At 53.9% G+C, this 114,648-nt stretch carries 109 protein-coding genes, 7 tRNA genes, 2 other RNA genes and 1 pseudogene (2 of these 119 cut by a window edge); 45 read left to right on the forward strand and 74 right to left on the reverse strand.

Annotated elements, in window-relative coordinates:
• The 7 genes from nuoG to lrhA all read right to left on the reverse strand — a co-directional run.
• Positions 1-264: the 5' end (the start) of an NADH-quinone oxidoreductase subunit NuoG gene (gene nuoG, locus WH298_RS03160; RefSeq protein ID WP_180822206.1), read on the reverse strand. It extends 2,460 nt beyond the left edge of the window; 264 of the gene's 2,724 nt are visible here — the first part of the coding sequence; it begins with the start codon at positions 262-264; the stop codon falls past the left edge of the window.
• Positions 265-367: 103 nt separating this feature from the next.
• Positions 368-1,708 (reverse strand): NADH-quinone oxidoreductase subunit NuoF, encoded by a 1,341-nt coding sequence (nuoF, locus tag WH298_RS03165; protein WP_176519213.1) that lies wholly within the window; start codon positions 1,706-1,708, stop codon positions 368-370.
• Positions 1,709-1,710: 2 nt separating this feature from the next.
• Positions 1,711-2,226 carry an NADH-quinone oxidoreductase subunit NuoE gene (nuoE, locus tag WH298_RS03170; RefSeq protein ID WP_007889323.1) on the reverse strand — a complete coding sequence of 172 codons (516 nt, stop codon included), beginning with the start codon at positions 2,224-2,226 and terminating at the stop codon, positions 1,711-1,713.
• A 2-nt stretch (positions 2,227-2,228) separates the two neighbouring features.
• Complete coding sequence (gene nuoC, locus WH298_RS03175) at positions 2,229-4,028, reverse strand: NADH-quinone oxidoreductase subunit C/D (RefSeq protein ID WP_007889320.1); 1,800 nt, start codon at positions 4,026-4,028, stop codon at positions 2,229-2,231.
• 116 nt (positions 4,029-4,144) lie between these two features.
• Complete coding sequence (locus WH298_RS03180; RefSeq protein WP_007889318.1) at positions 4,145-4,825, reverse strand: NuoB/complex I 20 kDa subunit family protein; 681 nt, start codon at positions 4,823-4,825, stop codon at positions 4,145-4,147.
• Positions 4,826-4,840: 15 nt separating this feature from the next.
• The gene (locus WH298_RS03185) at positions 4,841-5,284 is read right to left on the reverse strand and encodes an NADH-quinone oxidoreductase subunit A (protein ID WP_007889316.1); all 444 of its coding nucleotides are present in this window, start codon (positions 5,282-5,284) and stop codon (positions 4,841-4,843) included.
• 660 nt (positions 5,285-5,944) lie between these two features.
• Positions 5,945-6,868: a transcriptional regulator LrhA gene (gene lrhA / locus WH298_RS03190; RefSeq protein ID WP_007889314.1), complete on the reverse strand. Its 924-nt coding sequence runs from the start codon at positions 6,866-6,868 to the stop codon at positions 5,945-5,947.
• A 970-nt stretch (positions 6,869-7,838) separates the two neighbouring features.
• Between lrhA and WH298_RS03195 the strand changes: the two genes are divergently transcribed.
• Positions 7,839-9,056: a pyridoxal phosphate-dependent aminotransferase gene (locus WH298_RS03195; protein ID WP_036620879.1), complete on the forward strand. Its 1,218-nt coding sequence runs from the start codon at positions 7,839-7,841 to the stop codon at positions 9,054-9,056.
• 130 nt (positions 9,057-9,186) lie between these two features.
• A complete protein-coding gene (gene yfbR, locus WH298_RS03200; RefSeq protein ID WP_007889310.1) occupies positions 9,187-9,786 on the forward strand; it encodes a 5'-deoxynucleotidase in 600 nt (199 codons plus the stop codon).
• A 26-nt stretch (positions 9,787-9,812) separates the two neighbouring features.
• Here yfbR and WH298_RS03205 read toward each other — a convergent pair whose 3' ends face one another.
• The 3 genes from WH298_RS03205 to yfbV form a co-directional block, all read right to left on the reverse strand.
• Positions 9,813-10,472: a sugar phosphatase gene (locus tag WH298_RS03205; protein ID WP_180822207.1), complete on the reverse strand. Its 660-nt coding sequence runs from the start codon at positions 10,470-10,472 to the stop codon at positions 9,813-9,815.
• 14 nt (positions 10,473-10,486) lie between these two features.
• Positions 10,487-10,981 (reverse strand): YfbU family protein, encoded by a 495-nt coding sequence (locus WH298_RS03210; RefSeq protein ID WP_180822208.1) that lies wholly within the window; start codon positions 10,979-10,981, stop codon positions 10,487-10,489.
• A gap of 151 nt (positions 10,982-11,132) precedes the next feature.
• Positions 11,133-11,585, reverse strand: a complete 453-nt coding sequence (yfbV, locus tag WH298_RS03215; RefSeq protein WP_007889303.1) for a terminus macrodomain insulation protein YfbV — start codon at positions 11,583-11,585, stop codon at positions 11,133-11,135.
• Between the two features lie 338 nt (positions 11,586-11,923).
• Between yfbV and ackA the strand changes: the two genes are divergently transcribed.
• Both ackA and pta read left to right on the forward strand, forming a co-directional pair.
• On the forward strand, positions 11,924-13,126 hold the full coding sequence (gene ackA, locus WH298_RS03220; protein WP_180822209.1) for an acetate kinase: 1,203 nt from the start codon (positions 11,924-11,926) through the stop codon (positions 13,124-13,126).
• Positions 13,127-13,199: 73 nt separating this feature from the next.
• Positions 13,200-15,344 (forward strand): phosphate acetyltransferase, encoded by a 2,145-nt coding sequence (gene pta / locus WH298_RS03225; RefSeq protein WP_007889297.1) that lies wholly within the window; start codon positions 13,200-13,202, stop codon positions 15,342-15,344.
• Positions 15,345-15,409: 65 nt separating this feature from the next.
• Here pta and yfcD read toward each other — a convergent pair whose 3' ends face one another.
• Positions 15,410-15,955 carry an NUDIX hydrolase YfcD gene (yfcD, locus tag WH298_RS03230; protein WP_007889295.1) on the reverse strand — a complete coding sequence of 182 codons (546 nt, stop codon included), beginning with the start codon at positions 15,953-15,955 and terminating at the stop codon, positions 15,410-15,412.
• A 111-nt stretch (positions 15,956-16,066) separates the two neighbouring features.
• The gene (gene yfcF, locus WH298_RS03235; protein ID WP_049852892.1) at positions 16,067-16,708 is read right to left on the reverse strand and encodes a glutathione transferase; all 642 of its coding nucleotides are present in this window, start codon (positions 16,706-16,708) and stop codon (positions 16,067-16,069) included.
• Between the two features lie 204 nt (positions 16,709-16,912).
• Here yfcF and WH298_RS03240 point away from each other — a divergent pair, with 204 nt between their 5' ends.
• Positions 16,913-17,809 (forward strand): TIGR01777 family oxidoreductase, encoded by an 897-nt coding sequence (locus WH298_RS03240; protein ID WP_049852893.1) that lies wholly within the window; start codon positions 16,913-16,915, stop codon positions 17,807-17,809.
• A gap of 34 nt (positions 17,810-17,843) precedes the next feature.
• Here the strand turns inward: WH298_RS03240 and WH298_RS03245 are convergent, their stop codons facing one another.
• From WH298_RS03245 to dalD, 3 genes are read right to left on the reverse strand one after another with little or no spacing between them, the layout of a single operon-like run.
• On the reverse strand, positions 17,844-19,124 hold the full coding sequence (locus WH298_RS03245) for an MFS transporter (RefSeq protein ID WP_049852894.1): 1,281 nt from the start codon (positions 19,122-19,124) through the stop codon (positions 17,844-17,846).
• Between the two features lie 22 nt (positions 19,125-19,146).
• Positions 19,147-20,616, reverse strand: a complete 1,470-nt coding sequence (gene xylB, locus WH298_RS03250) for a xylulokinase (RefSeq protein ID WP_180822210.1) — start codon at positions 20,614-20,616, stop codon at positions 19,147-19,149.
• Between the two features lie 10 nt (positions 20,617-20,626).
• Positions 20,627-22,021 (reverse strand): D-arabinitol 4-dehydrogenase, encoded by a 1,395-nt coding sequence (dalD, locus tag WH298_RS03255; RefSeq protein ID WP_180822211.1) that lies wholly within the window; start codon positions 22,019-22,021, stop codon positions 20,627-20,629.
• A 195-nt stretch (positions 22,022-22,216) separates the two neighbouring features.
• On the opposite strand from dalD, the gene WH298_RS03260 reads away from it, so the two are divergent.
• Entirely contained in the window at positions 22,217-23,164 is a 948-nt protein-coding gene (locus tag WH298_RS03260; RefSeq protein WP_180822212.1) for a sugar-binding transcriptional regulator, read from the forward strand.
• A 166-nt stretch (positions 23,165-23,330) separates the two neighbouring features.
• On the opposite strand, the gene hisP is transcribed toward WH298_RS03260, so the two are convergent.
• From hisP to WH298_RS03335, 15 genes are all read right to left on the reverse strand, one after another.
• On the reverse strand, positions 23,331-24,104 hold the full coding sequence (hisP, locus tag WH298_RS03265) for a histidine ABC transporter ATP-binding protein HisP (protein WP_180822213.1): 774 nt from the start codon (positions 24,102-24,104) through the stop codon (positions 23,331-23,333).
• Positions 24,105-24,112: 8 nt separating this feature from the next.
• Entirely contained in the window at positions 24,113-24,829 is a 717-nt protein-coding gene (locus tag WH298_RS03270; protein ID WP_049852898.1) for an ABC transporter permease, read from the reverse strand.
• Positions 24,826-25,512, reverse strand: coding sequence for a histidine ABC transporter permease HisQ (locus tag WH298_RS03275; protein WP_007889283.1), 687 nt, complete (start codon positions 25,510-25,512; stop codon positions 24,826-24,828). The genes WH298_RS03270 and WH298_RS03275 overlap by 4 nt, the downstream gene beginning before the upstream one ends.
• 193 nt (positions 25,513-25,705) lie before the next feature.
• On the reverse strand, positions 25,706-26,488 hold the full coding sequence (gene argT / locus WH298_RS03280; RefSeq protein WP_007889282.1) for a lysine/arginine/ornithine ABC transporter substrate-binding protein ArgT: 783 nt from the start codon (positions 26,486-26,488) through the stop codon (positions 25,706-25,708).
• A 278-nt stretch (positions 26,489-26,766) separates the two neighbouring features.
• Positions 26,767-27,336 carry a UbiX family flavin prenyltransferase gene (locus WH298_RS03285; protein WP_007889281.1) on the reverse strand — a complete coding sequence of 190 codons (570 nt, stop codon included), beginning with the start codon at positions 27,334-27,336 and terminating at the stop codon, positions 26,767-26,769.
• 117 nt (positions 27,337-27,453) lie between these two features.
• Complete coding sequence (gene purF, locus WH298_RS03290) at positions 27,454-28,971, reverse strand: amidophosphoribosyltransferase (protein WP_007889277.1); 1,518 nt, start codon at positions 28,969-28,971, stop codon at positions 27,454-27,456.
• A gap of 36 nt (positions 28,972-29,007) precedes the next feature.
• Entirely contained in the window at positions 29,008-29,493 is a 486-nt protein-coding gene (gene cvpA, locus WH298_RS03295; protein WP_007889274.1) for a colicin V production protein, read from the reverse strand.
• A 250-nt stretch (positions 29,494-29,743) separates the two neighbouring features.
• Positions 29,744-30,493, reverse strand: a complete 750-nt coding sequence (gene dedD, locus WH298_RS03300; RefSeq protein ID WP_007889272.1) for a cell division protein DedD — start codon at positions 30,491-30,493, stop codon at positions 29,744-29,746.
• On the reverse strand, positions 30,483-31,748 hold the full coding sequence (folC, locus tag WH298_RS03305; protein WP_180822214.1) for a bifunctional tetrahydrofolate synthase/dihydrofolate synthase: 1,266 nt from the start codon (positions 31,746-31,748) through the stop codon (positions 30,483-30,485). The genes dedD and folC overlap by 11 nt, the downstream gene beginning before the upstream one ends.
• A 190-nt stretch (positions 31,749-31,938) precedes the next feature.
• Positions 31,939-32,847 (reverse strand): acetyl-CoA carboxylase, carboxyltransferase subunit beta, encoded by a 909-nt coding sequence (gene accD / locus WH298_RS03310; protein WP_007889268.1) that lies wholly within the window; start codon positions 32,845-32,847, stop codon positions 31,939-31,941.
• A gap of 132 nt (positions 32,848-32,979) precedes the next feature.
• Positions 32,980-33,633, reverse strand: coding sequence for a DedA family protein (locus tag WH298_RS03315; RefSeq protein WP_007889266.1), 654 nt, complete (start codon positions 33,631-33,633; stop codon positions 32,980-32,982).
• Positions 33,634-33,792: 159 nt separating this feature from the next.
• Positions 33,793-34,599, reverse strand: coding sequence for a tRNA pseudouridine(38-40) synthase TruA (gene truA / locus WH298_RS03320; RefSeq protein ID WP_180822215.1), 807 nt, complete (start codon positions 34,597-34,599; stop codon positions 33,793-33,795).
• Positions 34,599-35,609: an aspartate-semialdehyde dehydrogenase gene (locus WH298_RS03325; RefSeq protein WP_007889262.1), complete on the reverse strand. Its 1,011-nt coding sequence runs from the start codon at positions 35,607-35,609 to the stop codon at positions 34,599-34,601. The genes truA and WH298_RS03325 overlap by 1 nt, the downstream gene beginning before the upstream one ends.
• 102 nt (positions 35,610-35,711) lie before the next feature.
• Positions 35,712-36,836, reverse strand: a complete 1,125-nt coding sequence (pdxB, locus tag WH298_RS03330) for a 4-phosphoerythronate dehydrogenase PdxB (RefSeq protein WP_180822216.1) — start codon at positions 36,834-36,836, stop codon at positions 35,712-35,714.
• 57 nt (positions 36,837-36,893) lie between these two features.
• Positions 36,894-37,673, reverse strand: a complete 780-nt coding sequence (locus WH298_RS03335) for an AraC family transcriptional regulator (RefSeq protein ID WP_007889259.1) — start codon at positions 37,671-37,673, stop codon at positions 36,894-36,896.
• Positions 37,674-37,767: 94 nt separating this feature from the next.
• Between WH298_RS03335 and WH298_RS03340 the strand changes: the two genes are divergently transcribed.
• Both WH298_RS03340 and flk read left to right on the forward strand, forming a co-directional pair.
• Positions 37,768-38,673: a DMT family transporter gene (locus WH298_RS03340; protein WP_180822217.1), complete on the forward strand. Its 906-nt coding sequence runs from the start codon at positions 37,768-37,770 to the stop codon at positions 38,671-38,673.
• Positions 38,674-38,785: 112 nt separating this feature from the next.
• Complete coding sequence (flk, locus tag WH298_RS03345) at positions 38,786-39,817, forward strand: flagella biosynthesis regulator Flk (protein ID WP_180822218.1); 1,032 nt, start codon at positions 38,786-38,788, stop codon at positions 39,815-39,817.
• Here flk and WH298_RS03350 read toward each other — a convergent pair.
• Positions 39,814-40,257, reverse strand: a complete 444-nt coding sequence (locus tag WH298_RS03350; RefSeq protein WP_007889239.1) for a rhodanese-like domain-containing protein — start codon at positions 40,255-40,257, stop codon at positions 39,814-39,816. The two genes, flk and WH298_RS03350, sit on opposite strands and share 4 nt — an antisense overlap.
• A gap of 86 nt (positions 40,258-40,343) precedes the next feature.
• Here WH298_RS03350 and pdxR point away from each other — a divergent pair, with 86 nt between their 5' ends.
• Entirely contained in the window at positions 40,344-41,780 is a 1,437-nt protein-coding gene (gene pdxR / locus WH298_RS03355; protein ID WP_180822219.1) for a MocR-like pyridoxine biosynthesis transcription factor PdxR, read from the forward strand.
• Here pdxR and WH298_RS03360 read toward each other — a convergent pair.
• Together WH298_RS03360 and fabB are read right to left on the reverse strand one after the other, a co-directional pair.
• Positions 41,743-42,924: an MFS transporter gene (locus WH298_RS03360; RefSeq protein WP_007889236.1), complete on the reverse strand. Its 1,182-nt coding sequence runs from the start codon at positions 42,922-42,924 to the stop codon at positions 41,743-41,745. The two genes, pdxR and WH298_RS03360, sit on opposite strands and share 38 nt — an antisense overlap.
• A gap of 310 nt (positions 42,925-43,234) precedes the next feature.
• A complete protein-coding gene (gene fabB, locus WH298_RS03365) occupies positions 43,235-44,449 on the reverse strand; it encodes a beta-ketoacyl-ACP synthase I (protein WP_049852910.1) in 1,215 nt (404 codons plus the stop codon).
• Between the two features lie 155 nt (positions 44,450-44,604).
• Here fabB and mnmC point away from each other — a divergent pair, with 155 nt between their 5' ends.
• Positions 44,605-46,617 (forward strand): bifunctional tRNA (5-methylaminomethyl-2-thiouridine)(34)-methyltransferase MnmC2/FAD-dependent 5-carboxymethylaminomethyl-2-thiouridine(34) oxidoreductase MnmC1, encoded by a 2,013-nt coding sequence (mnmC, locus tag WH298_RS03370; protein WP_180822220.1) that lies wholly within the window; start codon positions 44,605-44,607, stop codon positions 46,615-46,617.
• Positions 46,618-46,646: 29 nt separating this feature from the next.
• Here the strand turns inward: mnmC and WH298_RS03375 are convergent, their stop codons facing one another.
• The 6 genes from WH298_RS03375 to prmB all read right to left on the reverse strand — a co-directional run bounded on the left by WH298_RS03375 (position 46,647) and on the right by prmB (position 51,274).
• Entirely contained in the window at positions 46,647-46,928 is a 282-nt protein-coding gene (locus tag WH298_RS03375; protein WP_007889229.1) for a YfcL family protein, read from the reverse strand.
• 30 nt (positions 46,929-46,958) lie between these two features.
• Positions 46,959-47,504 (reverse strand): elongation factor P hydroxylase, encoded by a 546-nt coding sequence (locus WH298_RS03380; RefSeq protein ID WP_180822221.1) that lies wholly within the window; start codon positions 47,502-47,504, stop codon positions 46,959-46,961.
• 66 nt (positions 47,505-47,570) lie between these two features.
• Positions 47,571-48,368 (reverse strand): sulfite exporter TauE/SafE family protein, encoded by a 798-nt coding sequence (locus WH298_RS03385; RefSeq protein WP_180822222.1) that lies wholly within the window; start codon positions 48,366-48,368, stop codon positions 47,571-47,573.
• An 8-nt stretch (positions 48,369-48,376) separates the two neighbouring features.
• Positions 48,377-49,201 carry a penicillin-insensitive murein endopeptidase gene (mepA, locus tag WH298_RS03390; protein WP_180823682.1) on the reverse strand — a complete coding sequence of 275 codons (825 nt, stop codon included), beginning with the start codon at positions 49,199-49,201 and terminating at the stop codon, positions 48,377-48,379.
• A gap of 8 nt (positions 49,202-49,209) precedes the next feature.
• Positions 49,210-50,295 (reverse strand): chorismate synthase, encoded by a 1,086-nt coding sequence (aroC, locus tag WH298_RS03395; RefSeq protein ID WP_007889217.1) that lies wholly within the window; start codon positions 50,293-50,295, stop codon positions 49,210-49,212.
• Between the two features lie 46 nt (positions 50,296-50,341).
• The gene (gene prmB, locus WH298_RS03400) at positions 50,342-51,274 is read right to left on the reverse strand and encodes a 50S ribosomal protein L3 N(5)-glutamine methyltransferase (RefSeq protein WP_049852913.1); all 933 of its coding nucleotides are present in this window, start codon (positions 51,272-51,274) and stop codon (positions 50,342-50,344) included.
• Between the two features lie 159 nt (positions 51,275-51,433).
• Here prmB and smrB point away from each other — a divergent pair, with 159 nt between their 5' ends.
• Positions 51,434-51,982 (forward strand): endonuclease SmrB, encoded by a 549-nt coding sequence (gene smrB, locus WH298_RS03405; RefSeq protein ID WP_036620857.1) that lies wholly within the window; start codon positions 51,434-51,436, stop codon positions 51,980-51,982.
• Between the two features lie 48 nt (positions 51,983-52,030).
• Here the strand turns inward: smrB and sixA are convergent, their stop codons facing one another.
• The 4 genes from sixA to WH298_RS03425 all read right to left on the reverse strand — a co-directional run bounded on the left by sixA (position 52,031) and on the right by WH298_RS03425 (position 56,612).
• On the reverse strand, positions 52,031-52,513 hold the full coding sequence (gene sixA / locus WH298_RS03410; RefSeq protein WP_036620918.1) for a phosphohistidine phosphatase SixA: 483 nt from the start codon (positions 52,511-52,513) through the stop codon (positions 52,031-52,033).
• Between the two features lie 195 nt (positions 52,514-52,708).
• Positions 52,709-54,838, reverse strand: a complete 2,130-nt coding sequence (fadJ, locus tag WH298_RS03415; RefSeq protein ID WP_180822223.1) for a fatty acid oxidation complex subunit alpha FadJ — start codon at positions 54,836-54,838, stop codon at positions 52,709-52,711.
• Positions 54,838-56,148 carry an acetyl-CoA C-acyltransferase FadI gene (gene fadI / locus WH298_RS03420; protein WP_180822224.1) on the reverse strand — a complete coding sequence of 437 codons (1,311 nt, stop codon included), beginning with the start codon at positions 56,146-56,148 and terminating at the stop codon, positions 54,838-54,840. The genes fadJ and fadI overlap by 1 nt, the downstream gene beginning before the upstream one ends.
• Before the next feature lie 167 nt (positions 56,149-56,315).
• Positions 56,316-56,612, reverse strand: coding sequence for a YfcZ/YiiS family protein (locus WH298_RS03425; protein WP_180822225.1), 297 nt, complete (start codon positions 56,610-56,612; stop codon positions 56,316-56,318).
• A gap of 359 nt (positions 56,613-56,971) precedes the next feature.
• Between WH298_RS03425 and fadL the strand changes: the two genes are divergently transcribed.
• Complete coding sequence (fadL, locus tag WH298_RS03430; RefSeq protein WP_007889200.1) at positions 56,972-58,255, forward strand: long-chain fatty acid transporter FadL; 1,284 nt, start codon at positions 56,972-56,974, stop codon at positions 58,253-58,255.
• Between the two features lie 61 nt (positions 58,256-58,316).
• On the opposite strand, the gene mlaA is transcribed toward fadL, so the two are convergent.
• Genes mlaA through ccmA form a run of 10 tightly spaced genes read right to left on the reverse strand, consistent with a single transcriptional unit; the run spans position 58,317 to position 66,076 of the window.
• Positions 58,317-59,084, reverse strand: a complete 768-nt coding sequence (gene mlaA, locus WH298_RS03435) for a phospholipid-binding lipoprotein MlaA (protein ID WP_007889197.1) — start codon at positions 59,082-59,084, stop codon at positions 58,317-58,319.
• A 35-nt stretch (positions 59,085-59,119) separates the two neighbouring features.
• Positions 59,120-60,331, reverse strand: a complete 1,212-nt coding sequence (ccmI, locus tag WH298_RS03440; RefSeq protein ID WP_180822226.1) for a c-type cytochrome biogenesis protein CcmI — start codon at positions 60,329-60,331, stop codon at positions 59,120-59,122.
• Positions 60,331-60,786 (reverse strand): cytochrome c-type biogenesis protein CcmH, encoded by a 456-nt coding sequence (locus WH298_RS03445; protein WP_180822227.1) that lies wholly within the window; start codon positions 60,784-60,786, stop codon positions 60,331-60,333. Before WH298_RS03445 ends, ccmI begins: the two co-directional genes overlap by 1 nt.
• The gene (locus WH298_RS03450; protein WP_180822228.1) at positions 60,783-61,340 is read right to left on the reverse strand and encodes a DsbE family thiol:disulfide interchange protein; all 558 of its coding nucleotides are present in this window, start codon (positions 61,338-61,340) and stop codon (positions 60,783-60,785) included. Before WH298_RS03450 ends, WH298_RS03445 begins: the two co-directional genes overlap by 4 nt.
• The gene (locus WH298_RS03455; protein WP_007889193.1) at positions 61,337-63,295 is read right to left on the reverse strand and encodes a heme lyase CcmF/NrfE family subunit; all 1,959 of its coding nucleotides are present in this window, start codon (positions 63,293-63,295) and stop codon (positions 61,337-61,339) included. Before WH298_RS03455 ends, WH298_RS03450 begins: the two co-directional genes overlap by 4 nt.
• The gene (gene ccmE / locus WH298_RS03460; RefSeq protein ID WP_007889192.1) at positions 63,292-63,777 is read right to left on the reverse strand and encodes a cytochrome c maturation protein CcmE; all 486 of its coding nucleotides are present in this window, start codon (positions 63,775-63,777) and stop codon (positions 63,292-63,294) included. Before ccmE ends, WH298_RS03455 begins: the two co-directional genes overlap by 4 nt.
• Positions 63,774-64,007 carry a heme exporter protein CcmD gene (ccmD, locus tag WH298_RS03465; protein WP_007889184.1) on the reverse strand — a complete coding sequence of 78 codons (234 nt, stop codon included), beginning with the start codon at positions 64,005-64,007 and terminating at the stop codon, positions 63,774-63,776. The genes ccmE and ccmD overlap by 4 nt, the downstream gene beginning before the upstream one ends.
• Complete coding sequence (locus WH298_RS03470) at positions 64,004-64,744, reverse strand: heme ABC transporter permease (protein ID WP_007889180.1); 741 nt, start codon at positions 64,742-64,744, stop codon at positions 64,004-64,006. The genes ccmD and WH298_RS03470 overlap by 4 nt, the downstream gene beginning before the upstream one ends.
• 58 nt (positions 64,745-64,802) lie before the next feature.
• Positions 64,803-65,462: a heme exporter protein CcmB gene (ccmB, locus tag WH298_RS03475; protein WP_007889178.1), complete on the reverse strand. Its 660-nt coding sequence runs from the start codon at positions 65,460-65,462 to the stop codon at positions 64,803-64,805.
• Entirely contained in the window at positions 65,462-66,076 is a 615-nt protein-coding gene (gene ccmA, locus WH298_RS03480) for a cytochrome c biogenesis heme-transporting ATPase CcmA (protein ID WP_180822229.1), read from the reverse strand. Before ccmA ends, ccmB begins: the two co-directional genes overlap by 1 nt.
• 243 nt (positions 66,077-66,319) lie before the next feature.
• Here ccmA and WH298_RS03485 point away from each other — a divergent pair, with 243 nt between their 5' ends.
• From WH298_RS03485 to WH298_RS03495, 4 genes and pseudogenes are all read left to right on the forward strand, one after another.
• Positions 66,320-67,234, forward strand: coding sequence for a formate/nitrite transporter family protein (locus tag WH298_RS03485; protein WP_007889169.1), 915 nt, complete (start codon positions 66,320-66,322; stop codon positions 67,232-67,234).
• An 87-nt stretch (positions 67,235-67,321) separates the two neighbouring features.
• A tRNA-Arg gene (locus WH298_RS03490) sits at positions 67,322-67,396 on the forward strand.
• Positions 67,397-67,500: 104 nt separating this feature from the next.
• Positions 67,501-67,809, forward strand: a complete 309-nt coding sequence (locus tag WH298_RS23690; protein ID WP_422616020.1) for an Arm DNA-binding domain-containing protein — start codon at positions 67,501-67,503, stop codon at positions 67,807-67,809.
• A pseudogene (locus WH298_RS03495) lies at positions 67,790-68,688 on the forward strand (tyrosine-type recombinase/integrase); the annotation flags it as partial. The gene WH298_RS23690 and the pseudogene WH298_RS03495, both read left to right, overlap by 20 nt.
• Here WH298_RS03495 and WH298_RS03500 read toward each other — a convergent pair.
• Positions 68,679-68,861 carry a hypothetical protein gene (locus tag WH298_RS03500; RefSeq protein ID WP_238344492.1) on the reverse strand — a complete coding sequence of 61 codons (183 nt, stop codon included), beginning with the start codon at positions 68,859-68,861 and terminating at the stop codon, positions 68,679-68,681. The pseudogene WH298_RS03495 and the gene WH298_RS03500 overlap by 10 nt on opposite strands.
• 1,057 nt (positions 68,862-69,918) lie before the next feature.
• Positions 69,919-70,959, reverse strand: coding sequence for an acyltransferase family protein (locus WH298_RS03510; protein ID WP_238344409.1), 1,041 nt, complete (start codon positions 70,957-70,959; stop codon positions 69,919-69,921).
• A gap of 771 nt (positions 70,960-71,730) precedes the next feature.
• On the opposite strand from WH298_RS03510, the gene WH298_RS03515 reads away from it, so the two are divergent.
• Entirely contained in the window at positions 71,731-73,158 is a 1,428-nt protein-coding gene (locus tag WH298_RS03515) for an MBOAT family O-acyltransferase (RefSeq protein ID WP_180822231.1), read from the forward strand.
• 8 nt (positions 73,159-73,166) lie between these two features.
• Positions 73,167-74,192 (forward strand): hypothetical protein, encoded by a 1,026-nt coding sequence (locus WH298_RS03520; RefSeq protein WP_180822232.1) that lies wholly within the window; start codon positions 73,167-73,169, stop codon positions 74,190-74,192.
• 204 nt (positions 74,193-74,396) lie between these two features.
• Here WH298_RS03520 and WH298_RS03525 read toward each other — a convergent pair whose 3' ends face one another.
• A complete protein-coding gene (locus WH298_RS03525) occupies positions 74,397-74,648 on the reverse strand; it encodes a hypothetical protein (protein ID WP_007889162.1) in 252 nt (83 codons plus the stop codon).
• A gap of 183 nt (positions 74,649-74,831) precedes the next feature.
• Positions 74,832-75,704 (reverse strand): helix-turn-helix domain-containing protein, encoded by an 873-nt coding sequence (locus WH298_RS03530; RefSeq protein WP_180823683.1) that lies wholly within the window; start codon positions 75,702-75,704, stop codon positions 74,832-74,834.
• 180 nt (positions 75,705-75,884) lie between these two features.
• Here WH298_RS03530 and WH298_RS03535 point away from each other — a divergent pair, with 180 nt between their 5' ends.
• On the forward strand, positions 75,885-76,784 hold the full coding sequence (locus tag WH298_RS03535) for a DMT family transporter (RefSeq protein WP_180822233.1): 900 nt from the start codon (positions 75,885-75,887) through the stop codon (positions 76,782-76,784).
• A 39-nt stretch (positions 76,785-76,823) separates the two neighbouring features.
• On the opposite strand, the gene WH298_RS03540 is transcribed toward WH298_RS03535, so the two are convergent.
• Entirely contained in the window at positions 76,824-77,063 is a 240-nt protein-coding gene (locus tag WH298_RS03540; protein ID WP_007889156.1) for a hypothetical protein, read from the reverse strand.
• 270 nt (positions 77,064-77,333) lie between these two features.
• Between WH298_RS03540 and WH298_RS03545 the strand changes: the two genes are divergently transcribed.
• Entirely contained in the window at positions 77,334-78,551 is a 1,218-nt protein-coding gene (locus WH298_RS03545; RefSeq protein WP_049852923.1) for an L-lactate MFS transporter, read from the forward strand.
• A 510-nt stretch (positions 78,552-79,061) separates the two neighbouring features.
• Here the strand turns inward: WH298_RS03545 and WH298_RS03550 are convergent.
• From WH298_RS03550 to WH298_RS03565, 4 genes are all read right to left on the reverse strand, one after another.
• Positions 79,062-79,343 (reverse strand): membrane lipoprotein lipid attachment site-containing protein, encoded by a 282-nt coding sequence (locus tag WH298_RS03550; protein ID WP_049852924.1) that lies wholly within the window; start codon positions 79,341-79,343, stop codon positions 79,062-79,064.
• A gap of 250 nt (positions 79,344-79,593) precedes the next feature.
• On the reverse strand, positions 79,594-80,397 hold the full coding sequence (locus WH298_RS03555) for a hypothetical protein (RefSeq protein WP_180822234.1): 804 nt from the start codon (positions 80,395-80,397) through the stop codon (positions 79,594-79,596).
• A 9-nt stretch (positions 80,398-80,406) separates the two neighbouring features.
• The gene (locus WH298_RS03560) at positions 80,407-80,859 is read right to left on the reverse strand and encodes a universal stress protein (protein ID WP_007889137.1); all 453 of its coding nucleotides are present in this window, start codon (positions 80,857-80,859) and stop codon (positions 80,407-80,409) included.
• 6 nt (positions 80,860-80,865) lie between these two features.
• Positions 80,866-81,651, reverse strand: coding sequence for an IclR family transcriptional regulator (locus WH298_RS03565; RefSeq protein ID WP_007889135.1), 786 nt, complete (start codon positions 81,649-81,651; stop codon positions 80,866-80,868).
• Positions 81,652-81,801: 150 nt separating this feature from the next.
• Here WH298_RS03565 and WH298_RS03570 point away from each other — a divergent pair, with 150 nt between their 5' ends.
• The 3 genes from WH298_RS03570 (at position 81,802) to ypdK (ending at position 84,711) form a co-directional block, all read left to right on the forward strand.
• Positions 81,802-83,403 (forward strand): MFS transporter, encoded by a 1,602-nt coding sequence (locus tag WH298_RS03570; RefSeq protein WP_180822235.1) that lies wholly within the window; start codon positions 81,802-81,804, stop codon positions 83,401-83,403.
• 5 nt (positions 83,404-83,408) lie between these two features.
• Positions 83,409-84,437 (forward strand): HlyD family secretion protein, encoded by a 1,029-nt coding sequence (locus tag WH298_RS03575; RefSeq protein ID WP_007889131.1) that lies wholly within the window; start codon positions 83,409-83,411, stop codon positions 84,435-84,437.
• Positions 84,438-84,639: 202 nt separating this feature from the next.
• Positions 84,640-84,711 carry a membrane protein YpdK gene (ypdK, locus tag WH298_RS03580; protein ID WP_099686956.1) on the forward strand — a complete coding sequence of 24 codons (72 nt, stop codon included), beginning with the start codon at positions 84,640-84,642 and terminating at the stop codon, positions 84,709-84,711.
• A 41-nt stretch (positions 84,712-84,752) separates the two neighbouring features.
• Here ypdK and alaC read toward each other — a convergent pair whose 3' ends face one another.
• Together alaC and WH298_RS03590 are read right to left on the reverse strand one after the other, a co-directional pair.
• Positions 84,753-85,988: an alanine transaminase gene (alaC, locus tag WH298_RS03585; protein WP_180822236.1), complete on the reverse strand. Its 1,236-nt coding sequence runs from the start codon at positions 85,986-85,988 to the stop codon at positions 84,753-84,755.
• Between the two features lie 119 nt (positions 85,989-86,107).
• Positions 86,108-86,632, reverse strand: coding sequence for a GNAT family N-acetyltransferase (locus tag WH298_RS03590; protein WP_180822237.1), 525 nt, complete (start codon positions 86,630-86,632; stop codon positions 86,108-86,110).
• 263 nt (positions 86,633-86,895) lie between these two features.
• On the opposite strand from WH298_RS03590, the gene WH298_RS03595 reads away from it, so the two are divergent.
• Together WH298_RS03595 and WH298_RS03600 are read left to right on the forward strand one after the other, a co-directional pair.
• Entirely contained in the window at positions 86,896-88,587 is a 1,692-nt protein-coding gene (locus WH298_RS03595) for a sensor histidine kinase (RefSeq protein ID WP_036620850.1), read from the forward strand.
• Complete coding sequence (locus WH298_RS03600; protein ID WP_007889122.1) at positions 88,584-89,309, forward strand: LytR/AlgR family response regulator transcription factor; 726 nt, start codon at positions 88,584-88,586, stop codon at positions 89,307-89,309. The genes WH298_RS03595 and WH298_RS03600 overlap by 4 nt, the downstream gene beginning before the upstream one ends.
• 32 nt (positions 89,310-89,341) lie before the next feature.
• Here the strand turns inward: WH298_RS03600 and glk are convergent, their stop codons facing one another.
• Together glk and WH298_RS03610 are read right to left on the reverse strand one after the other, a co-directional pair.
• Positions 89,342-90,307, reverse strand: coding sequence for a glucokinase (glk, locus tag WH298_RS03605; protein ID WP_180822238.1), 966 nt, complete (start codon positions 90,305-90,307; stop codon positions 89,342-89,344).
• Positions 90,308-90,467: 160 nt separating this feature from the next.
• On the reverse strand, positions 90,468-92,120 hold the full coding sequence (locus WH298_RS03610) for an alpha-keto acid decarboxylase family protein (protein WP_180822239.1): 1,653 nt from the start codon (positions 92,118-92,120) through the stop codon (positions 90,468-90,470).
• A 213-nt stretch (positions 92,121-92,333) separates the two neighbouring features.
• On the opposite strand from WH298_RS03610, the gene mgrA reads away from it, so the two are divergent.
• Together mgrA and WH298_RS03620 are read left to right on the forward strand one after the other, a co-directional pair.
• Positions 92,334-93,323, forward strand: coding sequence for an L-glyceraldehyde 3-phosphate reductase (gene mgrA, locus WH298_RS03615; RefSeq protein ID WP_180822240.1), 990 nt, complete (start codon positions 92,334-92,336; stop codon positions 93,321-93,323).
• 159 nt (positions 93,324-93,482) lie between these two features.
• The gene (locus WH298_RS03620) at positions 93,483-93,839 is read left to right on the forward strand and encodes a DUF2502 domain-containing protein (protein ID WP_007889111.1); all 357 of its coding nucleotides are present in this window, start codon (positions 93,483-93,485) and stop codon (positions 93,837-93,839) included.
• Positions 93,840-93,884: 45 nt separating this feature from the next.
• On the opposite strand, the gene WH298_RS03625 is transcribed toward WH298_RS03620, so the two are convergent.
• Positions 93,885-95,126 carry an Nramp family divalent metal transporter gene (locus tag WH298_RS03625; protein ID WP_180822241.1) on the reverse strand — a complete coding sequence of 414 codons (1,242 nt, stop codon included), beginning with the start codon at positions 95,124-95,126 and terminating at the stop codon, positions 93,885-93,887.
• Positions 95,127-95,494: 368 nt separating this feature from the next.
• On the opposite strand from WH298_RS03625, the gene WH298_RS03630 reads away from it, so the two are divergent.
• From WH298_RS03630 to WH298_RS03645, 4 genes are all read left to right on the forward strand, one after another.
• A complete protein-coding gene (locus tag WH298_RS03630) occupies positions 95,495-96,685 on the forward strand; it encodes a NupC/NupG family nucleoside CNT transporter (protein ID WP_007889107.1) in 1,191 nt (396 codons plus the stop codon).
• A gap of 192 nt (positions 96,686-96,877) precedes the next feature.
• Positions 96,878-97,966, forward strand: coding sequence for an LLM class flavin-dependent oxidoreductase (locus tag WH298_RS03635; protein WP_180822242.1), 1,089 nt, complete (start codon positions 96,878-96,880; stop codon positions 97,964-97,966).
• Between the two features lie 5 nt (positions 97,967-97,971).
• The gene (locus WH298_RS03640; RefSeq protein ID WP_180822243.1) at positions 97,972-98,562 is read left to right on the forward strand and encodes a cysteine dioxygenase family protein; all 591 of its coding nucleotides are present in this window, start codon (positions 97,972-97,974) and stop codon (positions 98,560-98,562) included.
• Positions 98,555-100,171, forward strand: coding sequence for a rhodanese homology domain-containing protein (locus tag WH298_RS03645; protein WP_180822244.1), 1,617 nt, complete (start codon positions 98,555-98,557; stop codon positions 100,169-100,171). The genes WH298_RS03640 and WH298_RS03645 overlap by 8 nt, the downstream gene beginning before the upstream one ends.
• 140 nt (positions 100,172-100,311) lie before the next feature.
• Here WH298_RS03645 and WH298_RS03650 read toward each other — a convergent pair.
• A tRNA-Ala gene (locus tag WH298_RS03650) sits at positions 100,312-100,387 on the reverse strand.
• Between the two features lie 42 nt (positions 100,388-100,429).
• Positions 100,430-100,505: transfer RNA gene (locus WH298_RS03655), tRNA-Ala, on the reverse strand.
• A 363-nt stretch (positions 100,506-100,868) separates the two neighbouring features.
• On the opposite strand from WH298_RS03655, the gene WH298_RS03660 reads away from it, so the two are divergent.
• Entirely contained in the window at positions 100,869-101,657 is a 789-nt protein-coding gene (locus WH298_RS03660) for a formate/nitrite transporter family protein (RefSeq protein ID WP_007889100.1), read from the forward strand.
• A gap of 111 nt (positions 101,658-101,768) precedes the next feature.
• Positions 101,769-102,122, forward strand: coding sequence for a YfeC-like transcriptional regulator (locus WH298_RS03665; RefSeq protein WP_008102134.1), 354 nt, complete (start codon positions 101,769-101,771; stop codon positions 102,120-102,122).
• 48 nt (positions 102,123-102,170) lie between these two features.
• Here the strand turns inward: WH298_RS03665 and gltX are convergent, their stop codons facing one another.
• Positions 102,171-103,592: a glutamate--tRNA ligase gene (gene gltX / locus WH298_RS03670; protein WP_180822245.1), complete on the reverse strand. Its 1,422-nt coding sequence runs from the start codon at positions 103,590-103,592 to the stop codon at positions 102,171-102,173.
• A gap of 273 nt (positions 103,593-103,865) precedes the next feature.
• Here gltX and WH298_RS03675 point away from each other — a divergent pair.
• The 7 genes from WH298_RS03675 (at position 103,866) to WH298_RS03705 (ending at position 105,130) form a co-directional block, all read left to right on the forward strand.
• A tRNA-Val gene (locus WH298_RS03675) sits at positions 103,866-103,941 on the forward strand.
• Between the two features lie 52 nt (positions 103,942-103,993).
• Positions 103,994-104,069 (forward strand) — tRNA-Val (locus tag WH298_RS03680).
• Positions 104,070-104,109: 40 nt separating this feature from the next.
• Positions 104,110-104,185, forward strand: a tRNA-Val gene (locus WH298_RS03685).
• A gap of 4 nt (positions 104,186-104,189) precedes the next feature.
• Positions 104,190-104,265 (forward strand) — tRNA-Lys (locus WH298_RS03690).
• 43 nt (positions 104,266-104,308) lie between these two features.
• Positions 104,309-104,445, forward strand: a non-coding RNA gene (locus WH298_RS03695) — RtT sRNA.
• Positions 104,446-104,488: 43 nt separating this feature from the next.
• Positions 104,489-104,625, forward strand: a non-coding RNA gene (locus WH298_RS03700) — RtT sRNA.
• Positions 104,626-104,797: 172 nt separating this feature from the next.
• Entirely contained in the window at positions 104,798-105,130 is a 333-nt protein-coding gene (locus WH298_RS03705; RefSeq protein ID WP_180822246.1) for a FlxA-like family protein, read from the forward strand.
• Here the strand turns inward: WH298_RS03705 and WH298_RS03710 are convergent.
• Positions 105,127-106,047, reverse strand: a complete 921-nt coding sequence (locus WH298_RS03710) for a LysR family transcriptional regulator (RefSeq protein ID WP_180822247.1) — start codon at positions 106,045-106,047, stop codon at positions 105,127-105,129. The two genes, WH298_RS03705 and WH298_RS03710, sit on opposite strands and share 4 nt — an antisense overlap.
• A 102-nt stretch (positions 106,048-106,149) precedes the next feature.
• On the opposite strand from WH298_RS03710, the gene WH298_RS03715 reads away from it, so the two are divergent.
• Positions 106,150-107,154, forward strand: coding sequence for a bile acid:sodium symporter family protein (locus WH298_RS03715; protein WP_180822248.1), 1,005 nt, complete (start codon positions 106,150-106,152; stop codon positions 107,152-107,154).
• A 31-nt stretch (positions 107,155-107,185) separates the two neighbouring features.
• Here the strand turns inward: WH298_RS03715 and WH298_RS03720 are convergent, their stop codons facing one another.
• The 3 genes from WH298_RS03720 to zipA all read right to left on the reverse strand — a co-directional run bounded on the left by WH298_RS03720 (position 107,186) and on the right by zipA (position 110,473).
• Positions 107,186-107,404, reverse strand: coding sequence for a putative quorum-sensing-regulated virulence factor (locus tag WH298_RS03720; RefSeq protein ID WP_180822249.1), 219 nt, complete (start codon positions 107,402-107,404; stop codon positions 107,186-107,188).
• A 1-nt stretch (position 107,405) separates the two neighbouring features.
• Entirely contained in the window at positions 107,406-109,424 is a 2,019-nt protein-coding gene (ligA, locus tag WH298_RS03725; protein WP_180822250.1) for an NAD-dependent DNA ligase LigA, read from the reverse strand.
• A gap of 68 nt (positions 109,425-109,492) precedes the next feature.
• The gene (zipA, locus tag WH298_RS03730; RefSeq protein WP_180822251.1) at positions 109,493-110,473 is read right to left on the reverse strand and encodes a cell division protein ZipA; all 981 of its coding nucleotides are present in this window, start codon (positions 110,471-110,473) and stop codon (positions 109,493-109,495) included.
• 217 nt (positions 110,474-110,690) lie between these two features.
• On the opposite strand from zipA, the gene cysZ reads away from it, so the two are divergent.
• The 4 genes from cysZ to ptsI all read left to right on the forward strand — a co-directional run.
• Positions 110,691-111,449 (forward strand): sulfate transporter CysZ, encoded by a 759-nt coding sequence (gene cysZ / locus WH298_RS03735; RefSeq protein ID WP_180822252.1) that lies wholly within the window; start codon positions 110,691-110,693, stop codon positions 111,447-111,449.
• A gap of 140 nt (positions 111,450-111,589) precedes the next feature.
• Positions 111,590-112,561, forward strand: a complete 972-nt coding sequence (cysK, locus tag WH298_RS03740; RefSeq protein WP_007889072.1) for a cysteine synthase A — start codon at positions 111,590-111,592, stop codon at positions 112,559-112,561.
• A gap of 388 nt (positions 112,562-112,949) precedes the next feature.
• Positions 112,950-113,207: a phosphocarrier protein Hpr gene (ptsH, locus tag WH298_RS03745; RefSeq protein ID WP_007889063.1), complete on the forward strand. Its 258-nt coding sequence runs from the start codon at positions 112,950-112,952 to the stop codon at positions 113,205-113,207.
• Positions 113,208-113,364: 157 nt separating this feature from the next.
• Positions 113,365-114,648: the 5' portion of a phosphoenolpyruvate-protein phosphotransferase PtsI gene (gene ptsI, locus WH298_RS03750; RefSeq protein WP_007889058.1), read on the forward strand. It continues 444 nt past the right edge of the window; only the first 1,284 of its 1,728 coding nucleotides appear in the window; it begins with the start codon at positions 113,365-113,367; its stop codon lies beyond the right edge, outside the window.

Here is a 114,648-nt window from a genome sequence, read left to right on the forward strand (position 1 = left end):
ACGAAACTCTTTCGCTTCGCCATCGTCGATGGAAATAAAGGTGCCGTCTGACGCTGGCGTCATGCAGGACATGACGAGGCGACCGCGGGTATCTTCGGCATTCTGGAATTGCTTCACCGCGCACTGGCGGCAGGCCCCTACGCTTCCCAGCGCCGGATGCCAGCAAAAATAAGGAATATCAAGGCCCAGAGAAAGACATGCCTGTAGCAGGTTGTCCGCTCCGTTCACATCATATTCTTTACCGTCTACATGGATTGTAGCCATAGTGAACATGCTTCCGTAAGGCTCGCCCTAAGACGAGCGTTAAACATCTAATTCTTTCCTCACGCTATTACGGCGCGAGGCGAGTTCCGTGTACGGCGGCCGATTACCAGCGCGCTTTCAGCAGGTTCGGCTGAATACCACCGATGGCTCGGGTATTACCAAACACCTGCGGCGCAATGCCGGCTTCAAACTCTTCACGGAAATATTTAATCGCGCTCTGCAATGGCTCGACGGCACCCGGTGCGTGGGCACAGAAGGTTTTACCTGGGCCGAGCTGGCGGCAGAGTTGCTGCAGGGTTTCGATATCACCCGGCTGACCTTTCTTCTGCTCCAGCGCACGCAGGATCTTCACGCTCCACGGCAATCCGTCACGGCACGGCGTACACCAGCCGCAAGATTCACGCGCAAAGAACTCTTCCAGATTACGTACCAGCGAAACCATATTGATTTCGTGATCGACCGCCATCGCCAGCGCGGTACCTAAACGGCTGCCGGCTTTACCAATGCTGGCAAATTCCATTGGCAGATCGAGGTGCTGATCGGTAAGGAAGTCGGTTCCTGCGCCGCCGGGCTGCCAGGCTTTGAATTTCAAGCCATCGCGCATGCCGCCTGCGTAATCTTCCAGGATTTCACGTGCGGTAGTACCGAACGGCAGCTCCCAGACGCCGGGATTTTTCACGCGGCCTGAGAAGCCCATCATCTTGGTGCCGGTATCTTCACTGGTAGAGATGTTTTTGTACCAATCGACGCCGTTAAGGAAGATGGCCGGCACGTTCGACAACGTTTCCACGTTGTTGACGCAGGTCGGCTTGCCCCATACGCCAGCACTTGCCGGGAACGGTGGTTTAGAGCGCGGATTGGCGCGGCGACCTTCCAGCGAGTTGATCAGCGCCGTCTCTTCACCACAGATATAACGTCCTGCGCCGGTGTGAACGATCAGCTCGAAATCAAAACCGGTGCCGAGAATATTTTTACCGAGATAGCCCGCTTCGGTGGCTTCAGCAATCGCGCGACGCAGATTGACTGCCGCTTCGATATATTCACCGCGTAAGAAGATGTAGCCACGATAGGCTTTCAGCGCGAACGCGCTGATCAACATGCCTTCCACCAATTGGTGCGGCAGTTGCTCCATCAGCAAGCGGTCTTTATAGGTTCCCGGCTCCATTTCATCGGCGTTACACAGCAGGTAACGGATGTTCATGGATTCGTCTTTCGGCATCAGGCTCCACTTCAGGCCGGTATTAAAGCCGGCGCCACCGCGGCCTTTCAGGCCAGAGTCTTTTACCGCCGCGACAATTTCGTCCTGGCTGAAATCTTTCAGCGCTTTTTCAGCACCGACGTAACCGTTTTTACTGCGGTATTCATCAATCCAAATTGGCTGCTTGTCGTCACGCAGACGCCAGGTCAGAGGATGTGTTTCGGCAGTACGAATGATCTGTTTAATGGTCATTGATACTGCTCCAGCAAGTTGGCGATGCCTTCAGGCGTCAGATGAACATGCGTATCTTCGTCCACCATCATGGTTGGCCCTTTATCGCAATTACCGAGGCAGCAGGTAGGCAAGAGCGTAAAGCGACCATCCGCCGTGGTTTGACCAGGCTTAATATTCAGCTTCTGCTCAAGTGCGTCCTGAATGCCCTGATAACCGGTGATATGGCACACTACGCTGTCGCAGTAGCGAATCACGTGACGGCCAACCGGCGTGCGGTAGATCTGGCTATAGAAAGTGGCAACACCTTCCACATCACTGGCGGGAATTCCGAGTACTTCTGCGATAGCGTTAATCGCGCCATCCGGCACCCAACCGCGCTGTTTCTGCACGATCTTCAACGCTTCAATCGAAGCCGCACGCGCATCTTCGTAATGGTGTTTTTCGTGCTCGATAGCGTGGTGCTCGGCCTCACTCAGCACGAAGACCTCAGTCGGGTCGATGGTGTGAATAGCAATCTTTTGATCGTGCATAATTAGCGGTCCACGTCTGACATAACAAAATCGATACTACCGAGGTAAACGATCAAGTCGGATACCAGGCTGCCGCGGATCACCGATGGGATCTGCTGCAGGTGCGGGAAGCTCGGCGTACGCACGCGGGTGCGATAGCTCATGGTGCTACCATCGCTGGTCAGGTAGTAACTGTTGATCCCTTTGGTCGCCTCAATCATCTGGAAGGATTCGTTGGCCGGCATCACCGGGCCCCACGAAACCTGCAGGAAGTGGGTGATCAGGGTTTCAATGTGCTGCAGCGTGCGCTCTTTCGGTGGCGGTGTGGTCAGCGGATGATCCGCTTTGAACGGGCCTTCAGGCATGTTGTTCAGGCACTGCTCCAGGATACGCAGTGACTGCCACATCTCTTCCATTTTCAGCTGAACGCGGGTGTACGCATCACTGATGCCTGCGCCAACGGGAATTTCGAAATCGAAGTTTTCGTAGCCTGAATACGGACGCCATTTACGCACGTCAAAATCCAAACCGGTAGCGCGCAGACCGGCACCGGTGGTGCCCCATGCCAGCGCTTCATCCATGTTGTACGCCGCAACGCCCTGCGAACGGCCCATCAACACGGTATTGCGCAGCGCAGCTTTGTCGTACTCTTTCAGACGTTTCGGCATCCAGTCGAGGAAGTCGCGCAACAGGCGCTCCCAGCCTTTCGGCAGATCATGCGCGACGCCGCCAATACGGAACCACGCTGGGTGCATACGGAAACCGGTGATCGCTTCAACCACGTCATAGATTTTCTGACGATCGGTGAAGGCGAAGAACACTGGCGTCATGGCGCCGACGTCCTGAATAAAGGTGGAGATATAGAGCAGATGGCTGTTGATGCGGAACAGCTCGGACAGCATCACGCGAATCACATTGACGCGATCCGGTACGGTGATGCCCGCCAGTTTTTCTACTGCCAGCACATACGGCATTTCGTTGACACAGCCGCCGAGATACTCGATACGGTCGGTGTACGGAATGTAGCTGTGCCAGGATTGGCGCTCGCCCATTTTTTCAGCGCCACGATGGTGGTAGCCAACATCGGGAACGCAATCGACAATCTCTTCACCATCGAGTTGCAGAATGATGCGGAAGGCACCGTGCGCAGACGGGTGGTTTGGGCCGAGGTTGAGGAACATGAAGTCCTCGTTGGTGGTGCTACGCTTCATGCCCCAATCTTCAGGCTTGAAGGTCAGCGCCTCCATCTCCAGATCTTCTTTCTGTTTGGTCAGTTCGAAGGGATCGAACTCGGTGGCACGCGCCGGATAATCTTTACGCAGCGGATGGCCTTCCCAGGTCTGCGGCATCATGATGCGCGTCAGGTGCGGGTGACCATTGAAGGTAATACCGAACATCTCCCATGTTTCGCGCTCATACCAGTTGGCGTTGGCGAAAATTTTGGTGATGGTTGGCACATTCAGATCGTTTTCAGACAGCGCCACCTTGAGCATGATGTCGCGGTTGCGTTCAATCGACAGCAGGTGATAGAAAACGGAAAAATCCGCGGCGGGCAATCCGGCGCGGTTAGTGCGTAAACGTTCATCAAAACCATGTAAGTCATAGAGCATGACATACGGCTTTGGCAGCTTGCGCAGGAATTCAACGATTTCCAATAGCTGTTCACGCTTCACCCAAACTACCGGAATGCCGGTGCGGGTGGCCTGAACGGTAAAGGCATCCGGCCCAAAACGGTTACGCAGCTCGCCGACCACTGGATCATCCAGATGATCGCGGGTTTGCCATGAAGGCTGTGCGAGATCTTGCGTGGTTAAATCAGTCATACGTTACTCACCATTCCGGCCTGTAATCAGGCGCTCAAAAGAAGGCGTCAGGATGGCGGCGCACATTAAATTGTGATGTTCTGCTGCGGCCGTGGCTCCATCCGTGAACGGGAAGCTTAAACTTCGTCTGGCGTTCTCAGGTTGGTGACGGCAATACGCTCACCACGTTTCCTTTCACGCTCTGGCTGCATATTGGCGCGGTAAACACCTTGATCGCCAACCACCCACGACAGTGGACGACGCTCTTTACCAATCGACTCACGCAGCAGCAGCAGCGCTTGCATATACGCTTCAGGACGCGGTGGGCAGCCTGGGATATACACATCCACCGGCAGGAATTTATCTACGCCCTGCACTACCGAGTAGATGTCGTACATACCACCGGAGTTAGCGCACGCGCCCATGGAGATCACCCATTTCGGCTCCAGCATTTGGTCATACAAACGCTGAATAACCGGCGCCATTTTGGTAAATGGCGTTCCGGCAATCACCATGAAGTCAGCCTGACGTGGTGAGGCGCGCATAACTTCCGCACCAAAACGTGCCACATCATGCACCGCAGTGAATGACGTGGTCATCTCCACGTAGCAGCAGGAGAGACCGAAGTTATATGGCCACAGAGAGTTTTTACGTCCCCAGTTCACCATGTCATGCAGAGCGTGTTCGAGCTTGCCCATATAGACGCTGCGGTGAACGTGCTGCTCCAGCGGATCGGTAACAATTTCCTGTTTCTGCAGAGGATAACGATCGTTATCGCCGCCCCCGTTCGGGTCTACGCGTGTCAGCGTGTAGTCCATCTTATTGCCTCGCTTTTACTGCTTATGAGGGTTGGTGTGGCTGTGACTGACCGGGACAGATTTGACTACTACGCGACGACGCGCAGGAGCCCAATCCAGCGCACCGATGCGCACCAGATAAACCAGGCCTGCCAAGAGCACCAAAATGAAAATTGCGGCTTCGACAAAGCCGACCCAACCGCTTTCGCGAATAGAAGTCGACCATGCGTATAAATAGAGGGCTTCGACGTCGAAGATGACGAAGAACATCGCAACCAAATAGAATTTTGCAGAGAGGCGAATATGAGTGTCACCGACCGACTCAATACCCGATTCGAACGGGGTGTCTTTGTGTCGCGCACGCGCACGTCCACCCAACAACCATCCACCGGTCAACATGAAGGCACACAGGCCAAATGCGATAACGATAAAAACAATAAATGCCCAGTGATGAGCGATCACTTCTGTAGTTGTCGACATACTCTTTGCTTACTCATCAAAAGTGGTGATGGCATCCTGCACTGTTGCAGCAAACACACCACATCGATTCAAGGGAAGGATAAAAAACCTTATAAAGTTTGCTGTCATTAGCAATAAAGCAGCAATTTTATAGGGGTTTTTACTCCTTTCTATAACCTTTTGTCAACTTTGACAAAAGTATCCAAACATTATTTTACAGCTGCAGCATATTATTAACATTCACCTCTGCGATCGCCAGCTAAATCGCTTCAGTTTGTGAGGTTAATTTTAGTGTAGCGGGTATTCACATGCATGGATCGTGCATTTAACAATCATATTTTGACAGGTCTTGTCGAAGATTCCCCCCCCTTATCAGGGGTATTTTTTTGATCCAAAGCACATAAATGGGTTTTATGATGCAAAAAACAGCGTTACAGACGGGCAAATGCCCTGGGAAAGAGGGCACGAATTGATAAAATCATTCCATCCTGAAGAAGAATGGAACGCATTCCATATTTTAAGATGATGGGGAAATCTTCGGCAGGATAATTGGTCAAAAAAGGTCAACAAACGGGCATAAAAAAAGCCTTAGCGGGTAATTAATTCGCTAAGGCTCATTTATCTAAGTTTTAACAATTAACCGGTATTCCATTTAGGAGGAATTATCAGTTACTGCAGTACTTACTCTTCATCATCCAACAACAATGTACCGTCTGGATTAGCACTCAAATTGTACGGATCGTTGGTGGACTGCATGGCATTGAAAATAGCCAGCGCCAGTTCGTTATCGCTGTCTGGATTACGGCACAGCAAATACTGGGTATCCGGCAGCACTGGCAAACCTTCCGCCGCTCCCATCACTCGCAGCTCTGGGCTCATCATTTCAACTGGACGCGCTGTCACACCCAAACCGGCCTTAACAGCTGCACGTACCGCAGCTAACGTAGACGCGACATAAGAGATGCGCCACGGAATTCCAGCTTCGTTGAGGTGATCAATCGCCATATCGCGATAAGGGCTTGGCTCATCCAACAGAACCAAAGGAATGGCTTCACCGCGCTGGAAGATATAATCCGCCGCGCAGTACCACAACGTGGGTGAAGTTCGCAGTACCTGATGGGTAAAATTGCCTGGGCTGGACGTGGTCACAACCAGATCAACTTCACCTTGATTGAGCATTTCCATCATGAACGGGTTGCGTTTGACACGAACATCAATGGCCAGCTTCGGATAAACCGACGTTACGCGATTAAGCAGGAACGGCAGAATGGTATCTGAGGTATCATCTGAAGCGCCAATGGTAAGAACGCCCTGGATGTTGCTGTACATTAAAGAGGTGCAAGCTTCGTCGTTAAAACGAAGGATTTTCCTGGCGTAACCCAGCAGTTGAATGCCATGCTCCGTCAGCAATTTATTACGTCCATGTCTGGCAAACAGCTCTTTACCTACCAATTGTTCCAGACGTTGCATCTGCTGGCTCACTGCTGACTGCGTTCTGCATACCGCGGCAGCGGCCGCTGCAAAAGTATTCAGATCGGCAACGGCAACAAATGTACGCAGCAGATCGAGGTCGAGATTCAGTATCGGACGATTTGCATTAGTCATGTTTTTTTCTTCACTTATAAGATTTTTTAAAACTACTACCCTGGTGTATTACCCGACTTATCAAAGAGATAAGAGGCAATGGTGCTTAATGACAGCCCTGTGTTGAGGCTGCCACGAAAAAATTTTGTTATGCGGATGCCGACGATCGCACCACTCTGAGATCAGAGCAGCGTCGTCATTATAGACAGCAGAACTTCTGGGCCGGAAACGTATGTCGTACAGGTGCTGGAAGCTGCGTAGTTGTCTATGTATCCCGCGTAAAGTCCTTGCGGGTCAAAAAGAAATAACATCATGTTAAGCAGATGCGAAGCGATAAAGTGCATCAAATAATAAATTATACTTAATCATTTTTACGCTATAAATGGAAATGTTTTTGTTCAAAACATTGCAATTTTTGACCAAAAGCCTTTTCGCACACATCCTGCCATAACGCTGCTCTTATTTTAAGCCCCCCAGGTTCTGAATCTTAAACACTTGCGTTAAAGTTACAGCACAAATGCTATTTTACCCGTGTTTTACACCACATTTGTCTCATTGCTGGAGCTTAATCCTATCCCTGAAAACTGAATGAGAATGAACTGCATTTTGTAACACCAGTTAGAGCTTAACCATTAACCGACGTTTTTTCGCCATCTAACAAGAATCACTTAACTATTTCATTAGGTCGCTAATGTTTTTATAAGCCAATTGTGACTGAAAAATTTCTGAATAGTCCGCCATGCTGATGGAAGAAGGCATTTACACGTCTGCCATAGCTAAGCAGTGTTTAATCTTACCAATTACTGCATCCCTGAATTAATGAACCAGATTAATAGAATTCCAATGACTTTTACGCCATGCGGCGCGGGAAAAAATGGCAAATGCGCCAAAACCAAGCGCTGCCCTTCTTTTGTTAAGGTGAGAAGAGTAAATTGGGCAAGTTTGATTTTTGGTGGCAGGTTAAAGGACTCTGCCCTTAAAGGCGGTAATGATGAATTTTCAAATTGATAAATCCGGCAAGCTGGAAAATGTCTGTTATGACATCCGTGGTCCGGTACTGAAAGAGGCTAAACGTCTCGAAGAAGAAGGCAACAAAGTTCTCAAACTGAACATCGGTAACCCCGCCCCGTTTGGTTTTGAAGCGCCTGATGAAATTTTGGTGGATGTCATTCGTAATCTGCCGAGCTCGCAAGGTTACTGCGACTCAAAAGGTCTGTATTCGGCGCGTAAAGCGATCATGCAGCACTATCAGGCGCGCGATATGCGCGACGTTACTGTCGAAGACATTTATATCGGTAACGGTGTATCGGAACTGATTGTGCAAGCCATGCAGGCATTGCTTAACAGTGGCGACGAAATGTTAGTGCCCGCACCCGACTATCCGCTTTGGACGGCTGCAGTTTCGCTGTCGAGCGGTAAAGCGGTGCATTACCTGTGTGATGAATCGGCTGGCTGGTTCCCAGACCTGGATGATATTCGCAGCAAGATTACGCCGCGCACGCGTGGCATTGTCATCATCAACCCCAATAATCCGACCGGCGCGGTTTATAGCAAAGAGCTATTGCTGGAGGTTGTTGAGATTGCACGCCAGCACAACCTGATTATTTTCGCCGACGAAATCTACGACAAAATTTTGTACGACGAAGCTCAACATCATTCGATTGCAGCACTGGCGCCAGACCTGCTGACCGTAACGTTTAACGGCTTGTCCAAAACCTATCGCGTGGCGGGTTTCCGTCAAGGCTGGATGGTATTGAATGGGCCGAAGAAACATGCCAAGGGTTATATTGAAGGGCTGGAAATGCTGGCCTCGATGCGTCTGTGTGCCAACGTTCCGGCACAGCACGCAATTCAAACGGCGCTCGGCGGCTATCAGAGCATCAGCGAATTCATCGCCCCAGGCGGTCGTTTGTATGAACAGCGTCAGCGTGCGTGGGAGTTAATCAACGATATTCCAGGCGTCAGCTGCGTTAAACCGCAGGGAGCGCTGTACATGTTCCCGCGTATTGATGCCAAGAAATTCAACATCTTCGACGATCAAAAGATGGTACTGGATTTCCTGTTGCAAGAGAAAGTGCTGCTGGTTCAGGGTACCGCTTTCAACTGGCCGTGGCCGGATCACGTGCGCATTGTTACGCTGCCGCGCGTGGACGATCTGGAAATGGCCGTAAGTAAGTTTGGTCGCTTCCTGCAAGGGTATCGCCAGTAATCGGTGACACGTGTGTATCCGTGGATATTCAAGTCACCCTCATGGGGACTTGAATTATTTAGGGTATAGTGATCGTATTTCGGGGAGAGCGTTCGCTTCGCTCTCCCCGCCATGCGAACAGGAACCGCCCATGACTCGTAGCCATTTTTTTGCCCATCTCTCTCGCCTCAAACTGATCAATCGCTGGCCGCTGATGCGCAATGTGCGCACCGAAAACGTCTCCGAACATAGCTTGCAGGTGGCGATGGTCGCTCATGCACTCGCCATCATTAAAAACAAAAAGTTTAACGGCAACCTTAATGCTGAGCGTATCGCGATGCTGGCGCTGTATCATGATGCCAGCGAGGTGCTTACCGGTGATTTACCTACGCCAGTGAAGTATTACAACGCGCAGATCGCGCACGAATACAAAAAAATTGAGAAGATCGCCCAGCAGAAGCTAATAGATATGTTGCCAGCTGAACTACAGGACGCCTATCGCCCGTTGATCGATGAACACTTGCATACTGAAAGTGAGCAATCGGTGGTGAAGCAAGCGGATGCACTTTGCGCCTACGTAAAATGTCTGGAAGAGTTGTCGGCGGGCAATAACGAGTTTCTGCTGGCGAAAGCGCGTCTGGAAAAAACGCTCTCACAGCGTCGCTCGCCGGAGATGGACTATTTCGTTGAGGTGTTTATCCCCAGCTTTAGCCTGTCATTGGATGAGATTTCGCAAGATACCCCATTATAAAAAACGGGCCGTTCAGGCCCGTTTCATTATGCATTAACTGAGAGCGTAAACTCGCCGCTACTCTCTTTCGTCACCTTTACAGGTTCCAGCGTCGTAACGCGAAACGCCACGTCGTTGAGACGCGGCGAATCTGCTGGTGCATTCACAGCAACGACCGCGCTGCCCGCCTCTAAACCTGAAATGATGCCCGCTGGCGCATCCTCAACTACAACGCAGTGTGTCGCCGAAAGCCCTAAACGTTCCGCGCCCAGCAAATAAGGCTCTGGATTCGGCTTGCCATGCTTAATATTCTCAGCGGTGATAAAGACTTCTGGCATCGGTAGATTTGCCGCTTTATGGCGCGCGTGCGCGACCGGAATCGAACCGGACGTCACAATTGCCCAGGGAATCTGTAACTCGTTCAGCGTATCGAGTAACGCTAACGCACCCGGAATGGCTTTCACCCCTTGCGTATCCTCAGCCTCTAAGCGTTCAAGCCAGAGGAACTCCGCCTGGATTGCCTCTTCCGATTGTCCCGCCATGAAATGGCGCAGCGAATTGATAGCAGGCTTTCCATGTATGTAGCTCAGGACCTCATCCGCCGATAGGCCGTGGCGCTCGCCCCACAGTGACCATGCGCGAATCACTGCAGGCAGTGAATCCACCAGCGTGCCGTCTAAATCAAACAGAAAACCCCTGTACTTCACACATCGCTCCTTATTCAGGCATTGATAATCTGCGCGATCTCATTCGCGCTGAGATGATACTGACGTGGACAAGTTTGCCACACCGTTAGCATACGTTGGTATTTTTCCCACATCGGTGTTTGCGCATTGAAACCGTGCGTGCCGGAATCAAAGTGGGTGTAGCGTCCCTCAACATTCACCATAAATCGTACATAACCGAGGTAACGCGCTTCCGTGGCGGCATCAAATCCAAGAAACGCCAGGCGACGCTCGTCAATAGAATTGCCATCTTTCAGGTTCGACCAGGAAACATGCAGCGCATGGTGCATTTCCATAATATCGATGAGCTGGCGACAAGTGGCTTCCGTTAACTCGCCGAACTCCTTGTCCAGTTCGCGTAACTGCAGGCCGTAGCCGCGCTCAATAATGGTTTGATAGCGGCGATAGCGCTCGGCGTTATCGGGCTCGAGCATTGCCATCATTTTATATTGGTTGGAAAGGATGAGTCGTTGCGCGTGGGTCATTTCCATAGTTTGCTCCCGGGCCGGCAAGGCCGCTTAAGATTTAAACAATTAAGAAATGATTACACAAGGAGAGTGATGCGTGTGTGTCCGCATCACTTTTCTTTGATTTGAACCGGGATTTGGCTCAAATTCTCTGCCCGGTAAAAGCGTCAGCAGATCAAAGATCGTCGAGGAAAGTGCGATCAAGCTGTTTAAAAGCGCGCTTTAATACGTCAGCGAGCGATTGGTAAGTCGGCTTACCGTCCACAGGCGCAATCGCCTGACCCGCTTCTTCCAGCTTAGTGCGCACCTCATGAAACCACTGCAGCAGGGTTGGCGGCAAAGGCGTCACAGAGCGTTTACCCAACCACCACAAACCTTGCATCGGCAGGCTACAGGCAAAAAGCGCCGTTGCAATCGCTGGGCCGAGCTGTCCACCAAGGGCGATTTGCCACGTCAGCGTGAAAATTGCCAGCGGCGGCATAAAACGGATAGCAAAGCGGGTGGTATTAACAACACGATTCTCGGGAAACACCGGCGCCAGGCGTTTATCGGCAGGCCAGGTCTTCATGTATCGCTGTCCGCGCTGGAACAAGCTGAACCAGCCGGGATTGTCTGTCTCATTCGCCATGATAGACCTCAACAAAATCTGCAATATTTAAAATAAACCGATAACTACACAACTTTACGTGACATCCTTCAAAAGTTTTTGTCTTTGTGGGTGACAGTGAGTATTCTGACGCCGTTTAAGCAACATTACCGGAAGCTTTAGCTCAATAAAAGAGCGGCCAGAGCCATGTTTCACTAAACGCCTATCAAAAATAAGCGTAAAATCACCAAAATTTTTTGCATGTCACTCAATTTTTGACTAGCACATGATGTTTATCATTAACCTACCAGCTTTCATGGGCTACGCTGTTAGTCTGATTGCGTTATTTTTAGCCACTATTTAACAAAATAGGTACTTCCATGTCGACGAAGTTAGTACTGGTTCTAAACTGCGGCAGCTCCTCTCTTAAGTTTGCCATCCTCAACCCAGCCACTGGCGACGAATATTTGTCGGGTCTGGCTGAATGTTTCCATTTACCTGAAGCGCGTATCAAATGGAAGCTGGAAGGCAGCAAACAAGAAGCCCCATTGGGTGCAGGCGCTGCTCATAGCGAAGCGCTCAACTTCATCGTTAAATCTATTCTGGCACAAAAACCAGAGCTTTCGGCACAAATCGCTGCAATCGGCCACCGTATTGTTCATGGCGGCGAGCAGCTGACGAAATCTGTCATTATCGACGAGTCTGTCATTCAGGGCATCAAAGATGCGTCTTCATTTGCACCGCTGCACAATCCCGCGCATCTGATCGGTATTGATGAAGCGCTGAAAAACTTCCCGCATCTTTCCGATAAAAATGTGGCGGTTTTTGACACGGCATTCCATCAGACAATGCCGGAAGAGTCCTATCTCTATGCTCTGCCCTACAAGTTGTACAAAGAGCACGGCGTTCGCCGCTACGGCGCACACGGCACCAGCCACTACTATGTGACGCAGGAAGCCGCAAAAATGCTGAACAAGCCGGTGAGTGAATTGAATATCATCACTTGCCATCTTGGCAACGGCGGTTCAGTTTCCGCAATCCGCAACGGCCAGTGTGTTGACACCTCAATGGGTTTGACCCCGCTGGAAGGTTTAGTGATGGGTACCCGTAGCGGTGATATCGATCCTGCCATCATCTTCTTCCTGCATGATGCACTGGGCATGAGCGTTGATGCCATTAACAAACTACTGACCAAAGAGTCTGGCCTGTTAGGTTTGACCGAAGTCACCAGCGACTGCCGCTATGTTGAAGATAACTACGCGACCAAAGAGGATGCCAAACGTGCGATGGATGTATTCTGTCATCGTCTGGCGAAGTACATCGGCAGCTACACTGCGCTGATGGAAGGTCGTCTGGATGCGGTGATCTTCACCGGTGGCATCGGTGAGAATGCAGCAATGGTACGTGAACTGGCGCTGCAGAAACTGGGCCTGCTCGGCTTCGAGGTCGATCACGAGCGCAACCTGGCAGCCCGCTTCGGTAAATCTGGCTTCATCAATAAAGAAGGCACTCGCCCAGCCGTGGTGATCCCAACCAACGAAGAGTTGGTGATTGCTCAAGATGCCGCGCGTCTCACCGCATAAAAACACTTCTCTCCGTCAGCTTAGGCTGACGGAGTTGTTTTAGACAGTCTGCAACACCTGAGAGGTTTCTATCGTGTCACGTACAATCATGCTCATTCCTACCGGCACCAGCGTCGGCCTGACCAGCGTCAGCCTCGGCGTGATCCGTGCTATGGAGCGCAAAGGCGTGCGCCTGAGCGTATTCAAGCCCATTGCCCAGCCACGTGCGGGCGGCGATGCGCCAGATCAGACCACCAGCATTATCCGTAAAAGCTCCGCGATTCCTGCTGCTGAACCGCTGCAGATGTCACGCGTTGAGTCGCTGCTGGGTTCTAACCAGCAAGACGTGCTGATGGAAGAGATCATTGCCAACTACCACGCGAACGCCAAAGATGCCGAAGTCGTGCTGGTTGAAGGTCTGGTCCCCACGCGTAAACATCAGTTCGCCTCGGCGCTGAACTATGAAATCGCCAAAACCCTGAACGCAGAAATCGTCTTCGTGATGGCGTTGGGTAACGATTCGCCGGCCCAGCTGAAAGAGCGTATCGAACTGACGCAAAGCAGCTTCGGCGGCAGCAAAAACAAAAACATCACTGGCGTTATCATCAACAAACTGAATGCGCCAGTGGATGAACAAGGCCGCACGCGCCCGGATCTGTCAGAGATTTTTGATGACTCTTCCAAAGCGAGCATCGCCAACATCGATCCTAAGCAGCTGTTTGCCAACAGCCCGCTGCCGGTGCTGGGCTGTGTGCCGTGGAGCTTTGATCTGATCGCTACCCGCGCCATCGACATGTGCCGTCATCTGAATGCCGATATCATTAACGAAGGTGAAATCCAGACGCGTCGTGTTAAATCAGTGACCTTCTGCGCGCGCAGTATTCCGCACATGCTGGAGCACTTCCGTCCAGGCTCACTGCTGGTCACTTCTGCCGATCGTCCTGATGTGCTGGTGGCTGCATGTTTGGCCGCGATGAACGGCGTGGAAATCGGTGCGGTGTTGCTGACCGGCGGTTATCAGATTGAAGCGCCGATCGCGCGCCTGTGCGAGCGTGCGTTCCAGACTGGCCTGCCGGTATTTATGGTGAAAACCAATACCTGGCAAACCTCACTCAGCCTGCAGAGCTTCAACCTGGAAGTTCCTACTGATGATATTCAGCGTATTGAGAAAGTGCAGGAATACGTAGCCAGCTTCATCAATGCCGATTGGGTTGAATCGCTGACCGCCACCTCTGAGCGCAGTCGTCGTCTGTCACCGCCGGCATTCCGTTATCAGCTTACCGAATTGGCGCGTAAAGCCGGCAAACGCATCGTACTGCCAGAAGGCGACGAGCCGCGCACGGTTAAAGCGGCGGCAATTTGTGCCGAACGCGGCATCGCTACCTGCGTGTTGCTGGGTAATCCGGAAGAGATTCAGCGCGTTGCTGCCGCTCAGGGTGTTGAACTGGGCAAAGGCATCGTCATCGTCGATCCAGAAGTGGTACGCGAAAACTATGTGCCGCGTTTGGTTGAGCTGCGTAAGAGCAAAGGCATGACCGAAGTGGTGGCGCAAGAGCAGCTGGAAGACAACGTGGTGCTGGGCACCATGATGCTGGAGAGTGGCGAAGTTGATGGCCTGGTATCAGGTGCGGTTCATACCACCGCGAACACCATTCGCCCACCGCTGCAGCTGATCAAGACCGCGCCAAACAGCTCGCTGGTCTCTTCCGTGTTCTTCATGCTGCTGCCGGAACAGGTTCTGGTGTATGGCGACTGCGCCATCAACCCGGATCCGAACCCAGAACAGCTGGCGGAAATCGCCATTCAGTCTGCCGATTCAGCCAAAGCTTTCGGTATCGATCCACGCGTTGCGATGATCTCTTACTCCACCGGTAACTCCGGTGCCGGTAGCGACGTAGAGAAAGTACGTGAAGCAACGCGCATCGCGCAGGAAAAACGCCCGGATCTGGTGATTGATGGTCCGCTGCAGTATGACGCCGCGATTATGGAAGATGTTGCCAAATCCAAAGCGCCAAACTCAGCGGTTGCTGGTCGCGCTACGGTGTTCATCTTCCCGGATCTGAACACCGGTAATACCACTTACAAAGCGGTACAGCGTTCTGCCGACCTGATCTCAATCGGACCGATGCTGCAAGGCATGCGTAAGCCGGTAAACGATTTGTCGCGTGGCGCACTGGTGGATGACATCGTCTATACCATCGCACTGACGGCGATTCAGTCACAGCAAGCCGAAGGCTAATCGCTTTCCTGCTCGCTTAAAAAGCAAAAAGGCGCCCGATGGGCGCCTTTTTTATCGCAGCGTAATTATGCTTCACTGCTCTGCTTGCGGCGTGCGGCATCACTGTTGCGGCTCAGCCACAGTGACAGTGCTTTCAGCGAATCATCAGTGAACTCATCACAGCGCGCGGTGATCTCTTCCGGCGTCATCCAGAAAATCTCATCCACTTCTTCCTCTTGCATCGCAAACGGACCATGCGAGACGCAGCTAAACAGCCCGCCCCACACGCGACAATGCTGATCTTCGAAGTAAAATTGTCCGTGCTCAGCAAACGGAACGGCCGCGATACCTAATTCCTCTTCCGCTTCACGACGAGCAGATTCCAGCAGGTCTTCACCGCTCTGCACCACGCCGCCGGCGGTGGCATCAAGCATACCCGGCATAAAGTCTTTAATTTCAGTACGACGCTGCACCAGAATTTTGCCCATGCCATCATGCACCACGATATAGGTGGCGCGATGACGTAGACACTGCGCACGCATCTGCGCACGGCTGGCCTGCGCAATGACTTCGTTCTCTTCGTTAACGATATCAACCCACTCGATACCATCACCTGCCGTTTGATCCACCATCCATAACCCTTTTCTGTTTTCGGCGTGCCCAGCACGCGCCTGATTGCCACGCTTTATTAGAATCTGCGGTAAGGTAATGCGTTCTTTTCGCCATCGCAAGGCGCATCGTGCTTAGCGTGTTTTACCGGATTCAGCCAACCACAACTGTACCGAAGCACGCTGCCACTGGAACTCGGCATAGTGCTGCAACTTCACTGGCAGCGCGTCACCGTGCAGCGCCAGACGATTAATCATCACCGCTAAATCAGTATCCGCAATCGACCATTCACCAAACAGGTTTTGCTGTCCCTCCGGCAGCAGACGCTGCACCGCAGCAATCAGTTTATTTGCGGCCTGCTCACCCGCAGGCGTGAGCGGTGCAAAGCGCTCACCGGCAAACAGCACTTCGGTGGGACGTTCCGATCGCAGCGGCATCAGATCGCTGCGCAGCCACGCCTGCACTTCACGTGCATGCGCCCGTTTTTCGCGGTCGCGTGGATAGAGTCGCTCGAACTCTGGCGCTGGAAAACGCTCCTCCAGATACTCAGCAATCGCTGAAGACTCCGTCAGAACCACCTCATCGATTTGCAACGTGGGTACGCGGCAGGTAAGAGAGAGTGCACGATAATCATCATCCCACTGCGCGTTCTGTGATAAATCGACGCGCTTGAGGGTAAAGGGAATCCCCTTCTCGGTTAGCGCAACATAAACCGACATGGCGTAAGGGCTGAAAAAGGAAGAATCGGACCACAAGGTAATGGTTGGATAATTCATTGGCTGCCTCAGGAAAGCGTCAGGTGTGCATCATGTTTACCGATTTTTATTTGTTAAGGCAATGGTGCGCTGGTCGGATGTTTAGGTGCTAAGGCCAGCGCTGACTACGCCTTTTTATTCATAAGCGTAAGCCCAGTCACGCCGCACGGGTGCTTCTCTTCTATGCTGAATCTGAGCAGAGAAAAAATTACAAGGAGGCTCAACATGCATTTACTTATCACCGGCGGCACCGGCCTGATTGGCCGTCATCTGATCCCGCGCTTATTGCAGCTCGGGCATCAGGTCAGCGTTGTCACCCGCGATGTCGCCGCCGCGCGAGAGAAACTCAATCCCAACGTGGCGCTGTGGTCCGGCATTAATCAGCAATCCGATTTAAACGGCATTGATGGCGTGATCAATCTGGCAGGCGAACCGATAGCGGATAAACGCTGGACCGAGCAACAGAAACAGCGGCTTTGCGAAAGTCGCTGGCAGATTACCGAACAGCTGGTCTCGCTGATCCACGCCAGCAGCCATCCTCCCCAATTTTTGATCTCTGGCTCGGCCACCGGCTTTTATGGCGATACCGGCGATCTGGTATTGACCGAAGACGATCCGGGCCACGATGAATTTACCCATGCGCTGTGCGCACGCTGGGAGCAACTGGCGTTAACCGCGCAAAGTGACCGCACCCGCGTCTGTTTGCTGCGTACCGGCGTGGTGCTGGCAAAAGAAGGCGGCGCCCTGGCGAAGATGAAGCTGCCGTTCAAACTGGGTGTGGGCGGTCCGATTGGCAGCGGCAAACAGTATTTACCGTGGATTCATATCGACGATCTGGTGAACGCGCTGTTGTGGCTGATCGATCACCCGGAACTGCGCGGGCCTTTCAACATGGTTGCACCTTATGCGGTGCGTAATGAGCAGTTCGCCGCCACGCTGGGGCATGTGATGCATCGTCCGGCCTTTATGCGCACGCCGGCCAGCGCCATCAAGCTGATGATGGGGGAATCGGCGGTGCTGGTGCTGGGCGGGCAACATGTTTTGCCAAAGCGGCTGGAAGAGTCGGGATTTGGTTTCCGCTGGTACGATTTAGAGCAAGCGCTGCAGGATGTCGCCGGTTAAATAATCAGGGCGGCACGTCGGCCGCCCTGAGGTATTAACTGCGCTGTTGCGCGACGCGAGATTTCAACGCCACAGGTTCACGCGTATGACCCGGCTGCGGTACGCGAATGATAAAGGTCAGCACGCCGGCAAACACATACAATCCGGTATACGCCCACACCACGCCCACGATGTCGAAGAACGGTAGCATCACCGAAGCAATCGCGGGTGCCACGAAGTTACTCAATCCCGCCGACAGGTTGTAAATCGATACGGCAGCCCCTTTGTGATGCGGCTCCAGCGTCGGGAACACGGCCGTCATTGGCACAAAGGCCGCGACAAAAATCCCCAACATCACCGCCGGAATCAGCGCCACCCAAAAGTTATGCCCGGCATACACTGGCAGGTAATAGAATGCCAGGCTGGAAATTGCCATGCCGACACAGCCAAACCAGCGCACCTGACGAATCCATCCCAGTTTCTCGCCGGTGATGCCCCAGAAGATGTTAGTAAAGATGGTGACAAAGAAGAAAACCGCCCAGATCTGCAGCCATTCGGAAATGGTAAAGCCAAGGCGATCAACGAACAGCAGCGGCATGATAATGGCGAAGCCAAACAGCGACAGCGTGTTAATGATGCGAATCAGACAGGCATAAAACACGTGCTGATTGGTGAACAGAATGGTGACGGCCCGCGACATTTCGGTCATTTTGTCGCGCATCGGCAGATTGACGCGCGAACGGTCAACCGGCACGTGGCGCAAGCTAAAGTAAGCCAGCACACCGCCACACGCCACCCATACGATCGCCAGCCACAGCGTACCGGTTTCGCCCAGCATGGGAATGGTGAGGCTCGGTAAATAGCTGCCAACCACACCAATACCAACCGAGTACATCGCCCAGAACCAACCGGTCGCGGCCGCCAGTTTTTCCCGCGGCAGCACCTGCACCAGCATCATCATGAACGAATAGATGAATAACGGATACGCCAGGCCGCGAATGCCATAGAACAGCACCATCAGCGGATAGTTACGCATCCCCAGACCAAGCGACATAAACAGCGTGTGCATCACGATCCACAATACGAAGCCAATCATCATGGCGCGCTGCGGGGTAATCAGCTCCGCCACCACGCCCGAGGCCCACGCAGCCAGCGCAGCGGCAAGTCCATAGAAGGTAAACACCACCGCCGACTGCGCAGGGGTGAAGCCCATATCGGTGATATGACGCGATAAAAACGCCATCTCAAAGCCGTCACCTGCCATAAAAATGGCGATGGCGAGGAAGCCCCAGAACATCTTTTTCGGTAAGCCAAACCAGTATTCATTCGATTGCATCTCATTCATCCTCTGTCTGGAGTTAGGCAGTCAACAGCGCCCGCGCCTGCTGTTGCTGTTCGTAGAGTGTGCGGAACAGATGCAATCGCTGGTGCAGCACCTCGCCGCGCCCGGCATCCGGCTGATAGCGCGCCTGCACCGGCGGCTTAAGACAGACATCGCGCTCGGCACCACCATCGGCCAACCACGCCAGACGTGCGGCGCCCAATGCGCCGGAGGCGCTGGCGGGATGCGTGACGATGGGCAGTTGCAGCACATCCGCAATCAGCTGGGCCCACAGCGTGCTGCGTGCCCCGCCGCCGGTCAGGCTGCATTGACGAATCAGCTGCTGCGCATCACCCAGCACCGCCAATCCATCGGCCAGACCAAAAGCCACGCCTTCAATCACCGCGTAACCCAGCAGCGCACGCGGCGTTTCATGGCGCAGATTGAAGAAGGAGCCGCAGGCATCAGGATCGTTGTGCGGCGTGCGTTCGCCAGAAAGATAGGGCAGGAACAGCGGCGCATGACGCCGTTGTTCCTCGCTGAGCGGTGCCATCTCGTCCATCAGCTGGCTTTCCGTGACCGACAACAGATTGCATAGCCAGCGCAGACAGCTGGCGGCGCTGAGCATTACGCTCATCTGGTGCCAGCGCCCAGGCAAGGCGTGGCAAAAGGCATGCACGCCAGATTGTGGATCGGCCAGCAGGCGATCGTTAACCACGAAAATCACGCCGGAAGTACCCAGAGAGATAAAGGCATCTCCCGGATTGACCGCGCCGACTCCCACCGCCGATGCCGCGTTATCGCCGCCGCCGCCCGCCACGCTAACCGAGGCCGATATGCCCCACTGGCTTGCCAGTTCGGCTTTCAGCGTGGCGCTAACTGCACTGCCTTCCACCAGTTCGGGCATGTGGGTGCGCGTCAATCCGCTAATGGCTAACAGTTCGTCGGACCAGTCGCGTTTGGCGACATCAAGCCACAGCGTACCCGCCGCGTCCGAAGGTTCGCTGACAAAGCGTCCGGTCAAACGCCAGCGCAGATAATCTTTTGGCAGCAGCACCTTATTGATGCGCTGAAAAATCTCCGGCTCATGTTCCGCTACCCAACGCAGCTTTGGTGCGGTAAAGCCCGGCATGATCATGTTGCCGCTCAGCTGCATCATTTCCGGATGTTGCGCGCTGAGTGCTGCACATTGCGCTGCGCTGCGCGTGTCATTCCACAGGATGCAAGGACGCAACACCTCGCCCTGGTTATCCAGCAGCACCGCGCCGTGCATTTGCCCCGACAAGCCAATAGCACGAATCTCGCTCCACGCTGCTGCGGCCTGTTGGCGCAATCCGGCCAACACTTCACCGCAGGCCTGCCACCAGCGTTCAGGATCCTGCTCGGCCCAGTGGGCATGCGGACGCTGCACGCTAAGCGCGGCGTGATGAGTCGCGACGATGTCGCCCTGCGCATTGATGAGCAGCGCTTTGAGTTCAGAAGTACCAATATCGATTCCGAGATACATGACGCGCTCCTTACCCTTCAGCCAGCGCAGGTTGCGGCTGTTTCAGCCAATTCTGCAGGTCAGCAACGGTGCGGGTCACCAGCGCATGGAACGCTTTGTCCTGCGCCAGTTCGCCAAACAACGCGCTGTCGCTGAGGAATGCAGTAAGGGCATCGGACCGGCTAAACTGCTGACGCAGCACATCGGCCTGCAGCACGCCATCCTGATAGGTGTAAGGCAAATCATCATCAGCCCAACGTTGCAGGAACAGGAAGAACAGCGCAGGCAGCACGGCGGTGGCAGCCGGTTCAGCGCCGCGCTGATAGCATTCGCGCAGCGTTGGCGTCACCATGCCAGGAATTTTCGACAGACCATCGGCGCCAACGCGCTGATTAGTGTCTTTGATGTAGGGATTACTGAAGCGCGCCAGAACCACATCGCGATAATCCGCCAAATTCAACGGGCTCGGCGACAGCGAAGGCATGACGTCCTGCGTCACATAGTCATACGCCAATTGATAAATCGCCGGCTGACGCGTGCTGTCGTCAATGTAATTGAGGCCAATCAGCGTGCCTGCCCAGGCAATTGCGGCATGCGTAGCGTTGAGGATGCGGATTTTTGCCTCTTCCCACGGCAATACTGACTCAACCAGCTCAACGCCCACCTTTTCCAGCGGCGGACGACCGGCAATGAAATCATCCTCAATCACCCACTGAATAAAGGATTCGGCCATTACCGCCGCGCCATCGTCTTTGCCGGTGGCAGCTTTTACCCGCTCAGCCACATCTGGCGTCGGGCGTGGCGTGATGCGATCGACCATTGTGTTGGGTGACGTCGTGCTGGTGCGCACCCAATCTGCCAGTGCCCGATCGCCCTGCGCTGCGAGAAACGCGAGGAAGCCGTGGCGGAAACGTTCGCCGTTATGGCGCAGGTTATCGCAGTTGAGCAGCGTGACGGGCGCGCCGCCCTTTGCCAGTCGCTGGGAGAGAATGCGCGCCAGAGCGCCATAAATGGTGCGGATATCGCCTTTCACATCGGCCTGCACATCCGCCTGTTCAAGATCAAGTTCATGTTCCGGCGTCAAATAGTAACCGGCTTCGGTGACGGTGAAGCTGATTACGCGGGTTTCTGTTTTAGCACCCTGCTCTACTAACGCGCTGATGTCGCTGTCCCAAGGCAGAATTTTGCGCAGTGAAGTGATGGTTTCATAGGCGCGTTCGCCTTCAGGGGTAACGGTTTCCAGTACGTACTCGCCACTCTGCGCGGCGAGTTGCTGTAGCAGCGGCGCAGCGTCGCTGCGGATATTACCGAGTGCAATGCCCCAGCACTCATCGCCCTGCTGGCGTAATTTATGCAGATACCACGCCTGATGTGCACGGTGAAATGAACCTGCGCCAATGTGCATCCACACTGAATTATTTGTCATAGCCACCTCAAAATAAACATTTGCCACGATTAAGGGCATTTGCCCGATGCCGTGTAGCATAGTGTGTGCGGTAAGCCAGGTTCTGCGAACTGAATCACAATTAATACTTTTGCTCTTTTTTAGGGCTTTTGCTCAGTTAACACTTAGTGGCCTTCTCGCGTTAACATGGCGCACCGGTTTTGACGGAACAGCGCGATGAGCAGAGAAGAGAAAAAACAAGAACTGGCAGCACGTGCGGCCTGGATGTATTACGTCGCTGGGGTGACACAGCAGGAGATTGCGCGTGCGTTGGGATTGTCGCGTCAGGTGGCGCAACGTCTGGTGTCCAACGCACGGGAAATGGGCATGGTGAGCGTGAAGATTGAGCATCCCGTCACCCATTGCTTGCAACTGGCGCGCGAAGTGCAGGAGAGGTTTGCTCTGCAGCTGTGCCGTGTCGTGCCTTCAGCCAACCTTGATGATGAGGCCATCCAACAGATGTTGGCCGTGGAAGGCGCAGCGGTGATGGCGCAATACATTAGCGAAGAGCAACCGCAGGTATTTGGCATCGGTTCAGGCAAGACATTGCGTTCAATGATCGATGCGCTTCCCTGGGTTGAACGACCACAGCATCAGTGCGTTTCGATGATTGGCGCGATTGCGCGAGACGATTCAGGTACGCGTTATGACGTGCCGCTGAAGATGGCGGAGAAGATGCAGGGTAAGTATTTTTTCATCCCTGCACCGCTGTATGCCGATACCCCCGAAGACAAGGCGATGTGGATTCAGCATCAGGTCTATCAACGCGTCACGTTACGCGCGTTGCAGGCAGATGTGGCCTTCGTCGGCATTGGCGAAGTACAGCCAGGTTGCCCGCTACATGCCGAAGGCTTTATTACCGATGCGCAAGTGGCTGCACTCAACGCACGCGGCGTGGTTGGCGAAATGCTCGGGCACTTTTTCAATCAGCAAGGCGAACGCGTGTTGGGTGAAACCGATGAGCTGCTCACCAGCGTCTTGCTGGAAAGCCAGACGCAGCGCCAGATTATCGGCTTTGCCGGCAGTGAACGTAAGTATCCAGCGATTCGCGCCGCGCTGCAGGGCGGCTGGGTGTCAGGTTTGGTGACCGATGAGGATACGGCGCTGAGATTGTTGCGGGATTAGAACGTGCTGGCTGTCCCCCATCCCGGCCTTCCCCCGCTAGCGGGGGAAGGAGACGCTGCCACATGCAGCATCAGTACGCACATATTGCAGCATCTTCCTTTTCCATTTATGGGGGAGGACCGAGGTGGGGGGCAGCGAGCACAGACCAGCCAGCCCTATTCCAAAACTACTTTAACGATCCCTTCAAAAACTGCTGCAGGCGCGGGCTTTTCGGGTTACCGAACAGCTCATCCGGCGTGCCCTGCTCTTCGATTTTGCCCTGATGCAGGAAGATCACATGATTAGAGACGTGACGAGCAAACTCCATCTCGTGCGTCACCACCACCATGGTTTTCCCCTCTTCGGCCAGCTTCTGCATAATGCGCAGCACTTCACCGACTAACTCTGGATCGAGCGCCGAGGTCGGTTCGTCAAACAGCAACACTTCAGGCTCCATCGCCAGAGCACGCGCAATCGACACGCGCTGCTGCTGACCGCCAGAGAGATGCACCGGATATTTGGCGCGCGCACGCGCATCAATACCAACCTTATCCAGATACTTAATCGCCCGTTCGCGCGCTTCGGTCTTGCTGAGCCCCAGCACCTGAATCGGCGCTTCGGTGACGTTATCCAGCACCGTCATGTGGCTCCACAGGTTGAAGTGCTGAAACACCATCGTCAGACGGGTACGCAGCATACGCAGCTGCTCTTTGTTCGCAACTTTGAGCTGACCATCGGTGTCGCGCACCAGGTTGATCTGCTGATTGTTAACGGTAATGGTGCCTTCGCTCGGTTTCTCGAGGAAGTTAATGCAGCGTAAAAAGGTACTTTTCCCGGAACCGGACGAGCCAATAATGCTGATCACATCGCCGGCGTTGGCCTGCAGTGATACGCCTTTTAGAACTTCATGCTCACCGTAACGTTTGTGCAGTTCGGTAACGCTTAATTTATTGTCAGCCATAGTGATACTCAGTGCGATGAAGAAGGTTTTACGTGTGCCAGGAAGCGTTGTTCGGCTTTGCGGAACAAGCTAATCAACCCGTAAGAGATTATCAGATACAGCACCGCTGCAATGCCAAACGCGGTAAACGGCTGATAGGTGGCCGAGTTGATATCGCGCGCAATTTTTAACAGATCCGGCACCGTGGCAGTGAACGCCAGCGCAGTGGAGTGCAGCATCAGGATCACTTCATTGCTGTACGCCGGCAGCGCCGTGCGCAGTGCCGAAGGCAGAATGATGCAGCGATAGAGTTTAAACGGCGAGAAGCCATAGGCGCGTGCCGCTTCAATTTCACCGTGCGGCACCGAACGAATCGCGCCAGCAAAGATTTCGGTGGTATAAGCGCAGGTATTGAGCGTAAACGCCAGCAGCGTACAGTTCAGTCCGCTGCGGAAGAAGGCATTCAGCAACTCAGTGCCTTTCACCACTTCCAGCGTGTACATGCCGGAGTAGAACACCAGCAGCTGCACATACAGCGGCGTGCCGCGAAACACGTAAGTGAATAGCCACACTGGTGTGGAGATAAAGCGATTGGAGGAGACGCGCGCAATCGCCAGCAACACCGCCAAAGAACCGCCGATCACCACTGAAAGGATCAACAACCACAAGGTAATCGCGATACCGGTAAAACGATAACCATCGGTCCAGAGCAGCTGTTTCCAATACTCCTGAATAATCTCAATCATAGCTCTGCCCTTTTCACACCCACCGTGTAGCGACGTTCAAGCCACCACAGCACGCCGTTCGACAGCGTGGTAAATACCAGATAAATCACGCCCGCCACAATGGCGAAGTAGAACGGCTGCCAGGTACTTTTACCTGCCAGCTGCGTGGCTTTCACCACATCTTCCAGCCCCAGCAGCGACACCAGCGCAGTCGCTTTCAGAATGACCTGCCAGTTGTTGCCGATGCCCGGCAGTGCAAAGCGCATCATCGCCGGGAATAGAATACGCCGGAAGGTCTGAGAGCCAGTAAAACCGAAGGCGGTTGCCGCTTCGATCTGTCCTCGAGGCACGGCGAGAAAGGCACCACGGAAGGTTTCGGTAAAGTAGGCGCCGTAGATAAAGCCAAGCGTAATGATACCGGCGACCATCGGGTCGATATCAAACTGGGCCAGTCCCAGCGCATCGGTGAGGGTATTCAGGGCGATCTGCAGACCGTAGAAGATCAGCAGCATCAATACTAAGTCGGGAACACCACGAATTAAGGTGGTGTAGCCTTCGAACAGCATCGCCAGCGGGCGATTGCGGGAGAGTTTGGCGCCCGCGCCAACCAGGCCGAGCACCACCGCCAGCAGCACCGAGCTGAGTGCCAGCTCCAGCGTCACAAGGGTGCCCTTGAGGATTACTTCGGAATAGCCATACAACATGAGTTCAATCCTGTCGTGAGGGTAAATTACAAACGCTGCCCAACTGACGGACAGTCCTAACCAGGAAATTTGAATCGCAGGATGGATGGCGGCAAGCGTATGAAGCCGGGCAGTTTACATAAGTAAGCGCCCGGAGTGAATACTTATGACCAACCTTGCTGCAACTCAAAGAACAGGGTCAGGAACAGAATTGTTAGTCGCCGTACACGTTAAAGTCGAAATACTTTTTCGCAATCTTGTCGTAAGTACCGTCTTTACGCATTTCGCCAAAGGCTTTATCGATCGCTGCCTTCAGATCCGCGTCATCTTTACGCAAGCCCATACCGGTACCGACGCCAAAGATTTTATCGTCTTTAACCGCTGGACCAGCAAATGCATATTTTGCGCCGACCGGCTGCTTGAGGAAGCCTTCGCTCGCTTGAACTTCATCCTGAAACGCGGCATCGATACGACCCGCATTCAGGTCCTGATATACCAGGTCCTGGTTAGCGTATGGCGTAACGGTGACGCCTTTCGGCTGCCAGTACTCTTTTGCATAAGTTTCCTGGGTGGTGCCCTGCAACAGACCGATGTTTTTGCCTTTCAGTGATTCAATGGTTGGCTGCAGCGTTGAGCCTTTCGGCGCCACTAAGCGAGCATTTGCCGCGTACAGTTTTTCAGAGAAGTTGATCTCTTCCTGACGCTTCTCGGTAATAGAGAGAGAAGAGATGATGGCGTCAATTTTCTTCGCCTTCAGCGAAGGAATCAGCGCATCGAAATCACTTTCTACATAAGTACATTTTGTCTTGATACGCTTACAAATTTCGTTGGCCAGATCGATATCAAAGCCAACCAGCTGGCCCTGCGCGTTCTTGGATTCGAATGGCGGATAAGTCGGGTCAGTTCCGATACGCAGCGACTGCGGCACAGCGGCGAAGACACTCGCGCTACTTGCCATTGCCAGCATCAGAGAAAGAGCCAAAACTCGCTTTTTCATAGGTAACCCTCAAGTGAAGTGCTTATTGTTATGTAGTGCGTGATGTGTTGGTTTGCGCAGTAAGATGTGCACGTTTCATGCCAGTTATGCGAATCGGCTAAACGCTGCACAGGCGCACTAAATACCGCGCCGATAAGCGGCGCAAGCACTTAGTTTGTGAGGGAAATATAACAGCGGTGTGAGGAAGAAAAAGCGACATTGTTAACTTTTGGTGCACAAGATGCACGAACAGTGATCGCGCCCCCGAATTTGCACACAGTCAGTGCATCACTGCACCATTATGCGCCGCTCCAGCGAGTGAAAAGATCTTCCGGCAGTTCGATATCAAACTGATCGAGTACGCGATTGACGGTTTGATCGACCAAATCGCCAATTGATTGGGGACGGTGATAAAACGCCGGTACCGGCGGCATAATTAGCGCACCGAGTTCAGCTGCCGTGGTCATCATGCGCAGATGCCCCAGATGCAGCGGCGTTTCGCGCACGCACAGCACCAGCTTACGCTGCTCTTTCAGCACCACATCCGCGGCGCGCGTCAGCAGGCTATCGCTGTAGCTATGCACAATACCGGAGAGCGTTTTCATCGAGCACGGTGCAATCGCCATGCCGAGGGTTTTGTAGGAGCCGGAGGAGATGCTGGCGGCAATATCGCGCACGTCGTGCACCACATCGGCCATCGCTTGCACCTCACGCAGGCTGAAATCGGTTTCCAGCGCCAAGGTTTGGCGTGCGGCGGGACTGATCACCAAATGGGTTTCCACTTCCGTCAGCGGTTGCAGTACCTGCAACATCCGCACGCCGTAAATTGCGCCGCTGGCGCCGGAAATGCCAATGATCAGTCGTTTCATAATTTAGCCTTGCTGGTTCAGATTGCGGCAATGATAGCGGCTCGCTGAACAAAAATACAAAAACAAACAGGGCGGGATTGCGCCCGCCCTGCTTTTCATTCTGCCACAACGGTGAGCTTAGCCTTCGTTGTGCAGTTCCAGACCTTCAACTTCTGTCTGACGTGCAATGGCTTTAGAGTCGTCATTACGCAGCGACTGCAGATACTCAAGGTACTGCTGGTCGACATCCTTGGTGACGTAAATGCCGTTGAATACCGAGCACTCGAACTGCGCGATATCCGGATTCTCTTCACGCACCGCTTCGATCAGATCGTTCAGGTCCTGGAAAATCAACGCATCGGCTTTAATCAGCTGACGAATCTCTTCCACTTCACGACCGTGCGCGATCAGCTCAGTAGCGCTAGGCATATCAATGCCGTACACGTTCGGGAAACGAATTTCCGGCGCTGCAGAAGCCAGGTAAACCCGCTTCGCACCCGCTTCACGCGCCATCTCGATAATTTGCTCCGAAGTGGTGCCACGGACGATGGAGTCATCCACCAACAGCACGTTTTTATCGCGGAACTCGGCACGGTTGGCATTCAGCTTGCGGCGAACCGCGCTGCGACGCAGCTGCTGGCCCGGCATGATAAAGGTGCGGCCAACATAGCGGTTTTTCACGAATCCCTGACGATAAGGTTTATCGAGGATGCGGGCGATTTCCAGCGCGATATCGGTTGAGGTTTCCGGAATCGGAATCACCACGTCGATATCCAGATCTTCCCACTCGCGGGCAATTTTATCACCCAGCTTGGTGCCCATACGCACACGGGCGCTGTACACCGAGATTTTGTCGAGGAATGAGTCCGGACGCGCAAAATAGACGTACTCGAACAGGCAAGGATTGGTTTTCGGGTTTTCCGCACACTGACGGGTAGAGAGTTGGCCCTGCTCGGTGATGTATACCGCTTCGCCCGGCGCTACGTCACGAATGAACTCGAAGCCCAGCGTGTCGAGCGCAACGCTTTCAGACGCAACCATGTATTCCGTGCGGCCGTCGGCAATGACGCGTTTGCCCAGCACCAGCGGACGAATACCGTTGGGATCGCGGAAAGCGACCATACCGTGGCCGATAATCATAGAAACGACCGCGTAAGCGCCGCGCACCTGCTGATGCACCGCCGCCACCGCAGCAAAAATGTTGTCAGCTTCCAGCGGATAGTGCTGAAAACGGTCCAGCTCCTGCGCAAAAATGTTCAGCAGGATTTCGGAATCAGAGGTGGTATTAACGTGACGGCGGCCCGTTTCGAACAGCTGTTTACGCAGTTCGTGCGCGTTGGTCAGGTTACCGTTATGCGCCAGGGTGATGCCATAAGGGGAGTTCACGTAGAAAGGTTGCGCTTCAGAGGCGCTGGAGCTGCCTGCCGTTGGGTAGCGCACATGACCAATCCCGATGTTGCCCTGTAAACGCTGCATGTGACGCGCTTCGAACACATCGCTTACCAGACCGTTGGCTTTACGCAAACGGAAGCAGTTAATAGCATCGATGGTACAAATGCCGGCGGCATCCTGCCCGCGGTGCTGAAGCACCGTTAACGCGTCATAGATTGACTGGTTTACTGGCATAAAACCGGTGATACCAACAATACCGCACATATTGTCATTTCCTCATTAGCCGCACTCCCGATGGTGTCACCGGGGTAAAAAACTCGACGTGCTTTTCAGGTAATCGAAAAACCACCTGATGATGTAACTGAACTCGGGAATAAGTTGCGACTGTTGCCAGTCGGGGCTTTTGGAAAAGCCGGTGAATGTATCGAGGAAGAACAGCATAGCAGACACGATCAGTACGCCACGCAACGCCCCAAAACAGACCCCCAACACCCTGTCGGTTCCTGACAAGCCGGTTTTTTCAACCAGCGAGCCGATCACATAGTTCACGATGGCACCCACAATCAGAGTGGCAACAAATAACACCGCGATGGCGATGCCGTTGCGAACCAGTTCGTCGTCAAAACCTGTAAACCAGACTGCAAGGTAGGCGTAATAATGACTGGCGACAAAAAACGCACATCCCCAGGTAACGAGAGATAAGGCTTCCCGGACAAACCCACGAATCAGGCTGACCAGAGCCGAAAAACCAACTACCGCAATAATGACGTAATCAATCCAGATCATGAACTCTTCCAGCCCAGTGCTATTGCACCCCTGCATCCAGTTCGGGGCGCATTCTAACAGAAAAAGAAAACGTTTGCGTAGGGTTTTCCGGTTCTGTTTCCGTAAAAAGGGCGATGAAAAAAACTTTCCTCGCCCTGTGTATTACCAGCGATTTAATCCACTGATATTCAATGATTTTATGGCCGCGCTTCGCTACAAAAGTTTTATAAAGCCGCGCCTTTTTCTGCCATCGGCGCGGCTTATCAACGCTTTATCGCGCGCTATACGGTTTCACCACACCACCGAGGCCGGAGATGCTTTGCAGCTCACTCAATGAACCTTGTAGCTTGGCCTTATTCGCATCCGGACCGACATAAATGCGAGTGATTTGCCCCTGCACCGGCGTTGACGGCACGGTAAAGGCGCGATAGCCCGAGAGACGCAGTTGCGCGACAATTTCACTCACTTTCGCCGCGTTCTTCAGGGCACCGAGCTGTACCACAAACGCCTGACCGGCTGGCGCTGCGGGCTCACTTTGCTTCGGTGTTTCTACCGGTTTTGGCTGCTCAACCGGCTTCGGCTGTTCGACTGGCTTCGGCTTCGGCTGTTCCACCGGTTTCGGCTTCGGCTGTTCCACCGGTTTCGGTTTCGGCTGCTCAACCGGTTTTGGCTTCGGCTGTTCCACCGGTTTCGGCTGCACCTGTTGATGCACCGGCGGCGGCGTGACGACGCTGGGCTCGCTGTTCTGCGTCGGCTGTGCGCTCCCGTTGGTGGCGGTTTTACCGCTCTCCGGGTTCTGCGCCGCGCCAGCCCCTTCCGGTGGCTGCGAAGGCAGCGGTTGCGTCACCGGCGGCACCATTTCGCTATCCTGCTGATCGTCCGGTTTTGGCACCAGCGGGATGGCGGCGAACTCCTCTTTATAATGCTTTTTCTGGCCGTCCAGCAGGCCCGGCAAAACGATGACGCCAATCGCCACCAGAATAACCGTGCCGACTAAGCGATTTTGAAACTTACTTGCCACTGCCGTTCTCCGCTGCCATCGATTCCATAACCTGCGCTACGGTGTGGAAAGAACCACACACCAGAATCACATCTTCGGGACGCGCCTGCTGACGCGCTGCCTGCCACGCCGCCTCAACGTTGCGGTAAGCAATGCCGCTTTCCAGATGAGCCAACAGTTCGTCGGCCGAGGCACCTCGCGGCCCTTCGAGCGGCGCGCAGTACCAGCAATCCACCTGAGGTGCCAACGCGGCCAGCGTACCGGCAATATCCTTATCATGCAGCATGCCTACCACCGCATGCACCTGACCACTTAACGGCTCAGCGGCCAGACGTGAAGCCAGATAATAAGCAGCATGAGGATTGTGTGCCACATCCAGAATCACGCGCGGCGCTTCGCTCACCGTTTGGAAACGCCCTGGCAGAATCGCCAGCGGCAGATGCTGACGGATAATCGCTTCGCTGACCTTCAAGCCCGATGCACGTAACGCGACAAGTGCGGTTGCGGCATTGGGCAGAGGTACCTGCGGTAACGGTAAATCGCGCAGTTCACCCTTTGCATCCTGCAACATCCAGCTATTGCCGGTTTGCTGCCACTGCCAGTCGAGATTGCGCTGCAGCAGCAATGCGCCCTTCTCGGCCGCGACATCCGCAATAGTGCCCGGCATATCACCTTCACCGACTATCGCCGGTTTGCCTGCACGGAACACGCCGGCTTTTTCACGACCGATGCTTTCGCGATCCGAACCCAGCCAATCGGTGTGATCCAGCGCGATGCTGGTGATCACCGAAACATCGGCATCGACAATGTTGGTGGCATCAAGACGTCCGCCAAGGCCAACTTCGAGAATCACCACATCGAGATTCGCCGCGCGGAACAGATTGAAAGCCGACAACGTGCCGAACTCAAAATAAGTGAGAGAAATGTCACCGCGCCCGGCTTCAATCGCGGCAAAACTGGCGCTGTGCTGCGCTTCATCCAGTTCTGCGCCCTGCACACGTACGCGTTCGGTGTAACGCACCAGATGCGGCGAGCTGTAGACGCCCACGCGATAACCGGCAGCGATTAGCAGCGTTTCCAGGGTGCGACAGGTGGTGCCTTTGCCGTTAGTACCGGCAACGGTGAAGACAAACGGAGCAGGTTTGAGCAGGTCGAGGCGTTCAGCAACGCGTTGAATACGATCCAGACCGAGTTCAATGGCCTGCGAGTGCAGATGCTCAAGATAATGAAGCCACGTGGCCAAAGGCGACGTGGCTTGAGGAAGAGAATTATCCATGTGTCCCGTTCTTAATTAATACACATCATCCTTCAAGCTGCAGCGGCGTTGGCTGCGTTCATCCACCCCGGTCACTTACTGATGTAAGCTCCCGGGGATGTATTCACTTGCCGCCTTGCTGCAGCTCGAATGATTTCGTGTAGACGGTGCATTGGAGGAAAGAAACATCGCTGCACCTTTCCGCTGCCTGTCAGGCTTCGTTGCTCTCCGGCTCAGCCACATCAGGCTGATTACCATCCTGCAGCGGCGCTGGCAGGTTCATCATTTTCGCCAGCAGACTTGCCAGCTTAAAGCGCATTTCCGGACGACGGATGATCATGTCGATCGCGCCTTTCTCAATCAGGAACTCACTGCGCTGGAAGCCCGGCGGCAGCTTTTCGCGCACGGTCTGCTCGATAACGCGTGGACCGGCAAAGCCAATCAGCGCTTTCGGTTCCGCCACGTTGAGATCGCCTAGCATCGCGAAGCTGGCAGAAACGCCGCCCATCGTTGGGTCGGTCAGCACGGAGATGTACGGCAAGCCGCGCTCCTGCATTTTCGCCAGTGCAGCACTGGTTTTCGCCATCTGCATCAGCGACTGCAGTGCTTCCTGCATACGTGCACCGCCTGACGCGGAGAAGCAGATCAGTGGGCAGTTGTCTTCCAACGCCTGCTCAACGCCACGCACAAAGCGCGCACCCACTACGGAACCCATTGAGCCGCCCATAAAGGAGAACTCAAACGCGACCGCGACAATCGGCATACCGTGCAGCGTGCCTTTCATCGCCACCAGCGCATCTTTCTCGCCAGTGTCTTTTTGCGCGGCAACCAAACGGTCTTTGTACTTCTTGGAATCGCGGAACTTCAGCAGATCCTTCGGTTCCAGCTCGCTACCCAGCTCAACCAGCGAACCTTCATCCAGCATGCTATGCAGACGCTCACGGGCGTGCATGCGCATGTGATGGTCGCACTTCGGGCAGACCTCGAGGTTACGCTCCAGCTCGGCGCGGTACAGCACCTGCCCACAGCTATCGCACTTGGTCCACACCCCTTCCGGGATGCTGGCTTTGCGCGTTGGCGTGGCAGTGCTTTTATTCAGTATGCGTTCAATCCAGCTCATTGATGACCTTTCTATTTAATGCTGACCTGGTCCAGTCTTCTCATTGCTGCTGAAATCACCTTCAGCAGGCCGTAAATGTCGCTCATTAAACCACAACCCGTTCACGCTGTGGATAAAAATCTGGTAACGAGCTTACTGTGACTTCTGCTGGCGGCGATGACGCCACACTTCAATTACGCCTGGCAGTATTGAAACCACGATGATGCCGACAATCAGTAGCTTCAGGTTCTCCTGCACAATCGGCAAGTCGCCAAACAGGTAACCGGCGTAAGAGAAGAGCAGTACCCACAGCAGTGCACCCGTTACGTTATAGAGCGCGAAGTGGCGATAAGACATGTGTCCCATCCCCGCCACAAAGGGGGCAAAGGTTCGCACGATTGGTACAAAGCGCGCAAGTATAATGGTTTTGCCGCCGTGGCGATCGTAGAACGCATGGGTTTTATCGAGGTAGCTGCGACGGAAAATTTTCGAGTTCGGGTTACTGAACAGCTTCTCACCAAACAGACGCCCAATAGTGTAGTTCACCGCATCACCGAGGATGGCGGCGATCACCAGCAGCGTTACCATCAGATGCACGTTGAGATCGTTACCCGGCAAGGCCGCCAATGCACCTGCCACGAATAGCAGCGAATCGCCGGGCAGGAATGGCGTGACCACCAAACCGGTTTCACAGAACAGAATCAGGAACAGAATGGCGTAAATCCACACGCCGTACTGCGCCACCAGCTCGGCCAAATGCACATCAATATGCAGAATAAAATCGACCAAAAAGTGGATAAACTCCATATAACGACAACTCCCCGATACCCGTCATACTTTAAGCCGCAGCTTCGTTAGCTGCGGGCGCTCACCTCAATCACTTACTGGAGTAAGCGCCCGAGGATTCACCCACTTGCCGCCTTGCTGCCGCTCGAATTATTTAGGGTATACATCCTAGATTAATGGTTAATCCGCGAGGAACAACGGTCCCAACGCAGGCTGAGGTAATGCAAAGTGGGATGGATAATCCACCGCCACCAGATAAAGTCCCTCGGCTTTGGCCGTCGCCGCCGCCAGCTTACGATCTTTGGCTGCCAGCAAGGTCGCCATCCACTCTTCCGGCTGATTGCCCGTGCCGATTTCCATCAGGCTGCCCACAATATTGCGTACCATATGGTGCACAAACGCATTGGCTTTGATGTCGACCACCACGTACGGTCCATGACGCGAAACGTTGAGATGCATCACGTTGCGCCACGGGGTGCGTGACTGGCACTGCACCGCACGGAACGAGGTGAAATCGTTCTCACCAATCAGCGCCTGGCCAGCGCGCTGCATCTTCTCCACATCCAGCGGGTGGTAATAATGGGTGATGCCATTACCTAAAATCGCCGGACGCAGCCGATGGTTATAAATCACGTAGCGATAGCGACGCGCGGTAGCGCTAAAGCGCGCATGGAAATCGTCCGGCACCGCTTTCACCCAACGTACCGCGATGTCATCGGGCAGATTGGCGTTAACACCGAGCGTCCAGGCTGCATCAGCGCGCGGCGAGGTGGTTTCGAAATGCACCACCTGCCCGGTACCGTGCACACCCGCATCGGTGCGGCCGGCGCAGAACACCACTACCGGATGATCCGCCACCTTCGACAGCGCCTTTTCAAGCTTTTCCTGCACGCTGCGCACTTCATTTTGTCGCTGCCAGCCGTAGTAACGGCTGCCATCGTACTCAATACCCAACGCCAGCTTAAGCGTCTTACCTTCAGGCAACATTAATAGAAATACTCCTGCACCAGCTTCTCGGCCGTTTTCACCGCCATCAGTGCGCCGCCAAAGCGGATGTTGTCTGCTACAGACCAGAACTGCAGCAGCTCCGGAATGCCGTAATCATTGCGTACGCAGCCAATGCTCAGCACGTCGCTGCCAGATGCATCGCCCACTTGCGTTGGATAATCGCTCTCTTCACTCAGGTTGATATCACCAGAGCGGCCGAGTTCATCGCGCGCTTCTTCTGCCGACAGCGGACGCAGATTCTCCACATGCACAATCTGCGCATTGCCGTAGAACACAGGTGCCTGCACGCTGCTGACCGCAATCGGCAAACCTTCGTCCTGCAGCACCTTACGCACCTGCTCAACCACGCGACGCTCACTCTCCACGCTGCCGTTGTTGTCAGCCAGCAGCGGCAGAATGTTGAACGCCAGTTGGCGACCAAAATAGTGCTGCTCGGCAGGCACGCCGTTCAGCAAGCGCGCACTTTCACCGGCCAGACCATCAACCGCCGCTTTACCGTGGCTGGAAGCGGCAATCAGGTTGGTCACCTGCAAACGGCTCAGACCAGCCAGATCCACCAGCGGTTTAATGGAGCACAGCAGCTGGCTCACCAGGCTGTCGGCCACGGTAATGATGTTACGGTTGCGATAATCCGCCAGCACCTGTGGGTTCACATCTGGCACCACCAGCGGCACATCCGGTTCAAGCGCAAACAGATCGCTGCTATCAATCACCAGACAACCCTGGCTCGCTGCTTCTTCGGCATAGCGAGCCGAAGCTTCACGTCCGGCGGTGAAAAACGCCAGCTGCACCTGCGTCCAGTCAAACTCGGCCGCATCCTGCACCAGCACGGTACGCCCCTCAAAACGTTTGTTCTCACCGGCACCGTTTTCACTCGCCAGTAAATACAACTCACCAACCGGGAACTGGCGTTCCGCCAGCAGTTCCAGTACAGCGTTCCCTACTGCGCCTGTTGCGCCCAGTAGCGCGATATTCCAGCCGTCAGACATGTTGGTTTACTCCAGACAATGACACAAAAACAGAAGGCGATGAAAACATCGCCCGAGATTTAGGAATTATCCCCCGCATTTTTGCAGGTGATTGAAATATCTTTACAAACTGGCGCGAAAGCCCAGTTGATTGAGCATCGCCGCCGTTTCGGCATCATCGCAATTCACCTGCAGCGATGACCACTCGCGACGCTCTTCATACTGCTTGCGCAGGCGATCAAACTCGCCCGGCTTTGCTGCCACTTTGCGCAGTGGCGCATCGTCGCGGCGCACATCATACACCAGATGCACTAAGCGTTTTAGCGTTGGCTGATCGAGCTTACCGCGCAGGGTAATCGCGCCAAATTCGGGCGCAGGCAGCAGACTCTCAAGTGCAACTTGCTGCGGCTGACCGATAAAGTCGCACCAGGCTTCAAACACCTGCGTGGTACCGCGCGCTTTACCTTCCAGCGTGTAACCGGCGATATGTGCAGTGGCGATATCGACTTTATCCAGCAGGTCGAGCGACAAGTCCGGCTCCGGCTCCCACACATCCAGCACCACGCTAAGATCGTGACGCATCTTCAGCACTTCAAGCAGCGCGGCGTTGTCTACCACCGGACCGCGACAGGCGTTGATTAAAATAGTGTTGGGTTTAAGCGCCATCAGCAGTGCCGCATCGGCCAGATGCCAGCTCTTATACGGGCCATCTTTAAACAGTGGCGTGTGGAAGGTCAGGATATCGGCCTGCGCCACCAGCTCATCGAGAGAATGGAAGGTTTCCTCATCGCCGCGATCGGCGCGCGGAGGATCGCATAGCAAGGTTTTCACACCCCACGCCGCAAGACGCTTTTGCAGACGACCACCCACATTACCCACGCCAACAATACCCACCGTGCGATCGCGCAGTTCAAAGCCATCGCGCTCCGCCAGCAGCAGCAGCGAGGAGAAAACATATTCCACCACTGCAATGGCGTTACAACCTGGCGCAGCAGAGAAGGTGATACCTGCCGCCGCCAGCGACGCCTCATCAATATGATCGGTTCCCGCGGTCGCGGTGCCGACAAACTTCACCGGCGTGCCAGCCAGCAGCGCCGCGTTCACTTTGGTAACCGAACGGACCATCAATCCGCTGGCATCCTGCAGCTCCGCTTCCGGCAACGGACGTCCCGGCACCGCTAACACATCGCCGGTGCGGCTGAACAGTTCACGGGCATAAGGCATATTTTCATCGACGAGAATTTTCACTGCGGCGGTCCAGTCTGGTTGAAATCAACGGGGCATATTTTGGCATAAAGCCGGGGATTAACCTAACCGACTGCGATAGCGATCGGGCGTGGTTCCGGCCTGCTGCTGGAACATCACAATCAGCGCCGAAGCCGAGCTGTAACCCAGCTCATGGGCGATGCCCTGCACGCTGCAGCCCTGCTCAAGCAGCGCAATCGCGCGCAGAAAGCGTAAACGCTGCCGCCACTCGCTGAACGACATATTCAGCTGCTGCTGACAGCGTCGCGCTAGCGTACGCTCGGTGGTAAACACGCGCTTCGCCCATTGTGCCAGCGTGGTGTTATCGCCGGGATGGGCTTCCAGCGCCCGTAAAATTGGCGCAAGAAATTTGTCATCCGTCATCGGTAAATAGCTGTTATGCACCGGCGCCTGCCGCAGGCGATCAATCAACACCTCGCACAAACGCCAGTCGGCCTGCGTTTGCGGCTGCGCCAATTCACGATGGGCAAAATCATTCATGATGGCGTGCGCGATGGCATCGACATGCAACAAGCAGGCTTTTTCCGGCAGGCCTGCGCAGAGATCGGCGGCAAGATTGAAGGTGCGAAAACGCGCATCGTTGTGGTTATAGCTGCTGTGGCGATGACCGGCCGGGATCCAGATCGGGATATCTGCGGGCGTCAGCAGACGCTCTCCCTCCACTTCCATCTCCAGCACATGGCTAGTGACGAAAATTACCTGCCCCCAATCGTGCGCGTGGGCCAGGTATTCGGTCTTCGCGTTGACTTCGTCGTAACGCATAAAGTAGCGCAGTAAAGGCGCATCAATCGGCGGCTGGTATTCAACTTGAAGATTCATTCTGTCCGGTCACTAACGAATATTGTCCGATTTTAACTATCTACTTTAAACCGGTCAAACGTAAACTATTCGCGATTATTTGAGGAGCTGTATCATGAATTTACTGTTTCCGCTGATCGCGGTGCTGATCTGGTCGATCAACACTATCGTCAGCAAACTCTCGGCAGGAAGTATTGATCCTGCGGCGATCTCCTTCTATCGCTGGTTATTGGCGCTGGTGGTGCTGGCACCGTTTTGCCTGCCGGGCGTATGGCGCCATCGTCAGACAATTAAAGCCAACGGCTGGCGCTTGCTGATCCTCGGGCTGCTCGGCATGGTGCTGTATCAAAGTCTCGCCTATTACGCGGCGCACAGTGTTTCGGCGGTGATGATGGGAATTCTCGGCGCGACCATTCCGCTGTTGACCATTCTGCTTAGCCTGGTGGTGCTGCGCCTCGCGCCAACCCGCGGTATTTTGATTGGCGGCCTGCTGTCGTTCGCCGGTTTAGTGTGGCTGGTGAGCGAAGGCAATCCGGCGCAGCTGCTCAATCAGCGTCTCGGCAATGGCGAACTGATGATGCTGGCGGCATCAACCTCCTACGCCTTGTACGGCGTGCTGACCAAGCGCTGGGCCATTCCGCTGCCGACCTGGCAAAGCCTGTACGTGCAGATTTTCTTCGGCGTGCTGCTGCTGCTGCCCGGTTTCCTGCGCGCGCCGGACGTGACGCTTAATATGCATAATGTGCCGCTGGTGCTGTATGCCGGACTGTTTGCGTCGATTATTGCGCCGTTCCTGTGGATTCTGGGCGTGCAACGTCTGGGTGCCAGCACCACCAGCATTTTTATGAATTTCGTTCCGGCGTTTACGGCGATTATTGCGGTGATGTTCCTGCATGAGCAACTGCATGCCTATCACTGGATTGGTGGTGGCATGACGTTAGTGGGCGTAATTCTGGCGCAACGTCTGAAAACCCCGTTACGCAAGCCGCGCAACGCCACCCTTCCCGACCCCGCCGCCTGATTTTATTATCCGGAAAGGCCGCAGCCCCCGTGGATTTCCTGGGGGCTTTTGCTATCATGTGGCCTCTTTTTTCCGGCGCACCCGGATCTGACCCGTTTTCAAGGATTCCGCCATGCAACCTCTCAGCGGTCCCGGTGTGCCCGCGGGCGATCGTTCCCCTTTATCTCAAGCAACTGGCCCGACACGTCCGGGTGGTCCAGCCGGTGAACAGCCCTTGTCTCCTGCCCAGCGCACCACGCTGGAGCGCCTGATTGTGCGCATCATGTCGCTGAGCACGCTTAAAGCGCCAGAGTTGTGGGCCGGTGTCCGCCACGAAGTCGGCGTAAAGAGTGAAGCCGAGCTGCAATCACGCCACTTCCCGGCGGCGGAACAGCATCTCAATGGTCGCTTAACCCAGGTGCAAAATAGCCTCGCCACGCGCCAGTTATTGCAGCAGCTGCTGGAAAAACTGCCGCAGGGCAACAATCGCCAGGCGGTAAGCGACTTTATTCGTCAGCAGTTTAACCAAACGGTATTGAGTGCGCTGTCGCAGGATCAGCTGCGTCAGGTGCTGACCATGCTGCAAAATGGCCAGATGGCGATTCCGCAGCCGCAGCAGACGCGCATTTCTGACCGCAGCCTGCTTCCGGCAGAGCAGCAATCGCTGAATCAGCAGGTGACGCGCCTTGCGGCTACCACCGGCGAATCGCCGGTGAAGCTGCTGGCCGATACGCTGAAGCTGGTGAATCTGAAAAGTGGCGATCCAATCCCTTCACGCCACTTCCCGCTGCTCACTCAGTATTTACAGGTACGTCAAACGCTGGCGCAGCATAGCGCGCCGACCTTGCAGATGCTGGAAACCTCATTGAAGCAGCCGCTCACCCATGATGAACAGCGACTGCTGGAGGATTACAGCCAGCAGCGTTTCCAGGCGCTGCCGAATACCGTGTTAACGCCGGCGCAGACGCAGGATTTGCTGAATCTGCTGTTTAGCCGCCGCGCTGAAAAACTGCATGAACAGCCGCTGGCGGATAATGAAATTCGCCCGCAGCCCATTTGGTCGCCGTTTATTCAGATGCTGCCGCAGCCGCTGGCTCAGCGCCCCGCCCTCACGTTGATTGTTGCGATTTTCGTGTTCATCTTCCTGTTGTGGCTGTTTATCTAGCAGCCGCAGTTGGCAGCGGGCGTGGCGTGCGGCCATTCGCCCGCTGCCGCACCCCACGCCAGCGGATGACCATCGCGCTTCCAGAAATCCAGCCCACCAATTAACTCTTTTACCTGAAAACCCAGCGAAGCCAGCTTGAGTGCGGCTTTGGTTGAGCCGTTACAGCCGATGCCGTCGCAATAGGTGACATACACTTTGCTGCGATCGAGATGCGCCGTGGATTGCGCATTCATAGTGCGATGCGGAAACGATATCGCGCCACAAAGGTGTCCCGCCTGATAAACCTCGCTGGAGCGCGCGTCGATCACCACAATCGCTGTGATACCCTGCGCCAGATCTTCCGCCAAATCCCACGCATCGGTGTAGTACGCCAGTTTATGTTGCAAATAGGCCACGCTTTCATTCGCGCTGGCTGGAGCAACGTTCAATACCGCTGACATCGCATTCTCCTGTTGTGATTTTCCCTCAGTTTACGGCAAAGTGGTCTGCATCCTGATACCACTTTTAGCGATGCGATAAGACCGCGATGAACACGTCATTTTTGGCCCTGTTTAGCCATCAGCCACAAGGTGGTTTACGTCAGCGCTTGTGCAATACCTTGCGCCAGGCGATTGCCAGCGGACATCTGCGACACGCGCAGAGACTGCCTTCCAGCCGCCAGCTGGCCCAAGATTTATCGCTGTCGCGCGTGACGGTGGAAGCCGCTTACGCGCAGCTGGAAAGCGAAGGCTATCTGCAGCGCCACGGCGGGCGCGGCACGTTTGTCTCCATTAAGATGGTGCCGCCCGCAGTGAAAGCACCTATCGACCGCTCACCGCACTTTTCCCAGCGCGGCCAGCAGGTGCTGGCAACCGGTGGCTGTCAGGATCCGCCCTTTCCACATGCGTTTGCCGCGGGTTCGCCAGAGTTACGCGCCTTCCCGCACGCGCAGTGGCGTCGCATCAGCAATCAGGTGCAGCGTTCGCTGGGCAGCAAAGTGATGGGCTACGGCGATCCGCTCGGGCTGCCATCGCTGCGGCGGGCGGTGGCCGACTATCTGGCACTTTCACGCGGCGTACGCTGCTCGGCAGAACAGGTGATGATGCTCACCAGTTCACAGCAGGCGCTGCAGTTACTGGCGCTGATGTTCCTCGATGCAGGCGATGAAGTGTGGCTGGAGGAGCCGGGTTATCCCGGCGCACGCAACGCGTTTCTCGCCGCCGGGGCGAACTGTCGCGCTATGCCGCTGGATGCAGAAGGTGCCGTTCCCCTCAACGGCAGCGCGAAGTTGGTGTATCTGACGCCCGCGCACCACTATCCAACCGGCACGCCAATGAGCCTGGCGCGCCGGTTACAGTGGCTGGCGTGGGCGCAGCAGCATGATAGCTGGTTGATTGAGGATGATTACGACAGCGAATTTCACTATGAGGATCGCCCAGCCCCGGCGTTGCAAGGATTAGAAGCGGATGGTCGGGTGATTTGCCTCGGCACCTTTTCCAAAACGCTGTTCCCCTCGCTGCGGCTGGCATGGATGGTCGTGCCACCGCAGTTGGTTGAGGCGCTGGGCCGCGCGCGCAGCGTGATGGATGGCCACAGCGCACTGCTGCCACAGGCGATCACCGCAGAGTTTCTGCAACAAGGCCATTTTGCCAGCCATCTGCGCCTGATGCGTCAGCTGTATCGCAGTCGACGAGACTGCTTGCTCGAACAAATCGAAACGCGTCTGCAACCCTGGCTACAACCACTACCGGCGGCGGGAGGCTTACAGTTGACGGTGCAGCTAATCCAGGGTGATGAAGCGCACTTAACCGCACGGGCTAAAGAGACGGGATTGTTGCTGCCGCGCCTGTCACCGCTTTATGCCAATGATGCAAGGCAATCAGGTTGGTTGCTGGGGTTTGCGGCGCTGACGCCCGGAGAAATTGTCAGCGCCTGCGATAAATTGGTTACGCTGTTGTCGCTCCACGCGCAAACGTCCAGGTAACCAAAATTCCCAGCGCGGCGCAGCAGGCACCGGCAACATACACCGAACCGTAACCCAGCGCCGTCGCCAGTAAACCGGTTAAGGGGCCGCTGGCACCGTAAGCGATATCCTGAAAAGCGGAGAAGCCACCGAGCGCGGTGCCACGAATCTGCGGCGATACGCGCTTAATCACTTCGACGCCCAGCGCGGGGAAGATCAGCGAGCAACCGCAGCCGGTCAATGCCGCGCCAATCAGCGCCATCCAGCCGGAACTAGCAAACGCCAGCAGCAGTAAGCCGGCAGTTTCTACCAGCAATGACACCATCGCCACTTTTACGCCACCGTGCCGATCCGGCAAGCCGCCAAAGAACACGCGCACCAATACAAATGCGCAGCCAAAGGCGGTGAGTGCGAAACCGGCATTGCCCCAGTTTTCCGCCGCAAAATAGAGTGAAGTGAAAGTACCGATGACGGCAAAACCAGTGCCCTGCAGCGCCAGCGCCAGTCCCGGCTGGAAGATGGTTTTTACCACGCTGAACAGCGAGGGCCGCTCGCCGCCAACAACCGGCACCTTGCGAATCCAGCAATTGATCGCCAGTGACAACAATGGCAACAGCAGCGCAACCGCGCCGAGTGCGGCAAAACCGCCATGCTGATTAATCAGCAAGCCCAGCGGAGCGCCAGCCGCCAGCGATCCGTAAATCGCCATGCCGTTCCACGACATCACCAGGCCAGAGCGTTTACTGCCCACCAGCCCCATCCCCCAGGTGAGGTTTCCGGTCAGCAGTAAGCTTTCACCAAATCCCAACATCAGGCGCCCCAGCGCCAGCAAACCAAATTTCGCCCAGGGTGAAACCGGCAACAGCGCGGCAGCCAGATAAGCCACGCCCACCAATGCAATGGCAATCATGCCGTGCTGCGTAGTCAGCTTCGCGCCGTGTTGATCGGCACGACGGCCGGCAAAGCTACGCGTCAACAGCGTGGCAAAGAACTGAATACCCACCGCTACGCCGACCATCAGATTGCTCATGCCGAGTTCCTGATGGACATACAGCGGGATCACCGGCAGCGCCAGGCCGGCGGTCAGATAAGTCAGAAACACCGCAAAGGAGGTGCAGGCTAAGGGCAAAACGGATTGCGCCTGCGCGTCAGCAGTCGTGGTCATGATCGGTCGAACTCCTTGTAATAACCAGACTCACGCTTGCTGCCATAACAGAAACGGGATATTTGGTTCACATTTAGCAGGAAGTGATAATTTTGTTTCGGATGGAAAGAGAGTGTAGGCAAGCAGGAGGTGAGTTGTCAAAAACAACAAGGGCCGGATTAGCCGGCCCTTAGGTATATTCTGGAAGATAACCCTAAATAATTCGAGTTGTGGGAAGGCGGCAAGTATGTAAATCCCCAGGAGCTTACTGAAGTAAGTGACTGGGGTGAGCATAAGCAGCCAACGCACCCACGGCTCGAAGTATGATGGGTTATAGTTTGCGCATAGTCAGCGTGGCGTTGGTGCCGCCAAAGCCGAAGCTGTTCGACATCACGGTAGTCAACGCTTTTTCGGTCGGCTTGGTCACAATGTTCAGACCTTTACCGGCTTCATCCAGCTCTTCAATGTTAATGCTTGGCGCGATAAAACCGTGCTCCAGCATCAGCAAGGTGTAGATCGCTTCCTGCACGCCCGCCGCACCCAGAGAGTGACCGGTCATGGCTTTGGTGGCAGAGATGGACGGTGAGTTGTCGCCGAACACTTCGCGAATTGCACCCAGCTCTTTCACATCACCCACTGGCGTTGAGGTGCCGTGCGTGTTGAGGTAATCAATTGGGGTATCCAGGCCTTGCATTGCCATTTTCATGCAGCGCACGGCGCCTTCGCCTGAAGGAGCAACCATATCTGCGCCATCTGAAGTGGCGCCGTAGCCCACGATTTCAGCGTAGATGTGTGCACCACGTGCCAGAGCGTGTTCCAACTCTTCCACTACCACCATACCGCCGCCGCCTGCGATGACGAAACCGTCGCGGTTGGCATCGTAAGTGCGTGACGCTTTTTCAGGTGATTCGTTGTATTTGGTCGACAGCGCGCCCATCGCATCGAACTCACAAGCCATTTCCCAGCTCAGCTCTTCGCCGCCGCCAGCAAATACGATGTCCTGTTTGCCCAGCTGAATCTGCTCAACGGCGTTACCGATGCAGTGTGCAGAAGTCGCACAAGCTGAACTGATTGAGTAGTTAACGCCGTGGATTTTAAACGGGGTTGCCAGGCAAGCCGAAACGCCTGAACCCATCGCTTTGGTTACCACATAAGGACCCACCGCTTTCAGGCCGCGTGGGCTACGCATCGCGTCCGCACCAAACACCTGATAACGCGGAGAACCGCCGCCAGAGCCGGCAATCAGGCCAACGCGTGGATTTTGCTGATACTGTTCGTCAGTCAGGCCAGAATCTTTGATAGCTTCAGCCATAGACAGGTAAGCGTAGATCGAAGCATCACTCATAAAACGCACGATTTTGCGATCGATGAGCCCGTTGGTATCCAGTTTGACGTTGCCCCATACGTGGCTGCGCATACCGGCATCTCTCATCTCTTCAGAGAAAGTAATACCCGAACGGCCTTCACGCAGAGAAGCCAGCACTTCTTGCTGGTTATTACCAATGCTGGAAACAATACCCAGGCCAGTAATCACTGCACGTTTCATTCAATAGTCCTCGTTCCACTCTTTTGGATTGACGTGCACTCTAGCGTACAGTTGTAAGCCGAACAAGTCCGATCAGCCATTTCATTTTGTAAATTTGCGTCATGTGACGTCTGTCGCTAAACTCGCGCCACTGCCTGAAATATGAGCCTTTCCCCGTGAAAATAACCCCGGTTGAACATGCCCAAATAAACTGGAATGAACAGGGTACACCTGTGTCTCGAGTGTTTGGTGACGTCTATTTCTCCAATGATAATGGACTGGAGGAAACGCGCTATGTGTTCCTCGATGGCAACCAGATTCCGCAACGTTTTACCGATCATGCGCGCGATTTATTTATTGTTGCCGAGAGCGGTTTTGGGACTGGTCTGAACTTTCTCACCCTGTGGCAAGCCTTCGATCGCTTCCGCGCCGCGCATCCTAATGCCCCGCTAAAGCGCCTGCACTTTATCAGCTGTGAAAAATTCCCACTGACGCACGCGGATTTGATCGCCGCCCACGCGCATTGGCCAGAGCTGCAGCAGTGGGCCGCACAGCTGCAACAGCAGTGGCCACAGGCGTTACCGGGCTGTCAGCGCCTGCTGTTTAACGGCGGCGAAGTGACGCTTGATGTCTGGTTTGGTGATATTAACGCGCTAATTCACACCTTTGATGACAGTCTGAATCGTCAGGTGGATGCCTGGTTCCTTGATGGCTTCGCACCGGCGAAAAATCCAGAGATGTGGACGCCCGAGCTGTTCGCCGCGATGGCACGCCTGGCGCGTCCGGGCGGCACGCTGGCAACCTTTACCGCGTCTGGCTTTGTACGCCGCGGCTTGCAGGACGCGGGTTTCAGCATGCAGAAACGCAAAGGATTCGGCCACAAGCGTGAAATGCTAATCGGCTCACTGCAGCACGGGGTTGCATTGCCCCACAGCCAGCCGTGGTACGCGCGACAGCAAGCAGCCAGCCAGGATGTGGCGTTGATTGGCGGCGGCGTCGCCAGCGCGGTGCTGGCATTGGCGTTGCTGCGTCGTGGCTGGCGCGTCACCTTATATTGCGCTGATGATGCGCCAGCATTGGGCGCATCCGGCAATCGTCAGGGCGCACTCTATCCGCTGCTGAATCAGCACGATCCGGCGCTGGCCACCTTTTTCCCGGCCGCCTTTGGCTTCGCCCGTCGTCTTTACGATCGCCTGCCGGTGATGTTTGAACATGACTGGAGCGGCGTGCTGCAGCTCGGCTGGGATGCAAAAAGCGCCGAGAAAATCGCGCAGATGCTCAGTATGGATCTGCCGCACGAAATCGCCTGCGGCGTTAATAAAGAAGAAGCGGAGCAGCTGGCGGGCGTCGAACTCGGTTTCGGCGGCATTTTCTATCCGCAAGGTGGCTGGCTTTCACCTTCGCAGCTGACCAGCAATCTGCTGGAACATGCGCAATCGCTGGGGTTACGCCTTCACTGGCAGCATCGTCTTACTCAGTTAACACCTGATGGAGAGCGCTGGACGTTGCACTTTAGCCAGCAGCCGCCGGTGCAGCATCAGCAGGTGGTGCTGGCGAATGGACATGCGCTGCTAGAGATTGAGCAGAGTAAAGCGCTGCCGGTCTATGCTGTCGCGGGTCAGGTGAGTCACGTACCCACGAATCCGTCGCTCGGCGAACTGCGCACCGTGCTGTGTTATGACGGCTATCTCACGCCGGTCAGCCCCACTTTCGCTACCCATTGCATGGGTGCCAGCTATCACCGTGGCGATACCGCGACTGATTTTCGCGCCGACGACCAGCAAGAAAATCGTCAGCGGCTAATCAACTGCCTACCAGAAAGCGCATGGCCACAGCAGGTAGATATCAGTGACAATCAGGCGCGCTGCGGCGTGCGTTGCGCCACGCGCGATCATCTGCCGATGAGCGGCAGCGCGCCGGATTACGACGCCACTTTGGCGCAGTATGCGGATCTTCCGAAGCAGCGAGCGCACGGTGCAACCGTGGCCGAGGCGCCAGTGCATGCAGGGTTATTTGTGCTGGGGGCGTTGGGATCGCGCGGCTTGTGCAGCGCACCTTTAGCAGCCGAAGTGCTGGCGGCACAGATGAGCGGTGAACCGCAGCCGCTGGATGCAGCGACGCTGGCGGCCATGCATCCAAATCGCTACTGGGTACGTAAACTGCTGAAGGGCAAAAAGGCGGGTCGATAATCTGCGGGGCGAGCGATCGCCCCGAGAGGTTAAGCGCTCTGGCGCGCCTGCAGGAACAGATTGTCCCACATGCCAGTGACTAAGGCCTGATCGCGTGGCGACAACTCACCAGCAGCAATGGCTTTTTGCAGGCTGTTGGTGACGTGAGTTTGCAGCGCTTCCGGCGTGTGTTCGCCACTCAGCTCAATCTCCGCCACTGCCAGGGTCAGATGACCACGCAGATAGCCGCCAGCAAACAGCTCATCATCGCTGGCGTGATCGACCATGTCATCAATCAGGGCCAGAATGCGGGTCTCAAATTCTACGATCATCTCTTCCTCTCTTCTTATATCCTTCGCGGATTATAGATCTTCCGGCCAAGGGAATTGTGCCGCCGTCAGTGCTGGCGTGCCGTAATACTGGATTAACGCCTCGATAAAACGTGCCGGTCGCGGCGGAATGCCCTGCTCCAGATAAGTCATCACCTGTGCATGAACCTTGCGCTGAAACGCTATGCGATCTGGCTCACAATCGCCTTCGAGATTGTCACAACTTACATTGAAGGGAAAGCCCGCCGCAACGCAGAACAACCACTCCAGCGCCTGCGGTTTAACTTCCACCGCTTCAAACTGGCTCTGCGTTTGCGCATCGCGGCCGTCCGGGCAGTACCAATAGCCAAAATCCACCAGTTTGCGGCGTGCTTCACCGGCAATGCACCAGTGGGAAATTTCGTGCAGCCCGCTGGCATAGTAGCCGTGCGCGAATACCACGCAATTCCACGGTGAGGTTTCATCCGCTGGAAGATAAATAGGTTCGTCGTCGCCTTTAATTAGACGGGTCTGAAAATCGTCAACAAAGCAGCCATCAAAGATGGCAATCAGCTGATCGTAATGGTGTGTTGTACTCATAATTTTTAATCTTTAAAAAAAACGGCGCCATTGTCGCATTGGCAGCCGGTCTTGACGAGTATTGGATTACAGCGTTGCTAGCCAGGCCATCACTTCGCTGCCGTGGCTATCCCACAATAATTTGGCGCTCATCACCGCAGAAACCGTCACCACCATCGGGCGGATCAGCTTCTGGCCGCGGCTCAGCACCAGCCTGGCGCCGAGGCGCGCGCCGATAAAGGCCCCAAGCAGCATAATCGCGCCGGTGCCCCACACTACTTTTCCGCCGAACATAAAGAACAGCAAACTGCCAAAATTCGAAGTGAAATTTAGGATTTTGGCGTGGGCGGTGGCTTTCGCCAGATTAAAGCCGCACAGCGTGACGAAGGCCAGCGCGTAAAAGGAACCTGCGCCTGGACCAAAGAATCCGTCGTAGAAACCGACGCAGCCGCCGCCGACCAGCGCATAGGGCAAACCGTGCAGGCGACGTTCGCGATCCGCTTCTCCCAAACGTGGCATCAGCAGGAACCACAAACCAATGCAGATCAGCAGCAGCGGCAAGATTTGGCGCAGCACATCCGCTTGCAAATGCTGAATCAGAACGGTGCCGCCGACGGCGCCGAGAAAGGTCATGGCGATATTCAGCCACTGCTCATTCAGCTTCACCGCACCGCGACGGATGAAATAGAGGCTGGCGGAGAAGGATCCGCCGACCGATTGCAGCTTATTGGTGGCTAGCGCCTGCGCGGGAGAAAGCCCGGCTGCCAGCAACGACGGCACGGTGAGCAAACCACCGCCACCGGCGATGGAGTCGATAAATGCCGCCAGCATCGCCACAAAAAACAGCACGCCGATGACCAGCGGGCTGACAACAAACCAATCCATTGAAGTACCTACAAAAGATGCTTATCAAGAAGAGCCTGACATGACGGCGGCAATGGCGGCGGCGTCTTTTTCACCGGCGGCGTGCTGCCGGGCTTTTTCGGCAGGAACCAGCTATCCAGCTCGGCACCACAGCCATCGCCTGGCGGCTGTGCGGCTTGATCCTCGCACTCCAGACTGCCGGCCGGACAGCGCAGACGCACGTGCATATGCGCGCGATGGGCAAACCACGGACGCACTTTATTTAACCACGCGCGATCGCTACCCGCATCGGCACACAGCTGCCGTTTAATCGCCGGGTTGACGAAGATACGCGTGACTTCCTCATCTTTCGCCGCCAGTTTAATCAGGCTATCAATTTGGGGTTGCCAGTGACGCGCAATGACCTGCTTATCATCCGCAGAGACCAGATCGAGCGGCTGCGGCTTCAGCAATTGCTGCGCCGTCCAGCGGGTTTTCGGTAGCTGCAGCCAGATATCAACGTCGAGACCGGTTTGATGGCTGGCATGGCCGCTGCTGAAACGTCCACCTGCTGCCATACCCATATCACCAATCAGCACTTGTCCCAGCTGCAGCTGATGAACCTGGGTACTGAGGCGCTGGATAAAGGCGATGAGATCGGGATGACCGAAATAGCGGCGCTGATCCTGGCGCATCACCTGATAATTTGCTGAGTTAAGCGGCAGCTGTTGCGCACCCACAATACAGCCGTTGGCAAAACCGCCAATCGACTGGGGAGTGCCGGCAATCGGCTGATGGATTTGCTGCCACGGCGTCGCGGCAACGGCGGCCGCACTGCACAACAGCGCGGCACAGGTGATGAGCAGACGACGCATCATCGGGCTTACCAGCGCGGAACGCTGCTGTTGACGTCACCGTTTTGCGCGCGCTGGCGCAGCAGGTGATCCATCAACACGATCGCCATCATCGCTTCGGCAATCGGTACCGCACGGATGCCGACGCAAGGATCGTGACGACCTTTAGTGATCATCTCCACTTCTTCGCCGTCACGTGTGATGGTGTTGCCTGGCACGGTAATGCTCGACGTTGGCTTCATCGCCAGATTGGCACTGATGGTTTGGCCGCTGCTGATGCCGCCTAAAATGCCGCCCGCGTGGTTGCTCTGGAAACCGTTCGCACGAATTTCATCGCGATGCTGGCTGCCACGCTGGTTGATCACCGCGAAACCGTCGCCGATCTCCACGCCTTTCACCGCGTTGATGCTCATCAGCGCATGCGCCAGATCCGCATCCAGACGATCAAACACCGGCTCGCCTAAGCCCGGCGGCACGTTTTCGGCCAGCACGGTGACTTTGGCGCCAATGGAATCGCCCTCTTTTTTCAGGCCGCGCATCAGTTCATCCAGCGCCTCCAGCTTGGACGCATCCGGGCAGAAGAACGGGTTCTCTTCCACGATGCTCCAGTCTTTCAACTCGCAGGCCACGTCGCCAATCTGTGCCAGATAGCCGCGCACCACAATACCGTGCTTCATCTGCAGATACTTCTTGGCAATTGCACCTGCCGCTACGCGCATCGCGGTTTCACGTGCGGAAGAGCGTCCGCCGCCGCGATAGTCGCGCAGGCCATATTTCTGCTCGTAGGTGTAATCGGCATGACCCGGACGGAACAGATCTTTGATGGTGCCGTAATCCTGCGAACGCTGATCGGTGTTTTCAATCAGCAGGCCGATCGAGGTGCCGGTGGTGACGCCCTCAAACACGCCGGACAAAATTTTCACCTGATCCGGCTCGCGGCGCTGGGTGGTGTAGCGCGAGGTGCCAGGACGACGGCGATCGAGATCGTGCTGAATATCGGCTTCGGTGAGCGGAATGCCGGGTGGCACGCCATCAACGATGCAGCCCAGCGCAATACCATGCGACTCGCCAAAAGTGGTTACGCGAAAAACTTGTCCGATGCTGTTTCCGGCCATGCTGGTTCCTTGTTGCGATGTTGCGGGCGAGCACTCGCCCGCGTATTTAGTCTTTAAAGAATGAGAAGTGATGCTGTGCTGCGACAATTTGCTCACGCGTCAGCATAAACACGCCGTCACCGCCGTTATCGAACTCCAGCCAGGTAAACGGCACATCTGGATATTGATCGATCATGTGCACCATGCTGTTGCCGACTTCGCAAATCAGCACGCCCTGCTCGGTGAGGTATTCTGGCGCACAGGCCAGAATACGACGCACCAGTTTCAGGCCGTCGCTACCCGCAGCCAGGCCAAGCTCCGGCTCGTGGCGGTATTCGTTCGGCAGATCGTCCATATCTTCCGCATCCACGTAAGGTGGATTGGTGACGATCAGATCGTATTTTACCGGCGGCAAGTTGCGGAACAGATCGGCACGAATCGGCGTGACGTGGTTCAGCAAGCCATGCTCTTCAATGTTCTGCTCGGCGACGGCCAGCGCATCGGTGGAGATATCCACTGCATCCACTTCCGCTTCCGGGAAAGCATAAGCACAGGCAATGGCGATGCAGCCGCTGCCGGTACACATATCAAGGATGTGATTAGGCGAATCACTGATCAAACCGGCAAAACGGTTCTCAATCAGCTCACCAATCGGTGAACGCGGCACTAATACGCGCTCATCAACGTAAAATTCGTGGCCACAGAACCAGGCTTTATTGGTGAGATAAGCCACCGGAATGCGCTCGTTAACGCGGCGAATTACGCGCTCGACAATGCGATGCCGCTCGCTAGCGGTCAGGCGCGCGTTGCGCATATCTTCTGGAATATCCAGCGGCAGCCACAGCGTCGGCAGAACCAGTTGGACTGCTTCGTCCCAGGGATTATCCGTGCCGTGACCGTACCAAATGCCAGCCGCCGAAAAACGGCTGACAGCCCAGCGCAGCATGTCCTGAATGGTGTGCAGTTCATTCACTGCCTCATCGACGAATATCTTGTCCACGTAGCCCTCCGCAGGCCATAAAATCAATCGGCCGATAGTGTGCCACGAAGCCGGGCAGAATTCAGCGCGGCGAGGTGAAAAAGCTGACATTTGTTAACGCTAACGGTTAAGGTATGCCACCGGCTGTTAACCAGCCTTTTCTGAACCCATAACCGAGCCATGAGTAAGAAAACGCCGCTAAGCCAGGACGACCAGGAGATGTTCCGCCAGTTGATGAGTGGAACCCGCAAATTGAAACAGGACACTATCGTACATAAACCGGTGGTGAAAACGCGCGAACGGCCGTTGAAACGTCTGATTTCAGAACAAGCAGATAATAGCCATTACTTCTCTGACGAGTTTCAGCCGCTGTTATCCAGCGAAGGACCGGTGCGTTATGTGCGTGCTGACGTCAGCCATTACGAGCAGAAGAAATTGCGTCGCGGCGATTACACGCCGGAAATTTTTCTCGATTTACATGGCTTAACGCAAATGCAGGCTAAACAGGAACTCGGCGCGTTGATCGCCGCCTGTCGCCGTGAGCATCTGTTCTGCGCCAGCGTGATGACCGGGCACGGCAAACACATTCTCAAGCAGCAAACGCCGCTATGGCTGGCGCAGCATCCGCACGTGATGGCATTTCATCAGGCACCGAAAATGTTCGGCGGCGACGCGGCGCTGCTGGTGCTGATAGAAGTGGAAGAGTGGCAACCGCCAGAACTGCCGTAAAGGCTGCGGTATATCAGGATAGGGCCGCATTTGCGGCCCACAGAGAGATTAAATTGCTTTAGCCAATTTTGACGGGCTGACCTGCCACTCCAGCTTACCTTCGCAGGCATCTGCATCAAAGTTTACGCAGGCTATCGCTGAGGTGGCGAACATTGGCGGCGCTTCCTGCGGGCAAAGTTCAGACACCAGATAACCCACCAGCGGCAGATGCGAAATCACCAATGCTGACTTAACGCCTTTCTGCGCCAGCGCCTGCAGATAACAGGCCACCATGCCTGGATCGCCACCCGGCGTCAGTTCCGGTAACACATCCTGCCCTTCCGGCAACTTCAGCGTTTCACGTACCGTTGCGAGCGTTTGCTCGGCACGCAAATAGGGACTGACTAAAACCCGATCGATTTCTGGCGTTTTGCCGTTGAGCCAGCTCGCCATTTGACGCGATTCGTCACAGCCACAGAGGGTGAGAGGACGAACTGAATCACTCGCTGCTTCCAGAGCTGCGTCGCCATGACGCATGATAAAAACTTGCATAAAGCACCGCTGTTGTTTGTCGATATCGCCCGGTACCACAGCACCAGACGCTTCATTCTGCGAATGAACGGTGTGTTTTACCCCAATGGCTTCAGTATAGTCAACCGGTTGTTTATTAAATAAGCATATCTCAGAATGGTGCCGCACAAGCCGCTGCGCGTCCACCATACTAACCCGCTGAATCTGTGCGCCTATTCATGATTGTGCAGAAGTGTAAAAATTCGTTTGTTCTTCTGACAATGCAATCAGCGCCTCACAAGGCGTAAAACGTTCGCCGTATTGCTGCATTAATGACCTTAATGCTTTAACGATATCGCCAACTCCGCGCTGATCCATATAGCGGAACGGCCCACCGAGAAATGGCGGGAAACCGATGCCAAACACGGCAGCGATATCCCCGTCACGCGCGTTGCGGATCACCGCTTCATCCAGGCAACGTGCCGCCTCATTTAGCAGCATCATGACGCAGCGTTCGGCAATTTGTGTTTCGCTCTGCCTCGCCTGCGGCTTGGTGTTCAACAAGCTGTAGATGGACGCATCCGCTTTGCGTTTACCCGGCCAGCGCGAGCGTTGATAGAGATAGAAACCTTTGTGGTTTTTGCGCCCTTTCCTGCCGTCAGCGAGAATCGCGTTCGCAGCGGCGGGTGCGCTAAAACGTGCGCCATAAGCCTGCTCGAGAATCGGGCTGATTTTACTGCCGACATCAATTCCCACTTCATCCAGCAGCTGCAGCGGCCCGACCGGGAAACCGAATTTGACCAGCGCACGGTCGATATGCTCGATCGGCTCACCTTCCTGCAAACAGTGCAGTGCTTCATTTATATACGGCGTAAGGATGCGGTTGACGTAAAAGCCAGGACGATCGGCTACAACCACCGCAGTTTTTCCCTGCTGCCGTGCCAGCTGCACCGTATTCGCCAGCGTTTGTGCCGAGGTGTTGGCATGCGGAATCACCTCAACCAGCGGCATTTTGTCTACCGGACTAAAGTAATGCAGGCCGATAACATTTTCGGGACGCTGCGCATTGGCAGCGATATCGCCAATCGGTAATGACGAGGTGTTGGAGGCAAAAATCGTATGCGGCTGGCAATGACTTTCAATTTCGCTAACCATCTGCTGCTTAAGCGCTAAATCCTCAAACACCGCTTCAATCACCAAATCGCGCTGACTAAAACCCTGGTAATCAATACCGCCGCTAATGCGCGCCATGTGCTGCTGACGTTCGGCTGCTTTCAGCTGGCGCCGTTTCACCTTTTTACTCAGCAGATCCCAGCTGTACTCAAGAGCATGATTCACGCCGCTGAGATTGATGTCTTTAATGCGCACCGGTAACCCGGCTTTCAACGCCGTAACGCTGGCAATGCCGCCGCCCATCAACCCGCCGCCCAGTACGCCAATCTGTTTTAGCGTTTGCGGTTCGACACTCGCCATCGCCTCTTTCTTTAAAGCGGTTGAGGCGAAAAACAGGCTGCGCAGCGCCGCCGATTCAGGTGTCATCGCCAACTGGCCAAAGGCGCGTGCTTCTGCTTCATGCCCGGCGGCGCTGCCCTGCTCCAGACCGATGCGCACCACCTGCAGAATGCGCTCGGCTGCCGGATAGTTACCCTGGGTTTTGCTGTGGGTTTGACGCTGGGCTAGGGAAAACAGCACCTGACGCGCAATCGGTCCCTGCAGCAGGCGATCACGGCGCGATAGCTCCCGGCGTGCGCCTTTTCCTTTATGTACGCGTGCAATCGCTGTATCCAGCAGAATCGATTGCGGCACCGCATCGTCAACAATGCCGAGCTTGAGTGCCTGTTTAGCCCGCAACTGTTTGCCCGTAAGGATTAACGGCAGCGCCTGCTGCACGCCAATCAGCCGTGGCAAACGCTGCGTGCCGCCGGAACCTGGCAGTAAACCGAGCTGTACTTCCGGCAAACCGAGACGCGTTTTGTCATCCAGTGAACAGATGCGCGCATCGCAGGCTAACGCCAGTTCCAGGCCGCCGCCAAGGCAGGCACCGTGAATCGCCGCCACCACCGGAAACGGCAACGCGGCAATCATCGCCATCACATCCTGGCCCTGCCTCGCCAGCGCTTCGGCTTCTTCCGCCGTTTTGCAGCTGGCAATCATGCTGATATCCGCACCGGCAACAAAGTTATCGCGCTTGCCGGAGATCAACACCAATCCCGCCAAATCCTTATGGCTGCGTGCTTCATCCAGCACCGCTTTAATCTGTGGCACAAACTCGGCCTTCAGCGTGTTCATCTTCTCGCCCGGCACATCGATGGTAATCACACCGACGTGGTCAAGACGCATCTGTAAATGAAAAGCAGATTCACTCATTATTCAGCCTCCAGAACCATTGCCGAGCCTAAGCCCCCCGCCGCACAGGCGGTGACTAACCCTAAACCACCGCCGCGCCGCTGCAGTTCATGCAGCGTTTGTGTGATCATGCGCGCGCCGGTCGCGGCAAAGGGATGGCCATAAGCAATTGATCCGCCGAGCACATTAAAACGCTCTTCATTCACTTCGCCTAACGCATGGGAGCGATTCAACACCTCGCGCGCAAAACGTTCATCGCGGAACATCTTCAGGTTCGCCAGCGTCTGCGCAGCAAAGGCTTCGTGCATATCAATCAGCGTCAGATCATTTAGCGTGATACCGGCACGATCCAGCGCCAGCGGTGAGGCATACGCCGGACCAAGCAGCATATCCTGCCAGACATCAATGGCGGTGAAAGCGTAGCTGCGCAGATAGCCCAGCGGTTTGATGCCAAGCTCGCGCGCTCGGCCTTCACGCATCAGAATCACCGCCGCCGCGCCATCGGTCAGCGGCGTGCTGTTAGCAGCCGTAACCGACCCGTGGCGACGATCAAACGCCGGGCGTAGTTTGGCGTAATCTGCAGCGCTAGCGTTGAAACGAATATTGTTGTCCTGCTCGATAGGGGCTTTCCACGGTGGCACAAAAGCGGGCATCACCTCCTGCGCCAGCACACCGGATTGCCAGGCGCGCGCCGCATGCTGGTGCGAACGCAGCGCTAACGCGTCCTGCTGTTGGCGCGTGATGCCGTGGCTTTTCGCCATCTGCTCGGCGGTATCGCCCATACGCAGCCCGGTGGAGTACTCCGCCACCGCCGGTGGCACCGGCAACAAATCGCGCGGACGTAAACGACGAAGAATACTGAGTTTCTGGCTAAAGCTGCGCGCTTTATTAAGATCGACCAGGGCACGCGCCAGAGTTTTGCTGACGCCAATCGGTAACACTGAAGAAGAGTCCGCGCCACCGGCAATCGCGGCATCAATGGTGCCTGCCATCAGGCTCTCCGCCACGTTTGCCACCGCCTGGAAGCTGGTGGCGCAGGCACGACTGACGCTATAAGCATCGGTGTGTACGCTTAATCCGCTGCTCAGGACAATTTCACGCGCGATATTAGGCGCTTCCGGCATCTGCACCACCTGGCCAAACACCAATTGATCGATCACCTCCACCGGCAATTCACTGCGCGCCATCAGTTCACTCACCACCATGCGCCCTAACTCAAGCGCGGGAATACCGTGAAAATCTGTCGCCTGGCGGACAAAAGGCGTGCGCAATCCATGGGTTATGGCGATACGTTCACCCTGACGCGTCAGCAGCGGCTGCGCTTTGCTCATTGCAATCACCTGTAATTTTCGACCAAGGCATCATTGCCAAACAGGTCTGACCTGATCATCAGTGTTAACCAGGTGTTGCTAAGTAGCCAATAACCAGAGGAAAAAAGTGCGAGGGAATACACGAAAAAGAGTTAACGCTGCCGAACGGGGTTCCGGCAGCGGTGGAATTAGCGTAAGCCGAGCTGGAAAATCAGGGTTTCGGCCTGGCAGGCAAAGGTGAAGTCGATGGTCAGGCGCACCGCGTCGCCCTCTTCAGCAAATTCAGCGTGAATGTCACAGGGATCGGATTCTACCTGACGCGCGCGTTCAGTCAGGTACGCGAGCATCGCATCCGCCGCATGGCGATCGGCAAATACGCCAGACCAGCTTGCGGTGCAATCGGTGTTATCCATCACGGTACCGACATCTACGCAGCAGCAGGCGGCCGTTTCATTCGCACTACATTTATTAATGGCATCAGTCATGGTTCTCTCCTGACGATAAATTCAACACAATCGGATCATTTTCTGTCGCAAAGTGTACGCCTGCTGCGTTTTCACATCCACGATCACGCCGCTAAGTGACGAATATCACACTAAAAATTGATCCATAACAAAATTGAAAGCTATGTTGAAGGCGAACCGCTAAGATTTTGTTAAGCAGATCTGATTTTATCGATCAAATTAGAAATATCTAAAAAACATTATTGCAACAAATACACAGGTCAGACCTATACTCGTCGCACTGGTCTGATATGTGGTTTTGCCATCAGTCCCTACAATTCGCCGCTCTTTGTTACGCGACGTAACAACGTTAAATAATAAATCTAGATGAGGTTGTGGTCATGAACCATAAAAACCTGTTTGCAAAGTCAGCTGTGGCAGCTGCAGTAACGCTCGTCTGTTCCCATGTTTACGCCGCAGGCTTTCAGCTTAATGAATTTTCAGCAATTGGTTTAGGTCGTGCTTATTCGGGTGAAGGTGCGATGGGTGATACCGCCGCCTCTGCCAGCCGTAACCCGGCAACCATGGCATTAATGGATCGCCCCTCTTTTTCCATCGGCGCGGTTTATATTGATCCCGAAGTAGACATCACCGGTCAGAGCCCATCTGGTCGCAGCCTTGATTCAAAAAATATTGCCCCAAACCAGTGGATTCCCAATATCCACTATGTTCAGCCAATTAACGATCAGTGGTGGATTGGCGCTTCGGCCACTTCCAATTATGGTCTGGCAACCGAATTTAATGATGGCTATACCGCGGGCGGTTACGGCGGTAAAACCGACCTGATGACCGGCAATTTTAATATCAGCACCGCTTATCGACTGAATGAACACTTCAGCTTCGGTATTGGATTTGATGCGGTGTATGCAAAAGCCAAAATTGAGCGTTATGCCGGTGAATCAGGTGCCGCGCTGGGCATTCCCGCCAATACCCAAATTGCCCATTTAAAGGGTGATGAATGGGGCTACGGCTGGAATGCCGGCATTCTGTATGAAGTGGATAAAGACAACCGCTTCGGCTTTACCTATCGCTCAGAAGTTAAAATCGACTTTGATGGTGATTACAAAAGCAGCCTGCCAACCTACGTAAACTCTCTGCCGCAGGCGCAGCTGCTCGGCCTGCCTTACGGCACTGGCGGCTCAACCATCCCAGGCTCTCTGACGCTGAATCTGCCAGAGATGTGGGAAGTCTCCGGCTACCACAAAGTCGCACCGCAGTGGGCGGTTCACTACAGCCTGGCGTACACCAGCTGGAGCCAATTCCAGGAGCTGAAAGCCACCGGCAGCAACGGTCAGACGTTGTTCTATAAAGATGAAGGGTTCCACGATGCCTATCGTATCGCATTGGGTACCTCTTACTTCTATGACGACAACTGGACCTTCCGTACCGGTATCGCCTTCGATGACAGCCCGGTTCCTGCCGATAAGCGTTCCATCTCCATCCCGGATCAGGATCGTCTATGGCTGAGCGCCGGTGCATCTTACGCATTTAATGAAGATGCCTCGGTAGACGTGGGTGTTTCTTACATGCACGGACAGAAAGTTACCGTCAAAGAGGGCCCCTATACCTTTAACTCTGAAGGTAAGGCATGGCTCTACGGCGCGAACTTTAACTACAAGTTCTGATGTCTAAATAGATATGAAAAAAACGGCGACTATCATGTCGCCGTTTTTTATTAAGAATCGATTATTGAGAATCGATGTCCTTAAGATCATCCTGAATCGCGCTGGCGTTCGGATTATCTTCCGGCTTCAGCTTACCGCCGTTGGCGATAAAGTCATGCCGCTGGAAGTAGGCATTACGAATAAAGGCGTAAGGATCTTGTTGCTGGCGCAGGATGGCATCGGAATCCAACAATTGCGCGCGCGTTTCAATACCTTCCAGCGTCCATTTACCCACCGAAATCGGCCAGCTCAGCCAGCTCAGCACCGGATAGAGCGTATCGACGAAGTCACCACCATCTTCACGAATGGTAAAACTGCCGTACGCAGGTAATTCAACATACGGGCCGTAACCCACGCCATAACGACCGAGCGTGCTACCAAAGCGGTGTGGCACTTCACGTGCCAGTTCCGGATTGGCTTTACCTGCCACGTCAATGAAGCCACCCAGCCCTAAAACAGTGTTAAGGAAGAAGCGGGTGAAGTGGATGCCCGCCTGGCGCGGTTCCCCAACCAAAATGGCGTTGACCATGCTGGCAGGTTCTTCCAGGTTACCGAGCACATTGCTCAGGCCGCTACGTGCCGGTACCGGCACATAATCACGCCAGGCGACCGCCACCGGGCGCAGCACATACGGATCCAGCACGTTGTAGTTGAAGTTAAACATCGTGCGGTTGAAGCCTTCCAACGGATCGCTGCGCTGAGCAGGCTCCGTATTGTCGGCCGGTTTAGAACTGGCGCAACCTACCAACAATAAACTGGCCAACGCCAAACCGGTCAGGCGGTTATTCATTCTTCTCTCCCTGTGCGGATCAGTAAGGTATCGCTTCAGGGCTGCTGTTGATTAATTTCCACAGCCAATTGCTGATGACCATCCCAGGGTGTGACCGCGCTTAAACCAAACCAGTCGCCAGACTGGGGATTGGCACTGCCGTCGCGCGAAATGCGCACCCTGACCTGCACCTGATGCTGCGCCGAAAGCAGGCGATCGGGCATCATGGCATTGCTGTCATCTAGCGTAAGCGATAACGGGAAGTGGCTCAGCGGTAAACGCTTCACAGCCACAGGCACCGGTGAAACACCGTCAGACACAGAAATATACATCACTCCGCCTTGCGGTAACATTTTTTCTGCCTGCGGCGTCAAACTCACCGTCAATGCCAGCTGGCTATTTTGCTGCCCCGCATCGGTTTTCGCTTGTTCAATGCTGCGTTCGATCATGGTGATGCGTCGATCGCCCGGCGGTAACAGTTTCAACATCACCTGCCAGGCGCCAATCGCTTCATTGTACTGCTGCTGCTCAAAGGCGTTAAATGCCAGCAGACTCAACGTGCGCACATCGCTGTGATCGCGTTTCAGCAGCTCTTTAAGCATCACGTTGGCCTGGCGGTTGTCCTGCGGATCGCTGGAGCGCGTCAGCACTTCGGCGTAATCCTGCTGCAACTCCAGATTGTCTGGCGCCAGCTGGAGCGCGTGTTCAAAAGCCTGGCTGGCATCGGTAGCATTATTCAGCACCATGCCAAGACGACCGAGCATCGCCCAGTCATTGAGATTATTTGCGTCGTTCTGCAGCGAGTTGCGCAGCCCGAGCTGCAAGCGCGCCAGCTCTTCCATGGTTAACGGCTGGGCTTTAGGATCCATGACGCGCGCCCGCAAGGCAGGATACTCCTGCTGTACGCTGACAAATGCCGTCTGCTGCGTTAAGCCACCAGTTTTCAAATACATCCCCACCGACACCACCAACAGCACGATGACGCCCGGCAGCAATACCCAGCGGCTGCTGCGATGAATAGTGGCAGCATCCTGCTGAGGAACGTCGGTTAACAGCGTTTGTTGCAGTTCACGCACCATTTCCGGGCGCTCAGCCACCACGCCCTCTTCTTCATCATGCTCCAGCTCGCGCAGACGCTGTTGATAGAAATCGGTATTGAGGCGATCGCGATCGCCGGTTACGGCTTCGCGCTGACGCCAGCCTGCACGCAGAAACAGCGCGATGGCCGCCAGCAGCAAAATAATCAGGGTAATCCAGAATCCAGTCATTACGGCTTCCCGTCACGCTTGAGTAACGCCGCAAGGCGCTGTTGTTCATTGTCGTCTAATTCGTTCCGCGCTTTGCCGCGCCGATTGCGCAGGATAATAATCACCGCGCCCAGTACCACGAACAGCGCCGGACCAACCCACAAAATCAACGTGGACGGTGTGACCGGCGGCTCATAGGTGACGAAGTTGCCGTAACGCGCCACCATGTAGTCGATGATCTGCTGACGGTTTTCGCCCTGCTTCATCAATTCGTAGACTTTGAGACGCATATCTGCGGCGATCATGGCATTGGAGTCGGCAATGCTGTTGTTCTGGCATTTCGGACAACGTAAGGATGCGGTGAGCTCGCGGTATTGCTCTTCCTGCTGTACCGAATCGAACTGATAGGTATCAATCGCTGCCCACAGGCTGGTACTGAGCAGAATGCCCGCCAATAAAAGAAGCAGTCGTTTCACGCACCCGCCTCCTTGTTGTATTTGTCCCACAGCGGTTTCACTTCTTCCAGCCAGACGCGATCGTTCATGTCGCCGGCGTGGCGATAGCGGATAATGCCTTTGCCATCGATGAGGAAGGTTTCCGGCGCACCGTAAACCCCAAGATCCAAGCCCAACATGCCGTTGCCATCATACAGGCTGAGCGCGTAAGGATTGCCCAGCGTGTTTAGCCAGGTCACCGCTTTGCTGCGGTCGTCCTTGTAGTTCAGCCCCACCACGCGAATGCCTTTTTCCGCCAGCGTATTGAGGTATTGATGCTCCGCGCGGCAGGTGGGACACCACGTCGCCCAGACATTCAGCAGAATCGGTTTGCCGTCATTCAGCACCTGTTGATCGTAGATTTTGCCCGGTTGATCGAGCGCTTCAAGTTTAAACACCGGCACAGGTTTGCCGATCAGCGCTGATTCGAGACGCGTTGGATCATCGCCATTAGCATTGCGCGACAGCTGCCACAGCAGCGCCGTCGCCAGCAGCAGAAACAGAACTAACGGGATAAACAGGATTTTTTTATTCATGCCAGCTCCTCGCGTTGCGCTTTTTTACGCGAGCGATAGCGCGGATCGAACAAACAGAATAAGCCGCCGACCGCCATAAACACCCCGCCGTACCAGATCCAGCGCACAAAAGGTTTGTAGTAAATGCGTACTGCCCACGAGCCGTCATCCAGCTCTTCTCCGAGTGCCGCATAAAGATCGCGCGTGAAACCTCCGCTGATCGCCGCTTCGGTCATCATGGTACGCGCGGCTGCATAGAAGCGTTTCTCCGCCTGCATCACCGCTTCCGGCTTGCCGTTGCGCGTCACTTCAATAATCGCCTCACCGCCGCTGTAGTTCGGGCCCTGCAGGTTACGAACGCCATGGAAAATGAAGTGATAACTGTGAATATCGACGCTATCACCGGCCTTCATGCGTACATCACGCTCAACACTGTATTGGGTGCTAAACGCGATACCCACCACCGTCACCGCCACGCCAAGATGGCCCAGCACCATGCCCCAATGGCTGCGCGTCAGATGGCGCAGGCCTTTGAAGAAGGAGTGACGATGGGTGGCGCGCTCGTGCAGCTCCATCAATGTCAGCATGATCACCCAGATAGACATCAGCAGCCCGATCACCGTCATTGCTTCGATACGATCCTGCAGCAGCCACGGCAGCGCGATCGAAAGAATCAGCGTGACCAACAAGCCAACGCCAAGGCGTTTCCACAATTTTTGCGGCTGATCGCGACGCCAACGCACCAGCGGACCAATGCCGAGCATCAGGGCAAACGGCGCCATCAGCCAGGTGAACATGGTATTAAAGAACGGCTCGCCCACCGAGATACTGCCCAGACCGAGCTGCTTGTGCACCAGCGGTAACAGCGTACCCAGCAACACCACCAGCATCGCCGCAATCAGCAGCACGTTGTTGCCCAGCAGGAAGGATTCGCGTGACCAGATTTCACTCTGCACGCGGCTGCGCACCTGACCACCTTTCAACGCGTACAGCAGCAGCGAACTGCCAATCACGATCACCAGGAACGCGAGAATAAACATGCCGCGCGCCGGGTCGGACGCGAACGAGTGCACCGAAACCAGCACGCCAGAACGCACGAGGAAAGTGCCGAGCAGACTTAACGAGAACGCGGTAATCGCCAGCAGCACCGTCCACGACTTAAAGCTGCCGCGTTTTTCCGTCACCGCCAGCGAGTGCATCAGCGCCGTGCCGGCCAGCCACGGCATAAAGGAGGCGTTTTCGACCGGATCCCAGAACCACCAGCCGCCCCAGCCGAGTTCGTAATAGGCCCATGCGGAACCGAGCACGATGCCAATGGTCAGAAACACCCATGCAGCGGTGGTCCACGGACGTGACCAGCGCGCCCATGCGGTATCCAGTCGACCAGCCATCAGAGAAGCGATAGCAAAAGCGAACGCCACCGAGAAGCCAACGTATCCCATATACAGCAGCGGTGGATGGAAGATCAGCCCGATATCCTGCAACATCGGGTTGAGATCGCGCCCATCAATCGGGAAGTTTGGCAAAGTACGGGTAAACGGATTCGAGGTGAGGATGATAAACAGCAGGAAACCGAGGTTAATCATGCCCATCACCGCCAGCACGCGTGCCAGCGCATCCTGCGGCATACCGCGACTGAAAATCGCCACCGCCAGCGTCCAGGTACTTAGCAGCAGCACCCACAGCAGCAGTGAACCTTCGTGCGCGCCCCAGGTTGCAGCGATGCGATAGTAAACCGGCAACAAGGTGTTGGAGTTGGTGGCGACATAGCCGACGGTGAAATCATTTACGATAAAAGCGTGAACCAGTACCAGGAAGGCGGCAGCGACGCAGGCGAACATGCCCCACGTCAGCGGACGCGCCATCGCCATCAATCGCGCATCCTGACGCGCAGCGCCCCACAGCGGATAAACACTCAGCAGTAGCGCCAGCCCTAGCGCCAGGCACAGCAAGAAGCTGCCAATTTCCGGCATCATGATTGCGCTCCCGCCTGCTGATAGGCTGCTGCTGGTCCGGTGTGATTCTTCTTCATCGCGTCTTCAATTTCCGGCGGCGTGTATTTCTCATCGTGCTTGGCCAGCACCTCTTTGGCGTTCACCTGGTTGCCCTCTGCCAGCACACCTTGCGCGACGACGCCCTGCCCTTCACGGAACAGATCCGGCAGGATGCCTTCGTAACTGACGCTGACCACGCCATTGGCATCATACAGTTTGAAAGAGACCGCCAGCGTGTTGGGATCGCGCTTGACGCTGCCCGGCATCACCATGCCACCGATGCGCAGACGCTGGCCCGGCTCAGGCTTCTGATGATCTTCGCCCTTGCCGTAAAGAATTTCACTCGGGGTATAAAACAGGTCGATGTTGGAACGCAGCGCATACATGACCAGCGATGTCGCCAGGCCAAGGCCAATCAACACCGCTAGCGCGACATACAGGCGGTTACGACGACGGATATTCACACGGATTCTCCCGCTGCTTCACTGGCAGCTTTTTTCGATTTCGCCGCGCGAATGCGGCGCTCCCTGGCCTGGCGCTGGCGAATATCGGCCAGCAGTCGGCGACGGAACAGCACGGTGTGCAGTACCAGACCGCATAAAGGAATCAAGGTGAGGATGACGGCGAGCCAGACGTAAAAGGCATAGCCGCCCATGGCAAAGAAATCACTCCATGATGCGAAAGCTGGTGTCATGACTGGCGTCCTCCCTGTGCGACGTCAATCGCCCACGGACGATGGCGCTCGGTAAACAGAATCAGGTTACGCAGGCGCATCAAGGTGAGCGCGCCGAACACCAGCAAATAGCCGAGAATCGACCAGCGCAGCGGGGTGCGCATGCTTGGGTCAATCGCCTGCTGCAGAATGCCCGAAGAGCCCTGATGCAAGGTGTTCCACCACTGCACCGAAAAGTGAATGATTGGCAGATTAACCACGCCAACCAGGATCAAGATCCCCGCAGCACGACCGGCAGTGCGACGATCTTCAAACGAGTGGTAGAGCGCGATGACGCCCATATACAGGAACAGCAGCACCAGCTCCGATGTCAGACGCGCATCCCAGATCCACCAGGTGCCCCACATCGGTTTACCCCAGGCGGAACCCGTGACGAGCGCGATAAAGGTAAACACGGCACCGATGGGCGCCATGGCCGCCGACACCAGATCGGCCATCTTCATCTGCCACACCAGGCCGATAAACGCGGCGATTGCCATCGACGCATAGACGCCCATCGACCACATCGCCGCGGGCACGTGAATGTACATAATTCGGAAGCTGTTGCCTTGCTGATAATCCGCTGGCGCAAAGCCGAAGCCCCACACCCAACCGAGCAGCAGCGAAGCAACGCCCAGCACCGCGAACCAGGGAATCAAGCGCCCGCATAGCTGGTAAAGCCGTTCAGGCTTTGCCCACTGATGTAACCATTTCCACATTTTTGCATCGCTCACAATAAACAGAATTCAGGTTTCGGCCGCTCTGGGGCGACACGAATTAATGCAGACTAATACGCAAGGCCGCCGCCGTCGCAAAGGGCGCTAGCGTGGCGCTTAGCGCCAGCATCGCGCCCAGAATCGCCAGATAACCACCAATCGGCAATCCCATGCCGGCGGCATCAATCGCAGCGCTGGCAAAAATTAAAACCGGTATCGATAAGGGCAACACCAGCAAACTGAGTAGTACACCGCCGCGGCGCAGCCCAACGGTCAATCCGGTGCCGATTGCACCAAGGAAACTCAGCGTTGGCGTACCGAGTAATAGCGTCAGCGCCATGGCGCGCCAGCCGGCAAAATCGAGCGACAGCAGTAATGCAGCCAGCGGTGATAATAAAATCAACGGCAGACCGGTAATCAGCCAGTGAGCAATCACTTTGCCCAGCACGGTGACCGGTAGCGGCGTCGGCAACAGAAGTAGTTGCTCAAGCGAACCATCAAGAAAATCATCACGAAACAGCCGTTCCAGCGCCAGCAAGGAGGCCAATAGCGCGGCAACCCACGCGATGCCCGGCGCGATGCGCGCCAGCTGTTGCGGTTCCGGCCCGATACCTAACGGAAACAGTGTGATAACAATCAGGAAAAACCACAGCGGATTGATCACTTCTGCGCCACTGCGAAAAGCGATTTTTAATTCACGCTGAATAACCCGGCCAAGCATCAAGCCCACTCCGCAGTAAGTCGAATTTTACGCACCCGAGCGTGGCTTGCGGGCAGATCCTGATGCGTAGTCAGAATCACCGCCCCACCGTTATCGGCATGTGCGGCGAATCGCGCCATTAATTTTTCTACGCCGCCTTTATCAATGGCGGTCAACGGCTCGTCGAGGATCCACACAGACACCGGGCTGAGCCACAGTCGCGCCAGTGCCACGCGCCGCTGCTGTCCGGCGGAAAGTTGCGCCACCGGCACCTCTTCAAAACCCAGTAAATCCACCTGCTCAAGGGCGTCAAAAATCGCGTTTTCATCGCTGCCACCATGCCAGAAGCGCAGATTCTCAAGCGGAGAGAGTACCGATTTCACCCCCGGGTGATGACCGAGATAGAGCAGATTTTGTTGCCATCTTTCACGCTGTTGCCGAATTGGCCGTGCCTGCCACAAAACTTCGCCCTCTTCTGCGCGGCTTAATCCGGCCAGCAGACGCAGTAACGAGGTTTTTCCAGCCCCGTTCGGCCCTTCGATTTGCACAATGTCACCCGGTTGCACACGGAAGCTCAATCCATGAAAAAGCGTTCGCTCATCACGAACACATGAAAGATTAATGACTTCGAGCATAGAAGGGAGAATCACAGCAATGAATGAGGCGGCGATAATACCACATTGAATCTGTGGGCCGAAGTCTGTGAGCTGGCTCCCACTTACCCCAAATGGGGTATTCGTGCGCATCAGATCAATAAATCGCTCAAAAAACCACCTTCGTTAAAACTTCGTTACTCTTAATTTGAATCTTCGTAACAAATCGCCCTTGATAAAACCGGCTACGCTTATTACGCATTGGCATTATCACCAGGGGAAAACATGAAACATTCACCATCGATTTCAAACAGTGACAACGATGTAGAGAGCGACGAAAAAGATCAGGGCAAGGAGATTGAAGTCGATGAAGATGCCCTGCCCTCGCAGGCGGCGGCGATTCATGAGGAGATTCGCCACGACGGTGAAAAGGAGTTAGAGCGCGATGGCATGGCGCTGCTTTGGTCTGCGGTGGCGGCGGGACTATCGATGAGCGCCTCGCTGATGGCGAAAGGCATTTTTCAGGTCCATTTAAAAGGCGTGCCCGGCGCGTTTTTATTGGAGAACCTGGGTTATACCTTTGGTTTTGTCATTGTGATTATGGCGCGCCAGCAGCTGTTTACCGAGAATACCGTCACCGCCGTTTTGCCGGTGATGCACAAACCTACTGGTAGCAATTTTGCACTGCTGTTGCGTTTATGGTGTGTGGTGCTGCTCGGCAATCTGATTGGTACTGCGCTCGGCGCATTGGCCTTCAATCATATGCCGATATTTGACGATGCTACCCGTCAGGCTTTTACCGCTATCAGCGAAAAAGTGATGGTTAATCCACCGAGCGAAATGTTTGCTAATGCAGTGATCTCCGGCTGGATTATCGCCACGATGGTGTGGATGTTCCCGTATGCCGGCGCGGCGAAAATTGTGGTGATCGTGATGATGACCTGGCTGGTGGCGTTAGGCGATTTGGCGCATATCGTGGTGGGTTCAGTGGAAGTGCTGTATCTGGTGTTTGCAGGAACGCTGCCGTGGTATGAATTCTTCTGGCCATTTGCCCTGCCAACGCTGCTCGGCAATATCACCGGCGGTACGCTGATTTTTGCGCTGATCAGCCATGCACAGATTCGTAATGACATGAGTGAAGCGGCGAAAGCCAAAGCACGAGCGGAGCAGAAGCGTAAAGAGAAGCAAAAACAGGCGTGAGTTTGGTCTTAAATTGCTGATAGATTAAGCAAACAAGCTCGGCATAGTTAAAATCAGGCGCGCGGTGCGCTATACTGCGCGCCCGGCGTCTCCTTAGTTAAATGGATATAACGAGCCCCTCCTAAGGGCTAGTTGCAGGTTCGATTCCTGCAGGGGACACCATATAGCAGTTCGCAACCATCCTTCTACTTTCGTAAAAACCCCATCGCGCCAAGCGAACACCCAAACAACCGTTCGCCATAGTTCGTTGAAAGCCAGATGATAGCTTGGGTAAATTCTGGATAAATCAATTTTACCACCCGGATTTTACTCGATGCTCACCAAAGCAGATATATGCTGCAAAACCCAAAGAGAAGCCTTACAGGCTTGCAGACGGAAATGGACTCTTCCTCTGTGTGCCAGCTTCTGGAAAGGAGGTCTGGCAGGTACGCTACCAGTTCAACGGGAAAGAGAAAGTACACACCATCGGCCAATATCCGGATATTGGCCCAGCTGATGCCAGAAGCATGGCGTTTGAACTGAAGCGCGACTTAGCACTTGGTTCTCAATCCGTCCGTGAAGAAAAAGCAGAATGAAAAGGAGCCTGATTCGTTAGGTTCGATTTTCGAGGAATGGTATAAGCACAAGAAGCAGGTTTGGTCTGAGAGGTACGCCAGTGAGCTCAGGCGCATATTTGATGATGACATCCTTCCTTATATCGGCAAGATGCAGATGGATGACATTGAGCCGATGGCTCTGCTGAAGGTGTTGCGGAGGTTCGAGGATCGGGGTGCGATGGAGCGAGCCAATAAAGCACGGCGCCGGTGCGGTGAAGTTTTCCGTTACGCAGTCGTGACTGGCCGGTGCAAATATAATCCGGCGCCTGACCTGGCTGATGCGATGAAAGGCTATCGCAAACAGAACTACCCATTCCTGCCGGCCGACCAGATACCAGCGTTTAACGCTGCTCTCGCCACCTACTCCGGCAGCGTTATTTCCCGTGTTGCTACCCAAATTCTTCAGTACACCGCCCTACGCACTAAAGAGATGCGTAGCATGCAATGGACAGACGTCGATTTTGAGAACGACCTGATTACGATCGCCGCAGATGTGATGAAGAACCGCAAGGCACACGTGGTTCCGATGTCGCGTCAGGTTAAGGCGCTGCTTAAATTCCTGCAGCCAATCACATCTAATTCTGCTTTCGTATTTCCGGGTCGCAATGACAAAGGAAAATCAATCAGCGACGCCGCCGTTCTACTGGTTATTCGCAGGTTGGCTATGAAGGCCTTGCAAGCGGGCATGGATTCCGCCACCAGTTCAGCACCATCCTGAACGAGCATGGATGGCCGCATGATGCGATAAAACGACAGTTGGCTCACGTCGATCGCAACAATATCCGCGGCATCTATAACCACGCACAGTACCTGGAAAGATGCAGGAAGATGATGCAATGGTGGGCGGATTATCTGGAAGGAAATGGGGCGATTGTCGGCCTCTCATCCTCATGCATGGTCGAGATTTCATGCGTCACCACTCCCACCACTGCAATATCTTTCAGCAGGTCATCCATCAGGAACACGGCATCTTCGGTAATGATGCGACGTGGCTGAATCATGATCATCGTCCACTCATACATTCCCGACATGTCTAATTGAACACCTGAAATGTGCGCTCATCGCCATCTGTAGTCGAAATATCGCGGAATCTCGTGGTGTGTGTCTCGATCCAGCTATTGGCTGCGCGAAGCGTGTAATGCCAGTTAAGACGCTCAAGTTCGCTCACAAAGTCCAGCGTGCTGATGATGAAGCGCCCTAATGCATCTCGCTTCATAGCCTACTTAAATGCCATCATGATTTCGTAGTCGCGGGGCATGGTCATCTCCCTCCCTGATAGATACTGTATATAAAGACAGCAATATCGATCGATGGAATGGATCAAGGCGGGACGGGAGAGTTTTTTGTAAAGCGATTGGTGGATAACGAATTTTATTTTTCTGACTGCTAGTTTTTTGACAACACGGAAAGGATATCTACGTTTAGATAGCAACGCTTGGTTGCCATTACAGGGGATGTAATTGTATGAAAAGAGTTTTTGGTGGGATGCTTATCGTCGTCAGCCTCTTGACGTTATCAGGATGCCATCACTCAGAGCGACCGATTGGACCGGACGGGCGCCCTAATGTGCAAACCGATCAGCCCATACCGGGCGGTCCAATGAGCAAAGGTCCGGTTGGGCAACCACAGGCATAATTAAATTACAGCAGGCGCTAATCAGTGCTTGCTGACCCCAAAGAGATACATCGCAAGCTCTGGCACACAACTCTTATCTGTATCTTCAAACATGCCCGCAAGGTGTTCGACCAGTGTATCATTGGTAATTGGAATTCCCTTTTCCAGCATGAAAATTACCGCCTGGCCAATTACGGTACGGGCTACATCAATGGCAAGGTCACAAACTTTAATGTCCGTGCATCCTCCTTTTAAGGAGGTTTACCGTACGCCTGCTCTGGAGTAATGGGATAAGAAACGGCTCAAATAGTCTAACCTCAGATTTACATCCGCAGCCTGCATGAAGATGGACGCGGTTCTAAGCTGCCCCGTCGCCGGGACTTTTTTCTTAATGTCAGGGCGATTGATTATGGACGCAATATGTTTGTAAGGGTCAAAAAGTATTACGTACTCTACATATGGCTTAATCCACAGCTACGCGCTTGAACTATTTATCTTTTCATTGGCATCCGCCGCTAACTTAGCCCGCCGACTGAGTGAGAATGAATTATATATTTTCACGATTGTGAAATAAGAGATTGCCATCAGAATTGCAGTGTAAAGAACTGCTTGAAGTGGATCCTTAATTTGTATTTTAATTCCAAAAGCAAGAAGAATCGTAGGCACCATAACCTTCAATATTTGTTCTGTCCCGCATAATACCAGGCTGTTTCTACCTAGGCACCTGAGCGCATCAATATTCAAAATACATGACAATGCTATACTAGGAATAAATAAAGCGCATGTGATAATGAAAAGCAACGCTGATTTGATCTGATAACTGCTTATCCAGTTAATCAATGTATAAGCACCGTACTGATAACTATAATAAAACAAAGCCAGTGAAAAAATAACAATAGAGCATATAAGTTTCTTGTTGTATGATTCTATCGAAATCCAATCTTTAATTATTGAACTTGAAAGCGCCGCCCCAAAAGAATAAAATGAAAGATAATAAAGAGCGCTATCAACATTAAATATTACTGACGGCATTGATGCCCCCCAGTAAGGCTTTAGTTGGTAGAGCACAAAAGAAACAAAAAACACAACCCATTTTGATTTAAAGACATACTGCAATGCGGAATGGTAAATAATCACTACAAACAAACATGGCAAAAACCATAGTGATGTTATCGGCACTTGATTTCTTATGCCATAAAATGCATTAATTATCATATCAATTATAACTGAAGTTGACAGGGTTGATTTTACTGCATACACAGTGATTCCAATAGCAGAGAAAACTATGTATGGAATAATTATTCTCTTAAAGCTCGTTTTAGCAACCCCTAAAAAGTCATTTACCGAAACACACTTTTTAAATAACAAGCCAGATATAAAAAAAAAGAGCGGCACATGAAAGGTGAAAACAAATGGATAGATCTTTCCTGCTGCTGCTCCAAGATGACCAATGTAGATGTAAAAAATTCCTAGAAATTTAAGGTTGTCTAACCAGTGCACCCTTTCCTTGACCATTACATTTTCTCTATTGTGCAGTTTGTAATGATTTTTACACTTTCCTTACGAAATATCAATTTTGTCTCGGGTGTTTTTGGGTGGCTGCGCTTTATGGTCTGCGCTTAGCAATTACAGATAATACACCAGTTCCTGTAGAGCCAGCCACTGGAGTAACCCTTATTGTGTAGCTTGTCGGCGATTTTACTCTAACGACAGGAATGCATAACGGAGCTTCTGTTGATGCCGTATCCACCTCAATGGCAACATCATAGTTTACGTCTTCAAAGCCACCATCCGGCCAGTTCAATATATCCATTGCGGCCGATCCGAGCGTAAAGGATTGGTCATATACTGCCCGCTTCCAGTCGATATCAATGTCGGTCGATGGGATCGATCAAGTCGATTGATGGTGGTTTTCGGGAAGGGATTGATGAGGAAATGAATTTTTGTTTATGGTTGCGCTGTTCTGGATGAGGGATTTTGACTACTCTCAGGCTCACAATATTTTTTGCTTCTTAGGAGAATATGGACGTTTCACCAAGGTTTGTGATTGCCTTAAACATCGTCGCTGTCATTACGCTTATCATTGGCCTTTCGAAACACCTCAGCTGGCTATGACTAGACATGCACTTTGTAAAACATTCCCCTGCATAGGGGCTATTTTATAAGTTTAATTACTGTATAAAGTTCATGTTAGTGACATAATCTCACATCTTTCTCGCCAAAACCTTGTTAACCATTAGTTTGGGATTTAAGATTGCTCTCATAAGAAATTACACGGCTTAACAAATGCTTTTCAATTCACTGGCTTTTATCTTGCTGTTCCTGCCACTAACCACCTTCGCCTACAATTTAATCAGGCGCTGCAATGTCAAAGTTGGCAAGATTTTCATGATCCTTGTTTCGGCTTACTTTTACGTCTACATCACATATGGTGGCGCACCTGTTTTGGCTGCATCATGCTTAGTCAGTTACTTGGCTTACCATTTTATTATGAAGTCATCTCATCGCAAGTTGGCGATGATTATTGGCGTCTCATCCAACGTGATTTTTCTGTGCTCGCTGAAGTATAACCATTTCATACCTGATGGTGCATTTTACGCGACTGACTGGCTTCGTGCTTATGGGATGCCTCTTGCCATAAGCTTTTTCACTTTTCAGCAAATATCATTTTTGGTTGATGCTTATAAGGGGAAAATTGTCCAAGTCAGTATTTTGGATTACCTGTATTACATACTTTTCTTCCCGAAGATGATCGCAGGCCCTATAACCCGCTGGCAGGCATTAATGCCTCAAACTAATTCACGTGAGTTAGTTAAGTCATCAATGGTGCTCGTCGCCATGGCGGTGATTTCAATTGGATTATTCAAAAAGGTTGTTTTGTCCGGATTGTTTTCCCGTTACGCAGATGTTGGATATGCAAATACTGCAACGCTAAATTTTTCCGAAGCATGGATTACAAGCTTTTCATATACCGCCCAAATATATTTCGATTTCTCCGGATACTCGGATATAGCTATAGGTGCAGCACTATTGCTGGGAATTCGTTTGCCAGACAACTTTAACTCACCCTATAAAGCGGTAAACATTCGAGACTTCTGGAATCGTTGGCACATTTCGCTTTCTACATGGTTGCGTGATTACGTTTATATACCGCTAGGCGGAAGTAGAAAAGGACTACCACGCACACTGTTAAACTTGCTGGTCACATTCCTGATAAGCGGGGCTTGGCATGGAAGTGCACTGAATTTCATTATTTGGGGTGCGCTTCATGGTATTGCCACAGCCGTAAATGTCCTTTGGGAGAAGGCTGGGATGCGTATGCCAGCTCTGGCCGGGTGGTTAGTAACGACCCTGTTTATTAATTTTTCATGGATTCCTTTCCGCGCAGATAGCGTGCAGTCTGCTTACGATATATTTAGTGCGATGTTATTACCAACAAATGTTGCTCTATCAGGCTGGCATGAGGTAGTTAATCTTGAAACATGGGCTGCATTCAAATCGGTATTTTCCCCAGAAGTTATCAATGCGCATGCTGCAATTTATATAGCCATTGTTCTTCTTTTTGTTTTCACCGTAAAAAACACAAGTGAAATTATTAATGGAAGCCACATTGGAATAATTAGGGTTTCGCTGTCATCCTTGGCGATGGCCGCCTCAGTAATATTTATGTTTGGCGGAGCTAGTGCCGCACAATTTATTTACTCATCGTTTTGAGAATTTAAATGAAAAATAAATGGATGTTTTTAATCTACTTTGTGGTATTTTTATCTACCATGGCAGGTTATTATAAATTGTATTCATTCCAGATTGGCAGATCGGTTAAAGCTGAGTGGTGGCTTGTTGATGTGCAACACAAGAAAGAGTCTCTGGCAAAAAATGTCGGAGAGAACAGAATCATAATTGCTTCCGGGTCGAATGGCTTATTTGGAATAAATAGCAAATTGATGTCTGAGCTAACTGCAAGACCTGTTGTAAATATGGCTATGCACGGCTCTCTTGATATTTCCTATTACCGAAAACTGCTTGACAGGACTGTCAGAAAGGGAGATATAGTTATCATGCCGTTAGAATACGGCTTCTATTTCAGGAAGGATATGTATTCAGACTGGTTCGTTAACAACATGCTTGCATGGGGTAGTGACTATATTGATTCTTTAAGCATGTACGGAAAAGCGGTGTTAGTGACGTACACTACGTTCGAGAGAGTAATGGAAGGCGCATTATCTACCACAAAGAGATTAACGACCCCTGTCATCTATATTGACGCCTATAAAGGCAATCCGAACGGCAGGAATTACGGGTATCGCTATACATCACTGAATTCAACCGGTGATATGAACATCGATCCTAAAGGCATGGGTTTTGTTGAAAACACCATGAATCATAAGGGTTATTACTCTGAATCACTCAGCTATGGGAAGAAGGATTTGGTGATTGAAAAATATTCAGAGGGTGAGCTTATTAAGATACGGGATATGATTAAAGCTAAAGGCGCTGAGCTGTACATTACCTGGCCCGCATCAATGAAAACCGAATATTTCAATGCGGATGATGCAGAATCGTCATTATTTGCTGAATCACTGGATTCCAACTTGAAACGTATAGGGTTGAATACAATCTGCGATCACTTCTACGCAAACCTTTCACCAGATCTATTCCTAGACTCAACGTATCACCTCAACGCCAGCGGGGCTAATCAACGCACCAAGCTTTTATCTCAATGCGTTAGCTCGGAGATATTCCACTGATTAATAACGGAGCGCTTCACATGCGCACCGTTATTCGCATCTAATGTATTCCATTTGATTACGGCCTGATTTTTGCCTTTACTAAACAGCGCCAGAACCGGCTGCTCCTAAAACATGAGTAACCAAAACAGTGCACCCGGTCGGCGTTTTGCTTGTAATCGTTGGAAGGCAAACTGGGGCACCAGATTTTAATCATTATCCCGCTTAAAATAGCCATCTTGCCAAAGCAAGCGTCATACCAGCGGTACTCATCATGCCCGCCACAATCCATTTGGTCTGTTTGCTCAGCTCCTGATGAATTTTTCCGATCTCCTGATGAATCTTGCCAACCTCCTGGTGAAGATCACTTTTGGTGGCGTAATTGGATTTAATGACTGCAATATCCACTTTCATCGACGACATATCAGTTTTGATGTTGTCGATATCAGCTTCCAGCTTTGAAACGCGATTTTCCATAATTACGCTTTCCTCTAATATTCCAACTTAATCAATGCAATGCATGATCTTCCTGCCAGGCATCCTACTCCAAAACCATTGAATATTTCACGTTGCAGAGTGGCGAAAATGGTTTTATGAGAGATAAGTTCAGAAAAGAATTGGCTTACTTGCAGTGGATTACAGCGCTTTAGGGTCAGCTCGTTATTTTTTCAGGTCTCGCCGCCATGTGGAAGGCGTGACGCCATGCAATTGACGGAAGCGGTTGCTGAAGTGGCTGGAGGAGTGAAAACCGCAGCGCAATGCGATTTCGGTTAGCGGTAAAGGGCTGAATTTCAGTAACTGTAATGCGGCGTCCATGCGGCGGCGCATCACATATTGATGCGGAGCTTCCCCGACACTGCTTCGGAACATGCGTGCAAAATGATATTCGCTCAACGCCGCTTCGCCAGCTAAATGTGCCAGCGTTAACGGTTGATCTAACTGCGCATCAATATAGGCCATGACTCGTCGCAAAACCGCCGGTGCCAGTCCGCCGCGTACTTGTGGCACCTGCCATTGCACGTCGCTATAACGCTGCAAAAGATGTGTCATCAATAAGGTTGATGCGCTACTGAGCATCAGTTGGTTGGCTGGCTGTTGCCAATCAGTGCTGAGCAGGAAATGGCGATAAAGCTGCGTAATGCGATCGTCCGCGGCAAAGATCTTTTCATGCAGATTGAGCTGCGACGGGCTGCGATCCCAGATCTGTTCGCCAAGATGGCGCAAATGTTCGTCGGTGCAATAGAGATGCACAAACGACAAATCAGCGCGAATATCCCACACCGATTCCACGCCGCTAGGCATCAGGCAAAAGCGATCCGGCCCGCCGCCGTTGCGCCAGCCATGCTGGGTTTTATGCCAGGTTTCGTAGCCGTCAGCGGTATACAGGCTAAGCGTGTGATGATTGCTAAGATTGGTGACGCGATCGCCGCTGTTAAACCAAGCCGCCAGCTTAATGCCGCCCGACAGCTGCACGCTGTCGCGCAATTGCGCTTTGTGGCGCTGTAGCATGTTGAAGGTCTGGTAATCGGCCATGGTAGCTATCACTCGCAGTTCATTAGCGCACAGTGTACGGATCTCGGCGGACAGAAAACAGGTCACAGCAGGACGCGAGGAGAAAAAGCGCAAGATTTTGCAATTGCCGCGCAAAAGCGTGCAAGTTGCGCTGTGCTTTTCACGCCACACTGCGAGCCGGATTATGTTGGAGATCGCGTTATGAATGTGATGTTGTACCTTGCCGTGGTCATGATTTGGGGCACCACCTGGATCGCCATTTTCCTGCAGCAGGAAGCCGCTGAGACGCCGGTGCTGGTGGCGGTATTTTGGCGCTTTTTACTGGCTTCGCTGGTGATGCTGGCACTCCTTAAAGTGCTGCGTCGCCTGAGAACGCTGGACAAACGCGATCATCTATTCTGTTTGCTTCAAGGCTGCTGCGTATTTGGCTTCAACTTCGTCTGCTTCTATCACGCCGCCGCCTGGATCAGCAGTGGATTGGAGTCGGTCATTTTTTCCATGGCCGTGCTCTACAACGCGCTGAATAGCTGGATTTTCTTCCGCCAACGACCGTCATTTCGCCTGCTGCCCGCTGCGGTACTGGGCCTTGGCGGCATCGTCGCGCTGTTCTGGAATGATATTCAGGCGGCACATCCGGCGCCGCAATTATTATGGGGCGTTGGCCTGAGCGCGCTCGGCACTTTAGGTTTCTCGTTCGGCAATATGATCTCTTTACGCCATCAGCGACGTCAACGTGATGTGCTGACCACCAACAGCTATGCCATGTTTTATGGCGCCATCATCATGGCCGCGCTGGCTTTGCTAAACGGCGATTCACTTGCGCCCGCGCTAAACGTCCAGTGGTTGGGTGCCATGAGTTATTTGGCGATTTTCGGATCGGTGCTGGGATTTGGTGCTTATTTCACGCTGGTGGGTCGGATTGGCGCTAGCCAGGCCGCTTATAGCACCTTGCTGTTCCCGCTGGTGGCGCTGACGCTCTCAACGCTTTATGAGGGTTATCACTGGCACAGCAATGCGATTGTGGGATTGGTAATGATACTGGCGGGAAATATGGTGATGTTTGTACGCCGTCCGACTCTGGGACGCTTGCGCACCGCCTGACATAACGAGAGCGGGCATTGCGCCCGCTCTTTTGTTCCTCTAGCGCCAGCCCTGAACGCCGATATTGAGCTGGTGAGGTTTAGTTATGGCTTTTCTGGCAATCCAGTAAAGCAGGACGCGTTCATCATCTTTGTCGCGGTCGGCCATTGCCAGTAATTTCAGCGACAATGTGGATTTATTCACTGGTTGATGCTCATCACTTAACTCGATCACCGCCTGACCGATAATGCAGCAAACCTCATCCTCGCTTGACGCGGATTCATATGCTCGGTCTTTCATATTTCCTCCTCTTGAATGAACTCTAAGCCTGGCAAACATCCCGAGCTTTGCAGGCATAAAGGCGCCATAGATACACCTGGTTACACAAGGTTACCCGCAGTAACCGCTACGCTTATGCTGAAATCCCGCATTGTCATCGTTATGTCATTCATACCCGCTTCGCTGCATTTCATTCCGTCATCCGGTGCTTTCACGCCCGCACTTCACTCGCCCGTGCGCGAGGCGCTTATTATCTCCACAGATTCCGCTTTCTCGCATGAGAGATAAAAAATGAAAACAGCTTTGACCGCGAATTATCAACGTACCCGCACGCTGACGCTTATCGGCACCATTATTACGCAGTTTGCTTTGGGCTCGGTTTATACCTGGAGCCTGTTTAATGGCCCGCTGGCCAATAAGCTGGATGCGCCAATCAGCGAGGTGGCATTCTCGTTCGGTTTACTCAGCCTGGGCCTGGCGATCGCTTCATCGCTAGCCGGAAAACTGCAGGAGCGCTTTGGCGTGCGCAACGTGACCATCGGCGCGGGCATTTTAATGGCAGTGGGATTCTGGTTAACTGCTCATGCCGATAATCTGATGATGCTTTACCTCAGCGCCGGTATTTTGGTCGGCCTTGCGGATGGAGCCGGTTATCTAATGACGCTCTCCAACTGTGTGAAGTGGTTCCCGGAGCGCAAAGGATTAATTTCCGCCTGTTCCATTGGCGCTTACGGTTTGGGCAGTCTTGGTTTTAAATTTATCTGTGGTGCACTGCTTAGCGCGCAAGGTCTGGAGAATACCTTCATGATTTGGGGCGTGCTGGCGATGAGCATGATCATTCTCGGCGCTTTGCTGATGCGTGATGCCCCGATGCAAAAGAGCAGTGGTAATAGCCAGTTGGAGGCGAAGGATTACACGTTAGCGCAATCGGTACGTTTACCGCAGTACTGGATGCTGGCGCTGATGTTCCTGACCGCTTGCATGAGCGGCTTGTATGTCATTGGTGTGGCGAAAGATATCGGCGAAGGCATGGTTCATCTTAGTGCGCAAACGGCAGCGAATGCAGTTACGGTAATTGCGATTGCCAATCTCAGTGGCCGCCTCATTCTCGGTGTACTGTCGGATAAAATGGCGCGTATTCGTGTCATCACCCTGGCGCAGATTGTCTCGCTGGCCGGCATGAGCATTCTGCTCTTTACCCATATGAGTGAATCCACCTTCTTCCTGTCCCTGGCCTGCGTTGCCTTCAGCTTTGGCGGTACGATTACCGTGTTCCCATCGCTGGTGAGTGATTTCTTTGGTCTGAACAATCTCACTAAGAATTATGGACTGATTTACCTTGGCTTCGGGATTGGTAGCGTACTGGGTTCATTGGTTGCCTCAGCCTTTGGTGGCTTTACCGTCACCTTCAGCCTGATTATGACCTTGCTGGTGATCTCGCTGGTGCTGTCGCTCAGCATCCGTCTGCCAAATCGTCAAAACGTAGCAGAACCTTTACTGCATAATTGACCTCTCTGGATGCCGCATTTATTTGCGGCATCCTCTCTACACAATTCCTCCATAAAACGTATTTAATTGAGAACCACTATTATCAAGCCTTGTCTTTCAGAGTATTCGCGTTATTATAATCAGGCATTCAGCTTATTCTGATTGGCTTATTTTACTCGCCGATTTTTTTAGCATTTAATTGAAATACTCCGTAATACATCCAGTAATAAATCTACATTTCCTGCATCTTCACTCCACTATTCCCCTGTAATCTGGCTACATTGGAACAGAGGAGGACTCTCCATGAAGAAGCTTATTAAGGTCGCATCGGTTGTCGCCATTATGACGATGTTGAGTGGCTGTATTATCGATCATCATCGTGGAGGAGGCCCAGGTTGGGGCCATCATGGTGGAGGAGGTTGGCACCATGGGCATGGCGGTTATGGACACCGCAGATAGTTGGGCAAAGAACACACACAGCACATAATAAGAAAATATAAAAAGGGCGGGAATATATCCCGCCCTATTTTTTTAGCTTTTTACCGCGTAATTACATTGATACCAGGCTTTCTTTAATCCAGGCAAATTACTGTTTTGCGACGGCAATGATTCCACCTTATCGAACCCACGCTGACTACAATAATTCGCCAGGTCGATATCCAACGCATCTTTATTGAGCGTTTGTGGATCGTAACGGTACTGCACGGTATTTGAACTGGTGTCTTCATCCACGCGTTCAAATCCCCCGGGTTTACTGACGCTACAACCGGCCAGCATAAAAAGCGCGACTGCGCTAATAAGCATTTTATTCATTAGGGTGTCCTCTTCAGCGTCGCAGTTTAAATGGCAACGCAGCGCTCTTCTATAAGAATAAAGCGCGAAATGTCTGCTTTAAGCAAGTTTTTGCCGATTAAATCGATAAAACCAAACGGCTTCTCTTATCAAACCATCAATGACATGATGCTTTCAGACAAAACGAAGTCTGCACCACACCAGGTGAATTACATAAAAACATACTGATAGTGACCTTCATGCCCGCGCTGAGCGGGCTTTTTTTTGCCCGCTAACCGGTGAGGCTGACCATCTTACGTAAAAGATTGGCCGCTTGTTTGTCAGGCAATGCGAGAATACCGTTGTAGAGATCAATCGACATGGCGCACATCGCGCCGCGATCGACGGCGGTATCCGCGGGCATATTCAGCTGTTGCAGCCGATCGCCCCACTTTCCATACAGTTTTTCCACTACGCTTTGCAAATCACGCTGCGCTACCGCGTGATCCAGTGGCTGCTCATTTCCGGTACTCTGCTGAAGCAAGGCTTCAAGCGCTTGAGCATCACGCTGATTTAACTCAGGTGACAACACCTGTTGCAGATTGATGCCGCCATTCACCTGCGGATAGAGAAAGCGGAAGCAGCGCTGCGGCTCCTGCTGCTGCAGCGCCTGCATTTCCTGTACCGATACGCGCACATAGTTGAGGATCGCCTCATCGGTGGCACGCGTTAAGCGTTGATTGATCAAATCCATCAACCAGCCACGCATGTCGCCCAGCGCCTGATCGGCCGGCATCCCTTCCAGCCGCTTATGCAGCAGTTCGCGATTTAACAGCTGCCATAACGCAGGCTCCTGAATTTTCAGCAAGCGGTACCCTGGCGCAAGGCTAAGCTGGGTTGAGACTTCCGCCGCCAGCGCCTGCCGCTCCTGACGCGGATGCAGCCAGCTGAACCACAGCAGATTTGCCACCATCAGCGGCAGCAGAAACAGCAGCACGCCTTGCCAAAGTCGCAGAGAAGTGGTGCGCAGCAGCAGAATAATAAGCAGCGCCAGCAGCGCAAACGCCGCTAGCGTAATGGGAACAAGCGAGAGCATCGAACGCGATTAATCCTTACGTACATCAATCAAAACGGGGCAGTTAGCACGTTCAATGACCGCAGCACTGACCGACCCTTTTAACAGTCGGTTAAACGGCGACAAATGACGGCGCCCCATGATGATCATACTGACCTGCAGCTGAGTGGATTGCGCGACAATGGTTTCCGCCGCTTCACCTGCCAGAATCAATCCTTTCGCAGCCACGCCAGCGCGCAGCAGCGGCGCCAGCGCATGACGCACCACCATTTCCGCGGTGTTCTGCTCATCTTTGGCCGCGACAAAATCATCGGGATCTTCACCCGCATCAATTTCAATCGGTTGATTGCAGGAGGAGTAAGCCGGATCGACGCAGCACAGCACCGTAACCTGCGCCTGATGTGCCAGCGCTTGTTCAATGGTTAGCGCAATCACTTTTTCCGCCACCGGGGAGTTATCGATGGCCATCAGCAAGGTTTTCATCAGTTGTTATCCTTCCACAGCGGTCATTTTGCCAATTTCACGAATCAATGCGTCTTTGCATTTGATGATTTGCTCACGATAGTGCGTTTCCTGCTTATGAAAACGCGCCGTCGGCACCAGTAACGAGATGGAGAAGCGGCCAAACAGCGTATCGATGGCCACCGCCATGGTCGAAATGCCCTCCAGCGTTTCACCGCGATCGATTGCCAATCCGCTGACGCGAACCTCAGCGATCAATTCCAGTAATTGTGGCAGCGTTTTCACCGTCATCTCGGTCAACTCTTTATAGGCTTCGCCTACCATCACGCGCACATCTTCATCGCTCTCCAGCGCCAGCAGCGCGCGGCCGCCAGACGTGCTGTAAAGCGGCAGATTTAATCCGATGCGCGGCACCACGCGCAGTTCGCGCGATGCCACCACATAATGCACGATGGCGAGCTGCGTTCCACTGGCACGCGACAGCGACACCGTTTCATTGATCTCTGCAGAGAGCTGCTCGAGGAAGGGACGCACGATCTCCACCACATCGCTGTGCACGCTGGAGATCAGCTTAAGCAACGCCGGACCAAGGCGTAAACCGCCTGCCCCGCTGCTGCGTACCAGTTGCGCATTGTCCAACGCGGCGACAATACGCTGCACCGTGGATCGTGGCAGATCCACCACCTGCGCAATTTCACCCAAACTCATGCCGCCGGGATGTTCACCCAACGCATTCAGAATTTTTGCCGCACGCGCGATGACCTGAATGCCACCCGCTTTTTCATCCTCACGGCTTGAGGGGAGTTCAACCATGATGCGTTCCTTTTTGGCCTGCCCTACTTTAGCGCGAATGATCGCACTTTTACACCCTGTATCACATTGCAATACAGCATATCGATATGTAATATGCCACCTGTATCACATTGCAATACACTGCATCAACAATATAACGAGAAGCCTGCTATGAACGCCCAGCCCACTGCGGCCCCGGCGCCCCACCCGTTTACTCTGCGCCTGGCGTTGGGACTGGTTGGCGTGCTGATTGCCGCGCTCACGTCGGGATTAAACGATCGCGTCACCGACATTGCGTTAGCGGATATCCGCGCCGCCATCGGCATCAGTTACGATCAAGGCAGCTGGATCATTTCCGCCTATCAGGCCGCTGAAGTGGCGGCAATGATGATTGCGCCGTGGTTCGCCGTCACCTTTTCCCTGCGCCGTTTTGCGCTCTGCGTCTCTGCGGGCTTTATGCTGAGCGGCCTGCTGTTACCGCTGATGCCAAACGCCACCTTGTTTATCGCCCTGCGCGTGCTGCAGGGAGTGTTTGGCGGCGCGCTGCCGCCAATGCTGATGACCGTCGCGCTGCGCTTCCTGCCACCGCCGATAAAATTGTACGGCCTGGCGGGCTATGCGCTGACCGCCACCTTTGGCCCGAATATGGCCGCTTCACTGGCGGCATTCTGGACCGACGATGTCAGCTGGCTGTTTGTATTCTGGCAAGTGGTTCCCGCCATGTTGATTGCCATGCTGCTGATTAGCTGGGGCTTGCCACAGGACCCGCTGCGCCTCGAACGATTTAAGCAGATAGACCTATTTGGCATGCTCACAGGATGCTCCGGTATGGCGCTGTTAATTCTGGCGCTAACCCAGGGCGAGCGGCTCGACTGGCTCGAATCACCGTTATTTGCCGGCCTATTATTCAGCGCGCTGGCGTTGCTGACTGTGTTCTTTATTAATGAATGGTTTCACCCGCTGCCGCTGTTCAAATTGCAGATGCTAAGCAGGCGCAACCTGGCGCATGGATTGCTGGTGCTGGCGGGCGTGTTGATTCTGTCGCTGTCGGGTTCGGCGTTGCCCTCGGCCTATCTGGCACAGGTGCAGGGCTTCCGCACCCTGCAATTCGCGCCGCTGGCGTTAACCGTCGGCTTACCGCAGTTATTGATCGCACCTCTTATCGCCGCACTGCTGAATATTCGTTGGGTCGATTGCCGCTGGATGTTGACGGCGGGCGTCGCGCTGCTGGTAACGTCCTGCCTGATGGGCATGCATATCACCACCGATTGGGCGCGCCAGAATTTCTGGCTGATGCAAATCCTGCAGGCTTTCGGCCAGCCGATGGTGATTTTACCGGTGTTGATGAGCGCCACCAGCGTGGTCGCACCGCCGGAAGGGCCGTTCGCTTCAGCGATGTTTAACACCGTGCGCGGCTTCTCCAGCATCACCGCCAGCACGCTGGTGGAGTGGTTTATTAGCCACCGCGAAAAATTTCACTCCAACGTGCTGGTCGATAACGCGGCCAGCCGTTCGTGGTTGATGACGGCTCCCAACAGCGCCCAGTCCAGCAGCAGTTTGCCATTGCTGCCCGATGGCAGCGTCAGCAGCGCGGAAAACCTCAGCGGCTTTGCCACCTTATTGAAACATCAGGCGATGGTGCTGAGCCTGAGTGATTGCTATCAGATGCTGATTGCGTTCGCCGCCCTGCTTTTACTGTTAACCGCCTGGCTGCCGAAACGCGTGTGGCCGCCACAAACTCTGATTCAACCTGTTACGACGACGTCGAGATAATTGATATGCAAGCTTCTGCTATGAAAAGAACGGTGCTGCTGAGTGCCCTATTACTGGTATTGCTGGCGATAGCCTTTTTTGTCTGGTCCACCATGACCGGCAACGATGGCCGCACCACCGATGCTTATGTAAATGCCGATTACACGCTGGTGGCGCCGAAAGTTTCCGGTTATATCGCCAGCGTCAAGGTGCAGGATAACCAGCGCGTTAAGGCCGGAGAACTGCTGGCGACGCTCGACGACCGCGATTACCGCGTTGCGCTGGAAACCGCGCAGGCCAATTTGCAGGTCAGCGAAGCCAAACGCCTGAGCAGCCAGGCGCAGTTGGAACAGCAACAATCCACCATTGACCAGGCGAAAGCGACCGTGGCGGCAAACCAGGCTTCCGCGCAGTACGCCGGGCAGAGTGCCGCGCGTTACAACCAGCTGTATAAAAATGGCACCATTGCGGCAGACGATCAGCAAAAAGCCAGCTCGACGCAGCGTTCGGCTTCGGCCACCGTGCGTCAAAGCGAAGCGGCGCTGGCTGCGGCGATCAAGCAAGTTGGTGTGTTACAGGCTGCTGTGCGTCAGGCCGCTGCCGATGTGGCCGCCGCGCAGGCCAGCGTCGACCAGGCGCAGCTTAATCTTTCCTATACGCGCATCGTGGCGCCGGTCGATGGCATGGTCGGTCAGCGTTCGGTGCGCCTTGGTGCCTACGTCAGTGCCGGCACACGTTTGCTGGCGGTGGTGCCACTGCAGCAAACCTATATCACCGCTAACTATCTGGAAACGCAGCTGGCAGATGTGCAGCAAGGGCAGAGAGTCAGCGTGAAGGTAGATGCGTTGCCGGGCAAGGTGTTTACCGGTCGCGTTGACAGCATTGCGCCAGCCACCGGCGCGACGTTCTCCGCTATTTCACCGGACAACGCCACCGGCAATTACACCAAAGTAGTACAGCGTTTACCGGTGAAAATTGTGCTGGATGCCAACCAGCCGGATCTGGCAAAACTGCGGGTAGGCATGTCGGCGATACCGGAAATTGAGACCCGCTGAAAATGTGAGCAACATCTCAGTTGTGGCCTATTTATTTTTGAGACAAATCCGCGTAAATTAGCGCTCGATCCTGTTCTGGGCTTGCCTGGAGCGACCTGAGAAGAAAGCGTGTAGCGATGATGAACTCCACCTTTCTCTTATTCTGTTCGGGTTACGCGGGTTTGGGATCACCCGCCGGGTAACCGCTCAGAGGAGTTGTTTTGTGAGATACGCCTTGATGGGAATTTCTTTCTTCCTGTTGCTTTGGGTCGGTACCTTCGTACTGATGCTGTAGAATCGCCAGGCGGGGCGACCGTTTGTCGCCCCACTTAATCCTTACTCCTCTTCTTCCAGCGCCTTAACCGTTCCCGGCAAGATACCATCGGCACGGAACATCGCTTTAATCCCCCGCACCGCCTGACGAATACGATCGCTATTTTCAATCAGCGCAAAGCGCACATGGGTATCACCGTAATCACCAAAACCAATGCCCGGCGAGACGCACACTTTGGCTTCCTGCAGCAGTAGCTTGGCGAACTCCAGCGAGCCGAGATGCGCGTAGTGATCGGGAATTTTCGCCCAGACGTACATCGATGCCTTCGGCAAATCGACCATCCAGCCCGCTTCGTGCAGGCCTTTCACCAGCACGTTGCGACGACGTTTATACTGCTCAGCGATATCGCGCACGCACTGTTGATCGCCTTCCAGCGCGGCAATCGCCGCCACCTGCAGCGGGGTAAAGGTACCGTAATCGTGGTAGCTCTTGATACGCGCCAGCGCGGCCACCAGCTCTTTGTTACCCACCATAAAGCCGATGCGCCAGCCCGCCATGTTGTAGCTTTTCGACAGGGTAAAGAATTCAACCGCCACATCGCGCGCGCCCGGCACCTGCATAATTGACGGTGCTTTCCAGCCGTCATAGGTAATGTCAGCGTAGGCGAGATCGTGGATTACCAGCACGTTGTACTGCTTCGCCAGCGCAATCACGCGCTCGAAAAAGTCCAGCTCAACGCATTGTGACGTAGGGTTTGACGGGAAGCCGAGGATCATCATTTTCGGCTTCGGATAGCTTTCACGGATCGCGCGTTCCAGTTCGTTGAAGAAATCCACGCCCGCCACCAGTGGTACCGAACGCACCTGCGCCCCGGCAATCACCGCGCCGTAAATGTGAATGGGGTAGCTTGGATTAGGCACCAGCACGGTGTCGCCGTGATCGAGCGTGGCCAGCATTAAGTGCGCCAAACCCTCTTTGGAACCAATAGTGACGATCGCTTCCGATTCCGGATCAATCTCCACCTGATAACGATCTGCGTACCAGCGTGAAATAGCGCGACGCAAACGGGGAATGCCTTTCGAGGTTGAGTAACCGTGCGTGTCTTCGCGCTGCGCCACCTGGCAGAGTTTTTCTACGATGTGCGGCGGCGTGGGGCCATCTGGATTTCCCATCGAAAAATCGATGATGTCTTCGCCGCGCCGACGCGCAGCCATCTTCAATTCAGCGGTAATGTTAAAAACATACGGGGGGAGGCGTTCAATACGCGAGAAACGACGGGGTGTGCTGTTATCAGCCATGATGTCCTCTGGATTACGTAAGCGCCCGGACCGTCCGAGCGACGTGGGTCACATGAGGTGACCGCACCAAGAACATAACGTGCTGATAACAAGATTGTCGAGAGCGGAATAAAATAATTTTAATTATTTGGATTCAGGCGGCCAAACACCCAATCGCTTACCCATTGGCCATTTAGCAGATAATTATCCCGCAGCGTGCCCTCAAGCGCGAAACCATTCTTCTCCAGAATGCGGCGCGACGGCCAATTTCCCTCAATCACCATCGCTTTTAGCTTATGAAACTCTGCCTGTAGCAAAAACTCACAGAGCGCATTAAGTGCTTCGCTGCCATAACCCAGACCGGTAAACGCATCGCGCAACATGTATCCCACTTCCGCCTGGCGATACGGATGCCATTCGGCGCTGCAGCCAAATAGACCAATCGGCTCGCCGGTTTCGCGGATACGCGCCACCAGACACAGCATGTGAAAACTGCTCGCCTGCCATGGCGCCAGACGCTCGGTAAAGCGCTGGCGGATATCATTTTCGTCCGGAATTTCACTCACCCACGTCATCGTCGCGGCATCCTGATGCACCGCTTTGAAAATCTGCCAGTCTTCCGGCTGTAAGCGACTGAGGGACAAACGGGGGGTGAGTAATTGCATTGCTGGGCTCCGCTATTTTGCATACGGCAACATAGCAAACCGGCAGAGCCACAACCAGCGATCGGCGCACGGTTTCGCTAATCCTCTTTTTGTTACTCAAGCTTTCCTCTTTTAGCCGGGATGGCTCGGTCGCCATGATGAAAATTGATCCTGGCTATAAGAAACAGCTGCAGACTGTTATGGCGCTGGCGGATCGCGATCACATTTTTTATCATGGCTTCCCGAGCATGACCTGAGAGATGCCCTTGCCTTCCCACTTCGACATGCTGCTGGCGGTATTTGACCGCGCGGCGCTAATGCTGATTTGCCTGTTTTTCCTCACTCGCATGCGGGTGTTCCGTCAGCTGTTGCAAAAAGATGAGCATTCAGTGCGTGAAAAAGTGGCCGTGACCGCGATTTTCTCGCTGTTTGCGCTATTCAGCACCTGGTCCGGCATTAACGTTGATGGTTCGCTGCTCAATGTACGCGTGATTGCAGTGATGTCTGGCGGCATCCTGTTTGGCCCGTGGGTAGGTATTGCCACCGGCGTAATTGCAGGTTTGCATCGCTATCTGATTGATATCGATGGCGTCACGGCGGTGCCCTGTCTGATCACCAGCATCATCGCTGGCATCGCTTCTGGCGTCATTAACCGCCGCGTCACGAAAGAGCAGCGCTGGCGCGCCGGTATTCTCGGCGGCATGCTGTGCGAAAGCCTGACCATGCTACTGATTGTGCTGTGGGCCAAGCCGATGGCGCTGGGCATGTCGATTGTTTATGAAATTGCGCTCCCGATGATCCTCGGCGCATCGAGCATTGGGTTAATCGTGCTGCTGGTGCAGAGCGTGGAAGGTGAAAAAGAGGCGATTGCGGCGCGTCAGGCCAAGCTGGCACTGGAGATCGCCAACAAGACCCTGCCGCTGTTCCGCCAGATTGATAGCCAGTCGCTGCATAAAGTGTGTGACATCATTCGTACTGATATCCATGCCGATGCGGTCGCCATCACCAACAACAAACAGATCCTCGCTTATGTTGGCTACGGCGAGCAAAACTATCACAACGGTGATGACGCCATTAGCCCCACCACCGCGCAGGCTATCGCTAGCGGCAAAATCATTATCAAGAATAACGATGAGGCGCATCGCACCAAAGATATTCACTCGATGCTGGTTATTCCCCTTTGGGAAAAAGGGGAAGTCACCGGCACGCTAAAAATCTATTATCGCCGCGCGCATCGTATCACCGGATCGCTCAAAGAGATGGCCATTGGTCTGTCGCAAATCATCTCAACGCAGCTGGAAGTGTCACGCGCTGAGCAGCTTCGCGAGATGGCCAACAAGGCTGAGCTGCGCGCACTGCAAAGTAAAATCAACCCGCACTTCCTGTTTAATGCGCTGAATGCTATCTCGGCCTCAATTCGCCTCAATCCGGACACCGCGCGCCAGCTGGTGATCAACCTGTCGCGCTATCTGCGTTACAACCTGGAACTCAACGATGACGAGTTGATCGATATTAAGAAAGAGCTGTGGCAGGTGAAAGATTACATCGCGATTGAGCAGGCGCGCTTCGGCGATAAGCTGACAATGATTTATGACGTGGATGAGGATCTGCATTTTACGCTGCCCAGCCTGCTGATTCAGCCGCTGGTGGAAAATGCCATCGTACACGGTATTCAACCCTGTCGCGGCAAAGGCGTGGTCACTTTGAGCGTGAAAGATTTAGGCGATCGCGTGCGCGTTGCAGTACGTGATACTGGCGACGGCATCAGTGAGGATGTGATGAACCGCGTGGCGCGTAATGAGATGCCTGGTAACAAAATTGGCCTGCTAAATGTGCATCATCGGGTGAAATTGCTCTCCGGCCAGGGCCTGAACATCACCCGCCATTATCCGGGCACCGAAATCGCCTTTACTCTTAGCAAGAATGGTCAGCAACTGCCTGTGCCGCTGCGCCACACCACGGAAACCTCTGCGTGAAAGCCATCATCGTTGAAGACGAGTTTCTCGCCCAGCAAGAGTTGAGCTGGATGATCCAGCAGCACAGCCAAATCAGCGTTGAGGCCTGTTTTGATGATGGGCTGGAGGTGCTGAAATATCTGCAAAACCATCGGGTGGACGTCATTTTTCTCGACATCAACATTCCTTCGCTGGATGGCATGCTGCTGGCCCAAAACATCAATCAATTTGCCCATAAGCCATTGATCGTATTTATTACCGCGTGGAAAGAGCATGCGGTTGAGGCGTTTGAACTGGACGCGTTTGACTACATCCTTAAGCCGTATCATGAATCTCGCATCGTCACCATGTTGCGTAAACTGGAAGCCAGCGCCCAGCAACAATCGCAACCGCAGAACGCGCCTGCCAGCTCACCCCAAACCGTTAATTTGCTGAAAGATGAGCGCATCATCGTCACCGATATCAACGAGATCTACTATGTTGAAGCGCACGAGAAGCTGACGTTTGTCTATACGCGGCGCGAAGCCTATGTGATGTCGATGGTGATCAGTGAGTTTTGCAGCCGCTTGCCGGAACAGCAGTTCTTCCGCTGCCATCGATCTTACTGCGTCAATCTGAGCAAAATTCGTGAAATCGAGCCGTGGTTTAACAATACCTATTTGCTGAAGCTGCGCGATTTGGATGCGCAGGTGCCGGTGAGTCGCAGCAAGGTGAAAGCCTTTCGGCAGTTGATGAGGTTATAAGGCGAACGGCGCAAGCCGCTCGCCTGCAAAGATTACAGCTCGCGGCCCAGCACCTGGCGCAGATGTGCACCGGCACCCAGCAAGCCCGGTTGATCGTGGGTAATCATATACACCGGAATATCCACCAGATAGTCGCGGAAGCGGCCTTTATCTTCAAACGCCGCGCGGAAACCGGAGGCTTTGAAGAAGTCGAGGAAGCGCGGCACGATGCCACCGGCAATGTACACGCCGCCAAAGGTGCCGAGGTTGAGCGCCAGGTTACCGCCAAAGCGACCCATGATGACGCAGAACAGCGACAGCGCACGGCGGCAATCGATGCAGCTGTCTTTCAACGCGCGCTCGGTGACATCTTTTGGCTTGAGGTTTTCTGGCTCACGCTCATCAGATTTGACGATGGCGCGATACAGATTGACTAATCCAGCACCTGACAACACGCGCTCAGCCGAGACGTGACCGATCTCCGCGCGCAGCACCTCGAGAATCTCACCCTCTTCTTCGCTGTTAGGCGCGAAGTCAACGTGTCCGCCTTCGCCCGGCAAGCTAATCCAGCGCTTGTCCACGTGGACTAAGTGGCTAACGCCAAGGCCGGTGCCAGCGCCATAAATCGCAATAGGTTTGCCTTCAACCGGCACTTTGCCGCCAAACTGAATCACTTCCTTTTCGCTCAGCATTGGAATCGCCATGGAAACGGCGGTGAAATCGTTGATGATCTCCAGGCTTTCCAGCGCCAGATTCTGTTTCATCGCTTTAGTGGAAAATGCCCAATCGTGGTTGGTCATCTCCACCCAATCGCCGGTGATCGGACAAGCAATGGCGATACAGGCGTGCTTGATGTCCTGCTTTTGCTCGTCGAGATAGTGGCGAATCACCGCTTCGAGATTGTCGTAGTCTGATGTTGAGAAGGTTTGGGCTTGCGAGATGGCGCCATTTTCCACCTCACACAATGCGAGACGGGCATTGGTACCGCCCACATCGCCGACCAGGGCGTATGTTGTCATTCTTCTGCTGCTCCGCTTGGGTCATAAACAATTGCAGGACACTATAAAAGCCTGCCAATAAAACAACAACGCCCACCTGCACGATGGGCGTAATCCATTCAAAGATGCTGCACAGCCTACCGATCGCCTGCCTCACTGCACAGCGGCAACTATCCGAAATTTAGCGGCTATTACGCTGATGCAGCGCAGCGGTAACCTTACGCAGCAGCGGCGGCAAGTCCTGTTTGTCCATCACCACTTCCACCAGCGACAGGCGACGATTACGCATTAATTGTGCCATTACCGCGTCCAGCTGTACCGTTTCGCTGATGCGCCAACTCTGCGCCGCGCACTGCAGGCTCATCGCCTGCGGCAGCGCAGTCCAGTTCCACTGGGCGATATCATTGTAACGTTGCTCAGCGCCGTGAATCGCGCGCTCAACCGTGTAGCCATCATTATTCAGTAAGAAGATGATCGGCTGCTGCCCATCGCGCTGCATGGAGCCCAGCTCCTGAATCGTAAGCTGAGCGGAGCCATCACCAATAATCAGAATCACGCGGCGATCGGGCTGCGCCGTTTGCGCACCAAAAGTGGCGGGTAAAGTATAGCCAATCGATCCCCACAGCGGTTGTACCAGCAGTTGTGCATCCTGCGGTAAACGCAGCGCTGCGGCACCAAAGGCGGCGGTGCCTTGATCGGCAAGGATAATATCACCCGGCTGCAGGAAGCGCTGCATCGCCTGCCAGAATGCGTGCTGACTGATTACCGCCGCATCGATTTGCTCATTTTCCTCGCACTCTATCTCTGCCGCGAGCTGCCAATGCGCGCAGTGACGCTGGTAAATGGGCAGCAGTGCATCCAGCGCCTGCTCCATGCTCAGCGGAGCGAACACCTCGCCGCCAACCGTCGCCTGAAACGGCTGTAAATCGATGACCCGCGTTTCCGGCAAGTTTTGCGTAAAACCGGCGGTTAAGGTATCGGTGAAACGTACGCCGACGCACAGCGTGACATCGGTATCTTCAATGGCCTGGCGTACGGCATCGCTGCTGCCTTCAGCCGCATAGGTGCCGACATAACCCGGCTGCTGCTCGTTCAGCACCCCTTTTCCCATCAATAACGTGGCGGCAGGAATCGCGCGCAGTTGGCGCAGCGTCTCCAACTGCGGCTGCAATTGCCAGCGCGAGGCGAGGAAATCTGCTAATAGCGCGACTCGCTGCGCCGGTGCCAGCAAGCGTTCTGCCGCGTCGGCAAACGCAGCGGCAATATGATGATGACGGGATTGCGCATCGGATTTAACCGCGGGCATCGCCACTTCTGCGGCGGCCACATCCACGGCCAGCAAGAGATAGCCCGGACGATGTTGCTGCAACGCCTCGTCAATCACCCGATCAATCTCCGCCACCGCATTGTCCGCCGTCAGCACTGCAGAGGCGGCACTCACTTCCTGCGCCATACGCAAAAAGTGGCCAAAATCGCCGTCTCCCAACGAATGATGTACGCAGTCGCCCTGCTGTTGCACTTTGCTCGCCGGCGCGCCCACGATATGAATCACTGGTACATACTCGGCATAACTGCCGGCAATGCCATTAATGGCGCTGAGCTCGCCGACGCCAAAGGTGGTTAGCAGCGCGGCTGCGCCGTTACAGCGCCCGTAACCATCTGCCGCATAGGCGGCATTGAGTTCATTGGCACAACCAACCCAGGCGATTTCCGGATGCGCAATGACGCTGTCGAGAAATTGCAGGTTGTAATCGCCGGGTACGCCGAACAGATGGCGGATGCCGCTTTGGTGTAAACGGTGCAGTAAGTACTCGCCAACATTGAGGGTTTTCATCGACAACTCCTTGTTAAGGGGATGATCAGGAGTATTAGCGATGTGGCTGAATTGGCGAGATTTTCACCGTCGTGAAACGGGGATTTGTGGCAAGCTATCGTTACGACGACAGATAATTCTGTAAGTTGCGATCTTCGGCGCGTTTCGCCTTAGTGTAAACGCATACACTGCTATGCTGATGTCACTTTCTCCCCTTTGAGACAGGAACGCTGCATGACTGCTTTTCCCCATCCCGAACGTTACCAACAAATGCAATATCGTCGTAGTGGCCGTAGCGGCCTGAAGTTACCGGCTATTTCGCTGGGCTTGTGGCACAACTTTGGCGACAGTACGCGCGTGGATAACAGCCGTGAATTGCTACGTCACGCCTTTGATCGCGGCATTACCCATTTCGACCTCGCCAATAACTACGGCCCACCGCCGGGATCGGCAGAATCCAACTTTGGTCGTATCCTGCGCGAGGATTTTCATGGGCTACGCGATGAGTTGGTGATCTCGACAAAAGCCGGTTACACCATGTGGGACGGGCCTTACGGCGATTGGGGTTCACGCAAATATCTGATTTCCAGTCTCGATCAAAGCCTGAAACGCATGGGGCTGGAGTACGTGGATATCTTCTATCATCACCGACCGGATCCCGAAACGCCGCTGGAAGAAACCATGCGCGCGTTGGACCAGGTGGTGCGTCAGGGTAAAGCGCTGTATGCCGCCATCTCCAACTATCCAGCAGAGAAAGCCGCCGAAGCGATTGCGATTCTACGCGATCTCGGCACGCCGTGCCTGATCCATCAGCCGCGTTATTCGATGTTTGAACGCGCGCCAGAGCAGGGTTTGCTGGATGTGCTGGGCGAAAACGGCGTCGGCTGCATCGCCTTCTCTCCGCTGGCAGGTGGCGTGTTAACCGACCGCTATTTGCAGGGCATTCCAGAAGATTCACGCATCGCCAGCGGCAGTAAGTTCCTCAATGAGAACCAGCTGACGCAAGAGAAGATGGAAAAAGTGCGTCAGCTGCAGGCGATTGCCCAACAGCGCGGTCAGAAGCTGGCACAAATGGCGCTGAGCTGGGTGCTGCGCGACGCGCGCGTCACTTCGGTATTAATTGGTGCCAGTAAAACTGCGCAGATTGATGACGCCGTGGAGATGTTGAGCCAGCCAGAGCTAAGCACAGACGAAATTAGCGCCATCCATAATATCTTGGTGTAAACGTTTACCCGCCCGGCATTTGTCGGGCGTTCTTCGCAGCAGAAAATTCTCAATTCAGATTTCCCTCAGCGTTTTCAGACTGATTCTCAAGGCTTACCTGGTCCGATGTGGCAAACTAGCGCAACGGTGGCAGAGATAAGCTACTGAAAAGGAGAAGTTATGAAACGTGCAATTTTGTTTGCCGCCTTGCTGGCAACTTTATCCCCATTAGCCACACACACAGCAGAAGCTAATAGCGCCACCATCAATTTGGGTCCCGGCGTCACGCTGCATCTTGGCGATCGCGATCGTCACGGTAATTACTGGGATGGCGGCCGCTGGCGCGAGCCGCGCTGGTGGAACGATCGCTACCAGTACAATGATAATCGCTGGTGGCGTCATGAAGAGTGGAAACGTCATCGCGCCTATGAACGTGAGCGCGAACGTCGCTGGCATGAACGTGAACGTCGTGAACATCATCGTCACGATCACCGCCATGACGATCGTCGTGGCCACCACGATCATCATCATCACTAAACAAAAAATCCCGCTTGATAGCGGGATTTTTTGTTTATCGCGCGCTTACCAACCGAGCGCTTCGCCGACCAGCAGGTAGAGATTGAGGGCGATCACCAGCACCACAATCAAGCGCCCGGCATTCTGCATCAGACGCGAGTTCACCATCTCATCGCCCATCAATTCACGGTTGCCGGTGAATGACAGCAGCGGAATCAGCGCCAGTGCAATACCAAAACTCAACAGCACTTGGCTCATCACCAGAATACGCGTTGGATCCCAGCCGGCCCAAATCACAATAAAGGACGGCAACATGGTGATGGTACGGCGGAACCACAGCGGGATGTGGAAGCGGATAAAGCCCTGCATAACCACTTGTCCTGCCAGCGTTCCCACCACCGTAGAAGAGAGACCGGCGGCAACCAGGCTTAAACCAAACACAATGGCGGCAGCCTGACCCAGCAGCGGTTGCAGCGTTAAGTAGGCCTGGTCGAGATCGACAATTTTAGAGTGGCCGCTAAAGTGGAACGCCGCCGCTGCGGTGGCCATCATCGCCAGATTGACAAAGCCCGCGATGGTCATCGCAATCGCCACATCCAGCTTTGTCGAGGAGTAGCGCTCAGCTTTGCTGCCTTTATTACCGTGCTGCGTCAGCGCCGAGTGCAGATAAATCACGTGCGGCATAATGGTGGCGCCTAACACGCCGGCAGCCAGGAAAACCGCATCGGAAGTCGGCAGCGAAGGAAGCGCCATGCCAACCACCAGCTCGCTGACGTTCGGCTGGGAGAAAAACAGCTCGACAATATAGGCCGCCGCAACAAACAGCAGCAGGCCGCCAATCACCAGCTCCAGCGGCTTCTGCCCGCGACTTTGCAGCATCAGAATCAGATAGGTTGCGATCCCCGTCAGCACCGCGCCCTGCAGCAGCGAAATACCCAGTAATAGCTTAAAGCCGAGCGCTGCGCCGATAAACTCGGCGAGATCGGTAGCCATGGCGATGATTTCCGCCTGCACCCAATAGAACCATACCGCCGGGCGCGGAAAGCGATCGCGAATGTGCTCCGCTAAGTTTTTGCCGGTGGCAATGCCGAGTTTGGCCGACATCAGCTGAATCAGCATCGCCATCACGTTGGCCCACACCACCACCCATAACAGCTTGTAGCCGTAGGCGGCGCCGGCCTGAATATTGGTAGCAAAATTGCCGGGATCGATATAACCAATCGCCGCGATAAAGGCGGGGCCCAGCAACGCAAGCTTAATCTTTCTGGCTCCGCGAGCGGCGCGCTCAGCGGTGCGGCTTTCTAGCATAGTTTTACCCTGTCTTAATGCTTGTTGACCTGAGCAGCTTAAGAGGTGAACAAGGCAGATGAAATATGGTTATAGTTATCGTATTAATAGATGGTGCTATGAAGTATAGCCATTGCTATACATTTTGGTAAAGGTGGTTCTTGCCAAAACCAGGACAACGGAATTGACTCTACGCTTGGGTCATTTTATAGACAATGTTTTTGTGGATATTTCTTGTGAGAGAATTGTAACGGGGTTGTGAGCGGTCAGACTTATCTGAGAAAAATCGCGATAGCGAATACTTATAATGTGGTTTTGATCTCGTTTTTAAGTAACGCGTTACATAGAATACGCAACAAAATACAACCCTCCTCAAATTTGGAGCCGACATGTCCCATGTTTTGCATTTTATTTTAGCACTGGTGGTGGTAGCCGTGCTGGCCTTGCTGGTCAGTCACGATCGTAAAAGCATTCGCATTCGCTATATCGTCCAACTTTTGGTGATCGAAGTACTGCTGGCGTGGTTCTTCCTCAACTCATCAGTCGGCCTCGGTTTCGTACAGGGTTTCGCCGGCGTCTTTGATCATCTGCTCAAGTATGCGGCCGAAGGGACCAACTTCGTGTTCGGCAACATGAACGAAAAAGGCCTCGCCTTCTTCTTCCTTAATGTTCTGTGCCCGATTGTGTTCATCTCCGCATTAATCGGTATTCTGCAACATTTCCGCATCTTACCGTGGGTGATTCGTGGCATCGGTACCGTGCTGTCAAAAGTTAACGGTATGGGCAAACTGGAATCCTTCAACGCCGTTAGCTCTCTGATTTTGGGACAGTCAGAAAACTTTATCGCCTATAAGGATATCCTCGGCAAGATGTCGCAGCGCCGCATGTACACCATGGCAGCGACCGCAATGTCGACCGTTTCCATGTCGATTGTCGGCGCCTATATGACCATGCTCCAGCCAAAATATGTGGTGGCTGCGCTGGTACTGAATATGTTCAGCACCTTTATTGTGCTGTCGCTGATTAACCCGTACCGCGTTGATAGCGAAGAAGACCTGCAGCTGCAGGATCTGCATAAAGGTCAGAGCTTCTTCGAAATGCTGGGCGAATACATTCTCGCCGGTTTCAAAGTAGCGATTATCGTGGCGGCGATGCTGATTGGTTTTATCGCGCTGATTTCTGGTCTGAACGCCTTGTTCGATTTGATCTTCGGTATCAGTTTCCAGGGCGTGCTGGGTTATGTGTTCTATCCGTTTGCCTGGGTGATGGGCGTTCCTTCACACGAAGCGCTGCAGGTTGGCAGCATCATGGCGACCAAACTGGTGTCCAACGAATTCGTGGCGATGATGGATCTGCAGAAAATCGCCGGTCAGCTTTCGCCACATGCGGAAGGTATTCTGTCTGTATTCCTCGTCTCCTTTGCTAACTTCTCTTCTATCGGAATTGTGGCGGGTGCGATTAAAGGTTTGCACGAAGAGCAGGGTAACGTGGTTTCGCGCTTCGGCCTGAAACTGCTGTACGGCTCAACCCTGGTGAGCGTGCTGTCTGCCGCCATCGCCGGTTTAGTGTTGGCCTTCTGATGGTCTGGGCGAGCTGCGGCTCGCCCTTCTCTTCTTAATTATTTCAATCGGTTCTATCTCGTCGCTCCGCAACTTTCCCCGCGCTATCACCCGCTTCACCGTTAAATGCAAAACCTTTGCACAATATTGAATTTCCGTTCATACCGCCTGCGCCCGTAGTTTTTCTCCATGACGTCACTTCAGGAGAACCGCATGAGCATTCAATTCCTTGGCATGATTGGCCACCGCCTCGCTTCCGAAATCATCCCGGCCAGCGGCCCGCTGTTCGATAAAGAATATATTGCCCGCTTTGCACGCGCGCATGAAGAAGCCGGCTTTGATCGCATTCTGGTCGGCTATTGGTCAGATCAACCGGATGGTTTTCTGGTTACTGCCCACGCCGCTGCGCATACCTCGACGCTGAAGTTTCTGCTGGCGCATCGTCCAGGCTTTGTCGCGCCAACCCTGGCAGCACGCAAACTGGCCTCGCTCGACCACTTAACCGACGGCCGTTTAGCCGTGCACATCATCAGCGGCGGCAGCGATGTCGAGCAGCGGCGCGATGGTGACTTCCTGAATAAAGCCGAGCGCTATGCGCGCAGCGATGAGTTCCTCACCGTGCTGAAGCAGAGCCTGGAGTCCTCGCAGCCTTACGATCATCAAGGTGCGTTTTATCAGGCTGAACAGGCGTTCTCCGCCATCAAACCACTGCAGAAAAAACTGCCGGTCTATTTTGGCGGATCGTCGCAGGAGGCGATTGAGGTGGCGGCACGCCATGCCGATGTGTTCGCGCTATGGGGTGAACCGTTGAAAGGAGCCGAAGAAACCGTGCGCAACGTGCGTGCCGCTGCCGCCAAACAGGGGCGCGAGATTAACTTTAATATCTCGTTCCGCCCGATTCTTGGCAAAACGGAAAAAGAAGCCTGGGAACGTGCTGAACATATCCGCGCCACCGCCGAGAAACAGCTTACGGAAAGCGGCTTTGCTTTTGGTAAGGCCAAGCCGCAGAGCGTCGGGGCGCAGCGTTTACTCGCTGCCGCCAACGAAGGCGATCGCCTGGATAAAGTGTTGTGGACCGGCGTGGCGAAGCTGGTTCAGGGCGGCTACAACTCCACCGCATTGGTGGGAACGCCAGAGCAAGTGTCCGATGCGCTGCTGGAATACTATCGCCTTGGCATTCATAGCGTGCTGATTCGCGGCTTCGACCCGCTTAACGATGCGGTGGAGTATGGGCGCGAGCTGATTCCTTTGACGCGCGAGAAAGTCGCTGCGCTCTCTGCCGCTGATAAAAGGAGCGCCTGAGCCTCATGAGCCATTATCAGCATCACCGCCTGCGCGACTTCGTCGCTAATCTGGCCAATTTGTTAGATACCCAGCCCGAGGAAACCACGATTTTGCAGCGTGGCAGCGAATGGCTCGGCGAGTTGATTCGTCATGACGACTGGCTGGACGACGCCTTCACACAGCCCCATCCGGAACACTATCAACAATATCTGCTGCACGCTGATGCCCAGCAGCGCTTCTCGGTGGTGAGCTTCGTCTGGGGACCGGGCCAGCAAACGCCCATTCACGACCATCGCGTGTGGGGATTAATTGGCATGCTGCGCGGCGCGGAAATTTCACAATCGTGGCAGCCTGGACCCAACGGTTTAAAGCCGGAAGGTGCTCCCGTGCGACTCGATCCCGGCAGCGTCGAAGCGGTATCGCCGACGGTTGGCGATATTCATCGCGTCAGCAATGCCTATGACGACCGCGTCTCCATTAGCATTCACGTTTATGGCGCCAACATTGGTGCAGTAAAACGCGCGGTCTATCGCGAAGACGGCAGCGAAAAAACGTTTATCTCCGGTTACAGCAACCGTTACTTACCGAACATTTGGGACCTTTCACATGACTAAAGCCGTTTTTCCTTTACGCCAGGCGGCGGAAATTATTGATGCCCTGCGTCAGCAGCAGGAAGTGGCGCTGATTGATGTGCGTGATGAAGCGCTGTTTGCCACCGCGCATCCGCTGTTTGCGGTGAATATTCCGCTTTCCAAGCTGGAGCTTGAGCTGCTGGATCGTATTCCGCAGCGCACCACCGCTATCACGCTATATGACAATGGCGAAGGCCTGGCGCAAACCGCCGCTGAACGCATTGCCGCACAGGGTTACAGCAACGTTGCTCTGCTGGCCGATGATTTAGCCGGTTGGCAGGCGGCAGGCGGTGAACTGTTTATCGATGTGAACTCACCCAGCAAAGCATTTGGCGAGCTGGTTGAGCATCACAATCACACCCCTTCCCTGTCAGCGGACGAAGTACATCAGCTGATTAATAGCGAAGCCAACGTGGTAGTGCTGGATGCGCGTCGCTTCGACGAGTACCAAACCATGAGTATCCCTGGCGCCACTAGCGTGCCTGGCGGAGAGTTGGTGCTGCGCGTACGTGATATCGCGCCGTCGCCGGAAACCACGGTGATTGTGAACTGCGCTGGTCGCACCCGCAGCATCATCGGCACGCAATCGCTGGTGAATGCCGGCGTGCGTAATCCGGTATTCGCGCTGCGTAATGGCACTATTGGCTGGACGCTGGCTGGACATGCGCTGGATAAAGGTCAGGCGCGCCGCTATGGCGAGACCAGCGAAACGGCACAGCGTCAGGCAGCGAATAGTGCGCGCAGCATCGCTGACCGTGCGGGTGTGGAACGTATCCCACTGGCCACGCTTAAACGCTGGCAGCAGGAAACGCGCACCACCTATCTGTTTGATGTGCGTGATGCCGAAGAGTATGCCGCCGGGCATCTGCCCGGCAGCCGCCACGTGCCTGGTGGCCAGCTGGTACAGGAAACCGACCATTACGCTAGCGTGCGTGGCGCACGGATTGTGCTGATTGATGATGATGGCGTCCGCGCCAATATGACCGCCTCCTGGTTGGCACAGCTTGGCTGGCAGGTTTCGGTACTGGAAGAACTGCAGGCCAGTGATTTCAGTGAAACCGGTAACTGGAAGGCACAGGTGCCGCCAGTCGCTCAACCTGAATTCGTGTCACCGCAACAGTTAGCGGCATGGCTGGAAGAGGGCCAGACGCAGGTGCTGGACTTCACTACCCGCGCCAATCACCTTAACAGCCATATTCCGGGTGCGGCCTGGTTACTGCGCTCTACCCTGCAGCAGCAGGGTAAAGCGCTGCTGCCTGAGGCGCGTCGTTATGTGCTGACCTGCGGCAGCAGTCTGCTGGCCGGTTACGCGGTGGAACAAGTGGCAGAGTTAACCGGCAAGCCGGTGTTCGTGCTGGAAGGGGGTAACGCCGCATGGCGCGCTGCAGAACTGCCGACGCAGCAAGGTGAGCAGCAGCTACTTTCACCCGCGATCGATCGCTATCGCCGCCCGTATGAAGGCACCGATATCGAACCCAGCGTGATGCAGGCCTATCTGGATTGGGAGTATGGCTTGGTGGCGCAGCTGGATCGCGATGGCACACACGGTTTCCGTGTGCTGCAATTGCAGCAGCAGGCCGCAACCGCCTGATAAAAAAGCGCTGCTTACAACATGTGTAGCGGCGCATTTTAGTGCGCATTTGAATTTGAAATAGCAAAACCGCGCAATAAATTGCGTCGCTATAGGTTCTTCGTGGTTATTTAATCATGCGTTCAGAACGAACAGAGATTTGGTGGAGATAAGCGGGATCGAACCGCTGACCTCTTGCATGCCATGCAAGCGCTCTCCCAGCTGAGCTATACCCCCACATCTGGAAATCATTTTTCGGTCAAACCGTTGGGAGCGGTTTGGTGGAGATAAGCGGGATCGAACCGCTGACCTCTTGCATGCCATGCAAGCGCTCTCCCAGCTGAGCTATACCCCCGAACCGAAAAACTGCCGAGTAAACTCGACGGACGGGATAATATGAAACCGCCTGTTGAGTGTCAACGTCAAATTCTCGTTCTGTGTTTGATCGCTGAAAAAGGCGTCAACCCCATGCCTGCATGGCTTTTATTTCAGCACCTCATTGCCGTTTGCGCAGAGTTATATGCATTTAATTGCATGGCTTCTCAAACCCGGCCTCAACATAGCGTTAACTTCAGGTTAAAGATGTTAGTAACAGTCTTGTTTTCGTTAATAGTGCGTGTAAAACTTAGCGCGCTAATTAACCGGTCATCCTTCCAGGGATTTCTCTCAATGACCGGCCAGCAACGTCCCCCTTTGTTTAATAAAAGAAAAGTGAACTATGTCGCTGCATACACCTAAAGAAATCGCTCAGCTGGCGATTCAAGCTGGCGTGGCTAAAAGCCGCCTTCCTATCTCCACCTTATTAATTTTGGGCTTTATGGCCGGAGCCTTTATCGCCACGGGCTTCCTGCTCGATCTGCATGTGATTAACCAACTGCCTGCTGAATGGGGTTCATTCGGCGTGCTACTGGGTGCCGCCGTTTTCCCGGTAGGTTTAATCATGACGGTGCTGGCGGGCGGTGAACTGCTAACCGGCAATATGATGACCATGCCCATCGCCTGGTTCGCGCGTCGCATCAGTGGCTTTAGCGTGCTGCGTAACTGGTTTTGGGTGACCGTCGCCAATTTTATTGGCAGCGTTGCGGTAGCATGGTTTTTTGGTCACATGTTGGGCATGACCGAAGGTGACTATCTAAAGAAAACCGTAGCGATTGCACACGCCAAAGTGAATGCCGATTTCCTGCATGCGTTTATTTCCGGTGTGGGCTGCAACTGGCTGGTGTGTTTGGCGGTGTGGCTCGCCTTTGCCAGCAAAGATGTGGTGGGCAAAATTTTCGGCATGTGGTTCCCGGTAATGGCTTTCGTAGCAATTGGCTTCCAGCACGTTGTCGCCAACATGTTTATTGTCCCGGCAGCGATTTTTGCCGGACAGATGAGCTGGGCGGAGTTTGCGCCAAACGTGATTGCAGTATTCCTGGGTAATGGTGTGGGGGGAGCAATTTTCGTTGGTCTCACCTATTTCATCGCCTTCCGCCCGGAACAACCCGTCGTCAACGAAGCGCAATAACCGAATTTTGCCTTTTGTTGGAGCGCAGAAGGCATTTTCTACCCAGGTTACTTTTCCCCGTTACGTTTTGTTGTAATATGTAGAACTAATGTATTTAACAGGGACAGCATCGTGAAAAAGGAATGGCTTACCCCCGAGGAGCTCGCGCTGGAAACGGGCTACAGTCGGCAAACGGTGAATAAATGGATTAAGCGTGAAAACTGGACAACCACGCCAAAGCCCGGTGTTCAGGGCGGTAAAGCGCGATTAATCCATATTGATGAGCGCGTAAAGAGCTTTGTTCAATCCACCCGCCACGCGAACGAACCGGCGGCTAATTACGGTGCACAGCAAAATACGTTACCTGCGTTATTAATAAATTCTGTCCAGCAAATGACCGCGGCGGAGCAAGAGCAATTTGCCGCGTTGTTGTTGCGGGAAGGAATTCGCGGCGTACTGGAACGTTTAGGGATTCAGGAAGAATAAAAAAGCCGGAAGCAGATGCTTCCGGCTTTTTAACGCTCCAACGTCACATTATGCGGTAGCTTCACGCTCAGCGATGAAAGCCAGCGCCTTCTCAATGCGCGCCACGCTGCGGCTGCGGCCAATGGCTTCGACTGTGACATCCAATGCCGGTGACTGACCTGAACCGGTCACGGCGACACGCAGCGGCATACCTACTTTGCCCATCCCCAGCGCCAGCTCATCAGCTGCAGACTGAATAGCATGGTGCACATTCTCGGCATTCCAGTCGCTATCACCGATCGCTGCCAGTTTATCGCGTACCACTTCCAGCGGCTGACGGGCTACCGGACGCAGATGCTTCTTCGCCGCGTCAGCATCAAAGGCGTCAAACTCTTCATAGAAGTAACGGCACGACGCGGCGATCTCTACCAGCGTTTTGCAGCGTTCGCCGAGCAGAGTCACCAGCTTCGCCAGCTCCGGGCCGGTGCGGGTATCAATCTTCTGCTGCTCAATGTGCCACTGCAACTGCGTAGCGACGTATTCCGGCGGCAGCGTATTAATGTAGTGATGGTTCAGCCACTGCAGTTTTTCCGTATTGAAAGCACTGGCTGATTTGCTCACCGCATCAAGAGTGAACAGCTCTGCCATTTCCGGCACGCTGAAAATTTCCTGATCGCCGTGTGACCAACCGAGACGCACCAGATAGTTGAGCAGCGCTTCCGGCAGGTAGCCATCATCGCGATACTGCATTACGCCGACCGCACCATGACGCTTAGAGAGTTTCTTGCTGTCATCGCCAAGAATCATCGAGACGTGCGCATAGGTGGGGACTTCTGCACCGATGGCTTTAAGGATGTTGATCTGGCGCGGCGTGTTGTTGATATGGTCTTCGCCACGGATCACGTGAGTGATGCCCATATCCCAGTCATCCACCACCACACAGAAGTTATAGGTTGGCGAACCATCGGTACGACGAATGATCAGGTCATCCAGTTCCTGGTTGCTGAATTCAATTGGACCACGAATCTGGTCGTCAAAGATGACGGAACCGTCCTGCGGGTTGCGGAAGCGCACCACGCACGGCTCATCGGCAGCATGATGATCATGGCTGTCGCGGCAGCGGCCGTCGTAACGTGGCTTTTCACCTTTTTCCATCTGCTCTTCACGCAGCGCGTCCAGACGCTCTTTGCTGCAATAGCATTTATAAGCCGTACCCGCTTCCAGCATGTCGTCGATGACCGCGTTGTAGCGATCAAAACGTTTGGTCTGATAATACGGACCTTCATCCCAGTTGAGGCTCAGCCAGTTCATACCATCCATAATGGCTTCGATGGCTTCTGGTGTGGAGCGCTCCAGATCGGTATCTTCGATACGCAGCACAAATTCGCCGTGGTTATGGCGAGCATAAAGCCAGGAGTAAAGAGCAGTACGAGCACCGCCTACGTGCAGATAGCCCGTTGGGCTGGGTGCGAAGCGAGTTTTGATTTTCATTCAGCATTGCCTTAAATGCGCAGGTTTCATTGTCTGGATGACAAAAAAACGGGTTAACGCGAAAAAACAGTGCGCACATTCTAGCAGGTGAGGCTGATTCCTCAATGATTGTCGCGGTGGCATCCCGGTTTGTCGTGCGCTTTTCTGCTAATAAAACCAGCACATTGGCTAAAACCGCCCCACGATGATTATTTTTAAAGCGAACGCACATTTAAGTTTTAAAAACCGTTGACTCACTTTGAAGGATCCCTATAATGCGACTCCACACAGCGGGGGTGATTAGCTCAGTTGGTAGAGCATCTCCCTTACAAGGAGGGGGTCGGCGGTTCGAGCCCGTCATCACCCACCACTCTTAAATGAATGTTTTAGAGTTGGCCCGCAGTGAACAAGAGATAAGATATGGGTGATTAGCTCAGTTGGTAGAGCATCTCCCTTACAAGGAGGGGGTCGGCGGTTCGAGCCCGTCATCACCCACCATATCTTAGTCAGATGACACTCTTGTTAAGCAGTACGAAGTGGGTGATTAGCTCAGTTGGTAGAGCATCTCCCTTACAAGGAGGGGGTCGGCGGTTCGAGCCCGTCATCACCCACCACTTCGGGTCGTTAGCTCAGTTGGTAGAGCAGTTGACTTTTAATCAATTGGTCGCAGGTTCGAATCCTGCACGACCCACCAATTCAGAGAAAAGCGCCTTTTGGGCGCTTTTTTCGTTTCTGCGCTCCTAAGGTTAACGTGCAGGGTGAGAACCTGCAGCAGGTTCGACTGAATCGCCGGGAGCGATTCAGGCTGATGCGTAAGCATCACCCGAAGGGCGAGGCCCAGGATGGGCCGAGGCATATCCTGCACGACCCACCAATTCAGAGAAAAGCGCCTTTTAGGCGCTTTTTTCGTTTCTGCGCTCCTAAGGTTAACGTGCAGGGTGAGAACCTGCAGCAGGTTCGACTGAATCGCCGGGAGCGATTCAGGCTGATGCGTAAGCATCACCCGAAGGGCGAGGCCCAGGATGGGCCGAGGCATATCCTGCACGACCCACCAATTCAGAGAAAAACGCCTTTTAGGCGCTTTTTTCGTTTCTGCGCTCCAAAGGTTAGCGTCCTCTCAAGCACCCAATCCCTACAAAACCTTTTCGCAAGCTTAACACTCCCAGCCCTCAAGCCTCCTGAGCCTTTGACCGATAACGATAATGGTCTATTGCAAGGAGAAAACCATGTCTACCATCTCAAGCGTTAGTAGTGTCAGCACGGCAAGTAGCGGTGGCGGTTCTACCTCAGAAATCGCGAACCTTAATAAACAGATTCAAACCATTACCAAGCAGCTGAAAGATCTTTCCAGCGACGATACCCTGACAGATGAACAAAAATCTGAGCAGGAGCAGATGCTGCAATCACAGATTCAAATGATTGAAGCGCAAATCGCGCAGATTGAGCAGCAGCAAGCAGAGAAAGCCCAGCAGAAGCAGGAAGCACAGCAACCTGCTGCAACCCAGGCTGATGGCATTAACCGTCCAACGGCTACCAATCAGATCAACGTTTACGTTTAAAACGCTGGTTTCAGCATGCGTTGTTGCGTCAGCAGGGTTGCCTGCTGACGCACTTCTTGCCAGATGGCTTCCGCCGCGGGCGTTAGCGAGCGGTTTTTCCGCTTTATCAGCATCAAACTACGATTAATTTCCGGATAGAGACGTCGCACCGTGAGTTTGCGTCCTGATGGCAACGGCAATGCCAGCGCCGGCAAAATGCTGATACCAATCCCCGCTTCCACCATCGGATAAAGCGTGGCGGGATGACCGATTTCCTGTACCACATTCACACTCAGCGCCAACTGTTGCAGCGCGGCATCGACCAATACACGGCTGCCGGAAGCATAATCCTGCAGCACCATATTACGTCCCGCCAGCATTGACCATTGCGCCTGTTCTATGCGCGCCAGCTCATCATCTGCATGGCACAGCAGTAAAAAAGGCTCCTGCAAAATCTCTTCGCTATCGAAATCGGTATCATTGAGTGGGCCGATGACAATCCCAAAATCGACCTCGGCGTTGCGTACGCTTTGCAGCACCCATTGTTGAACTCTATCGTGCAGGATCACCCGGATATCGGGATAGCGCTGCTGGCTGCTGGCGAGACATTGCGGCATTAAATGTGCAGAAGGCGTTTGGCTGGCAGCCACGCGCACCGTGCCGCTACGCTGTTCGCCATAGCTGCGCACATCCAAAACCGTGGTATTGAGATCGTCCAGCAGGCGATTAAGCCGCGTGGCCAGCTGTTGTCCCGCTTCGGTGAGCATCACTTCACGCGTAGTACGATCCAGCAAACGGACGCCCATTTCTGCTTCCAACTCTTTAATGCTGTGGCTGACCGCCGACTGACTTAAACCAATCGCTTGTCCTGCCAGACTGAAGCTGCCGTGATGTGCGACTGCCACAAAGGTGCGTAGCTGACGTAAGGTATAATTCATCGATAATGCTCATAGATTGATGCAATAAATCAATTTTATTTCTAAACCCAGCGGGCGCACAATCAGCACCATCATTTTTTTAAATTTAACCGGATTTTAACAATGGGATTTTTACGCCTCGATCCAATGATGATTAAACTCATCATCACCGTGCTGCTGGCCAGCTTCATTCCTGCTAAAGGTGTCTTTGTCGACATTTTCGAATATCTGACCACCGCCGCCATCGCCCTGCTGTTCTTTATGCATGGCGCAAAATTGTCGCGTGAAAAGATCATTGCCGGGAGCAGCCACTGGCGTTTGCACCTATGGATTATGTGCAGCACCTTTGTCATTTTCCCGATTATTGGCTTGCTGATCGTTTGGTGGCATCCGGTGAACGTGAGCCCGGAGATCTACACCGGCTTTATCTATCTGTGTATTCTGCCAGCGACCGTGCAGTCATCCATCGCTTTCACCTCAATGGCGGGTGGCAACGTGGCCGCTGCGGTATGTGCCGCTTCGGCCTCCAGCCTGCTGGGCGTATTTATTTCGCCACTGCTGGTGAATCTGGTGATGAATGTGCACAGCGAATTGCCAGGCAATGGTCTGGAGCAAATTGGCAAAATCATGCTGCAACTGCTGGTGCCGTTTGTTTTAGGGCATTTGTCGCGTCGCTGGATTGGTGCCTGGGTTGAGAAACATCGCAGCCTGATTGGCAAAACTGACCAAACCTCAATTCTGCTGGTGGTCTACTCCGCCTTTAGCGAAGCGGTGGTGAACGGTATCTGGCATCGCGTTGGCGTTGATACCTTGCTGTGGATTTTAGTGGGCAGCGTGCTGGTACTGTTTATTGCGTTGGCGATTAACCTGGCTGCATCGCGTTTGTTTGGCTTTAGCCGCGCAGATGAAATTGTGGTGCTGTTCTGTGGCTCGAAAAAGAGTTTGGCGAATGGGGTACCCATGGCCAACATTCTGTTCCCAGCCAGTGCCGTGGGGATTATCGTCTTACCGCTGATGATCTTCCATCAGGTGCAATTAATGGTGTGCTCTTTCATTGCCCAACGCTATAAGGCTGGCAATGAGAAGCGACTGGCGCAGCAGCAGTCAGTTGAAATTCAGAAATCTTAAGGAAAACGGCCCGCAAATGCGGGCCGTTTTGTTATTCGCTACGTTTGAGCGGTTTGACCAGAGCTTCCAGCCCCTCACTCTTGATCACCAACGTTAACTGCATTAATTCACCTAGTTTACCGGCCGGAAATTCATCTTTGCGCGCGAACCACAACAGGTACTCTTCCGGCACATCAATCAGTACCCGGCCTTTATATTTGCCGAACGGCATCACGGTATTGGCAATTTCAACCAGCTGCTGTTTATCCACGTTAGGCTCCGAGCAAACGAATCATTTCCGCTTCGTCGATCACCGGAATACCCAGCTCCTGCGCTTTCGCCAGCTTGGAACCGGCCGCTTCACCGGCGATCAGTAAGTCGGTTTTCTTCGACACGCTGCCGCTGACTTTAGCCCCCAGCGCTACCAGACGCTCTTTGGCATCATCACGATTCATCTGCGACAGTGAGCCCGTCAGGACCACGGTTTTACCGGCAAACGGACTATCAATCTCTTCTGCATTCACCACTTCAACCGGCGGCCAATGCACGCCAATCTCTTCCGTAAGTTCGCGAATAACGGCGCGGTTGCTCTCTTCGTCCATAAAGTTACGCACATGCGTCGCTACCACTTTGCCCACGTCCTGCACCTCAATCAGCGCATCAAGATCGGCATTCATTACCTTTTCCAGTTCGCCAAAGTGGTTGGCGAGGTTGGCGGCAGTGGCTTCACCGACTTCACGAATGCCCAGCGCGTACAGGAAACGCGGCAAGGTAGTGAGTTTGGCCTTTTCCAGCGCATCGACGACATTCTGCGCCGATTTTGGCCCCATACGATCCAGTCCGGTTAGCTTACCGGCAGTCAGACGGAACAGATCGGCTGGCGTTAACACGTACTCTTTTTCCACCAGCTGATCGATGATTTTGTCGCCCATGCCATCAACATCCATCGCACGACGTGAGACGAAATGCTTGAGCGCCTCTTTGCGCTGCGCGCCACATATCAGGCCGCCGGTACAACGTGTTACCACTTCGCCTTCAACGCGTTCTACGTCAGAACCACAAACCGGACAATGACTGGGGAAGACAATTTCGCGCGTCTCTTGCGGGCGCTCAGACTCCACCACGTTGACCACTTGCGGAATGACATCACCCGCACGACGGATCACCACCTTGTCGCCAATGCGCAACCCAAGTCGCGCGATTTCATCGGCGTTATGCAGCGTGGCGTTACTTACTATCACGCCAGCCACTTGCACCGGCTCCAGGCGCGCTACTGGCGTTATCGCGCCGGTACGACCTACCTGGAACTCGACATCGCGCACAAACGTCATCTGTTCCTGCGCCGGGAATTTAAACGCTACCGCCCAACGCGGCGCACGAGCCACGAAGCCAAGCTGCTCCTGCAGCGCTTGTGAATCGACTTTTATTACCACACCATCGATGTCAAACCCGAGCGATGGACGCTCCTGCTCAACCTGACGATAAAATGCCAGCACTTCTTCGGCGCTATGCGCCAGACGAATACGATCGGTAACCGGCAATCCCCACGCCTTAAACTGCTGCAGACGTTGCCAATGGCTGGCGGGCATTTCACCGCCTTCTAACAGACCAAAACCGTAGCAGAAGAAGGTCAGAGGACGTTTAGCAGTGATACGTGGGTCAAGCTGACGCAATGAACCCGCCGCTGCATTACGTGGGTTTGCAAAGACTTTAGCGCCGGTACGACGCGCTTCCTCGTTGAGCTTTTCAAAGCCGCTTTCGGTGATAAATACTTCGCCACGCACTTCTACGCGCGCGGGAATGTTGTCGCCATGCAGGCGCAGGGGAATAGCATGAATGGTGCGCACGTTCGCCGTAATGTTCTCGCCGGTAGTGCCATCGCCGCGCGTTGCTGCACGAACCAGCAAGCCATCTTCGTAGAGCAAACTTACCGCTAAACCATCCAGCTTGAGCTCACAGCAGTAAGTCAGGTCGTCGGTGCTTTTAAGGCGATCCTGCACGCGTTTGTTGAAGGCAAGAAAGCCCGCTTCGTCAAAGGTGTTATCCAGCGACAACATCGGTACTTCATGGCGCACCTGTTCAAAAGCAGCCAGCGGTGCCGCGCCCACGCGTTGCGTAGGTGAATCAGGCGTAATCAAATCAGGATGAGCACTTTCCAGCTCGCGCAGTTGCAGCATTAATCGGTCATATTCTGCATCCGGAATTTCCGGCGTATCCATCACGTGATAGAGATATTCGTGGTGACGTAACGTGGTGCGCAGCGCGGTGATCTGCTCCTGAACCGATTTCATAGTCTCTTATCCGATAAAAAACCCCCGACATGCGGGGGTTGTATTTAGTTTGATTCAGTTAGCGGCGATTAACCGATAACTTCGCGAATACGCGTCTTGTAGGTTTCCAGCTTCTGTGGCGTCATCATGCGACGCTCATCATCCAGCACCACGCCGCCAACATCATCAGCGATACGTTGGGCGGATTGCAGCATTAGTTTGAAATTCTGATTCGCATCACCGTATGACGGCACCATCATAAAGATGGAGATGCCCGGCGTGGAGAAATTGCCCATTTCATCCGGATCGAAAGAACCTGGTTTCACCATATTCGCCAAACTGAACAGCACTGGGCCGCTGCCTGCCGGGCTGAGATGACGATGGAAAATGTTCATTTCACCAAACTGGAAGCCGGCCTGCAGAATGCCCTGCAACAGCGCTTCACCGTTCAGTTCACCACCTGCATGTGCAGCGACGTGCAGCACTAACACCGCTTCTTTTTTGCTGCCCGGCGCTGCAGCTTGCTGCGGCGCTTCATTGTGATGCGCTACAGGAGCTTCATGTTCCAATTCAGGCTCTTCTGCCGCCTGGAACTCTGGCGCAGGCTGAGTGGCTGAAAGCGGCTCATTATCCAATAAAGGATCAGCCTGAATCGGCTGTGCTACAGGTGCTGGGGTTGGCTTAACCGGTGGCGCCTGAAGCGGGGCAGCGGGTTTCCGGGCTTCCGGCTCATCATCAAGTAGCGGATCACCTAATAAGGGATCGGATTGGCGTGATACTGGCTGACGCGCAGGCTCAGGTGCACGTGACGGATTAACCGGACGTGGCGTAAATTCAGGCTCTTCATCAGCATCACGATGACGGCGCACGCGGACTTCGCCGACGCCATCATCATCTTCTTCGCTCAGCAGATCTTCATCGGCTTCTTCGCGCTGTTTCAGACGTTTGTGCGGGCGATCACGAAACACGGAGGAGCGCTCTTTACGGCTGGTCCACAGTCCATGAAGTAGCAGCGCTATTATGGCGATCGCGCCAACAACGATTAATATCAGACGCAAATCCTGCATCATTGTATTCTCTGTTGTTCCAATACCTTGCCACCACGGCAAACTTTATCCTCTAACTGTATTTGCCCAGCTAAACAAGTGCAAGTCTGTGCAGTATTTTCTGACAAATTAGATAGCTGCCCCACGCTTTTTTGCTGTTTTTTCGCGCAAAGCATGCCTGTAGCCGATAAAAAGCCAGGTTATGATGTTCGCGCCGCTATTTTTAGGAGAAAGGCTCGCTATGCCCGCAGTGAATTCAGTCTCAACATTTAATGGTGTTCACTACTTTGCCGAAGGATGGAAACTGGTGCGCCTGCCAGGCATTCGTCGCTATGTCATCATGCCGCTACTGATCAACATCCTGCTGCTTGGCGGAGCCTTTATCTGGCTATTCCAGCGTCTTGGTTTGTGGATCCCTGCCATGATGTCGTATATCCCTGACTGGCTGCAGTGGTTGAGCTATCTGCTGTGGCCACTCTCGGTAATCACGATTGTGTTGGTGTTCAGCTATTTCTTTTCAACCCTCGCTAACTTACTTGCCGCACCGTTTTGCGGCTTACTTGCTGAACAGTTGGAAGGTCGTTTGACGGGTACACCGCTGCCCGATAGCGGCTGGATGGGGCTGGTTAAAGATGTTCCACGCATCATGAAACGAGAATTACAGAAGCTCGGCTACTACTTGCCGCGTGCGCTCGGTTTATTACTGCTTCACTTCATCCCCGGATTTGGACAAACCGTCGCCCCCATTCTATGGTTTTTATTCAGTGCGTGGATGCTGTCGGTGCAATATTGCGACTATCCGTTTGATAATCACAAGGTGAGCTTCCATCAGATGCGCCGGGCTTTACGCCAGCATAAAACGGCAAATATGCAGTTTGGTGCGCTGGTAAGCCTGTTCACCATGATTCCCATTATCAATCTGGCCATTTTGCCTGTCGCCGTTTGCGGCGCAACGGCAATGTGGGTGGATCGTTACCGCCCGCAGCATGCGCGTCATTAAAGCGTTAAATTGCCTTATGCATTTTTGCATAAGGCTTATGGTTGTGCGCTATATAGATATGCGATTTCTTTCCTTCCGCACATCGGCAGAAAAGGTATGCTCTGAGGGTTCCCAATATTTCATACAGTTAAGGACGAGCTATGAGTAAGATCTATGAAGACAACTCTCTGACAATTGGTCATACGCCGCTGGTTCGACTGAACCGCATCGGTAACGGCCGCATTCTGGCTAAGGTCGAGTCGCGCAACCCGAGCTTCAGCATCAAATGCCGTATCGGTGCCAATATGATTTGGGACGCGGAAAAACGCGGTATTCTAAAACCGGGTGTTGAACTGGTTGAACCCACCAGTGGTAACACCGGTATTGCCCTGGCTTATGTGGCCGCAGCGCGCGGTTACAAGCTGACGCTGACCATGCCAGAAACCATGTCGATTGAACGCCGTAAGTTGCTCAAAGCGTTGGGCGCGAACCTGGTGCTGACCGAAGGTCCAAAAGGCATGAAAGGTGCCATCGCCAAAGCGGAAGAGATTGTTGCCAGCGATCCCGATAAATATGTCCTGCTGCAGCAGTTCAGCAATCCGGCAAACCCTGAAATCCACGAGAAAACCACCGGCCCAGAAATCTGGGAAGATACCGATGGCGAAGTGGATGTATTCATCGCTGGCGTCGGCACGGGCGGTACGCTGACTGGCGTGAGCCGCTACATCAAAAACACTAAAGGTAAGAAAGAGCTTATTACCGTTGCGGTTGAACCGACTGATTCTCCTGTTATCGCCCAAGCGTTGGCTGGCGAAGAGATTAAGCCAGGCCCACACAAAATTCAGGGCATCGGTGCCGGCTTCATTCCGGGTAACCTTGATCTGAAACTGATTGACCGTGTTGTGGCGATCACTAACGAAGAAGCTATCAGCACCGCACGCCAACTGATGGAAGAGGAAGGCATTCTGGCAGGGATCTCCTCGGGTGCCGCAGTTGCCGCAGCGTTGAAGCTGCAGGAAGATGAAGCCTTTGCCAATAAGAATATTGTGGTGATTCTGCCCTCCTCCGGCGAGCGCTATTTAAGTACTGCACTGTTTGCCGATCTTTTCACTGAGAAAGAACTGCAGCAGTGATGCCAGAATTCTGAAACTGACGAAAAAAGCACCCAAATGGGTGCTTTTTTGTGGTGCAGATCTCACTTTTATAACCAGACAGATTGCTTTCAGTGATGGGGCTCTGGTATTTAAGCTTCCAATTATTTCGGTGCCTGAAATTAATCTCCCTTTGAAGTGGATCAAGCTGAATCGATTTACTGATTTGGCGAAACGGCGAATCACGGCATAATGAGAAGAGTGACGTATTCGTGCAGTTTTTGATCTGTCACTGTTAATGACGTACTCATTCGAGCGCATTTTTTGGTGAGCTTAATGCCATACCAGCGCACCTACACAGGCTAAAGTTACGGCTCCAGGCTAGACTTTAGATCCATAACACCAAACCTGATAAAGTTGGGGAAATAGAATGTTCCAGCAAGAAGTTACCATTACCGCACCTAACGGCCTTCATACCCGTCCTGCAGCTCAGTTCGTGAAAGAAGCAAAGGCTTTCCAGTCAGAAATCACTGTGACTTCCAATGGCAAATCCGCCAGCGCGAAAAGCCTGTTCAAACTGCAGACTTTGGGTCTGACTCAGGGTACGGTTGTTACGCTGTCTGCTGAAGGTGAAGATGAGCAGCAAGCGGTTGAGCACCTGGTCAAGCTGATGGCTGAGCTGGAGTAACCGGCTCAGTTCGCAACTAAACCGACCCCTTTGCCCCATTGAGTGCAAATATCTTGATCGCGGACAACCTGTCCGCGTTATTGCATCTTTAGAGTACTGCTCCGCGACAGTGGCGACGCATTGGGTCAATGAGCCATCGTGATTAAAAGGTAGGGTTATGATTTCAGGCATTTTAGCATCACCGGGTATCGCTTTCGGCAACGCACTGCTGCTGAAGGAAGATGAGATCGTCATCAGCCGTAAAAAAATTACCGACGATCAGGTTGAGCAGGAAGTTCAGCGCTTCCTCGATGGACGCAGCAGCGCTGCTTCACAGCTCGAAGCCATTCGCATTAAAGCCGGTGAAACCTTCGGTGAAGAGAAAGCTGCGATCTTTGAAGGTCACATCATGCTGCTCGAAGACGAAGAGCTTGAGCAGGAAATCATCGACCTGATTAAAAAAGATCACGCCACTGCTGATGCTGCCGCTCACTCTGTGATCGAAGGCCAGGCCGTTGCGCTGGAAGAGTTGGACGACGAATACCTGAAAGAGCGTGCGGCTGATGTACGTGATATCGGTAAGCGTCTGCTGCAGAACATCTTGGGTCTGCACATTGTCGACCTGAGCGCGATTGCTGAAGAATCTATTCTGGTGGCCAAAGATTTAACGCCTTCAGAAACCGCACAGCTGAACCTGAAAAAGGTGCTGGGCTTTATTACCGATCTGGGTGGCCGTACTTCTCACACCTCGATCATGGCGCGTTCGCTTGAGCTGCCTGCCATTGTCGGCACCGGCAACGTTACCGCAACCGTGAAAAACGGTGATTTCCTGATCATTGATGGCGTGAATAACAAAATTTACGTTAATCCATCAGAAGATGTGCTGGAAGAGCTGAAAGCCATTCAGACACAATACCTGTCTGAGAAGCATGAGCTGGCAAAATTGAAAGATCTGCCCGCGATTACGCTGGACGGACATCAGGTTGAAGTCTGCGCCAACATCGGTACAGTGCGCGACGTCGCGGGTGCTGAACGTAACGGCGCTGAAGGCGTTGGCTTGTATCGTACCGAATTCCTGTTTATGGACCGTGATTCACTGCCAACTGAAGAAGAGCAGTTCCAGGCTTACAAAGCCGTGGCGGAAGCTGTGGGTTCACAGGCGGTCATCGTGCGTACCATGGATATCGGTGGCGACAAAGATCTGCCTTACATGAACCTGCCGAAAGAGGACAACCCGTTCCTCGGCTGGCGCGCGATCCGTATCGCGATGGACCGTAAAGAGATTCTGCATGCGCAGCTGCGCGCAATTCTGCGTGCCTCCTCTTTCGGAAAATTACGCATCATGTTCCCAATGATTATTTCAGTAGAAGAAGTTCGCATCCTGAAAGGCGAGCTGGAGCTGCTGAAAGCGCAACTGCGCGAAGAGGGCAAATCCTTTGATGAGACCATTGAAGTGGGCATC

This window comes from Pantoea nemavictus (genome assembly GCF_037479095.1).
Classification (GTDB): Bacteria; Pseudomonadota; Gammaproteobacteria; order Enterobacterales; family Enterobacteriaceae; genus Pantoea; species Pantoea nemavictus.

What these genes read in the sequence shown, in the direction of transcription:
- nuoE (WP_007889323.1), bottom strand. Translation starts at nt 2,226, where the DNA reads ATGCACGATCAAAAGATTGCTATTCACACCATCGACCCGACTGAGGTC.
- nuoC (WP_007889320.1), bottom strand. Translation starts at nt 4,028, where the DNA reads ATGACTGATTTAACCACGCAAGATCTCGCACAGCCTTCATGGCAAACC.
- WH298_RS03180 (WP_007889318.1), bottom strand. Translation starts at nt 4,825, where the DNA reads ATGGACTACACGCTGACACGCGTAGACCCGAACGGGGGCGGCGATAAC.
- WH298_RS03185 (WP_007889316.1), bottom strand. Translation starts at nt 5,284, where the DNA reads ATGTCGACAACTACAGAAGTGATCGCTCATCACTGGGCATTTATTGTT.
- lrhA (WP_007889314.1), bottom strand. Translation starts at nt 6,868, where the DNA reads ATGACTAATGCAAATCGTCCGATACTGAATCTCGACCTCGATCTGCTG.
- WH298_RS03195 (WP_036620879.1), top strand. Translation starts at nt 7,839, where the DNA reads ATGAATTTTCAAATTGATAAATCCGGCAAGCTGGAAAATGTCTGTTAT.
- yfbR (WP_007889310.1), top strand. Translation starts at nt 9,187, where the DNA reads ATGACTCGTAGCCATTTTTTTGCCCATCTCTCTCGCCTCAAACTGATC.
- WH298_RS03210 (WP_180822208.1), bottom strand. Translation starts at nt 10,981, where the DNA reads ATGGAAATGACCCACGCGCAACGACTCATCCTTTCCAACCAATATAAA.
- yfbV (WP_007889303.1), bottom strand. Translation starts at nt 11,585, where the DNA reads ATGGCGAATGAGACAGACAATCCCGGCTGGTTCAGCTTGTTCCAGCGC.
- ackA (WP_180822209.1), top strand. Translation starts at nt 11,924, where the DNA reads ATGTCGACGAAGTTAGTACTGGTTCTAAACTGCGGCAGCTCCTCTCTT.
- yfcD (WP_007889295.1), bottom strand. Translation starts at nt 15,955, where the DNA reads ATGGTGGATCAAACGGCAGGTGATGGTATCGAGTGGGTTGATATCGTT.
- yfcF (WP_049852892.1), bottom strand. Translation starts at nt 16,708, where the DNA reads ATGAATTATCCAACCATTACCTTGTGGTCCGATTCTTCCTTTTTCAGC.
- WH298_RS03240 (WP_049852893.1), top strand. Translation starts at nt 16,913, where the DNA reads ATGCATTTACTTATCACCGGCGGCACCGGCCTGATTGGCCGTCATCTG.
- WH298_RS03245 (WP_049852894.1), bottom strand. Translation starts at nt 19,124, where the DNA reads ATGCAATCGAATGAATACTGGTTTGGCTTACCGAAAAAGATGTTCTGG.
- xylB (WP_180822210.1), bottom strand. Translation starts at nt 20,616, where the DNA reads ATGTATCTCGGAATCGATATTGGTACTTCTGAACTCAAAGCGCTGCTC.
- dalD (WP_180822211.1), bottom strand. Translation starts at nt 22,021, where the DNA reads ATGACAAATAATTCAGTGTGGATGCACATTGGCGCAGGTTCATTTCAC.
- WH298_RS03260 (WP_180822212.1), top strand. Translation starts at nt 22,217, where the DNA reads ATGAGCAGAGAAGAGAAAAAACAAGAACTGGCAGCACGTGCGGCCTGG.
- hisP (WP_180822213.1), bottom strand. Translation starts at nt 24,104, where the DNA reads ATGGCTGACAATAAATTAAGCGTTACCGAACTGCACAAACGTTACGGT.
- WH298_RS03270 (WP_049852898.1), bottom strand. Translation starts at nt 24,829, where the DNA reads ATGATTGAGATTATTCAGGAGTATTGGAAACAGCTGCTCTGGACCGAT.
- WH298_RS03275 (WP_007889283.1), bottom strand. Translation starts at nt 25,512, where the DNA reads ATGTTGTATGGCTATTCCGAAGTAATCCTCAAGGGCACCCTTGTGACG.
- argT (WP_007889282.1), bottom strand. Translation starts at nt 26,488, where the DNA reads ATGAAAAAGCGAGTTTTGGCTCTTTCTCTGATGCTGGCAATGGCAAGT.
- WH298_RS03285 (WP_007889281.1), bottom strand. Translation starts at nt 27,336, where the DNA reads ATGAAACGACTGATCATTGGCATTTCCGGCGCCAGCGGCGCAATTTAC.
- purF (WP_007889277.1), bottom strand. Translation starts at nt 28,971, where the DNA reads ATGTGCGGTATTGTTGGTATCACCGGTTTTATGCCAGTAAACCAGTCA.
- cvpA (WP_007889274.1), bottom strand. Translation starts at nt 29,493, where the DNA reads ATGATCTGGATTGATTACGTCATTATTGCGGTAGTTGGTTTTTCGGCT.
- folC (WP_180822214.1), bottom strand. Translation starts at nt 31,748, where the DNA reads ATGGATAATTCTCTTCCTCAAGCCACGTCGCCTTTGGCCACGTGGCTT.
- accD (WP_007889268.1), bottom strand. Translation starts at nt 32,847, where the DNA reads ATGAGCTGGATTGAACGCATACTGAATAAAAGCACTGCCACGCCAACG.
- WH298_RS03315 (WP_007889266.1), bottom strand. Translation starts at nt 33,633, where the DNA reads ATGGAGTTTATCCACTTTTTGGTCGATTTTATTCTGCATATTGATGTG.
- truA (WP_180822215.1), bottom strand. Translation starts at nt 34,599, where the DNA reads ATGTTGCCTGAAGGTAAGACGCTTAAGCTGGCGTTGGGTATTGAGTAC.
- WH298_RS03325 (WP_007889262.1), bottom strand. Translation starts at nt 35,609, where the DNA reads ATGTCTGACGGCTGGAATATCGCGCTACTGGGCGCAACAGGCGCAGTA.
- WH298_RS03335 (WP_007889259.1), bottom strand. Translation starts at nt 37,673, where the DNA reads ATGAATCTTCAAGTTGAATACCAGCCGCCGATTGATGCGCCTTTACTG.
- WH298_RS03340 (WP_180822217.1), top strand. Translation starts at nt 37,768, where the DNA reads ATGAATTTACTGTTTCCGCTGATCGCGGTGCTGATCTGGTCGATCAAC.
- flk (WP_180822218.1), top strand. Translation starts at nt 38,786, where the DNA reads ATGCAACCTCTCAGCGGTCCCGGTGTGCCCGCGGGCGATCGTTCCCCT.
- WH298_RS03350 (WP_007889239.1), bottom strand. Translation starts at nt 40,257, where the DNA reads ATGTCAGCGGTATTGAACGTTGCTCCAGCCAGCGCGAATGAAAGCGTG.
- pdxR (WP_180822219.1), top strand. Translation starts at nt 40,344, where the DNA reads ATGAACACGTCATTTTTGGCCCTGTTTAGCCATCAGCCACAAGGTGGT.
- WH298_RS03360 (WP_007889236.1), bottom strand. Translation starts at nt 42,924, where the DNA reads ATGACCACGACTGCTGACGCGCAGGCGCAATCCGTTTTGCCCTTAGCC.
- fabB (WP_049852910.1), bottom strand. Translation starts at nt 44,449, where the DNA reads ATGAAACGTGCAGTGATTACTGGCCTGGGTATTGTTTCCAGCATTGGT.
- WH298_RS03375 (WP_007889229.1), bottom strand. Translation starts at nt 46,928, where the DNA reads ATGATCGTAGAATTTGAGACCCGCATTCTGGCCCTGATTGATGACATG.
- WH298_RS03380 (WP_180822221.1), bottom strand. Translation starts at nt 47,504, where the DNA reads ATGAGTACAACACACCATTACGATCAGCTGATTGCCATCTTTGATGGC.
- WH298_RS03385 (WP_180822222.1), bottom strand. Translation starts at nt 48,368, where the DNA reads ATGGATTGGTTTGTTGTCAGCCCGCTGGTCATCGGCGTGCTGTTTTTT.
- mepA (WP_180823682.1), bottom strand. Translation starts at nt 49,201, where the DNA reads ATGCGTCGTCTGCTCATCACCTGTGCCGCGCTGTTGTGCAGTGCGGCC.
- aroC (WP_007889217.1), bottom strand. Translation starts at nt 50,295, where the DNA reads ATGGCCGGAAACAGCATCGGACAAGTTTTTCGCGTAACCACTTTTGGC.
- smrB (WP_036620857.1), top strand. Translation starts at nt 51,434, where the DNA reads ATGAGTAAGAAAACGCCGCTAAGCCAGGACGACCAGGAGATGTTCCGC.
- sixA (WP_036620918.1), bottom strand. Translation starts at nt 52,513, where the DNA reads ATGCAAGTTTTTATCATGCGTCATGGCGACGCAGCTCTGGAAGCAGCG.
- fadJ (WP_180822223.1), bottom strand. Translation starts at nt 54,838, where the DNA reads ATGAGTGAATCTGCTTTTCATTTACAGATGCGTCTTGACCACGTCGGT.
- fadI (WP_180822224.1), bottom strand. Translation starts at nt 56,148, where the DNA reads ATGAGCAAAGCGCAGCCGCTGCTGACGCGTCAGGGTGAACGTATCGCC.
- WH298_RS03425 (WP_180822225.1), bottom strand. Translation starts at nt 56,612, where the DNA reads ATGACTGATGCCATTAATAAATGTAGTGCGAATGAAACGGCCGCCTGC.
- fadL (WP_007889200.1), top strand. Translation starts at nt 56,972, where the DNA reads ATGAACCATAAAAACCTGTTTGCAAAGTCAGCTGTGGCAGCTGCAGTA.
- mlaA (WP_007889197.1), bottom strand. Translation starts at nt 59,084, where the DNA reads ATGAATAACCGCCTGACCGGTTTGGCGTTGGCCAGTTTATTGTTGGTA.
- ccmI (WP_180822226.1), bottom strand. Translation starts at nt 60,331, where the DNA reads ATGACTGGATTCTGGATTACCCTGATTATTTTGCTGCTGGCGGCCATC.
- WH298_RS03450 (WP_180822228.1), bottom strand. Translation starts at nt 61,340, where the DNA reads ATGAATAAAAAAATCCTGTTTATCCCGTTAGTTCTGTTTCTGCTGCTG.
- WH298_RS03455 (WP_007889193.1), bottom strand. Translation starts at nt 63,295, where the DNA reads ATGATGCCGGAAATTGGCAGCTTCTTGCTGTGCCTGGCGCTAGGGCTG.
- ccmD (WP_007889184.1), bottom strand. Translation starts at nt 64,007, where the DNA reads ATGACACCAGCTTTCGCATCATGGAGTGATTTCTTTGCCATGGGCGGC.
- WH298_RS03470 (WP_007889180.1), bottom strand. Translation starts at nt 64,744, where the DNA reads ATGTGGAAATGGTTACATCAGTGGGCAAAGCCTGAACGGCTTTACCAG.
- ccmB (WP_007889178.1), bottom strand. Translation starts at nt 65,462, where the DNA reads ATGCTTGGCCGGGTTATTCAGCGTGAATTAAAAATCGCTTTTCGCAGT.
- ccmA (WP_180822229.1), bottom strand. Translation starts at nt 66,076, where the DNA reads ATGCTCGAAGTCATTAATCTTTCATGTGTTCGTGATGAGCGAACGCTT.
- WH298_RS03485 (WP_007889169.1), top strand. Translation starts at nt 66,320, where the DNA reads ATGAAACATTCACCATCGATTTCAAACAGTGACAACGATGTAGAGAGC.
- WH298_RS03500 (WP_238344492.1), bottom strand. Translation starts at nt 68,861, where the DNA reads ATGTCGGGAATGTATGAGTGGACGATGATCATGATTCAGCCACGTCGC.
- WH298_RS03510 (WP_238344409.1), bottom strand. Translation starts at nt 70,959, where the DNA reads ATGGTCAAGGAAAGGGTGCACTGGTTAGACAACCTTAAATTTCTAGGA.
- WH298_RS03515 (WP_180822231.1), top strand. Translation starts at nt 71,731, where the DNA reads ATGCTTTTCAATTCACTGGCTTTTATCTTGCTGTTCCTGCCACTAACC.
- WH298_RS03520 (WP_180822232.1), top strand. Translation starts at nt 73,167, where the DNA reads ATGAAAAATAAATGGATGTTTTTAATCTACTTTGTGGTATTTTTATCT.
- WH298_RS03525 (WP_007889162.1), bottom strand. Translation starts at nt 74,648, where the DNA reads ATGGAAAATCGCGTTTCAAAGCTGGAAGCTGATATCGACAACATCAAA.
- WH298_RS03530 (WP_180823683.1), bottom strand. Translation starts at nt 75,704, where the DNA reads ATGGCCGATTACCAGACCTTCAACATGCTACAGCGCCACAAAGCGCAA.
- WH298_RS03535 (WP_180822233.1), top strand. Translation starts at nt 75,885, where the DNA reads ATGAATGTGATGTTGTACCTTGCCGTGGTCATGATTTGGGGCACCACC.
- WH298_RS03540 (WP_007889156.1), bottom strand. Translation starts at nt 77,063, where the DNA reads ATGAAAGACCGAGCATATGAATCCGCGTCAAGCGAGGATGAGGTTTGC.
- WH298_RS03545 (WP_049852923.1), top strand. Translation starts at nt 77,334, where the DNA reads ATGAAAACAGCTTTGACCGCGAATTATCAACGTACCCGCACGCTGACG.
- WH298_RS03550 (WP_049852924.1), bottom strand. Translation starts at nt 79,343, where the DNA reads ATGAATAAAATGCTTATTAGCGCAGTCGCGCTTTTTATGCTGGCCGGT.
- WH298_RS03555 (WP_180822234.1), bottom strand. Translation starts at nt 80,397, where the DNA reads ATGCTCTCGCTTGTTCCCATTACGCTAGCGGCGTTTGCGCTGCTGGCG.
- WH298_RS03560 (WP_007889137.1), bottom strand. Translation starts at nt 80,859, where the DNA reads ATGAAAACCTTGCTGATGGCCATCGATAACTCCCCGGTGGCGGAAAAA.
- WH298_RS03565 (WP_007889135.1), bottom strand. Translation starts at nt 81,651, where the DNA reads ATGGTTGAACTCCCCTCAAGCCGTGAGGATGAAAAAGCGGGTGGCATT.
- WH298_RS03570 (WP_180822235.1), top strand. Translation starts at nt 81,802, where the DNA reads ATGAACGCCCAGCCCACTGCGGCCCCGGCGCCCCACCCGTTTACTCTG.
- WH298_RS03575 (WP_007889131.1), top strand. Translation starts at nt 83,409, where the DNA reads ATGCAAGCTTCTGCTATGAAAAGAACGGTGCTGCTGAGTGCCCTATTA.
- alaC (WP_180822236.1), bottom strand. Translation starts at nt 85,988, where the DNA reads ATGGCTGATAACAGCACACCCCGTCGTTTCTCGCGTATTGAACGCCTC.
- WH298_RS03590 (WP_180822237.1), bottom strand. Translation starts at nt 86,632, where the DNA reads ATGCAATTACTCACCCCCCGTTTGTCCCTCAGTCGCTTACAGCCGGAA.
- WH298_RS03595 (WP_036620850.1), top strand. Translation starts at nt 86,896, where the DNA reads ATGCTGCTGGCGGTATTTGACCGCGCGGCGCTAATGCTGATTTGCCTG.
- glk (WP_180822238.1), bottom strand. Translation starts at nt 90,307, where the DNA reads ATGACAACATACGCCCTGGTCGGCGATGTGGGCGGTACCAATGCCCGT.
- WH298_RS03610 (WP_180822239.1), bottom strand. Translation starts at nt 92,120, where the DNA reads ATGAAAACCCTCAATGTTGGCGAGTACTTACTGCACCGTTTACACCAA.
- mgrA (WP_180822240.1), top strand. Translation starts at nt 92,334, where the DNA reads ATGACTGCTTTTCCCCATCCCGAACGTTACCAACAAATGCAATATCGT.
- WH298_RS03620 (WP_007889111.1), top strand. Translation starts at nt 93,483, where the DNA reads ATGAAACGTGCAATTTTGTTTGCCGCCTTGCTGGCAACTTTATCCCCA.
- WH298_RS03625 (WP_180822241.1), bottom strand. Translation starts at nt 95,126, where the DNA reads ATGCTAGAAAGCCGCACCGCTGAGCGCGCCGCTCGCGGAGCCAGAAAG.
- WH298_RS03630 (WP_007889107.1), top strand. Translation starts at nt 95,495, where the DNA reads ATGTCCCATGTTTTGCATTTTATTTTAGCACTGGTGGTGGTAGCCGTG.
- WH298_RS03635 (WP_180822242.1), top strand. Translation starts at nt 96,878, where the DNA reads ATGAGCATTCAATTCCTTGGCATGATTGGCCACCGCCTCGCTTCCGAA.
- WH298_RS03640 (WP_180822243.1), top strand. Translation starts at nt 97,972, where the DNA reads ATGAGCCATTATCAGCATCACCGCCTGCGCGACTTCGTCGCTAATCTG.
- WH298_RS03645 (WP_180822244.1), top strand. Translation starts at nt 98,555, where the DNA reads ATGACTAAAGCCGTTTTTCCTTTACGCCAGGCGGCGGAAATTATTGAT.
- WH298_RS03660 (WP_007889100.1), top strand. Translation starts at nt 100,869, where the DNA reads ATGTCGCTGCATACACCTAAAGAAATCGCTCAGCTGGCGATTCAAGCT.
- gltX (WP_180822245.1), bottom strand. Translation starts at nt 103,592, where the DNA reads ATGAAAATCAAAACTCGCTTCGCACCCAGCCCAACGGGCTATCTGCAC.
- WH298_RS03705 (WP_180822246.1), top strand. Translation starts at nt 104,798, where the DNA reads ATGTCTACCATCTCAAGCGTTAGTAGTGTCAGCACGGCAAGTAGCGGT.
- WH298_RS03710 (WP_180822247.1), bottom strand. Translation starts at nt 106,047, where the DNA reads ATGAATTATACCTTACGTCAGCTACGCACCTTTGTGGCAGTCGCACAT.
- WH298_RS03715 (WP_180822248.1), top strand. Translation starts at nt 106,150, where the DNA reads ATGGGATTTTTACGCCTCGATCCAATGATGATTAAACTCATCATCACC.
- ligA (WP_180822250.1), bottom strand. Translation starts at nt 109,424, where the DNA reads ATGAAATCGGTTCAGGAGCAGATCACCGCGCTGCGCACCACGTTACGT.
- zipA (WP_180822251.1), bottom strand. Translation starts at nt 110,473, where the DNA reads ATGATGCAGGATTTGCGTCTGATATTAATCGTTGTTGGCGCGATCGCC.
- cysZ (WP_180822252.1), top strand. Translation starts at nt 110,691, where the DNA reads ATGCCCGCAGTGAATTCAGTCTCAACATTTAATGGTGTTCACTACTTT.
- cysK (WP_007889072.1), top strand. Translation starts at nt 111,590, where the DNA reads ATGAGTAAGATCTATGAAGACAACTCTCTGACAATTGGTCATACGCCG.
- ptsH (WP_007889063.1), top strand. Translation starts at nt 112,950, where the DNA reads ATGTTCCAGCAAGAAGTTACCATTACCGCACCTAACGGCCTTCATACC.